This window comes from Indiicoccus explosivorum (assembly GCF_002167005.1).
Classification (GTDB): Bacteria; Bacillota; Bacilli; order Bacillales_A; family Planococcaceae; genus Indiicoccus; species Indiicoccus explosivorum.
The window spans coordinates 1-110,901 of record NZ_NHTN01000009.1; the positions used below are offsets into that span (position 1 = coordinate 1).

Genomic DNA, 110,901 nt, shown 5'->3' on the forward strand with positions numbered 1-110,901 from the left:
GCTTTATCTCGGTCTCGCCCCCGCTTATCCCGGGCTCAAAGCCTCTTATCCGCGTCTCAAAACATTTTATCCCGGTCTCAACACTCCCCCTTATTGCCTGCCGCCCTTTTTTCCGCTACGATAAAACAAAACACACGTTCTTATTAAGGGGAGAAGATTTATGTGGAAACACATCGAATGCGTTGCTGTACATACGGAAGATATTGAAAAATCGATCCAGTTCTACGAGACGGTCGGACTGACAAAAGTATGGGATACCTTCCAGGACGCGGAACAGAAATGGCGGCTCGTCGGCATGCGGTTCCCTGCAGGCGGAGCGGAGCTTGTGCTGAAGAACAATCCGGACCTGAAATTTGCGGAAACGGAAATAATGGTCGAAGATGTAAACGAACTATATACAGCGCTGAAAACGAATCAGGAAGTCACATGGATCCGGGAGCCTTTCTCCAATGCCCTTGGTGGCCATGCCGCCGTCATGCGTGCGCCGGATGGAAATGTCTACGTGCTGGTGGGCAATTAAGCGGCGGCAGCACTGGCGAAAAAATACGAATCATGGAGGAAACCGGAATGAGCAATCAGCGAAAAGCCGTATTTTACGGTGCGGTGACAGTGGACGGATATCTTGCGCGCGACAATCACTCGCTGGACTGGCTGATCGGGACGGAAGGCGAAGAAGAAAGCACCTACCCTGAATTTATTCGGACCGTAGACACGGAGATCATGGGACGGGAAACGTATGATCAAGTGCTGATTCTTTCTCCGGACGGCATCCCCGACGACGGGAGGAAGCGATACGTGTTCTCCCGCACGCGCACAGGACAGGACAGGCCGGTGGAATTCGTGAATGACGACATCGCCGAGTTCGTCCGCAGACTGAAATCGGAACCAGGCAAGGATATCTGGATAGTCGGCGGCGGACAGATCCTTCGTCCGCTCCTGGAAGCGCAGCTCGTCGATGAATTCATCATCCAGCTTGCCCCAGCGCTCATCGGCCGCGGCATTCCGCTCTTTCCGCCCGGTGATTATGACAGCCGCCTGGAACTGACCGGCATCGGCCGGTTCGGGCAGTTTGCGGAAGTGCGGTATACGGTCAAACGGACCGGCAGCGCGGTGAACCCCGGTCACTCCTGAACGCAAAAAGCCCGAAGAGACTTACTGTTCTCTCCGGGCTCTTCTTCCTGCTCACTTCCTGTGCCACTCCAGCAGCTCGATGCGATTTCCGAAAGGATCGGCCACATAAAACCGGTCTGCGCCCGGCAAATTATTATCTTCCGTGACTTCCACACCGTGGTCCCGGCAATGGCTTTTCAGCGCTTCCAAGTTCCCGACTTCGAACGCCGGGTGCGCTTTCTTCGCCGGCACAAACGGTTCTTCCACGCCGATATGGATTTGGCAGCTGCCTGACTTGAACCAGACGCCGCCGCGCTTTCTCAGCGCTTCCGGCTTCTCCACTTCCTCGAACCCTAAAATGCCGCCAAAAAAGGCCCGTGCTTCCTCTTCGCTCCCTTTAGGGGCCGCGAGCTGCACGTGGTCCAGTGCTTTGAATACAAATGACATTCCCTCATCACCTGTCGGTTCCGCTTTTTTCATTCCATTTTCCGTCGGTACGCTTCCTCGATGAATTCCTTCAGCCCGTCGCATTTTTTATTGAGAAAAGCGGTCCAAAACGCTTCCCCTTTTTCCGCCAGTTCCTCTTTTGTATACTCGCCGGCTGTGAACTTCCCCCAGTTGCCGCTGCCGTTTTCCGTCAGTTTCTCCCACGGGACCGCATCGATGAATTTGAGGTGTTCATCCGGCACATCCGACCCCATCGATTCCAGCGTCATGAGCTCCGGACACAGCCACATCGCCGTGCAGACGGACAGAAGGCCCCCGTGCATTTCCTTCAGCTCTTCCAGTCCGGCCGCTTTCTTCCCGGCCGCCTGCGCTTCCCGGTCCCGGTAGTGCAGCGCCGCAACCAGCATGTCCGGATACTTGTAGTTCATCTGCTTCACGAACGCCGGCTCCCAGTACGCGCCGCCGTGCCCGTTGCAGATCACGAATTTCCGGAACCCCTGCCGGTTCAGGTTCACCACCACTTCTTCCAATAAACTCATAATCACCGCGGGACTGATGGTGACCGTCCCCTTGAGACTGGCGTGCTCTTCCGACGTATTGAACGGCAGGATGGGCAGCACATAGGCGCCGAGCGCTTTCCCGTAAGCTTCCGCGCATTGCCCGACAATCAGCGAATCGATGTGCATCGGCAGATGAGGGCCGAATTGCTCGGTCGCGCCGATTGGGATGACCGCCGTATCCGTCCCGCTCGCCTTCACATCCGCCGTGGAATTCCTGTAGCTCAGCATCGTATCCCTCCAATTCCAATCCTCTACAGCTCGACTTCGAACCCCGTCGGTTTCTGATAGGGCGTTTCAACTTCCCTGAAAATCAGCCGGTATCCGGAACCGTCTTCCGGCAGCGCCGGTGAAACGACGTACGTGTACGCGAAATGCCCTTGGGAACCGCTTCCTCCGTCGTTCCGGCAATCATATTCCCTTCCTTCCGACTGCACTTCCAAATTAAAGAAGGTATGCTCCCTTTCATGCGGTCCTGCCGCTTCATCCGGCAGCACCCGGTCCATATGGAAGTGGACGACGCTCGCATTTTCGAACTGGCGGATGAACGGGACCGAAAAGAACGATTCCCCTTTCTCGAACGACTTCATGACCGGCAAGTTCCCGACAAACCCTTTCGGCTCGACGACCGGCCGGTACGCCTCTTCATTCAAAAGATGGGCAAAGATGCTGTTCAGGAAATCCGGATAAAAGCCGTAGGTTTCCGCCCATTCCCCGATATACCCGGGCGAAGGGAACCCCGAACTTCCGGCCGCCTGGTCCTTCCGCTGCCGGATCAGGCGGCAGAGTTCTTCATCGATGGGAGCCACCCTCTCATCATAATAATCGGTCGGTGGTATGAATCTATGCCGCTTCACGCTGTTCGCCTCCTTTATTCCCATCGTACCACTCCGGCGAATGTAAATGGTATCGATTTACAGCTACTTCCTGATTAGTCTGAATTTACGGTATAATAAATAAAAAAAGAAACCTGGGCACTGACAGTGGAAATGAAAATCAATTATAACCTTACTGAAAAGAAGGTGATCGTATGAACCGGACAATCAGAAGCCTTTTCCTTTTGATGCTGGCCGCTGTGCTGCTGAGCGGATGTGCCGAACCGGAAGAGGGCCGATTCGCGCCGCCGCAGCTGCTGTCCTCTGAAGAAGGCGAGTACAGCATTCTTCTGATCGTCGATGAAACGGTATCGACAGAAGAAAGAAGCGAGATCATCGATCAGGTGGTCAGCACAGCGACAGTCCGCGGCATTCTCGATGAAGCGACCATCGCGAAACCATCGGAGTACGAAAGCTTAGCCATTGAGGAAACACCTGCCGTGCTGATCATGGATACGGAAGAAATTGTGCTGCAGACGACCGATATGGAGGAAGCCGAGGCGTTTCTGGCTGATCAGTAACAGGGGGAATGCAGATGAATCGTTTTTCGAGGGAATATATTCTTGCCATAAATGATCACCGATTCACTTGCAGATAGGTAGCATACTAAGTTGGATTTCCTTTTACTGTTATCCCTAATTTGTGCAATAATGATTTTATACATATTTTTCCTTTAAAAACATACAAAAGGATTTCTCCTCATTAATATAAACTGAAGGAGGATTGATGTGAAAGAACTGCTGTCAATTCCGATTAAATTTCTGTTCGTCTCGATCGGCTTGATTTTATTGAGTGCTTTAACCGGCTTGTTCCGCGGCGGCGCACGCCCCGAATGGGAACTCTATACCGAACAGGTCCGGTCCATTCTCGTCGCGTTCGTACATCCGGAGAAACTGACGGTCACCACATTGTCCGGGAAAGAGTATCCCTTTTTTCAGGATTTCTGGGACGTCTACAGTTATTCGCTGGCCATTTTCCTGCCGGCACTGTTCCTTTCCCTGTTTCTCAGCCTGCTGCTCACTTACCTGACGATTCTTCTTCCCGACGGAATCCGGAGGCGCATCACCCGGACGGCGGCGCTGCTCGAATCCACACCGGACCTCCTCATCATCATGATCATCCAGGGAGGGGCGCTTTACATCATGCGGGAGACCGGCGTCCTGCTGTTTTCGGTCGCTGCCACCGCGTCGGATCCCACTTACATCCTGCCGATCATCGCGCTGTCGCTCATCCCGTCGCTCATGTTCTACAAAGTCACACTTTACCTCGTCAATGACGAGTTCAAGGAGCCGTACATCGATCTGATCCGGAGCAAAGGGTTTACGGAGAGTTATATTTTCTACCGGCATATCCTTCGCAATATCGCGCCGAGCCTCTTCACCCACAGCAAAGCGATTCTGCTTCTGCTGCTGTCGTCCATGGTCATATTCGAGCGCATCTTCAACATCCCGGGTATTTTTACATACTTGATCCGCTTTCCGGAACCGGATGTGATCGCTGTTTCGCTGATTGCATTTTACGTGCCGATTTTCTTACTCTACGCCATTGTCACCGGACTCATCGGCCGGTCGACCGGCCAGCGATTGGAGTGGTGAGATGACGATCATCCAGCAACTGTTCAGGAAAAAATTGTTCCTCGCCGGCTTCACGGCGGTCACGTTACTGTTTTTGAGCAGCATGGGCTATTATCTGTTCTTCGGAGATCATATCCCGCATGTCCCACTTCAATTCGAGAACGGCGATCCGCTGCCGCCACCCTACGACGGCACTGTTTTTCCGCCGCTCGGTTCGGATACGTTCGGACGGAACGTCGCTTTCGTCCTGTTCACCGGCGCGAAGTACACCATCCTGGCGGGAATCGTGATCGCGTTCGTCCGGGTCGTCCCTGCTGTATTCGTCGCTATCGGCCTCCATTACTTTGTGCCGTTTCTGCAGAAGCCGCTGAAAAATGCCGCGGACGCCATCAATTACTTTCCGATGACGCTGTTCGCATTCCTGCTGCTTTACTGGATCCGGCCGACCGCCGTCATGGATACGTCGACGGGCGTGCTCACCAGGAATCCGGGACCCGACATGTGGCCAGCGGTGTTCATCTACATCGCGGTTCTGTCGGTCGTCTTCATTCCCGCCAACGCGGTCCTGATCGCCAATGAAATGAAGCGGATCTACAAAAAGGAATTCATCGCCAGCTCCATTACCCTTGGCGCCGGGAAATGGCGCATCCTGACCCGTCACATGAAACCGTTCATCGTCCCGCAAGTCTTTCTGGTCGGCATGCGGGAATTCATCCAGACGCTTCTCCTCATGGCCCATCTCGGTGTGCTGGCTATCTTCATCGGCGGCGTCACCTCAAAACAAGATCTGTTCGGAATCGGCCGGGAAATTTCCGTCTCGAATGAGTGGAGCGGCCTGCTCGGCATGTGGTGGGATTACCTGTATACGACCTACCCCTGGCTTTCCGCCTTGCCGATCATCATGCTCACCCTGCTCATTTTCGCGGTGAAATGCATGGTCGTGAGTCTGGAAGCTGTCCTTGCGGAAGAAGCGGTAACACGGGATGCTATGGAATCGGATGAAAAAGAGGACGAGCCGGCTGGCCAATTGGCGGACAGCCGGCCGCCGTTTCAGCTGCTTCCTGCGAAACCGGCGGAGTCACGGAAACATTATTGAGCTCAAAAATAAACCCAGCCTCCTTGACAGCAAGGGGCTGGGTTTTCAGTTGTTTTAAACCGTTTGTATAGAGTACGCTTTTGCGAGCGGATTTCACTTTTAGCACTCAGAGAATGTACTGTCTCCATTTTGTTACTGTAAGCATATTACCAAAGCCACCCCTTGATTACTACGATATAATCGTATAAAATGAATCTATACAAGTCACGGAATTGGAGCGGGAAGAGCGGGAAAACGAAAGTACAATGAAGATGTCAAACTGGTGTTTATTTATACAGAAGCTTTCAATAAAATCTGGGAACATTACGGATTATCGGAAAAAGATAAAGAGAGATTTGAAAGACAAGTCCGGGAATACGAAGAAAATAACACGGATCCAAGTAACGTCTTGGGAGATATCATTGCTGATACTGGAGGCGCCATAAAACTTCGATTTGACAGTTCGAGTGACAATGTCGGGAAAAGTGGCGGATATCGAATCATTTATTGCAAGTATGGTCGACGAGTCTATGCAATGCTGCTTATTTATAAGAAATCAGATATAGAAACACTTACTGATAGGGAAAAAAGCATTATCAAAAACAGAGTGAAAGAATTGAAGCGAAATAAGTAAGAGGGCGGTGTTTAGAATGAATTCAAACAAAATGGATTTTGAAAACTTACTTGAAGAGAGTGTCAGTCAGTTAAATCAGTATGCCGAGGGCAATACAGAACACGTCGAGGTCGTTACTTATAGACTGCGCGATCTTCCCCAAATCGATCTTACCTCCATCAAAGAACTAAGAAAAGATCTCGGTGCTACTCAAAAAACGTTTGGCGATGTTCTCGGTGTATCAACACGCACAGTAGAGGCGTGGGAAATTGGACGTTCTTTCCCTAACGGATCTGCAGCAAGATTAATGCAGCTTATGTTGGATAACCCCTCTATTAAACAATCTTTTAAACAGACGATTAAAAATGAAAAACTAGTGAAAAGAGAAAAATCGCTCAGCTGAACACAATAAACTGAACTTCAATAATAGTTGAGTTTGACCTCCATCACTCGTATGTTCTCTTTATGCCAAAAAGGTCCGCTGGAAAGAAAACTCTTACCAGCGGACCTTTTCTTGTCTGTATCTCTTATGCCTTCAACAACTTCGCATTTATCGCCACAATGATCGTACTCAGACTCATGAAAACCGCACCGATGGCGGGGCTTACCACTATTCCCCAAGGCGCTAATACGCCGGCAGCCAACGGAATGGCAAAGATATTATAGCCGGTCGCCCACCACAGGTTCTGGACCATTTTCCGGTACGTCTTTTTCGAAAGGTCGATCAGGGCTACGACGTCATTCGGATTGCTTTTCACGAGCACGACATCGGCTGTTTCCATCGCCACATCCGTACCTGTCCCTATGGCGATCCCCAAGTCAGCGGTCGCCAGCGCCGGCGCATCGTTCACGCCGTCCCCTGTCATCGCGACTCTCCAGCCTTTTGCTTTGATGTTCTTGATCTGGCTGGCTTTGTCATCCGGCAGCACTTCAGCGTACACGTCATCAATATCCAGTTGCGCCGCCACCCAGTTGGCCACCTTTTTGTTATCGCCTGTCAGCATAATCGACTGGATGCCTTTCGCTTTCAGGGCGGTCACGGCCTCTTTTGCGGCATCCCGCACAATATCCGCCAAGGCGACCATTCCGGCAAGGCGGTCTTCCACGAGGACGAAGACGACCGTCTTCCCTTCTTCCGATAATTTATTGAATAAACCCCGGTCATAACTCAGTTTATGGCTTTCCACATAACCCGGACTGACCACGTTCACTTTTCGGCCATCCACTTTGCCCTCGATGCCTTTGCCTGTGATGGATTCAAAATCGGTGGCCCGGCCAATGGGGATGCCTTTTTCTTTGGCAGAGGCGACGATGCCTGCCGCAATCGGGTGTTCGGAGTTCTGCTCGATAGCTGCTGCCAGCTGCAGCACTTCTTCGTCGGTGTAATGGCTTTCGGAAACGATGTCCGTGACACCGAACTCACCTTTCGTCAGTGTTCCGGTTTTATCAAACACGACCGCATTCAGATTCCGTGCGCCCTCAAAATCCGCCCGGTTCCGGATCAGCAGCCCCTGTTTGGCCGAAATCGAAGTGGAGACGGCGACGACCAGCGGGGCGGCGAGCCCTAAAGCATGCGGGCACGTGATGACCATGACCGTCACCATCCGTTCAATGGCGACATCGAACGGATAGCCGAGTGCCAGCCAGGCGAACAGCGTGGTGAATCCGGCGACGAGCGCCAGATAGAATAACCATTTGGCCGCACGGTTTGTCAGGTCCTGCGTTCGGGACTTCGATTCCTGGGCTTCTTTCACCATGGTGATCACTTGGGACAAATAAGATTCTTCCCCTGTTTTCTCGACTTCGATGATAAGGGAACCTTCTTTATTCACAGATCCGCCGATGACTTCACTGCCCGCTTCTTTTTCAACCGGGATGGATTCACCTGTCAGCATCGATTCGTCGATCGCCGACTTCCCTTCCGCAATGATGCCATCGACCGGAATCTTCTCACCCGGTTTCACGAGCACCCGGTCTTTATTCCGGATATCAGCCAGCGGCACGTCCGTGACATTGCCGTGTTCATCCAGTTTATGGGCTTCGCTCGGCATCAGTTTCACCAGCTGCTCCAGTGCATTGGAGGCGCCCATAATGGAACGCATTTCAATCCAGTGCCCCAGCAGCATGATGACCACCAGTGTGGCGAGTTCCCAGAACAGCTGATTGCCATTCCAGCCGAAAACGACCAGGGTACTGTAACCGTAAGCGATGGAAATCGCCAGCGCGATCAGCGTCATCATGCCCGGATTTCTGTCTTTCAGCTCTGCGATCCCCCCGGTCAGGAACGGCCAGCCGCCATAAAAGAAGACGACAGTGGATAAGGCAAACAAAATATACAGGTCATTGTCGAACCGCCAGTCGACGCCCATGAAATGCTGGATCATCGGCGACAGCGCGAGAATCGGGAGAGTGAGGATCAGGGAAATATAGAAGCGTTTCTTGAAATCCGCCACCATGTCTCCGTGACCGTGATGTCCGTGACCGCCGTGGCTTCCATGGCCAGCAGCTGCGTGTTTGTCGTGACCTTCATGCCCATGGTATGCGTGTTCTTCGTGATTTGTATGACCATGCTGTTCCTGCTCTTCCTGCACAGTCGATTCATTGTAATGCCGAGGCTCTGGATCGCTGCTGTGGTGCGCATGGTCGTGATAATGGAGATTGCCTTCATGCTTTGTCATTAGATTCACCCCTTAAATAGATTTTTTCATAGCCGTGGACGCTCTCGATTCTATTCCGTTGGAGTTCGCCTTGCTTTTGGCTCTCCTCTTAAGTTGTTTCACCTTCGTCCCATTACGCCTTCAGCCTCCTCTGCAGTCATCCTCCCTTTTATACCACTGGGGGGTATGTAAAATTTAAAAATAAAAAGCCTTGCTTCGATACTTTTTCTACACTGTATTCTTGTCTCCGATGGTTTCTATAATTACGCTTAATTATATACCCTATACCCGTATATTATAAAGAATATTCGAGAATGTCAACGCAATTGATTTTTTGAATTTTTGCTCCGGTAAGCGCGGCCGATTTTCTTTACGTCCATTCGCCGGCCGCTCCGGATTCCGTTTAAAGGCTATAGGATGGCTGTTCAGCAGGGGATCCGATTCATCTCAATAAAACCTGTAACTTTTTGGATGCTGAACCGACTAACTCATTAACAGTGCCGCTGATCCAACGAGGGAAAATAAAGTCGCTATGGGAGGAGGAAAAGGGATGAAGAGAATGATGGCTGTGCTGGTCTTGCTTTCACTTGTTTTATTGCCGACGAGAGGTCTCGCGCTGTCGTGCGTGGAACCGCCTCCGCCCGATCTCGCTTTCGAAGAGTATGATGGCGTGGTGATCGGGACGGTGACAGGCATCCGGGAGGGCAACCGGGAGCGGATGCTGATGGTCGATGTGGAAACGAGCTTCAAGGGCGTCGATAAAGAGATTATTGTCGTTGAAGAGGACGCTGAATGGGGACGCAGCCGGCTGAATGCGGAATACCTGTATTATCTCCGGGAAGAAGGCGGCGACTGGGTGCACCCGCTTTGCTCGCCGACCACGCAGGATACGGCGATCGCAGAGGAGTACTACGGAGATAAAGAGGAAATCCCGCTGGAGGATGTCGATCCCGCAGACCTCCATACTGCCGGCATTCAGTCGGAGGGGATGCTGTTCTTTGGCAGTGTGGCAGTGTTTTTCACTATGATCGCGGTGGGGTTCCTTGTCTTCAAGCGGAAGAAGACCTGACATGGCTCTTAATCCGAGAGCACATGGCAGGTCCTCTTCTGTGCATTTTGGAATCAAACAGATAAGGGGAAAAGCAATCGAACATTGCTTCCTTTCCTGTTCTAAGCCGTAATTTTGTTCAAACAGGATATGGCTGTTTCGATAACCGCGTTAAAGAGAACACGAAGAAAGGGTGAAGAATTTGGGGAAATTCGCGGTGGCACCATCTCTCGTGTTACTTTTGGTTTTGCTGACTGCCTGCCGTCCGGATACAGCCGCGTTTTCCGATTTTTACGGAAAGGAAGCTGAAAGTGTCACGGAAATAGCAATCATCGATGGCCGCACCGGCGAAGAAGTCCGCTCCAGTGATTCTGAAGTGATTGACGCTTTCATGAATGACATTGAAGACATCCAGTTCATCCCGGAACAAAACCAGGAAGCTCGGGAAGGTTATCTATACGCAGTTGAACTGTATGAAGGCGATGAAGAGACATTCCGGTTCACACCAAGCTCCGTGAATGATGTTTACTATTCCACAAAACCTGATATTCAGCCCATCATTGAAAACTATTATTATTTGCTCAGCGACCGGTCTGCCGAGTGAAAAAACTTATTTTACTGATAAGCCCCTGAACCGTATCCTGCACAGAATGCACCAATATGAGCACATTCATTTACTTCTTCCGCCCATTTCTGGAACTGCTGTTTATAGGCGGATAAATTCTCTTCCAATGCTTTCACTTCGCTGATTTTTCCAGTCCTTTGGAATTCCACAATCGCTTCTATACTATTCGAACGGTATTCCGCCAGCTTGCTTAATTCAGTTTCCGGCATCCCCACATCCACCAAAGGGCTTATTCCTATTATCCATTCATTTTTATCCTCAAGAAAAGCTTGTAAATCTCCGTCTCCATCCACCAAGGACTTTTCAAGCGTCAGAATTTGTTCCATCATTTGAAATTCACTCCGTACTCCTGAATGGAAATCATAGTAATTCTCACCGACTTCCAATTGATAATCGCTTTTCAGGTCGCTGTAAGCAATCCACAGAATCCCGAACGATAGCATTAAAACAATTGACACTGCCCATCCCATCCGAGCCCCTACCATAGACTTCCCCTCGCTTCTTTATGTATAAAATACTGTTTCGCTGTGTTTGATTGGAATCCCTTCTCTCGGATGCCGATTGCCGAGTGGACAGGCTCTGCGAGGCGATGCCGGATTCAAGGACGGTATAAGGGCAGCCAGATCAACATATTCCCGCACTGCCGGTTCTTTATGGAAATCAAGGAAGGAGCCGCCCCTTGAGCATCTGAGCTAAATATCCGCGCCTTCTATTACTGTCCCGATGATATCAAACGCTTTTTCGCGAGTGAGTTCCTCGTTCAAAGCGAATTCGATCGAATACGAACCCTCTGCTGTATTGAAAAAAGCCGCCAGGAACTCTTTTCCGTTATCTTCCGCTTCCATATACCGAACGTCCACTCCATTGATTTCGACCGTTTCTGTGCTTCCGTCACCGCTCATCGCTTCGAAACCGTCATAGCCGATCCGGAACAGAAATGGTTCCCCTTCGTAAATCCCATACAGAACTTCCGACCCGACCGCCTCTTCATGATTGGCAATATACTCGTCACTTTTCAACTCGCCCTTTTCGCCTGAATACGTCACCAACAATTCCTTTGTGCCGGCCAGCGGCACAGTCTGGATCTCCGCAGAAGTAATCGGATACTCCTCGAACTCCGGGATGAAAACCTCCGTCCCGAGTTCTTCATCCACCTGATCTTCGAAACTGTCGACCACTCCGGAACCTTCGGAAGAACACGCACCGGCAATGAGCAACGGAACCAAGAACAGTAAACCGTTTCTTTTCTTCAATTGGTCGCCCTCCCGCTCTGAGTTTTTGTTATATACACCAAAAAGATAAGCAATTGCTATCCAGTTTACCATTTTCTTGTATAATTAATGGAAATTAGACGAATAAGGAGGTATGGGACTGTGGCAAAGAATATCGTGATAGCTGTTCTGGTTTCTATTATCCTTCTCTTATTAGCAAAGAATTATTTCTGGCAGCCTTACTCGCTGGATTCCACGATAACTGGCACAATCGAAGAAATCAGAGTGGATGAAAAATTTCTCTTTGATAATGAATTTATTGTGATTACAGGAAAAGGAGAGCAGAGAGGCAGCAGTGAAGCCGTTTATGAGATTCCTGTAAGCGACAGTGATTCATACGAAGCCGGGCAGAAGGTTCAGGTTGCGATTTATAGCAACATAGATAAAGACCTTTGGGATTTAGATCATATGAAATTTGAAGTCGTGGTACTGGAAGAATGAGTTCCATCTGTCAATTGCCTCAGAAGCATTGTACGCGTCACAGAATGTCTGTTCTTGCCCTTGGGTCAGCACGGCGGACTTCCCGGTCTTTTCATCGACAATGATGCCCGGACCGTTCATCCCTTTATATGGCATTCATCTTCAAGGACAACGCATCATGCCCCCGGCAAAAATCCGACCACTTCGTTCGTCTCCTTGTCCACGAGAAAATGAGTGACCGATGCAACCGGCTCTCCTTCTTCCGGGAATGTGATCAGCAACACTTCCTCACCTTCAAAGCTGGCATCCACATATTCGTAATAGTCCGGCGCCACAATCCTCTCCACCGCAGCCGTTTCCCACGATGATTCGTCCAGTGTCCCGGCCCAGCCCATTTCCTGCACAAAATTCCAGGCGGCTTGGCGGGCCTCTCTGTGTTCAGCAGTCTCTTCTGCTGTCTGCTCCGGACTGCATCCAGCCATTATCCACAGTGATAACAGAAGCACCCCTGCTGATTTCAGTTTATTTGACATGACAGAAGCCTCCTCCTGTGCTTCTCCGAGCCAGCCTTTCCACTTCCACTCCCCGTCTCATTCGGCGGTTCCGGTCTCAGCATCCGAATCTTCAAAAGGGTCCTCAGAAGCATTGTACGCGTCATGGAATGTCTGTTCTTGCCCTTGTGTCAGCACGGCGGACTTCCCGGTCTTTTCATCGACGATGATGCCCGGACCGTCCATCCCTTTATAGGTCAGCCAGACACCGTAATCGTCCAGCCGCTCGGGCATATTTTCGTCCACTTCAGTGAACAGCGTCACTTCATAATCGGGCGGTTCATCCCCCAATTCCGGATCTTCTTCGGTCCACTCCGTTTCCGTGACGATCTCCTCAATTTCGCTGATATACGTTTCATCGATGACCACTGCGGTCTCCCCGGTCCTGACTTCCGTCACCGTGATCCGCGTTACGTCTTCTCCCGAACATGCCGCAAGCAGAGTGCCCATCAAAATGATTGCCAGCCATTTTTTCATCTGGTCCTCCTCGATCATCCGGCTTCGGCCGTGCGCTGGACGTGCCCGCTCAACGCCTGTTCCCACGCTTCCACAGCGTCATTTCTCAGTTCTTCCAAGTGCTGCAGTTTCCAGTCCCCGTTCCTCTCTGCGAACATCAAGTTCACATTTTCTCTTACGGTTTGTCCTCCATCCATTTCGATGATCAAATCGACTGTCGCTTTCAGAATGCCGTCATCCCTTTCGATCGACAGGTCTTCGTAACCTGCCAAAGAGATGCCTTCCTCCTCCAGCGCGCGGATCCGCTCGATCCAGAGCGCTTTCCCTTGCGCTTGGCTGATCGACGGTTCCACATCCGTCGGCCCATCGAAGAAGTAGACGTATTCCGCCGCTTCTGCGTACTCACCTTCAATGGCGTGGTCAAAAACACCTTTTGCCGCTTCGGCAATCTGATAGCGGTCAGTCCGGGGGTAAGCGAACGCCGCTAATATCACAATGACGGCAATCAGCGCGACGATTCCTGCGATTTTCCTCATGCCGGCTCCCTCCTTTTTCACTTCCCGCAATCCGTCTATGAGCGATCTTGTTTTATTCGACGGAATTGTCTGTCATTAAGTTACAGTTTAACATACATGCTGGAGGAAAACGGGGTTTATTCCATGTAATTCCCATTTTCCAGCTAGAGACACCAGTAGGCTTCCGTGCTATTCTGAAACTAATAAAGGAGGCGACCCGCCTTCATTTCCGGACAGGAGCGGAACAAGATGAAGACCAATCAGAACGGAACCGTTTTTTATGAGCATGGCCATCCCGAATCGCCCGCGCTTGTCTGCCTGCATGGTCTCGCGGGCAGCAGCCGCTACAGTTTCTCTTCGCTCATCCGGCAGTTAGAAGATGACTTCCAGCTGTTTTTATTCGACAGCCCGGGGCACGGCGGCACACCTCCTTTCAGCGAGCCGGAGGCATACCGCTTCTCTTCACTCGCCGGCTGGTACGAGGAGCTTTTCGCCCGCTGCGTCCCCGGCAGTTTCTTTCTGCTTGGCCATTCATGGGGAGCGGATGTCGCGCTGCATTATGCGAGCCGCTATCCCGACCGGGTAGAGGGACTGATCCTGCTGGACGGAGCGTTCACGTTCCCGCACAACCAGCCGGAAATGACGCGGAAAACCGCGCTGGAAGGCTGGGCGGACTATATGGACAGCGCCGTCTATCCGGACTGGGATGCCGTGATGGCTGACTTCAGACAGTACACGGTCAAGTGGAACCGCGACAGGGAGGCTGACGTAAAGTCATTGTTCGAGGAGACGGAAGGGGGACTCAGGCTGACCGTGCCGAAACAGGCGGTGCTCGCCATCATCGAAGCGTTTTTCGACGAACCGTTCACCGATGCCTACCCGCGCCTCAGCATGCCGGTCCTGCTGCTCCATGCGGAAGAACCGCGGGAGCTGGATGCGGCGAGAGCATCCGGCATCACCCAGATGGAAGCGGCCATACCGGACGTCACCATCCAAAGAATCGAAGGAGCCGGCCACTTGCTCATGTGGGACGCGCCGGAGGAGACAGCGGAAAAAATCAGCCGATGGACCAAAATGAAAGAAGGCCCCGCCGAGTCACAGAACCCGCTTCATCAAGACTGAACCGCATGCCCACCTGGCAGGCTTCCACGAACCGGGCCTGACATAACAAAAAGACATCCGCAAAGGCCTTCACCTTGCGGACGTCTTTTTATGCTGCGGCGATTTTCCGATAGTCCGGCTGGATCCAGCACGTTCACCCGGCGCCTGCCGCTGACGCTTTTTCTTCATACCAGGAACAGGAGCGGATGTATGCGAGTGTCCAGTCGCGGGCTTGCCCTGGAGCCCGTCCGGAGAGAAGCCGCTCCAGCCGGCTCCCGACTTCCGGCAGTCCGTACATGCCGTCCAGATAGTTGATGAAGACGGCGCCGTCCGCGTCCTCCGCAGTCAGCCTGGCCGAATCGATCCACAGTTCCCGGAACAGCTTCTCCTGCAGTTCGTCCGTGCGAGGCGGCAGCATCCGTCCGTCCAGCAGCGCGGCATCCACGACGATGCGGGCGGATGCCGGCCCTTCCGACGCCATCGCTGCCGCCCGGAAGATGGCCGGCCCGCAAAAGAAAGCACCTTGCTGCGCACACAGGCCCGCCGTCAGTCCGCCGCCTGCCAAAATCCCTTCCTCCGCCAGCGTCCGCTGGATGAAAGTCAGCGCGGTGATCATATCGAACAAGTCGAACCGGCTTTCATACGGCCGGCTCAGCACATAGCTGTCCGGAGACTGCGCAATTTCGATCGGCACGTGATCCCGGTTCCGGTTATTCCGTTTGTGGCGGATGAACCGGTCAATCTGGCGCCTGGCCCGGCAGCCGTCACCTTGCCCTCCTCCGTCCCCCAGCACATTGACGCACGCAGCAAGACGAACCCCATAACTCGTGATCGCTTCCATTCCGCTCGCCCCTTCCCTTCAAAGATAAATGTTAAAAAACAATCCCGGCGGAACCGCCGGAATTGCTTTCAGAAACCGTTACTGCACCGTCGCGAAACCGAAGCCCGAGGCATAGTCGTCCCCGGTGCCGGCTCCGTAACCGGATTTGATGTCATTGATGTACGCCCGGTACTGCAGTTCGCCGCGCACTTCTTCGTTCGTCGCGTACGGATACTGCGCCCAGATCTTCGCCGCCAGACCCGCTACGTGCGGTGTCGCCATCGATGTGCCGCTGATGGTCGCATAGCCGCCGTCATACCAGGTCGAGTAGATGGACGCGCCCGGCGCGGAGATCTCCACGTCGCCTTCTTCGATCGTGTAGTCGCCGTCTGTCCAGGAATACCCGCGGGACGAGAAGTCCGCCACCCGGTACGTGCCGTTCTGGACCACATTTTCAAGCGCCGCTACCGCCACCGCGTTTGGAACCGCCCCCGGATAACCGATCGACCCCTGATACGGACCTGAATTCCCGGCTGCCGCAATGACAAGGACGCCGCGGCTGTATGCATAATTCACCGCATCGGTGATCAGGCTGCTCTCACCGGAAGACCCGAGTGACATGTTGATGACTGCGTTCGACCCTTGCGCGTACGCCTGGTCGGCCACGTGGCGGATCGCACCCGCGATGTCATCCGCATAGCCGGAACCGTCATCGCCGAGCACTTTATACGCCCACAAGTCCGCATCCGGCGCTACACCGTAGACGCCATCGCCATACGGGCCGCCGTTCGCCAGCGCCGAGCCGGCCACGTGCGTGCCATGCCCCTGCCGGTCTGTACAAACGCCATATGTAATCGGATTGCTCTGCGTGAAATCTTTGCACTGCTCCACGTTCGCTGAAAGATCCGGGTGGCTGGTGTTGACGCCGGTGTCGAGCACCGCCACGTTCACTCCCGAACCGCCGGATGTCGCGGTCAGGTAACTATTGTTGTAGATCGCCTTGATGCCCCAAGGGGTCGACTGGGAGGCCGCCATGGTGCTGTAGGAAGCTTCCGGTTTCGAGGAAGTCTGGTCGATCGACAGCTCGTCGACTTTCGTCACCGTGACATTCTTATTGTGCTGCAGCGCCTGGAACTGCTTTTCGGTCATTTCCGTCGTGAAGCCATCCTCGCCGAACGCCCAGCGCACACCGTAGCGCTCCTTCAGCTCCGCTTTCTGCGCTTTCTGATCCGATTCGATCAGCACGCGGAACTTCTCTACTGCCTGTGCCTCTTCCCCATTCGCGCTTACCGCCGCAGCCGGAAGGAGGATACTGGCTGAAATCATCAAAGCCGTCAAAAATTTGCCGTTCCGTTTCATTCCATCGTCTCCTGTCTCGTTTTGATCTGCCCTGGGATGATCAGTCCCGAAGGCGCCGTTCGTTCTCTTAAGCTGTACAACTTGCTTTAAGCATAGCCGATAAATAACTATCTGTTAATTTTGACAATATGCAATGGTTTTGAATAAAAGATGGTCTCCCGACGAAAAAACCTCTAGTATATTAAGTAAATTCTCAAAACTATTTGTAAAAACATTGAAAAAGAAATGACTTGTTTTATTCGACCGGGCCGAAAATCAAAACTTCCCGGAATGTTCCGCTGTTTGTCAGCCGAAAGGAGCCATTGTTTTGAACGTAGGCAATAGAATCCGAAGAACAAGAAAATTAAAGGGGATGACAGCGGGGGACGTTTGCGCCGGCATCGTTTCCCCGTCCCATTTCAGCAATATTGAGAATAGTCGGTTTACCCCTGCAACTGATACACTGATGTTGATAGCCGACCGGCTGTCGGTTCCGCGCAGCTACTTCCTGAACGTCCACGAAGATGACCGTGGCGTGGAACGGCTGCTCGACGAACTGGACCGGAAAATCGAGGAAGGTGATGCGGAAGAAATTAAGCTGTTTCTGGAAGCGAACGAGGAGGCCCTTGCCTACATACCGTCCATCCGCCAGGAAATCCATGCCACGCTGCTGCACTTCCTTGCCCTTGTGAAAACCGGGGCGACCGATGCAGCCGTGAAGCTGTACCAGGAAGCGATCGCCCATTTCGACATTAGCCCGTCCTCCATCAACCTGGCGGACCAGCAGAAGTACTATCACATCTCCGGCCTGTACTTTTACCTCATGAGAGACTACGAGAAGAGCATTCATTTTTTCAAGAAAGTGCTGGACGTTAAGGAGAGCGAGACGGTGCGCGCGAAGATTTCCTTCAACATTGCGCTGGCGCTATCGAACTTACGAAAATATGAAGAGGCGTTGAAGTTTGCGGAAACGGCAACGGAACTGTACCTTCGATTGCACGATTGGGAGAGAACAGGCAACAGTTATAACTTAGTCGCTTATGTGCTGATCGGCCTGAATAGATTCGATGAATCTGAGGTCTACATCCAAAAAGGGTTCGATGTCACCAGCAGTGAATCCAAGATTTTGCACGCCAGACTTTTTCATAACTGGGCACTGATCCATGACGGTCGAAAAGAAACGAAAGAAGCAATTGCATGCATCAACAGGGCCATTGAACTTAAAACGACCAGCGGCCAGACAGATCTCTTTCTATCCTACCGGGTGAAACTTGATATTTTATTAAAGGCAGGTGACTTCCTCTCTTTCAATAAACTATTGAAAGCGGCTGAATCCTTCAGCCGGACAGCAGATGACCAAGCTCATCTGTATTTTCTGTCAGCGAGATTCCACTACCTGTTTGAAGACTATGGACAGTACGAGAATTCGATGAAAGCGGCGATTGAACTCTTTTTAGAGGAAAACGCGGATGAAAGTTTAATTGCTGCCTCTGAACATTTTTCGCAATTTTACGAGAAAAACAGTAAGTACAAAAAAGCTCTTTATTACCAAAAAATATGCACCGACACATTAAAAAAAATTAAGGAGAGATGAACATGAAGAAATATTTACTTTTGCTTGGTGTCTTGGTAGCCGCCGTCACAACCAGCGTGGACGCCCAACAGTTTGCCCACGACGGAGACCCCGGCGTGCCTGAAATCATTGTTGAAGGATAAATACCCGCCGGCCCTCCGCTTTCCCCCTTTCTGCGGAGGGCTTTCGTATGTCTTCATCGCGCTGACAGCGTTGAAAATAAATGCCCGTCAGGTGCTTTTCACGTCTCGCATAGGTTGAACCGCGCTGCTGGCTTAAGCAGAAGCGGTTCATTTTTTTTGCAAGATTATCGTTCACTGTTCAACGATGAATGGATTCTGAGGGGTTTTTTTCCAAAAATGAAACTTTTCTGTTGTCTGTCCGTACCATATAGATAACAGGCTAATTTTGAGGAGGAGACGGCTATCAAACGATTCCTGTATTACCTCATTTGGGCAGTGGCCATCGGACTTGTTGTTTTCGCCGGGTTGTTTTACCAGCTGCAATTGATGGAAAGGGCCGCAGAAACTTACGAACAGCTGCCGCTCCGGAGGTTTGCCGTGGTATTCCCCGTAGTCATCGGCATACTGCTGCGTTTACCGACCTTCTTGCTTGAAGTGAAAGAGAAGAAAATAACTTCCTTTGACTGGAGCAAATTTATCGCGGTAGGCGTGCCGGCTTTCGTTTTGCTGGTGATGCTCTTTTTGCCGTTCCTTCCGCCATTGGGTGGCTCGGCCATTGTCCGGACAATCGCTGCTTTCAGCGTTTCAACTGTTCCTACCATCACGGGTATTGTCTTTGGGTACGTCTTGCTGGACAGTTTCCGGACGAAAGAAACGTAGGCGAAGGGCGTGTGCATACAGCATCTTCTCCGGAAGGCTGTTTTGCCATGAACGCTTCATCAGTGCTGTTTACCGCATCCCTTTTTTAATCAAGCGGCTAAAAGAAATCCGGGACGCCGGCCGCTTTTCGTGTTTTATTGATGAAAAAGTCCTTGTACCGAATAATTCGACAATAACTTTCAAATCTCGCTAGTCAACCTGTGTTAAAATTTACAGAATAAGGTTTTTAGAAGGAGGAGCCGGCGGCATGCTCATCAAGACGAATTTCACACAACAGGAACGGCATGGTGTCGCCATCGGCACAGGGATTGTCTCCTTTCAGGGTGTCCGCATGGCCGTCCACTGTTTTATCGCGGATGGCGTCCTGATCGACACCGGAGCCGCTTCCTTGAAAAAAGGCTTCACCGATTTCTTCAGCCGGCAGCCGATCGACCAGGCTGTGATTACGCATTATCATGAAGACCATACCGGCTGTGCGGCTTTCGTCCGGAACGAATTGGGGCTGCCGCTTTACATGAATGGCCGGATGCTGGATTACTGCGGCACGAAGGCCGATTATCCGCTCTACCGGAAAGTCTTTTGGGGAAAACGCGAGCCATTCCGGGCAGAAGCAATCAGCCGGACTTTCTCCTCCCAGAACGCCGCCTGGGATGTCATCGAGACCCCGGGCCATGCCATCGACCACCTCGCGTTCCTGAACCGGGAGACCGGCCAGCTGTTCACCGGCGATCTGTTTTGCCAGGAAAAGATGAAAGTCGCCCTGCGTGAAGAAAGCGTCCCGGTGATCATCGAATCGCTCATAAAAGTCCTGACCTATGAGTTCAGTGACGTCTTCTGCAGCCACGCGGGTTTTGTGGGCGATGGCCGCGGCGCCCTCCGCCGAAAGCTTGAATACTTGCTGGACCTTCAGGGGAATATCATCCGCCTGCACGAAGAAGGATGGGAACCGGCGGACATCCGGCGCATCCTGCTGCCAAAAAATACCCCATCACCTACTTTTCAGCAGGCGAATGGGGCTCGATGCATATCATCCAGTCGGTGATCCGGGATTATGAGAGGGAAACGGGCAACTGACGCCACTTTTGTACAGAAGATGGCGTTTTCTACACTGTACTCCAGCCGCCATCCACGGGCATGATTAGCCCGGTTACATAACTGGCTTCATCTGATGCCAGAAATAAAGCGGCATATGCAACTTCTTCCGGTTCACCGACCCGGCCTAGCGGCCCCGCCTCGTAATTCTTTGCTATCTCCGGAACACCCAGCACTTCCTGGATCATCGGTGTATTGATTGCTCCCGGACAGATGCAGTTTACACGGATATTATACTTTCCATAATCTGCAGCCATTACCCGCGTAAGCGCCACACCCCCTCCTTTGGAAGCTGTATAAGCATCCGCTCCAGTCACGCCGATGATTCCGTTCAATGAAGCGTTATTTATGATATTGCCCTTTTTCTGCTCAATCATGACAGGAACGACATATTTGGACATCAAATATGCTCCATTCAAATTAATGCCCAATATGCTGTTCCAATCTTCGAGAGGGGTTTCCAGTATCGACGCCATCTTATAACGGGATCTTGCGGAAAACCCGATACCTGCATTATTAAACAATACATCAATCGATCCGTACTTGTTCCGTACTTCTTCCACCAATGTTCTGATATTTTCCTCGCTGGAAACATCGGTCTTATAGAACACCGCCTCTCCGCCTGCTGCCGTCACCTCCTCTGCTGTCTTCTGGCCAGATTCTTCATTCCATTCCGCCACAATCACTTTTGCGCCCTGCTCCGCGAATATCTTAGCCGCCGCTTTTCCCTGTCCGCTGTCCGCTTCCCGCTCCGGTAATAATGGCGACTTTGCCTTTTAACCGCATACATGATCTCCTTTCATTCAGCTAAGAGAATCCGAGCTCAGCGTCTCAAAGGTTTTCTTCAATTCCCCTGTAAATTCCGCCCCTTTCACGCCATCGATAAAACGGTGGTCATAGCAGACGGACAACATCATGATGGGGGCCACTTTAATGTCGTCGTTCTCGTCGACAATCGGCGTTTTTTTGACAGCACCGGCGAAGACAATAGCAGCCTGAGGACTGTTTATAATCGGCGTGCCCGTCTCGATACCAAAACTGCCTAGATTGGAGACAGTAATGGTTCCGTCGGCATAGTCTTCCATGGAAAGGCTCTTTTTTTCCGCTTTTTCTGCTAGTTTACGCACTTCAGCAGAAATGTCTTGCACTGATTTTGATTCTGTATTTTTAATAACCGGCACGACAAGTCCATCCGGACTGTTTACAGCTACCGAGACATTCACTTCTTCGTATACCGTAACTTCCTTCTGATCGTTCCCCAACCGGCTGTTCACGAACGGATGGGCGTGCACTGCGTTAGATACCGCTTTAATGATAATGTCATTCAGGGACACATTACCCAATTCCTTTTTCACTGCCATTGGCCGCGTCATGTCCACGGATACAATCTGCGTAAACTGCGGAATGTTTTGCCAGCTTTTCGCCATGTTGGAAGCCATCGTCTTTTGAATTCCGGTTAGCGGTATGGTCTCTTTTACACGTATGGATGGCTTAGTCTCCTCTTTCCCTGATGAAGCTTCCCGTACATCTTTTTCGGTGATGATGCCATTTTTTCCTGTTCCGGTAATTCCCTCTAGTGAAACGCCTAACTCTTTTGCCAATTTTCGTGCGCGCGGTGCCACTCCGCCTTGCCGGTCAGATGACTGCCGCTTCGGGTCTGTCTTTTCTCCCCCTTTTGCTGCTTCAGCTGCAGCGGGCGATTTGGTCGCTTCTTCTTTTTCATAGCGGGAAAAATCCACTTCTTCGTCTGCTCCTGCAATGACCGCGACAACGGTGTTCACAGGCACTTCCTTTCCGGGTGGCACAAGAATTTTCTTCAGAACGCCCCCTTCCTGCGCTTCAATTTCCAGGTTCGATTTCTCTGTCTCCAATTCGAATAAATAATCTCCTTTGTTGACTTCTTCGCCCTCATCCACTAACCAATCCGTAATGATACCATTTTGCATTGTCACACCGAGCCGGGGCATTTTCACTTCATACATTCTTTTGCCTCCTATCGAATGGTTCTGATTGAACAGAGAACCAGGCCGTACCATACACAGCGGACCTGGTTCTCTTCAGCAGCGCTCAGTACTCCATCAGTTCATTGACAGCTTGAACAATCTGTTCTTTGCTTGGCCGGTAAAATTGCTCAAGATAAATGTTCTGTGCGATCGGCACATCCGGACTGCCGATGCGCCGGATCGGAGCAGCCAAATCGAACAGTGCTTCTTCCTGGATTTGCGCTGCAATTTCCGCACCGGATCCGCCTGTTTTCGATTCCTCGTGGACAATCAGCACCCGGCCCGTCTTCCGGACGGATGACAGAATGGTTTCCATATCGAGAGGCGCAAGCGTCCGCGGATCGACCACTTCGACTTCTGTGCCGTCCGCAGCCAGCTCTTCAGCGGCCTCTAATGCCGTATGTACCTGAAGAGCGGTAGCAATGACTGTGACATCGGACCCTTCCCGTTTTATGTCCGCCTTCCCGAATGGAATTAAATATTCCTCTTCAGGAACCTCGCCTTTCATATCGTAGAGAAGCTTATGTTCAAAGAACAATACTGCGTTATTGTCCCGAATCGCCGTCTTCAACAGCCCCTTTGCATCATACGGCGTAGAAGGAATTACAATTTGAAGACCTGGACCATGCATGAAAAGTGCCTGCGGACTTTGGGAATGTTCCGGCCCGGCTCCGCCGGCAATGCCTACGGGCAGACGAAGCGTAATTGGCATTTCCATTTGGCCTCCGTGCATGAACCGCCATTTGCCCATCTTGTTAAAGATTTCGTCAAAAGCGATACCTGCAAAATCGCCGAATTGCAATTCAGGGACTGGCCGGGCATTGCCTGTAATCGCCATTCCTACTGCCGCCGCTACTATGGTAGGTTCAGCAATCGGCGTATCAAACACCCGGTTGCCGTACTTTTCGTACAGACCTTCCGTCACTTTATTTATTCCGCCGAATTTACCGACATCTTCCCCGAAGACGAGTGTAGTTTCATCTCTCTCCATTTCTTCATTCAACGCTTCCAACAGTGCTGTCCGCATATTGATCGTTCTCATCGTTTCTCCCCCTTTACGCGAATAATCCCTCGTATATTCTTCCCGCTTCCGGTTGCGGTGCGGATTCCGCTTTTTCGATAGCTTCAAGAATTTCCTGTTCTACTTCCTGATCAATGGTTTTTAGTTCTTGTTTTTCGGCGATTTTATCCAACAGCATCCGGGAAACGAAATTCCGGATCGGATCTTTATTTTCTTTCCAGTCTTTCAGTAATTCGCCATCAACATAGTCATATGGATCTCCCTCAAAATGACCGCGGTGCCGGAAAGTCTGAGCTTCAATGAATGTCGGGCCTTCCCCCCGCTTCGCCCGTTCTACAGCTTCTTTCGTGGCTTCATGCATCAGCAGCACGTCATTTCCATCCACCACACAATTCGAGATTCCATAGCCGTAAGCCCAATCTGCAATATGCTCTTTCACAGCATGTGTCTCTGATACATGACAGGAAATCGCATATTCGTTGTTTTCACAAATATAGATGACCGGCAGATTATAAAGTCCAGCCCAGTTTAATGAACCGTGCAGCATTTCTCTTGATGCAGCCCCGTCTCCGAAATAAATGACCGTCACCTGATCGGTTCCTTTGAATTTCGAAGCGTATGCAGTCCCTATACCGATCCCTAATTGGGAACCGATGGTGCCTGCCTGGCCGAGTACGCCCCTCGAAGGATCTGCACTATGGACGATGCCTGCGCCCAACCCTCTCGTTGTCCCTTCGGTGGTTCCAAGAAAATCACCATAGATTTTGGAAAGCGGTACTCCTTTTGCAATCTTCTGGTTACAGCCGCGGTGATTGTAGTAAATGTAGTCCTCGTCCCGCAGAACGTTTCGGATGGACCCTGCCGATAATCCTTCCGAACCAATGCCGGAATGGTAGAACCCTGATACCTTCCCCTCCTGCATCAGTCTGATTAAATGTTCGTCGAATTTCCTAATTTTCACCATTGTTCTGTAGAAATCCAGCAGCACATCCTTCGAATAGTCTTTCAGCTGAGTTTCTTTTTTGTAGATTTCCGCCATCTTCTCTCACTCCTTCTTCTTTTACTAAACTGATTGGCAGCAACGGACAAAGGTAGATTTCTTAATCTATTTGAATAGAACCTAAATCCCTGTACGAAGAAAGGCCAAGCCGGGTTAACTGAACAGCATCATACATGCGGCGATGACAACACCGCTATAGAGTAGCGCAACAAGTGTATAGCCCATAATATCCCGAATTTTCAGTCCCGCTATTGCAAGAAGCGGTATAGCCCAGAACGGCTGAATCATATTGGTCCATGCATCTCCCCAAGCAACTGCCATTACGACTTTTGCAGGTTCAACTCCCATTTCCAAAGCAGCCGGTACCACAATCGGTGCCTGGACTGCCCATTGGCCGCCTCCTGAAGGAATGAAAATATTCAAAAGACCGGCTGATAGGAATGTCCAGAGCGGCAGTGTTTTAGCAGTGGAAATGTCAATAAAGAAATTTGCAAGCAAGACAGCCAGTCCTGAAGCAGCGAGCATTCCCATAATTCCCGCGTAGAACGGATACTGCAAAACAAACTGACCCACACTGCTTACGGATTTCAACAGTCCATCGGCGAGTTCCCGGACATTTGAAAATAAAAGAAGAGCGGCTGTCAAGAACATTAAATTCACCGTATTCAAATCAAGAACAAAGCCATTAGTGAAAAAGTGGTTTACTAAATAGCTTAAGCCAAGAAAACCGCCAATTAATGGAATTAAGCGGGATTTTTCAATTTTATCATTCGGATAATTTGTATTTTTAACCGGTTCTTCTTCCGTTTGTTCATCCAATAGAGCTGGATCAATGGTATAGCGGTCTGCCGGGTTTTTAGGATGAATGAGCCGCATGACAAATGGCAACGTTAAGAAAATAATGGTGACAATCGCAATATTGACGGTAGAGAGGAGCGTCTCTGTAATTGGAATAATTCCAATTTCACCTTCAAAGACATGTCCAGCCGTAGCAACGAATAGGGCAGGAGAAGAGGATAATCCGCCTTCCCAAATGATAAATCCCGAATAGCCTGCTGCCACTAGAACACGGTAATCAACGTCAGGCACTTTTCTCCCTACCAATTTCGCCATTATACCTGCTACAACTAAACCAAAAGCCCAACTGATCAACGAGGCCCCAAGTGCAGTGAAGGTGACAAGTAAAATAGCTGAAGTGGGTGTTTTACATTTGGAGGCAATACTTTCAAGTGTCCGGGAGACAGGCTTTGTCAGGGCAAGCGCAAAACTCATAACGAAAGTTGTAATGATTTGTGCAGTAAATGTAAGAAGCGCCCAAAAACCATCTCCCCAGTAAAGCAGCATATCGAATGGACCGGAATCCGTAAAAATGACTCCGGCAATAAAAGCAATGACAGTGAGTAAAATAGCAAATACAAAGGCATCGGGCAGCCATTTCTCCGCCATCTGTGCAAAAAAGTTCGCCAAGCGGGCAAGTGGATTATTTTTCACTGAAGTTTCAATGGGGTTCTCCTTTAATTGTTCAGGGTTCTTGACTTCTACCATGTTTGAATTCCTCCTCATATCCAATTTTTCATTTGGTGTTTCTGAATTTTGCCGACAGAAGTACGGGGAAATTCTTTAGTAATATGGATTATTTGCGGTACTTTGAATTTTGCCAGCCTGTCACGGCACCAATCCATCAGTTCATTTGGGTGAACAGACTTACCGTCTTTTAAAATAACGAACGCATGGATTTCCTCTTCGTAAAGAGGGTCTGGCACTGATATGACAGCGCTTTCAAAAACTGCATCATGTTCATTAAGGACTGTTTCCACTTCTCCTGCAGCGATATTCTCTCCCGCACGTTTCATCATGTCCTTTTTTCGATCGACAAAGTAATACAGACCTGTCCCTGGATCTTTCCGTCCTATATCACCGCTGCACAGCCAATTGTCACGGATTGCATCTCTTGTGGCTTCCGGGTTTTTAAAATACTCTTTCATAATGGTTTCACCCGGCACACCGGCGACCGTAATTTCCCCCGCTTCTCCTTCAGGTACTTCCTCGCCATCATCTCCAAGGATCTTCACCTTGTAGCCACAGGATTCCCGGCCGATGCTTCTATGGTGTTCACCTGATAAATTTATTAGAGGTACGGCAACAGTTTCAGTCATACCGTACAGTTGGTTTAATTCCACGTTATACTTTTTTGTGAACGCTCTGTATTGGTCATCGGTCAATCCTTGAGCATAAATGATCATCCTCAGCCCGTTAAAGGCATCCGCCGGATCATATTCTTTTTTTAAAATCATCCGAATGGGTGCAGAGAATAGAGAGCCGATCGTCGCTTCCAGCCGGTTCGCCTGTTTAATATAATTCGTCGCACTGAAGCGTTCAGTAATGGCGATGCTTGCACCCACGTTCAAGGCTGGAATTGCCATATAATATTGTCCGTTTCCGTGGAACATCGGCAATACAATAAGCATCCTGTCAGTCGCTTGATACTGTAATGTATTTGCTATTTGTTCTCCCGTATGTAAGTAGTTTCGATGGGTCAGCACTACACCTTTCGGCTTTGAAGTTGTCCCTGAAGTATAGAGAATCGCTGCATCTTCTCTTCCAAGGATGAATGGCGGATATTGCATAGGTTTCATTCTTTCGATTTCCTGTTCAAGCCATATGCCTTCCTGCTCTTCACCGAGCCGCGACAAGAGCAGCGGTAATTGAAACGCATTAAATTTCCGCTCATACTCCTTTTCCGTAATAATGAGCTTGCTTTCTGAATGTGTCACCAGATACTTCATCTCTTCTTCAGTTGAGAGAATGTTGGTTGGTACCATGACCCCTCCAACGGTAAGAACAGCAAACCACGAAACCATAAAAGCTGTGCCGTTCGGCAAGTGTAGCAGAACCTTGTCTCCTTTTTGAATTCCATATTCCTGCAGCAATGCAGCAAGCTTCCATACCTGTTCCTGGAATTCCTTGTACGTCAGCCTCTCTATTCTGCCCTGCAAATCCTCCACTACTAAAAATTCTTTATCCTGCTGCTGTTTACATCTTACTGCAAGCAATTCCGGCACTGTCCGTATTTCCTGTTCCGTCACCCATTCCTTCCTCCTTTCCTTGCTCCCTGGCCGTCTAGTTTGCCGTCCAGCCGCCATCCACGTAAAGAACCTGTCCCGTCACATAACTTGAGGCATCCGAAGCAAAAAAGACTGCCGGCCCTATTATTTCCTCTGTTTCACCCATTCTTTTTAATAATGTGCGGCTGACAATTTTCTCAAGTCTTTCCGGATCCTGCAGAAACCCTTCGGTCATCGGCGTTTTAATGTAAGCAGGAGCGATGGCGTTGACAGTAACATCATAGTCCGCCAATTCAGCTGCCCATACTTTGGTTATCTGATTGATGCCGCCTTTGCTCGCAGCGTAGCTTGTCTGAAGGGGATTGCCGACTTGTCCAAGAATTGATGAAATATTTATAATGCGGCCGCTCCGTTGGGACATCATCCGCTTTGCCGCCTGCTGTCCGGCCAGGAAAATGCCTTTCAAATTTGTATTGAGAACCCGATCCCAATCGTCTTCCTCCACTTCTACAAGCGGTTTTCGAATATTCATGCCGGCATTATTGACCAGAATATCGAGTTTTCCAAATACTTTATCCGCATGACTGAACAATTCTTCTACATCTTCTTTAAGAGTGACGTCCGCTGTTTTCCACTTTACGGCATACCCATCTTCCTTAAAATCGCTAACAGCTTTCTTTAAAGCCTCTTCATTCCTTCCGGTAATCAGCACTTCAGCTCCGTAATGGGCCAAGCCCCTTGCGATTGCCAAGCCGATCCCTTTGCTGCCCCCCGTAACAATGGCTTTCTTGCCTTGAAGCTTAAAAGAAGGAATTGAAGCTCCATTCATAAAAAAACCTCCATATATTTAAAATAACGTAATATTTAGAAAAATCAAGTTATTTTCCCCTTTTTTTCAAGAAACGTTTTTGCTTAGAGCAGACGGCCAGCCCGTGCTTGATCTGCCATTTCAAAAAGATTCATCACGGCTTTATTCAATTCCTTGAAGCGGTCATCTCGAATTTCACCGGTTTTCCAGCGGTAATAAATCTGCTGCAGAATTCCGGCAAGCTTGAAAAATCCGAACGCAACATAAAAATCAATGTTCGAAACGTCCCGTCTGCTAGCCTTTGTGTATTCTTCCACGAATTCCTTCCGGCTGTAAAACCCCGGTTGATCGGTCAGCACTGTAATTCCCATATCCGGATCATCAGGGCCTCCCCAGTAAGCGATGGTGGAGCCTAGATCACTTAATGGGTCTCCGATGGTTGATAACTCCCAATCAAGCACGCCTATCACTTTCCCCGGGTTCTGATGATCAAGAACTAAATTATTCAGCTTGAAATCATTATGAACTACAGTTGTCTCAGAATTGACAGGGATATTGGCAGTCAAATATGCCTGTAAATCTGCAAGCCCTGGAACTTCATCCGTTTTTGCGCGCTCATACCGCTTGATCCAACCGTGTACTTGCCGTTCCATGAACCCCTCCGGTTTCCCCATCTCTTCAAGCCCTGCTGCCTTATAGTCTACGGACTGCAGGTCGGCAAGCGTCTGGATCACTCCTTGAGAAATAAGCGGTCCTGCCTTTTCAGATGATTCATAGCCGGACGGCAATTCATCATCCAACACAATGCCGTCTTTTTTTTCCATCACATAAAAATGCTTATCCATCACTTCAGTATTTTCACAATAAACATAAGGCTCCGGAGCTAATGAAAAAACTGGATTAATCTTTGTCAGCATTTTATATTCCCGTTCCATATCGTGAGCTCTAGGGGGGACTTTTCCAAACGGCGGCCGTCTGAGAACCCCTTCCCAGTCTCCAATTTTAAGCAGGTACGTAAGGTTGGAATATCCCTCTGAAAATTGCCGGACTTGCATTTCCTCTTGCGGCAAATCAGAGATAGAGCGCCGGAGGTAATTCTCGACTTTCCCCCAATCAATTGATTGCTGCTTCCTTACCCCTTCTTGCGATTCTGTCATATCCTTCTCTCCTTCCTGCAATAAATACCGGTATCACTCGTATTTAAAGAAACCTTCTCCGGATTTTCTTCCGAGACGCCCGGCTCTAACGTATTGCTTCAATAAAGGGGCCGGCCGGTACTTGGAATCCTTCGTCTCTTCATAGAGAGTTTCTGCCACCATGAGCATAGTATCGAGACCGATCAGATCAGTCAGAGCAAGCGGCCCGATTGGATGGCTTGCTCCGAGTTTCATGCCTTTATCGATATCCTCCGCTGTCGCGATTCCTTCCGCTAATACAAAAATCGCTTCATTGATCATAGGTGTCAGTATCCGATTTACAACGAATAGCGGCGCTTCTTTTACGGAGATAGCTGTCTTATTGAAGCGCTCAGCCAATTGGTGTGCGATGCGGAAGGTTTCATCGCTTGTCTGCTCTCCGCGAATAATTTCAACGAGTTCCATAACGGGCACTGGATTAAAGAAATGCATGCCGATCAGTCGATCACTCCGCTCTACGGCACCGGCCATTTCAGTAATGCTTAAACCCGAGGTATTCGAGGCGAAGATTGCAGAGGGTCTACACAGCTGGTCCAATTCTGCAAAAAGCGCCTTTTTGGGTTCGATTTTTTCTACAATTGCTTCGATAACAAAGTCTGCATCCTGCAGTTTCCGGAGATCATCGACCGTTTCAATCCTTGCCCGGACTCCTTCCGCTTCTTTCTTAGCGGTTTTTCCTTTCTCCACGTTTCTGGCTAATGTCTTTTCAATTCGATGAATTCCCCGTTTCAACCCTTGTGTGTCGATGTCGTAAAGCAAGACCGGAATGCCTGCTTCAGCAATGACTTGCGCAATTCCATTTCCCATAATCCCTGCTCCTACGACAGCTGCCTGTTGAATTGTCATCTAATCCCTCCCAAAGTTATTCACCTGGAAATTCAGGACGTCTTTTTTCCATGAATGCTTTGACCCCTTCTTGCATATCCGCAGTTTTACATAAGTCGGCAAACAATCGACTCTCTAATTGCTGCCCCTCCTCAAGAGATAATTCACTTCCCTTGTCTATGGCCCATTTTGCGTTTGCAATAGCGATAAAGCCTTTTCCCGCAATTTTGTCGGCCAGCTCTTTTGCGGCTTCCAACGAAGCTCCTTCAGGTACCACCCGGTCCACTAGCCCTGTCTCATAAGCTTCCTGTGCCGACAGCTGGATGCCTGCAAATATCATCTCTTTCGCTTTACCGTTTCCTACAAGACGCGGCAAGCGCTGAGTCCCGCCATATCCGGGGATAATCCCTAAGCCAGTCTCCGGAAGGCCGAGTTTCACTTGTTCCTCCGCGATTCGCATATCGCATGCGAGCGCTAATTCCAATCCCGCTCCAAGCGCCGTCCCATTAATCGCACAAATAATAGGCAGCGGAGAATGAGCCAGCTTATCAAAAATTTTCTTTCCCTTCTCAACAAGTAATCGCCCTGTCTCAGGTGTAAGAGCTGGAAATTGGTTGATATCCGCTCCTGCAATGAAGACTTTGTCTCCTGCAGCCTTTAATACGATGGTCTTTACCTGTTTATAGTTCAGCGCCTCGTCGATCGCCGAATTAAGTTCGGTCAGGACAGCATCAGTCAGAATATTTAAAGGAGGATTTGCAATCGTCAGCAAAACCAAATGTCCTTCTGTTTCCAGTTGGATGGATTCCCATTCATTCTGTCCCACTTTGCCACCTCACCTCCGTCATTCTTTCAATTGTTTGTTTTCCCGTACAATTCGCCCGCCATTGAATACCGGTACGATCCCTATTTTTTCATGATGATCAATCACAAAATCCATAGAAGCATCAAATCCGAAAGACTGAAGCAAAGAAGCAGTTTCGCATTCCAGTAAGTTCCGGAATGAGTCGGCCATTGCATCGTTGTATGTATCCCGGGCAAGTTTCGCTGCATCAGACAGCTCGTACTCCCCGCGGGTTATAAGATGTTCTGCAATCTGTCCCGCCCCCACAAAATCCTCCATGGAGAACCGGTCATCATTTCCGGCACAAATTAAAACGATTGACGAATTGTCTGTATGCTGATGAATTCGTTCTGCCACTTTATGTCCATTCACTAGTGATGAAATATATAATTGTTTCGCTTGTTTCGCCCGTTCTATCGCTATGGTTCCATTCGTTGAACAAATAACAGCCGCACCAGTATCTTTGTTTGGCGTGATAAGGCAAGGGTCGGGATATTGGAATCCTGCAATAGATTCTCCTTTGGTTTCGCCCAGCAAAATATATTCCCCATCAAATCGGGACGTCATGGCCAAAGCTTCCTGGCTGTCTTTTGCTGTATAGACAGACTCGTAATTATTCTCCAGTAAAAATGCGATCGTAGACGTCGCCAGGAACACATCAATCACTACCGCCGTGCAGCTTGCCAGCTTCGCTTCATTGACAGCTTCTTTTTGAGTAACTACGTGAACTTTTCTCATTATTATTCAATCCTTCAGTTTCCTGATTAAAATCTCCGTCAAATAATCTGCATAGATGTTTTGGACTTCCTCTTCAGAGAACTCTCCGCCCGGTGAGTACCATACTTGCACCCAATTTGTTGCCCCTAGAATGATCATCCGGACCATTTTTACGTTCTTAGCACTGAATTCTGCTGATTCTATGCCTTGTTGGATGATTTTATCGAAATATCCTGCATATTGATCACGTTTAATTAAAATCGCATCAATATGTTCTGCCGGAAATATCTGTGCCGGCTTAAGAATCAGATTGAATACGTCTTTTTCTTGAATCGCGACTCCCAAATGCATTTTAATCGCCTGTTTCAATTTTTCAGGGGCAGATATCGAAGACTCTACAATTTCTTTCATTTTTTCCATAGCTTCCGACAGAATCCAATCATGGCAATGATATAAAAGCTCTTGCTTACTATTGAAATAGTAATATAATGAGCCCTTTGTCATTAGTAGTTCCGCAGCAATTTCTTCCATCGTGGCATTCTGAAATCCTTCTCTCGCAATTACAAGACTTGCCGAACGAAGGATATCTTCCCGTTTTTTAGCCGCTTTTCTTTCCCGTAAATTCATCATCGTTCCTCATTTCTTATTTGACCGTAGTTTATTCAAGTTGGATCCTCTGCCTCTTGATCCTCTCCCATCATTAACAGTGTCGGTTCCTTTACAGCCAGGTTCCGAATAAGCAAAAATAAATTTTCAATTGCAATCAGTGCAAATGAAATCGGGATTAAGAAGAACAAGGGATAGAGAGGATAGAGCCTTCCGGCTGCCGGGAACCCCTCTTCCCGTTCCAATCCATTCATGGCAAACTGCCATGTAAACTGAACTAACAGCAAAAGAACGAACAGCTCGATCAGAATCATGACAATGACAAGCAACCGCTGGGCATTTTCAGGAATGCGCTCAATGACCAAGTCCATCTTCGGCAGCACTCCTGAAGAGTAGGCATACGCAAGCCCCGGAAAAACTACGAGCGGCATGAAATAATTCTGCACAATTTCAAACCCTCCATTTATAGAGCCGGCAAACAAGTTTCGTGCAATTACGTCATAAACAATGAATCCCATCATGATCAATAAAAAAATTCCGCTGATCCAAATTCCGGCCAGTTTGATGCAATTGAAAGCCCGGTAAGTTTTCCATAAAGTATCCATACATCCATTTCTCCCCTTTCTCGCCTTCAATCTGCAGAAGCAGGAAGCCATGTGGCAAGTTCCGGAAATGCGATCAGCAGCCCACAGACGACCAACATCGCGACAGCTGCAAACACGAATGCGATTTTGAATATCGATTCAGACCGGATTCCGCTCACACCGGCGACAGCATAGACACTTAACCCAACTGGAGGTGTAATGAGACCGATTGTACAAATTACTGAGATGAAGACCCCAAACCACAATACATCCACTTGGATTTCCTGGATGATCGGAAAAATGACCGGTATGGACATCAGGATGACCGCAGCCCCTTCAATGAACATAAACATGACGAATAGAACTGTCGAAATTGCGATAAGCACTAAAACCGGGGAACCCATAATCGGTTCAAGGAATCCGATAAGTGTCCGTGGCAGCAAAGAAAGCGAAACAAAACGGCCAAAGATCTGAGCGCCGATCATGATCAGCATGACCATACCGGTCAGCTTAACGGTTTCAAACAATGAATCCCGAAAAAACCGTAAATTTACACGACCGAGCACAAGTGCCGCCAAGAGCCCGACAAATGCTCCGACAGCTCCAGCTTCCGTCGGTGTAAATATGCCGGAATAGATACCGCCAAAAATGATCAGCATAATCAAAATAGCGATAATGCTGCTGACTATCAGCTTAAATATAGAAGGTTTTTGTTCTTCTTCAACGGTTGCCGCAATTTCTGGAACAGCCCTCTCTTCTTTATTAATCGGTTGTTTTTTCAAACCTATTCTGAAATAGACGAGCATTACGAGAATATAGACAACCATTACAAGGATACCGGGAATAAACGCTCCAATGAATAAACTGCCTACTGGTGTTTCGGTCGCAACTCCGTACAGAATGAGAATGATGCTGGGCGGAATAATTCCGGATAAAGATCCGCCGGAAGCGGCAACAGCACCGGCCAGCTCCGGACTATATCCATGCTTCCGAAGTTCTGGCATCGCGACTTGCCCTAAAGAAGCAGCTGTGGCAGTACCAGAACCAGAAACAGCACCCAATACGCCTCCGACCATTAATGTCAGTACTCCAAGCAAGCTGTTCTTCCCTTTGGAAGCTCTGTGTACAATATAAAAAATGTCTTGGACCAGTCCTGACTGTAGAATAAACTGAGCCATTAGCACAAAAAGCGGAATCGTTGTCAACGTGTAACTGGCGACCCGGTTAAAGGGCTCATTCCCAAGTAATCCAGGCAGAAAATCGAAGCCTTCCAGTAGAATCAATCCCACCACACCGCTGGTGAGGAGGATGGAATGGATATACATTCCTGCTACCAGCAGAATGATAATCCCTGCCAGAATGATGCCAATGACGATTAAATTGTCCATACCGGACCACCCTTCACGTGAATGTATAAAAAGGGGAACATTTATCCTCTTTGCTGTCCCCCTTTTGCCATTGCTTAGCAGTTATCAAAGATCCATGACAGCTTCCGGGACTTCCCCGCCTTCTTCAATGATCAAATCGCGCCATGTGCGTACCAGTTCGTATCCTGGAAGTCCATTGGATTCCAAGAGTTCTGCGTAATCAACCCAGGTTTCTACAATCCCTTCATTAAAATGTTCCTGGACTGCCGGATCTAAATCTGCAAAATCCACAAATTCACCGCCGGCTGCTTCGTTTTCAGCAACCATTTCTTCTGCACGTTCATTCCAAATCGAAATTGTTTCTCCAAAGATATCTTCGTGTGCTTGTACCATCGCTTCTTGTACGTCTTCAGGTAATTCAGCCCAGCGTTCTTCGTCCATTCCGATAAACGCATTGAAGTGACCGAAATTCACACCGGTCAATGTATAAGTGAATAAGTCTTGAAATCCATAACCGGACCAGTCGGCTATGCTGTAGAAGCTTCCATCGAATGCTCCTCGGCTGAGAGCGTCATACATTTCAACAGCTGGCATTGTCACACTGTCAATACCAGTTTTTTCAGCATAGACTTCATGAATTCTGGATGGTGTCCGAAGGGATGTGCCGACCACGTCTTCCACTGTGTTGAACTCCTTTCCGGTAGTAGAAATCGAATATTCCTGCGTAGTAGAGATCGGGAATACTTTAAAGTCAGCGAATTGCATGTCAAAGTAAGTCTGCCCATCCGCCAGTTCCTCTTCGCTCTCAAGCAACTGTCTCCATGCGTTTGAAGCGATTTCAGTGTTCGAATAACTTAACGGCAGCATGGTGACTTCCGCCATCGGAAACTGATCAGGCTGGTAGATCGGCAATATGATTCCTACATCAATCGTTCCGTCCAGCACCGCTTTCCCCTCATCCGGAACGGACACCAGCTCCCCGCCTGTGAATGTTTCAAACTCCACTTGGCCGTCTGTCAATTCTTCGACACGTTCCATCCATGGAACCATTGCACCTTCCCACCAGGCGTGCTGGGCACTAAGACCAGTAGCTGCCCGAAGTGTGATTGTCTCTTCTCCTTCTGCGCCCCCTCCGGCTTCATCTTCTCCACAACCGCTCAACAAAAGCGCTCCGCTCATCCCCATAATAAGTACGCCTGATTTGAGAAGTTCCATAAAATTACCCCCTGTTTCATTTTTTGTAAACGCTTACATTAAGGAGTGGTTATTTCCCTGTAAATTCCGGCTTCCGCTTTTCCAGAAAAGCAGCCACCCCTTCTCTGTGGTCTTTTGTTTGCAGTAATAGAGCTTGGATCATATTTTCCTGCATAAATGCTGTTTCATGGTGAAGCTCGTTTACATGATTGATTAAGTATTTGACGTATTTATTACTGAGCGCTGGTCCCTCTACAACGAATTTCGCAAATTCAGCCGCTTCTGCAGTCACATTATCCGAAACAATCCGGTTAATGATTCCATGTTTAAATGCCGTTTCTGCTGGAATTACTTTTCCTGAAGAAATCCACTCTTTTGCAATCGGTTTAGACACCCGCTCGGCTAACTGCTTGATCAGGCCTAGGTCGGGAATTAACCCGATGTTAGAAAAGCTCAAAGCGAATTTAGCATCCCTGCCTGCGACAATGAAATCAGCCGCCAGAGCCAGGCTAAATCCTGCACCGGCTGCATATCCGTGTACTGCGGCAACTACATACTTATCCATCTCAATCAGTTTTCTTGATAATCCCGAAACATAATTGATCCAATTCGCTGTTTCAGCAGCGGATTCCAGCTGCTGCATAGATGCGATATCGCCTCCGGCACAAAATGCTTTCCCCTCTCCTGATAGCAGGATGACTTTGACAGTCTCATCACTTTCAAGATGGTCCAAGGCGCTCAGCACAGAAGCGACCATTTCTTTAGAAAGAGCGTTCAATTTTTCTGGCCGGTTCAGTCGGAGATAACCAATTCCCTCATTTATCTCCGTTACTGCAAGACTTTCCATTTCGGGTCCTCCTTTCATCACATTTATTCATGGAATAACCACTAATTTCCCGTATGTCCGCCGGCTTCCGAGCTGTTCAAGTGCATCTGGTACTTGTTCGAACGGATATTCTTTGAACACTAATGGACGAATCAATCCCTGTTCGTAAAAATCCATCAGTTCCCGATGCGCTGCCATCACTTTTTCGGGATATAGATTGCGAAAAAGACCAAAATGCACTCCCATAATTGAGTAATTTTTGATAAGAGCATGATTGGTCGGTGCCTCTGCAATGCGCCCGCCAGCAAACCCGATGACCAGCAGACGGCCTTCAAAGGCGATGCATTTTCTTGAACGATCAAACGTATCGCCTCCGACCGGGTCAAAAATGACATCCGCTCCTTTTCCGTTCGTTGCTTCTTTAACTATTGCTACGAAATCCGACTCCCGGTAATTCACCGCAATATCTGCACCCAGCTGTTTGCATACCGCTAGTTTTTCATCACTGCCAGCCGTGGCAATTACCGTCGCACCCATCGCTTTTCCCACTTGAATCGCAGCAGAACCGACTCCGCCTGAACCTGCATGGATAAGAAGCACCTCTGCTTTTTTTAACTTGGCTGTCCGGTGAAGCGCGAAGTACGCGGTCTGGTAAGTGATGAATAAGGAGCCTGCTTCTGCGGCCGGGAAAGCATCCGGAATCGGAAAGACGTGGTCTTGCGGGACAACCACCCATTCGGCAAGTCCTCCGTTTGGCAGCATCGGCGTGGCGATGACACGCTGACCGATATTCACATCCACCCGTTGCCCAGCCATTTCAATGGTTCCGGCTACTTCCGCTCCCGGCGTGAAGGGCAGCGGTGGTTCTTCTTGGTACTTCCCCTGGCATTGCAGGATATCAAAAAAGTTGAGTGCCGCAGCTTCTACACGAACCAATACCTCATTCGTGCCAGGTTCCGGTTTAGGAACTTCTGATAATTCAAGCGCTTCTCTCGGCTCTCCTAGTTTAGCCACTTGCCATGCCCTCACTCTATCTCCCCTTTCTGCTTTCTGACCCTGCTCATGGATTCACTTGAGCTGCTCACGCAGTTCAAGCCGTCCGATATCACGCAAGTGAACCTGATCAGGTCCATCTACGAGCCGCAGTGTCCGTGCATTCGCCCAATGTGCTGCCAGCGGGAAATCATCAGAAACACCTGCGCCGCCAAACACTTGAATGGCTCGATCAATGACATTCAATGAAACACGGGGCGCCGCGATTTTAATCATGGCAATCTCCTTTCTGGCCGCTTTCGCTCCTTCTGTATCGATTTTATGCGCTGCATGCAGCGTGAGAAGACGGGCCTGCTCAATCTCAATCCGGCTTTCCGCAATGACTTCCCGGATCACGTCTTTTTCAGCCAGCGTCGAGCCGAATGCTTCCCTTTCCGAAGCCCTCTTACACAATAAATCCAGTGCACGCTCCGCCGCTCCGATTGCCCGCATACAATGGTGGATTCTGCCTGGGCCGAGCCTTCCTTGCGCGATTTCGAACCCTCTTCCTTCGCCGAGCAGAATGTTGTCGACTGGTACGCGGACATTATTGTAATGCACTTCCGCATGTCCATGAGGAGCGTGATCGTAACCGAAAACCGGCAAAAAACGTTTCACTTCCACTCCCGGTGTATCAAACGGCACAAGCACCATGGACTGTTGCTGATGTCTCGGCGCATCAGGATCGGTTTTCCCCATGACAATGGCAATTTTGCAGCGTGGATCCATGGCCCCCGAACTCCACCACTTTTTCGCGTTAATCACGTATTCATCGCCATCCCGTACAATGCTGCCTTGAATATTGGTTGCATCCGATGAGGCCACTTCAGGTTCGGTCATGGAAAAGCAGGACCGGATCTCCCCTTCCAGCAGCGGTTCCAGCCACTGTTTTTTCTGTTCCTCAGTCCCGTACTTGACGAACACTTCCATGTTTCCGGTATCCGGCGCATTACAGTTGAAGATTTCCGGTGCCATCAGCGACCGACCCATGATCTCGCATAAATGGGCATATTCGTAATTTGAAAGTCCGGCTCCATATTCAGTGTCGGGCAAGAACAGATTCCAAAGTCCCGCGGCTTTCGCTTTGCCCTTCAGTTCTTCTACAATGGGCGGAATTGTCCAGCGATCCTCTGCTTTATCCAGATACTCTTCCACTTGTGCTTCATTGGGATAAATATATTCCTCCATGAACCCGATCAGTTTCTGTTGCAGCTCTGTTGCTTTTGGTGATAGTTCCTTAAGCATCCCAATCATCCCCCTATTGTTTTAATTTATTTTTCATGATTTTCCCCGATGCATTGCGAGGAAGACTTTCCAATATCTCGATTTTTCCCGGCACTTTGTATTTTGCCAGTGACTTCCGGCAATGTTCAGTCAGAGCCGGTAAACTTTCTTCGGTAAGATTCGGTCCGACGACGAACGCCTTCACGGTTTCCCCGAAAACCGGATCCGGTTCCCCTACCACTGCTGCTTCCACCACATCCGGGTGTTCTTTTAAAACATCTTCCACTTCAATTGAAAATATCTTTTCTCCCGCCCGGTTGATCATGTCTTTTTTCCGATCCCGGATATAAATGTATTGCTCTTCGTCCATCATCCCTAAATCCCCGGAATGCCAGAATCCGTCAGTAAAGTTTTTCTCGTTCGCTTCCGGGTTTTCCCAATACTCTTTAATCACCATCGGCCCCTTAATATAAAGTTCGCCAATTTCTCCCGGTGAGCATTCATTTCCTTCTGCATCCATTATTTTGATGGCGGCCCCATGCACTGGCCGACCGACCGATGTCACCTTTGAAGCGGGATAAGATACAGGCATCAATGTGGCAGGAGATGTCGTTTCCGTCGCCCCATAAGCATTATGTAATTCGGCATTCGGAAATGCTTCTGCAAGCATCGCAAACGTCTGCTGGTAAATGGGCGAACCACCGAACGCCACTTTCTTCACGAAAGAAAATGAATGGTTTTTGAACTCCTCGCTCGTGGACATCATGATGAAGATAGTCGGCACGTTAAACAGGAAATCAATATCATGGCTGACAACCGTCCGAATGTACTCCTCGTTCTGATAGCGCTTCATGCTGTAGGCCGTCCCTCCCGCATAGAGGATATGGAGCAACTGTCCGACCAGCCCAGTGACATGGAACATCGGCACAGCAATCAATGTCTTCAGCTGATGGCCCGTTTTGAAAATGGTCTTATAGTTCAAAACGCTATGTATCACATTAGCATGGGCCAAAACCGCTCCTTTCGGCCGACCTGTCGTTCCTGAAGTGTATAGAATAAAAGCTCCGTCTTCTTCATCGATATTTGCCTCACGGTAGCTCGGTTCACCGGAAAGTAATTCTCCGAAAGTGTCCTCGCCGTCAATGACGAATACCTGCAGACCTTCAGCTGCCTCTGCTTCAGCTGTAAATTCCGCAGCCCTTACTTTGTCCATGTGTTCTTCTTCGCCGATAAGCACTTTAGGTCCCGAATGGCTAAGGATATAACCGATCTCTTCTGCTGCCAGCTTCACGTTGATCGGCACCAGCATTGCCCCCGCTTTTGCACAGGCAAAGACTAACAAAGGAAATTCATACCGGTTTCCGATTAAGGCGGCGATGCGGTCCCCTTTTTCAATTCCACACTTTTTTTGAAGATTTGCGGCCAGGGAAGACGAAAGTCTGTCCAGTTCTCCATAAGACAACCGTTTTGCTTCCGTCACAATGGCTGCTTTTTCTCCAAATTTCTTGACGTTGGCTTTAAGCAAATCACCAATCGTTTTCGGACGGTTTTTAAATACCTGCATCCCCTCTCTCCCGAACAAAGTAACGGAATTCAGCTCCATGCAAAATCCTCCTTCTGCTCTTCTCTGAAAGCCCTTTCATTTATCAAGTTTAAGTGCTCAGAATGTTTTTAAATGGTAATTGTAAAAAAGTATACAGGTTATTTTTTTAAATAACAAGTGAATTTTCGAATTATTATAAATATTTTATCAATATACTTTCTATTGTGTATGCTTAAGGATTTTACGTTTAAAAAAGGAAGTCTCCTATAATTTCATATTTGTTTTCAATCTAAAAAAACCGCCCTCGGATTCTTTAAGGACGGTTTTTCCGGATTATTTTTTAAAAAAAATCCGGTAAATCACTTGTTTTCAATGGAAATGAGGCAGGACGTTTTTCGATAAATGACTGAATTCCTTCGCTTGCATCCTGGTGACTGCCTGCCCAATGAAGGAATTTGGATTCAACCAAATGTGAAACATGAGGATGATCCGTCCCTAGCATCCGCCACAGTAATTGCCGGGTGAATCCGTTTGATGTGGCTGCCGTGTTCACTACGATTTCTTTAGCGATTTCGAGCGCTTTTTCAAGGGGATTCTGTGAGGCATATTGTACTAAACCCGATGCAATCGCTTCTTCCGCCGGTATGTAGCGGCCGGTCAATGTCCATTCAAGTGCTTTGCCGATTCCGACGATGCGCGGCAGAAACCAGCCTGATGCCGCTTCCGGCCCGATGCCGCGGCGGCCGAAGACAAAGCCGATTTTTGCGTCTTGCTGAAGAATTCGGATATCCATCGGCAATGTCATCGTGAGGCCTATACCGACAGCAGCTCCGTTTATTGCGGCGATGATTGGTTTTTTCATGTCATATACTTGAATACTGACCTGTCCGCCAAGATCCCGGTACTCTTCCGGTGATTCCTCAGAAGCAAACGTTGCACCTCCCTCTGACAAATCCATGCCGGCACAGAATGCCCGGCCATTTCCTGTGACGATGATTACCCGCACGTCATCGTTCTGGTCCGCTTCCTGGTAAGCATGAAGCAATTCGCTGTTCATTTTTACGGTGTACGCGTTCATTTTGTCCGGCCGGTTTAACGTCAAAATTAAGACGCCATCATTCAGTTCCGTCTTAATCGTTTCGTACAAGGCTTTTCACTCCCTCCCTGTATTCGCTGTCCAGCGATTCCACAATCTCTCCGATAGTCTCCCGTTTCGTCACTGCTGTAACTCCATGCCCGGCTGACCAGACGTCGCGCCATGCTTTCACGTTCACCAAGTGGGACAGGTCCACTTCCTTCTTCGGCTTCAGGTTCGCAGGATCAATCCCCTGCTTCAGGAGACTCGGAATCAGGATATTCGCAGACACCCCACTGAAAGCATCTGTGTATAAAATATCTTCTGTATTCGAATCGATCACCATTTGTTTATAGTCCTCTTGCGCATCACTTTCTTCTGCTGCCAGGAACCGGGTACCCATGTAAGCATAATCAGCCCCCATCAGACGGGCCGCCGCCACATCCGCCCCAGTGGAGATGGAGCCCGAGAGGATGACTGTTCCGCTGTAAAACTGTTTGACCGCCGCGATGAACGCGAAAGGGTTCAATGTTCCGCCATGGCCACCCGCGCCCGCACAGACGAGAATCAGGCCATCGACTCCGCTTTCTGCCGCCTTTCGTGCATGGCGGATGTTCGCCACATCGGAATACACCAAGCCGCCATATCCATGTACGATCTCGATGACTTCCCCCGGTGCTCCAAGCGAGGTGATGACAATCGGCGGTTCATGCTGCCGGATCAGTTCCACGTCCTCATCATAGCGTTTGTTTGATTTCCGGTGCGAAATCAAGTTGACCGCCCAAGGCTTGTCTTCCAGTTCCGCTTTCACTTGGCGCAGCCAATCTGCGCACGCGGATGCGGGGCGGGCGTTCAGCAAGGGGAAGCTCCCGATCACACCAGCCCGGCTGGCGGCAATGGTCATGGCGGGATTAGAAACGAGAAACATCGGCGCTACAATCACCGGCAGCTTAAGCACGTTCAATCACCACCGCGATCCCCTGTCCGCCGCCAATGCAGAGGCTGGCGACGGCATACTTGCCGTTCCGTTTTTGCAGCTCGCGGGCCGCAGAAAGCAAAATCCGCGCACCGCTTGTACCTACGGGGTGTCCGAGCGCAATAGCGCCGCCATTCACATTCACAATCTCCCCCTTTAATCCGAGCTCTCTCTCCACGGATAAATATTGAGCGGCGAACGCTTCATTCACTTCAATCAAATCAATCTCGTCGAGTGAAAGTGCCGCCCGTTCCAGCGCCTGGCGGATGGCAGGGACAGGGCCGATACCCATGATGGTCGGATCCACACCGGTGATGCCCCATGAGACGATCCGTGCGAGCGGTTTCAGGCCATGCCGCTCAACTGCGCGCTCACTTGCCACTACCAGGGATGCTGCCCCATCGTTGATACCGGAAGCGTTTCCGGCTGTCACTGTCCCTTCCTTTTTGAATGCTGCCCGAAGTTTAGCCAAGGATTCAGCATTCGTCTCCGGTTTGATGTGCTCGTCCTGGTCAATGACCACAGTGCCCTTCCGTGTCTTCACTTCCACCCCGACGATTTCTTCAGCGAATGTTCCATCTTTCGCCGCTTTCGTTGCACGGCGGTGTGATTCGGCTGCAAATGCGTCCTGCTCCTCCCGAGTGATTCCGTACTGCTCAGCCAATTTTTCCGCCGTCATGCCCATTCCGTTGCCTGTATACCGGTCCAGGAGGGTTGCGACCAGCATATCCTCAAATTCAAGGCCGCCCATTTTTGGTGCATTAAACCGCTGATTGAAGTTGGAATATGGCGCCATCGACATGTTTTCCGCACCGCCGGTCAGTACAATATCCGTCTCGCCAAGCAAAATGGTCTGCGCCCCCGTCACAACTGCCTGCGCACCGGAACCGCAAAGCCGGTTCAGTGTCAGAGCCGGCACTTCCTGTGGAACCCCTGCCTCCAGACCGATATGACGCGCCAAGTAAGCCGCATTCGTACTCGAATGAATGACATTGCCGTAAACTACATGCCCGACATCTTCCGCCGACACTCCGGAGCGCTTCAATGCTTCGACAGCTGTTGCGGTGCCGAGCTTTGTGACATCCGTCGACGCAAAAGATCCGCCAAATGATGTAAAAGCGGTTCTCGCTCCATTTACCAAATAAACGTTTTCCATCTTTTTTGCCCCTTTCGTCGCTGACCGCTTATTATCAAAATAAGTGTCAGAAAATTTAACCTTATTTATAAGGTATCGTCGTTGGCTGCGAACTGCAACGTTTTTTTCCTTGAATTCATTTATTGAATAGCCATTTAAGCGGTACAGAAATTCCAAGTTTTTATTGTCCAAAAAACGGGGATAAGATATGATAAGAACAAACGTTCGCACAAGGAGTGATTTTCATGCCCGCTGAATCCTCTTCCCCTGAACGTGTCATCGCCTGTCTCGACATGCGGAGTTTTTATGCGAGCTGTGCTGCCGTGGAGCACCGGCTCGACCCGCTGACGGACGCCATTGCGGTCGTCGCGAACCTGGACCGGAACGGCAGCGTTGTCCTTGCCGCTTCGCCGAAGATGAAGCAGAAGTTCGGCATCCGCACGGGCAGCCGGCTGTATGAGATTCCCGGCGATCCGGAGATTTACCTCATTGAACCGAAGATGGATTTTTTCCTGGCCGTGTCCATGGAGATTACGAAACTGATCGGTGAGTACGTGCCGAAATCGGCGATCCACGTCTACAGCGTCGATGAATGCTTCATCGACCTTACCGGCACGGAAAAGCTGTGGGGACCGCCCGAAGAGACGATCCGCCGCATCCAGGATGATCTGTACCGCCAATTCCAGCTGCCATCCGCGGTCGGCGTCGGGCCGAATATGCTGCTGGCGAAGCTGTCGCTCGACCTCGAGGCGAAGAAGACCGGGTTTGCCTGGTGGCGGCTGGAGGATGTGCCGGAGAAGTTATGGCCGGTATCGCCGCTCAGCGAGATGTGGGGCATCGGTCCGCGCATGGAACGCAACCTGAACCTGATGGGCATGTTCTCCGTCGGGGACATCGCGCGCTGCGATTTGAGGCGGCTGGAGGACAAGTTCGGCATCATGGGGCACCAGCTGTACCAGCACGCCCACGGACTCGACTTCAGCGACCTGACGAAGCAGCACATCCAGGAAGAGGCGGTCAGCTACTGCAAGGGGCAGATGCTGTACCGCGATTACATAAAAGAAGAAGACATCCTGATCGTCCTGCTCGAAATCTGCGAGGAAGTCGCCCGCCGCGCACGCGAAGGGCGGAAAGCGGGCCGGACGATCCACCTGAGCATGGGCTACAGTAAAAACGTCTACGGCGGCGGGTTTTCCCGCTCCATGTCGGTCGATGAAGCGACGAATGAAACGATGGCGATTTACCGGGTATGCCGGAAGCTGTTCGACCTCCACTATTCAGGCAAGCCGGTCCGGAACATTTCCGTGTCCATCAGCAATCTGGAAGACGAGACGTCCATGCAGCTGAGCCTATTCGAAGCGCACAAGTGGCGGAAGCGGAAGCTCGGCGCCGTGATGGACGAAATCCGGCGCAAGTACGGCGCCACCGCCATTCTGCGGGCGGTTTCCTACACACCCGCCGGCACCGCCGTGTCCCGGGCGGGGCTGATCGGCGGACATAAAAAACAGAAAGGGGGCGATGCTTCATGAAACAGAACCGGCATATGCGGCTGCAGGGAGACATCAAGGACCGCGGCATGGTGAAGTGGCAGGGCATGATGCTGCCGGAACATATGAAAATGCTGAAGGACTGGTACGCGGAAGACGACCGGGACCCGGAACCGCAACTGACCGCGGACGACTTCACGCTGATCCAGGAAGAGATCGAGACGGCGCTCGCCCGGCAGTGCGAAGTGCGGATCAAGACGTGGCGCGACCATAAATTCAGCTACCATAAGGGCGTCATCAAGCGGCTGGACGCAGAAAAACGGACCCTCGTCTGTGAGGATCCGTTCAGTGAGTACCGGATTCGTGCCGATGATATCGTGGACATCCGGCAAGTGGACTGACCGACCAGTCCCGTCATGCCGGACCGTCCAGTGCCTCCGCGATCGGCAGCAGTTCTTCCAGGCGGCGGATTTCGAAGTCCGGAACGACATCAGTCGGCTCCTTGCCTTCCCGGTTCACCCAGACGGTCCTGATGCCGGCGCGGGAAGCGCCGAGGATGTCCGTCATCAAGTTATCCCCCACCATGAGGGCTTCATGGCGACGGATCCCGGCTTTCTCCAGCGCGAATCCGAAGATGGCGGGATCCGGTTTTCCTTTGCCGAATTCGCCCGAAACGATGATATGGCTGAAATAAGGAAGCAGTTCGGAACTCAGGTTCAGCTTGATGTGCTGCAGGTCCGGCGAACCGTTCGTCACGAGCAGCAGCTGATAGCGGCCTTTCAGCCGCTCGAGCACACGGACCGATTCCCCGTACAGGACAGGCCGCTTCCGGCGTTCGGCCGGAAAGCGCTCCGCCAGCTCACGGCCGAGCGCTTCGTCCTCGATTCCGAGCCGCCCCAAGCCCCGCGTCCATGCCTCTTTCCGGTAAACGGGCATGATTTTATTCATCGCGGGAAATTCCGCATGCGCTTCCGGGAACTCCCCCCACAGCCCTTCGAACGGGTTGATCCCGATCATCTGCGTGAACGGATACGTTTCATAGGAGGCATAAAGCGAAGCCGCTTCCTCCCGCACCGCCGCCTCCAGCCGCGCGGCATCGGCTCCGCACCGTTCTTCCGCCGCTTTGCATGTGGCCGCGAACGCGTCTTTGACGCTTTTCTTGTCCCAAAGCAGCGTATCGTCAAGATCGAAGAAGATCGCCTTGAGCATCCGTCCGCCTCCTTTCGGTGCGCCGCATCAGATCACCCGCGCGGCGCGGACGCCTTTAATCGCCATCACCCGGCCGATCAGGTCCGCTTCACGGCCGATGTCCTCGTCGAGATCGACGAGCGTGTACGCCCACGGTCCTTTGCTGCGGTTCATCATGTCGGCGATATTGATTTCTTCTTCCGCCAGGATCCCCGTGATCTGGCCGACCATGTTCGGGATGTTCTCGTGGATGACGGTCAGCCGCTTCTCGCCGGCCATCGGCATGTGGACATTCGGAAAGTTGACGGAATTCCGGATGTTGCCGGTCTCCAGGAACTGCTTCAGCTGCGTGGCCGCCATGACCGCGCAGTTCACCTCCGATTCATACGTCGAAGCGCCGAGGTGCGGAATCGCGATCACATTCGGCATGTTGAGCAGGTTATCATTCGGGAAGTCCGTAATATAGCCCGCGACGATCTCTTTCTCGATCGCTTCCCTCAAGTCCCCTTCATGCACCAGTTCCCCGCGCGAGAAATTCAGCACCTTCATGCCCGGTTTCATCGCCTTGAACGCGTGTTCATCCAGCATTCCCCTCGTCTCATCGGTGAGCGGCACATGCATCGTGATGTAGTCGCACGTCTGGAACACTTCTTCAGGCGTGTGGGCCCGCTGGATCTCCCGCGACAGCTGCCACGCCGTATTGACGGAAATGAACGGGTCGTAGGCGGTGACTTCCATGCCGAGCGCCGCCGCATCGTTCGCCACCAGCACGCCGATCGCGCCGACACCGATCACGCCGAGCCGTTTCCCCTGCACTTCCGTCCCGATAAAGTACTTCTTGCCGGACTCGACCTGTTCCGGGACCGCTTCGCCTTCACCCTGAAGGGAATTCGTCCACGTCAGCGCGCGGAACAGATTCCGGGAGGAGGCGATCAGGCTCATCAGTACGAGCTCCTTCACCGCATTCGCGTTCGCGCCCGGGGTGTTGAAGACGACGACCCCTTTTTCCGTCAGTTCGTCGACCGGGATGTTGTTGACGCCGACACCCGCCCGCGCCACCGCTTTCACAGAAGGCGGAATCGCGGTATCGTGCAGGTTGTGGCTCCTGAGAAGAATCGCGTCCGCCGCCTCGACGTTCCCCGCCTGGTAACCGCCTTCATCCAGTACCGCCAGACCGCGTGCCGCGATGGAATTGAATACTTGAATGTTGTACATCGTTCAGTCCCCCTGTCTGTGTGTCCGTTCGAACGTCTGCATGCAGTCGATGAGCGCCTGCACGCCGTCAAGCGGCATCGCGTTGTAGATGCTCGCGCGCATCCCGCCCACGGAGCGGTGCCCTTTCAGCGTCTTCAGCCCGTTGGAAGCCGCGAACTGCAGGAATTCCCGGTTCAGTTCATCCGTCGGAGCCGTGAACGGCACGTTCATCAGCGAGCGGCTCGCTGCTTCCACGCGGTTTTCAAACAGGTCCGATCCATCGATGGCTGCATACAGGCGGGCCGCTTTCCCGCGGTTGGCCTTCTCCATCTCTTCAACTCCGCCCGCGTCACGGAGCCATTCCAGGACAAGCTTCGTTACGTAGATCGCGAACGTCGGCGGCGTGTTATAGAGCGACTCCGACTGCGCGTATGTCCCGTAGTCCAGCATCGCCGGGCACGCTGCGCCGCAGCGACCGAGCAGATCCTCCCGCACGATCACCACCGTCAGCCCTGCCGGCCCGAGGTTTTTCTGCGCCCCGGCGTAGATCAGACCGAACTTCGACACATCCACCGCTTCCGACAGGATGTTCGACGACATATCCGCCACGAGCGGGATATCGCCCGTGTCCGGAATTTCGGCATACCGCGTGCCTTCGATCGTGTTGTTCGTCGTGATATGGATGTAGTCGAATCCGGAAGCCGAACTTAAGTCGAGCGCCGGGATCCGGCTGTACCCTTCCCCTTCGGAAGAAGCGAGGACGGTCACAGTCCCGGACTTCTCCGCTTCTTTGATCGCTTTTTTCGACCAGGAACCTGTGTCCGCGTAACCCGCCCGGCGCGATCCGTTCAGCAGGTTCAGCGGCACCATCGAAAACTGCAGGGAAGCCCCGCCCTGCATGAACAGCACTTTGTAATTGTCAGGGATGCCCATCAGCTGCCGCAGCAGTGACTCCGCATCCCGGATGATGGCCGTGAACGCCTCCGACCGGTGGCTCATCTCCAGCACCGACATGCCCGACCCGCCGTACGACAGCAGCTCTTGTTGGACTTTTTCCAGCACCGGCCCGGGCAGCACGGACGGCCCTGCCGAAAAGTTGTAGACCCGCTCCATTTGGCATTCCCCTTTCTGTGGCATCGATCGCCCGATTCAAAAACAAGCCCCCAGCCCCGCGCTCTTCAGCCGGCTGAAAGGACTTTTCTCAATGGACGGAAAATAAAAAATATACATTCTATTGTGACCAGTCGCGGAACAAAATGCAACAGGTTATTCGCCTCAAAAGCCGGCGGATGAAAGAAGGGAGACCCCTGTCTTTCGGACAGCCGCATCGTTATACTTAAAAAAGCACACAAACACGCCGCTAGGCGGCAGAAGACAAAAGAGGTGTTTCAGTGATTGACCGGCTGCGAAAAATCTATCCGTCCCTTCTGCTCTACGGCGAAGACATCGATACACTGGATAGCGATTATAAATGGTTCTCCGACGAAGAGAATACCCGCGTCCTCGGGATTCACGAAAGCGAGCTCGCGCCCAAGGACATTGCGCTGCTGAGCGCTTTCCTGTTACCCCACAACGCAAAATTCCCGCTTCCCACAAAAGAAGAAAAACAGTGGCAACAAGCGATCCGCTCGGCGGAAACACCGCCCGGTTCCGAAAACAGGATATCCGCCCCTTTCCGCTTCACCTATTTTTCATTCAATAAAAATCAGATCACGCCGGTCTTCTTCAAGGCGGCGCTGCAAGAGTTATTTGAAAAGCAGATCCTGATCTTATGGGACAGTGAAACGGAAGGGATTCTCGTCGAAAAAAAGGAGGCTGCCGACGACGGCGTCTCATACGGACAGATCGTCGATCTCCTGATGAGTGATCTGTACGTGAAAATCAGGTTCTTTTCCGGCCCTTTCCGGCAAAGCACGGAAGCGGTGCATGCTTACTACCGGACCGTGAAAAACACGGCTGTGAAAGTGTTCGCCCATTCGGATAAGGCGGCGATGACGTATGCGGATGCAGTCCCTCATCTGATGGTCGCTGCAGCCTCGAAAGAATTGCGCCAGGAAATCGGCCAAACCGTCCTGCAGGAGTACATCAGCGACCGGGAGACGCTCGAAATGATCGAAGTGCTGGTGAGATGCAACCTGAACATATCGGAATCAGCAAAAGAGCTGCATCTGCACCGCAATAGCCTCCAGTACCGGCTGGACCGTTTTTCCGAGAAGACAGGCATCGATATCCGGCAGTTCCATCAGGCGATGGCCGTCTATTTGGCGCTGCTGGCGAAGCGCCAGGGCGGCCAGCAGCACCCGCCGGGCAATCTGCACGAAGACGGCGGATAATTTTGTGCACGTTTACCGTTACTTGAGCCGCCAAGGTTCTGTATGCTGATACCGGAAGATAAAATCAGCTGAATTTTGGAGGTTGGCATGGCAGGTTTAAGTTTAAAAAACGTCAAGAAAGTTTATGAGAACGATGTCGTTTCCGTGCAGGACTTCAACCTGGAAGTCCGCGATAAGGAATTTCTCGTCCTCGTGGGGCCGTCCGGCTGCGGAAAGTCGACGACGCTGCGCATGATCGCGGGGCTGGAAGACATCACAGAAGGAGATCTCTACATCGGAGACAAACGGGTCAATGACATCGCCCCGAAAGACCGGGATATCGCGATGGTATTCCAGAACTACGCCTTATATCCGCACATGAACGTGTACGACAACATGGCATTCAGCCTGAAGCTGCGGAAGATGAAGAAACAAGAAATCAAGACCCGCGTCGACCGGGCGGCCGGAATCCTTGGGCTGGAGAATTACCTCAGCCGGAAACCGAAAGCACTGTCCGGCGGCCAGCGCCAGCGTGTGGCGCTGGGGAGAGCGATCGTCCGGGACGCCGAAGTTTTCCTGATGGACGAACCGCTGTCGAATCTGGACGCAAAATTGCGCGTCCAGATGCGCGCCGAAATCCAGAAGCTGCATCAGCGGCTGCAGACGACCACCGTCTATGTGACACACGACCAGACCGAAGCGATGACCATGGCCACGCGTCTCGTTGTCATGAAAGACGGCCTCATCCAGCAAGTCGGTTCTCCGAAAGAAGTGTACGAGAAACCGAACAACGTCTTTGTCGGCGGCTTCATCGGCTCGCCGCCCATGAATTTTTTCCTCGGCCATCTCCAAGGAGAGCATTTTATCGTGGGTGATGAAAAGATCCGTGTTCCTGAAGGAAAGCTCAAAACCCTTCGGGCGCAGGACTACGACGGAAAAGATGTCATCCTCGGCATACGTCCGGAAGACATCCATGACGAACCGTTATTCATCGATTCTTCCGCGGACACGAAGATCCGCGCGACAGTGGATGTGGCGGAACTGATGGGGGCTGAGATCATCCTCTATTCTTCCATCGGCGGGCAGAATTTCATCGCCCGGGTGGATGCCCGCTACGGAACAGAAGCCGGACAGCCGATCGACTTGGCCTTCGACCTCAGCAAAGCCCATTTCTTTGATGCCGCGTCGGAACTGCGGATCCACTGACCTTTTCATGAGACAAATAAAGAAACAGGGAAAGCCCGCTAAGGAGACAGCAGTTCCTTAGCGGGCTTTCCCTTTTCAGACATTCAGGCGTCGGGCGGCGCGGACAACAGACCGGGCCGCATTACACTCAGCACCATGCTGGCTTTCTCGGTCAGCAGCTGCTCCGCCTGTTCCATCGCCATTTCGACCGAACAGGGTCCGGACACGATACTGAAAGCCGACAGCAGGTCGATCTGCCGAAGCTGCGCGAATGACAGGTTCTGTGAACCGGCCAGCGCAATCACCGGAACCCCCGAACTGCGGGCAGCTTCCGCCACGCCGGCGACGACTTTCCCTTCCAATGTCTGCGCGTCCAGCCGGCCTTCGCCGGTGATGATCAGATCCGCATCCCGGATTTCGGCTGCGAAATCCAGGCTTTCCAACACCAGGCCGATTCCCGGGCGGAGTTCCGCGTCCAGAAAAGCGATCAGTGCGGCGCCCATTCCGCCCGCCGCACCGCCTCCCGGATATGCGCGCAGCTCCTTCCCTGTTTGTCTGTGGGTGACTTCCGCGAAGTGATGGAGGGCCGCATCCAGCACCCGCACCATTTCCGGAGTGGCCCCTTTTTGCGGGCCGAAAACAGCAGACGCGCCGTCCGGTCCGCATAGAGGGTTCCGCACATCGCTTGCGACCAGGAAATCGGCTTCCGCAATCCGTTCATCAAAACCCGAACCGTCGATGTGAGCGAGCCGGCCCAAATCGCCGCCCCCCTCTCCGAGCTCCGCTCCCCGGCTGTCAAAGAATCGCATTCCGAGCGCTTTCAGCATGCCGGTCCCCGCGTCGTTCGTGGCGCTTCCGCCTATTCCGACGATGAACTTCCGGTACCCCAGATCAAGTGCCGCCTGAATCAGTTCGCCGGTCCCGAAACTCGAGGCGGTCAATGGATTCCTTTCCCCATCCGCCACGAGCGTCAGCCCTGAAGCCTGCGCCATTTCAATGACGGCGGTCTCACCGTCCCCGAGTACGCCGAATGCCGCCCGGACAGGTTCGCCGAGCGGGCCGCGGACTTCCCGCTGAATGAATTGCCCGCCTGATGCCCGGACCATGCTTTCCATCGTCCCTTCACCGCCGTCGGCGAGGGGGAGTTCGGTCACATCCGCTCCGGGAAAAACCGCCAGCACCCCTTTTTTGACCGCGCGGCACACGTCAGGTGCCGCAAGTGATCCTTTAAAGGAGTCGGGCGCGATGATGATCTTCACGAAAATGCCTCCATTCTGAGAAATATCGGGTCCGGCAGAAGATCCGGGAGCCGGTTGTCATTCCGCCTTTTTCCGGAACAGGTCGATGCTGATTTCTGTCCGGCCGTTCCACTCAGCTTCGCTGCCGCTGACTTTCACGTGCAGTTCCGGGCCGGAATGGCGGATGATCCGGATCCGGCTCCGGCTTATGCTGATTTCCAGGTGTCTCCCCCGGTACCGCAATGGAAAGGTCAGTTCCGACCACTCCTTGGGCAGCTTCGGGTCCAGGCGGATGCAGTCTCCTTCGAACGAAACATTGGCGAATCCGAATACCGTCGCCAGCCATAAGGCGCCGAGTGAAGCGCCGTGGATCCCTTCGTCCGAAGAATCCGGTTTCGGCCCCAAATCGATGAGGCAGGCTTCCCGGAAAAAGCGGTACGCCAGCTCCTCTTCCCCGCACCTTGCGGCCACAATGGCGTGCACCGCTTTGCTGAGCGAAGAGTCATGGATAGTCCGTGCCTCGTAATAGGCCAGATTCTCCGCTATGACTTCCAGCGGAAACTGATCGGGAAACAGATAGAGCAGCATCACGACATCCGCCTGCTTCAGAATCTGCATGCGGTTCACTTCCTGCCGTGAATAATCCAGCAGGATCCCTTGGCTGCCCTGGTTCTCCTTATAAGCGGAAAGATCGATTTCAGGCAGGGACAGGAACGTATCATCCTGGGGAATGAGCCCCGCCGCGTCCGGCACCGGCAAGTACAGCCGTTCCAGGAACGCTTCGGCCCGGTCTCTGTACGCTTCGTCTTCCGCTCCGAACTGTTCCATGTAACGGAGCGCCTGCTCCACGTTATAGCGGGCCATGTAGTTCGTGAACGCGTTGTTATCCACGTGCTCCGTGTATTCGTCCGGTCCGATGACGTCTTCCAGAACGAGGCGCCCGTCCCTTTCCGAAGCTCTGCTCATCCAGAACCGGCCCGTCTCCATCAATAAAGCGAGCCCTTCGGTTTTCATGAATTCTTCGTCGCCTGTGTGTAAGTAATACTGGACAGTCGCGAACGCGATGTCCGCGACGATGTGATGTTCCGCGACAGCCGAGGAAATCCGCTGCCGGTCACCGGTGCGGATGTTGATAGCGGCGAACTCCGGCGTCTCTTCTTCGCCGGTAAGCGCGCTTTCCCACGGGAACAGCGCGCCTTCATAACCGTTTCTGGCCGCTTTTTCCTGCGCCTGTTCCAGTTTCAGGTAACGGTAGCGGAGAAGCTGCCTCGCCTTGCGGGGCTCCGTCAGCAGGTGGAACGGCAGGATGAACATTTCGGCATCCCAGAACACATGTCCTTTATAACCTTCCCCTGTCAGTCCTTTCGCCCCGACACCGAATCGCTCATCATGCGCCGGCGTCATGATCTCCAAGTGGTACAGGGCGAAATCCAGCGCAAGCTGGTCGAACGGGTCGGCTGACGAAATCAGCACTTCTTTATCCCGCCAGAATGCCGTCCACTTCGCTGCGGAGTTCCTGAGCAGCGTTCCGTAGTCCTTCCCTGCATAGCCTGCCAGCGCATCGAGGCAGGCCGCTTCAGGTGTCCGGCCATCCAGGTCCCGGTCGAGCGACGTGTAAACGACCGCCTTTTTCTCGAAAACATAGGGCTCGCCGGCCGCCGCTTCCACCTTCACCGACATGACGAGCTGCCGGTTTTTCGCGGCGAAGCTCTCTTTGCCGGCCGCGCTGCCGGCCACCGTCGCGGCCAGCGCCGCTGTATGCCCGGATTGGCTCGTCCGATAAGTGCCCAGCATGACGTCTTCGTCCAGCACACGGACTTCTTTTTCGATCAGGTGCTGGCTGCCGTGATTAGTCTGCTGCGCGTCGATGCCCGTCACCACTTCGATCCGGGCTTCCCGGTCGAGACTCGTGACCCTGACTTCCGAAGCGACCAGGTGCAAGTCATCTTTCGAAACAAACCGCCGGAACAGGAAACGGAATTCCGCTCCGTCGCTTTTTCGCCAAAGGATCTCCCGCCGCAGTTCACCGGTCGACAAGTCCAGCTCCCGTTCATAAGAACGGACTTCTCCCGCCAGCAGCGAAAAAAGGGTCCCATCGATTTTAATCCGGAACCCCGCCACATCCGGGAAATTCACCAGGTCCGCGGACTCGCCTTCCATGGGCCGGTTGTAGATGCCGGCGGTGTACATGCCTCTCGTCTGTTCGGTGTAAGCCTCTTCGTGCGAAGCGCGGAGACCGAGATATCCGTTCCCCTGCGCCATCAGGCTCTCATATTTTTTAATGAAGTTCAGATCGAAATGTTGTTCCCTGAGAATCCTTTCCCTTGTCATAGAGATATACATTCACCCTTTTCAGCAGATTGATATAATGCTTCAACGATCTTCTGTATGGTATATCCCTGTCCGCTGTCGACGATCATGACGTCATGCCCCAAGCATTTGTCCACGAACGCTTCCATGCTTTTCCGGTGGCGGTCGGTATCCGCTTTTTCCTTTTGGTAGAGGCTGACCAGCTTGCCGTCGCTGTCGGTATGGATATGCGCGGGGAACAGTTCCGCACCCGCCTCATCCCCGTAGAACGATACATTCATCACAGCGTCTTCCTTCATATTCAGTGCAAATGAAGTCTCAAGCTGCAGCAGCCCGTCATTCTTCAGCTCAATGAACGCGAAAAATGAATCCTCGACCGTGAACGCCTCCGGATCCCACGTTCCGAAAGAGCCGCTGGACTTTTTCCGACCGATTTTCTGATACATCTTCGCCGTCACCCGCCGGACCTCCGGAAACCCGAGCGCATACAGCGCAGCGTCCAGCATGTGGATCCCTAAATCCATCAGCGGCCCGCCGCCCTGCATTTCCTTGTCATTGAAATAGCCCCAGCCGGGAATACCGCTTCGCCGGGTCGCCTGGATTTTTGTCACGTAGACGTCTCCCAGCATCCCTTCCGCGATCTTTTCTTTAAGAATGCGCACATCGTCCGCGAACCGGTGATGGAAATTGTATGCCAGCACCGCGCCGGCCGCTTCCGCCGCCTGGTGCATCTGCAGCGCTTCGCCGGCGGACATCGCCGGCGGCTTTTCACATAGCACGTCACAGCCGTGTTCCAGCGCTTTCATGACCAGTTCGAAGTGGAAGCGGTTCGGCGTGCACACGCTGACGAGATCCGGCTTTTCCGCCGCAAACATTTCATCCGCATCGGTATAGAAACGGGGAATGCGGTTCTTGCGGGCGAACGCTTCTGTCCGGCCTGCATCCCTTCCGACGACAGCAGCCAGGTCAATTTCTGCCCGCTCCTGGTAGTAAGGGACGTGGACTGTTTCCGCCACATTCCCTCCGCCGATGACAACCGCCTTTTTCACATTATGACCTCCTCACGGCCGAGCCAGCGCTTCCTTCAGAAAAGCCAGGGATTTCCGGTATTCCTGTTCAGGCTGTTCGCCTCTCACCCGGCACTCGATGGACACATCGCCGTCGTAGCCGTCTTCTTTCAATTGCGCAAACAGCCGGGCGAAATCGAGCGAACCGCTTCCCGGCTGATAACGGTGGTTATCGGCCAAATGGATGTGCCCGATGACATCCCGGTTGGCATGCAATGTGCCGGCCATATCGTCTTCCTCGATATTCATATGATAGAAATCGGCGATGACCTGCACATGACGGAACTCGTTATCGTCGATATAGCTTCTTGCTTCGGCCACTGTGTTGATCATGTGGTCCTGATAGCGGTTCAGCGGCTCCAGGAAAATAACAGTCCCCGTCTCCGCTGCCGCTTTATTCAAATAAACGAGGGAATCCGTCACCGCCCGGCGGTCCGCCTCAGGACTCCGGGGCGGCTCCATCGGCGGCAGCCGGTACGTGAACATGCCCCAGGCAGCCGGAACGACAATCCCTTTACCGCCCACTTCCCGCAGCGCTTCCAAAATCCGGGTGATCTCTTCCAGGCCGCGAAGCCGTCTCTGTTCGTCGAAATCGCCGATCCAGCCATCATACCCGCCGCAGGCCGCCACAACGGGCAGCCCGGTTTCATCAATCGCTTTCTTCACCTCATCTACATGATCCACCAGCAGTTTGCCGTCGATCTCGAACCCGTCGAAACCGAATTCCTTGATGAAACGGAATTTCTCGCTGATCGGCTCCGGAAAGAATGCCTGATTCTGTGTGCAAATCCTCATCGACCGTTCCTCCTTTTTTTCCGTTCATGCTTCCGGGACCGGCTTGCTTTCCGCTTCCGGTCTTCCGTCGAATTCCACGCCCAGTTTAATGCCCAGTTCCGGGTTCCGGTCAACGTACTTCATGTAACCTTCCGGACTCTCCCGGAACGGAATGACCGGGCGGATGATATCCTCGCAATTTATGTAGCCGTTCATCAGCAATTCCCAGCACGTATCTTCAATGCGCTTGCGGTCCCATCTCGGGTAATCGGGGTTCGGTTCGCTCGCAGCACGGGAGAATACGATTTTGGCGTTGTTGAAATGCGCTTCGCGCCCGAAATTCAAGCCTTCGGGGAAAGGTTTGCCGAATGCCACATAGGAAATGGTGCCTCCGTAGCCCAGTCCCTTCAGTGCCCCTTGCAGGGCAGCCGAATTCCCGCTCGTTTCGATGATGGAATCGGCCCCGATCTTATCCGTCAGCCGTTTGATTTCCCATCCGATATCCGAAGACAGCGGATCGAGGGAAAAATCAGCCCCGTTGCGCTCGGCGATTTCCCGCCGGTTTTTCAAGGGATCGACAGCGATGACGAGCCGGGCGCCGACTTTTTTCGCCAGCTGGACGGCGATCTGGCCGATGGCGCCCAGCCCGCACACCCGCATCCCGGACTCCGCCCAAAGCGAATTGGGCCGGATCGTAGCACACCGCATTCTGCCACTTCGCTCCTTCCGGCATTTTTCGGAGCCGGTGGTTGGCCACGCCTTTTACGATGACCGTCTCTTGGATAGGACCATACGTACAGACGTGATCGCCGATTTTATAATCCGTAACCCCTTCACCCGCTTCGATGACAGCGCCGACGACCATATTGCCGAGCGGCAGCTCACCGAAGACGAGACCCTTGGCGGCATGCTCGGCCCTCGGCAAGAACATGCGCCATTCTTCCGAAAACTCCTCTTCGATGAACGGCGTCTGCCCCCTGAAGTCGGCGACTTCCGTTCCGTGTTTCGGTGAAGCGGCTGTCACGGCGATCTTCACTTCATCCGGTCCGACCGGTCGATCCTCATAATCTGTCAGTGCCGCCACCCTCGGTTTTATTGCCACCAGTTTCTTCATTTCGATCAACTGCCTTTCTCTGGAATAAAATCAGCCTTTCACGCCGCCTTCAGTCGCTCCGCCTTTGATGAACCGCTCAGACAGTCCGTACAGGATCAGGACCGGCAAAGCTGTCAGAAGCGAGGCGGCCATCATTTGCCCCCACACGTAATCCGGCGTGCTGAACAGCGTCGTCAGCCCGATCGGTAGCGTGAATTTCTCCGAGCTCGACAGGAAGATCGAAGCGAACAGGAAGTCGTTCCAAGCGATCATAAAGGCATAGACGAACACCGAAATGATGCCGGATATCGACAGGGGAATGATGATGTAGAAAATAATCTGGATCCGGTTGAGCCCATCGATCATCGCCGCTTCCTCCAGATCATCCGGAATCGTATCGAAATAGCTTTTCAGCATGAAAATCGAGGCCGGGAGCGTCTGGACGACCATCGTGATGATCAGCGCCACCAGCGTATTGTACAGCCCGAGACCCGAGATGATCCGGAACAGCGGAACGATGAGCAGCAGTCCGGAAAACATGTAGACGGTGTAAAAACCGGAATTGATCGTAGCCCGGCCTTTGAATTTCAGCTTTGATACTGCATAGGCGCCGAAGATCGAAAACAGGACCGAAATCGCCGCCGCTGTCAGCGAGACGATGAAGCTGTTCTTGAAGTACATCATGAACGGGAACAGGACCGGATCGAACACGTTCCGGTAATGTTCCAGTGTCCACTCCTGCGGCAGCAGAGTCGGCGTCCGCGAAATTGCTTCAGCCGAGCTTTTCAGCGATGTCATAAGCATGACGAAAAACGGGAACAGGGTAATTCCCAGCACGGCGAGCAGGCCGATGTAGAAGAAGATCTTTTTCGTCGTTTTCGATTTCTTGCTGCTAGCCATTGCCATTCAGGCTCACCCGCTTCCTTGAAATGATGATGACCGAGAACAGGACGACGAACAGGATCACGGAAATCGCCGCCGCTTTTCCGAGGTCATTGAATGCGAATGCCGTTTCATACAGGTAGATCCCAAGCACCGGCACCTGATTCGTCAGCAGATAGACGTCCTCGAAAATGTAGAAAGTCCAGATCGTCCGCAGTGTGGCGACAATGATCAGCACCGGCATGATCGCCGGCAGCGTGACGACTTTGAATTTGTCCCATGCTGAGGCGCCATCGATTTCGGCTGCCTCATACAGCGTCCGGTCAACGGTCTGCAGAATCGCCAGGAACGAAATGAACGCGTACGGGAAATATCGCCAAATTGCGAAAATCACAACAATGACAAAACTCAGCACCGGCTCATCGAACCAAAGCGGCGCCGTCTCGAACAGGCCGAAAATATCGACCGTCAAGTAGTTGATGACGCCATAGCCGCTGTTGAACATGTACTTCCAGGCAAACACGAGGGAGATCGTGGGCGCTACATAGGAGGCGATGATGAGCGACCGCGACACTTTGCGGAACGCGAACGGCCGGTTGAACAGAATCGCGATCGCCAGTCCGAGCACAGTGCTGCCCGCGACTGTCAGAAAGGTATAGAGCAGCGTGATGCCGAGCGACTGCCAGAACGCCAGGTCGGTCAGAATGCTTATGTAGTTTTCGAGCCCGATGAAAACCGGATCGATGTTCGGGTTGATCGACTGCTCGAAAAAGCTGATTCTGACATTCACGAGCATCGGGTAGATGATGAGCAGCAAGATCAAAAAGACGCTCGGCAAAAGCAAAGCAGCCGCCAGTTTCGCGTTCGATCTCTCTTTTGCTTTTCGTTTCATGGTCTCCTCCTGGTCTTCAGTGTATTCCCGGATAAGACAACCGGTGTATTCCCTGCCGGACGTCAAAAGGGCTGTCAATGAATGAGAGGGGTGCCGTCAGACACTCCCTCCCCTGATTTATTGGATGACTTCCTTGACCGCGCTTTCGGCTTCCGCCAGCGCTTCTTCCACACTCTGCTCACCGACGGTCACACTGTTCACCATTTTCGGGATGGCGCCGGAGCTTGAGATATCGCCCGCTTTCAGGAAGTTCTGGCCGTCCACCAGACCGAATATCTGGATTTCTTCGAAGGAAGAGGCGATTTCGGTCGACAGGTCGCCGAATGCGTTGATGACTTCGTTCGACTGGTATGCTTCACTTTCTGTCACGAGGTCACTGACCGGCTGCGCACCGCCTGGTGACATCAGCACCCATTCCGTCATGTTTTCCGGCTGTGCCATGAATTCGACGAATTCTTGTGCGGCTTCTCTCTCCGCGTCTTCGACACCGGCTGTGATGGTCAGTGCGGAAACAGTCCCGTAGACCGCGCTTGTTTCATTGGTCGGAATCGCAAATCCAAGATTTTCCGCATTCCCCTGTTCAAAGACACCCGGCAGGATGTAGGTCGAGTAAATGGCCATCGGCGCCGTATTGTTCATGAAGGCGTCGTTGACTTCCGTAACCCCGTTGGAGCCCGGCATCGTATATTGGGAAAGCTCCTGGTAATAAGCGAGCGCTGCCTCCATCTCCGGCGTGTTGATCGTCAGTTCGCCTTCCGCGTTCAGCACGTTGGCATTGTTCGACAGCGCGAACTGGGAGAACGCCTGCTCCGAGAAAAGGCTTTCTTCAGTCGGCAGCGCGATGCCGTACTGGTCTTCCGCAGGATTGGTGAAGGCTTCCGCAACGGCCAATACTTCATCCCATGTTTCCGGTTCTTCAAAGCCTTTCGACGCAAGCGCTTCCTTGTCATACCAGATTCCCTGGACCCAGCCGCTGATCGGCAGGCCGAGGTATCCGTCGCCCGTTTCGTTGCTTATGAGCCGCAGTGCACCGTCGTAGAAATTATCCGCCCCGACGGATTCAATGGCTGCCGCCACCGCCTCCTGGTCGATGAGCTGGTCTTTCGCCATCACCCTTGCGAAATCCTGGCTGACTTCCAGCACTTCCGGAAGCTGTCCGGCGCTTGCCAGCGTGACCACTTTCGTGTTGTAGGCATCTTCTTCAACCGGCACCTGCTCAACCTGGATGTCCGGATGCTCGCTTTCGAATTTCTCGACGAGATCCGTAATGACCGCCAGACGCTCCTGTTCCACCTGAGAGTGCATGAATTCGATTGTCACGCTCCCGTCTTCACTCACCGCTTCCTCCCCTCCGCAAGCAGCGAGACCTGTCGTCAGGCCGAGTGCGGCCGCCAATCCAAACACTTTTTTCATCGTAATTCCTCCCCTTTTTTGATCGGTTTGAGCCATCGGAACCCATAAGGCACAAGATCGAGTCCGCCCGGCGCTTCCACTTTTTCTCCCGTGACAACATCGAGGAAACTGCCTGACACACCGGCGTTCACCTTCCGGCCAGTCAAATTGTTCAAGACGAGCAGGCGGCTTCCTGATTTATCGATCCTGCTGTAAGCGAAGACCGATTCCCCGAAATCCTCCACTTCCATCCGGTTGTTCGGATGGAACAGCGGTTCGTTTTTCCGGATCCCGATGATTTTCTTCAGGCCGGTGAAAATGCGGTTTCTGACACTGCCGTCCGCCAGCAGTTCGCTTTCCAGCCGGTCATAATCGAATTTCTGGCGGTTGATCGACCGGTTGCTGCCGGTCGCCTCGACGCCCGCATAATCATTCCCGGACCCGAGGATGCTCTGGACATAGACAGCCGGAACGCCAGGCAGTGTAAGAAGAATGGAATGGGCCAGCAGGAACTTGGCGATCCGCGCCTCATCCCCTTCCTGTTTCCGGCTCAGCGCATCGAAATAAGTAACATTGATTTCGTATGGGATTTCCCGGCCGTCCTCTGTCCGCTTATACGAGACGAGCGCCCCTTCTTCCTGCAGGCTGCCGACGAGATCGGTGATTTCGTTTTCCGGGACGATCCCCCGGATCGGATTCAGCCCGATTCCGTCATGCGAAGCGAGGAAATTGTAAAATGCCGTCTCTCCGCCGGTATCCGGAAGCCCTTTCGCCCACTTTGTTAAAGCGCTTCCATTTCCGTTGTGAATGGAATAAAGGACCAAGGGCGGAAGCGGGAATTGATATACCATGTGCGCTTCGTCGTGCCCGTTCCCGAAGTAAGAGATGTTGTCCTCGTGCGGGACGTTCGTTTCGGTGATCAGGACGGTGCCGGGTGACGCTTCATCCGCGATATCCCGGAAAAGCTTGACGATTTCATGCGTTTTCGGATGATGGATGCTCGGTGTGCCGACCTCTTTCCAGACAAAGCCCACCGCATCCAGGCGGATGAATTCCGCGCCTTGCTCGATATAGAACAGCAGAAGCTCCGCCATCCTGACCAGCACTTCCGGATTTCCGAAGTTCAAATCGATCTGGTCACTGCTGAAAGTGGTCCAAATGTGCTTTTCTTCCCCGTCAGCCGTCGTGAAAGCGGTCAGCAGCGGGTGGGCTCTCGGTCTTGTCACCGCACTCAAATCCACGGAAGGATCCATTTCGATGAAGAACTCCCGGTAAGCGGGATTGCCCTTCAAGTACTCCCGGAACCATTCGCTTTCCGCGGAAATGTGGTTGCAGACATCATCGAACATGAGCCGGACCGAACCGGACAGCCGGCGGATATCTTCCCAGCTGCCGAGAGCGGGATCGACTGCCCGGTAGTCGATCACCGAGAATCCGTCATCGGACGAATACGGATAAAAAGGAAGGATATGGACGATATTGAAGGAATCCGAAAGGTGTTCGTCCACCATCTTCTCCAGCGACTGCAGGGCCGGACGCCCTTCTTCCCTGAACTGATCGCCGTACGTGATCAGCACCACATCCTCTTCGTCCCACAGCTGCTTTCTCTTTCGTAAAGGCTTCCTCTTCGTTTCTTCTATGGCTGCGACAATCCTTGAAACATACGGTTCAACATCTTGATCTTCGTAAATAAAGGACAGCCTGTTTTTTATTTTTTCCATTGCAACCCCCTTTTTTGGAACCGCTCCCATAACGTCAAAAAAAGAAAAAACCTGATCAGTGGCGGCGCCGGTTTTTAAATTAAATGCGATTGTTTTCTTAATATTCTATTGATTGGTACCGCTCCCACAGCTAAAATATATAATATAAAAATCTTTCTGTCAAATCAGTTTTCGACTTTTCCGCACGCCTTTCCCAGCCGCTTTATCCTTGATCGCGCCCCGTTTTCCCGGTGTGTCGTCCATGCTAAAAAAGGAAGTGTGCGGTAATGTAGAGAGCGGGGAACCGCCCCCGGCAGGTCCCATCGAAAGGATCTGACGGGATTTCTGTTTCCGAATCTCCTCACCATCCGAAGGAGGATAGCCAATGAGACCGACCATTTACGACATCGCAAGAGTCGCGAATGTCTCCAAATCGACTGTATCCAGATTCCTGAACAACCAGAAAAACGTCTCCCTGCATGCGCAGGAACGCATATTAAACGCCATCGAAGAGCTGAATTACCATCCGAGCAAGCTCGCCCAATCCCTCTCAAAAGGGTTCGACGCGATTCTCATCGTGTCCCGTTCCAATAAAACGACAGCGGACAATCCATTCTTTTCGGAAATTCTGCATTCCATCACTCAGCGGGCCGAAGAGGAGAATTTCGATGTCATTCTCCAGACTTCCCATGACAGTGAGGAAGAATTGCGCAAATGCACAATGAAGATCCGGGAAAAGATGATCAAAGGGATCATCATGCTGACCTCTCCGGCAAGCGAGGAAATGTTCCAGCAGCTGGATGTCTTCAACATCCCGGTCGTCGTCATCGGCAAAGTGGAAGGGACGTATAACAACGTCTTTTGCGTGGACACGGACAATTACCGGGACAGCTATGACCTCACCCGCTACCTGATCAGCCAAGGGCATGAGAAAATCGCCTGCATGCACTCCCCGTTCGATTACAATGTCGCCATCGACCGCTTCAGCGGCTATGCGGACTGCATGGCCGATCACGAGCTGCGGCCGCACGAGGATTGGATTGTAAACAGCGGCTATGCAAGCGACGAAGCATACATGGCCGCCCGGCAGCTTCTCGCGGCTTCCGAACCGCCGACCGCTGTTTTCGCGACCGATGATATCAAAGTCGTGGGCGCCTATAAGGCATTTTCGGAGAAGGGTCTCCGGATTCCGGAAGATATCTCCATCGTCGGCTATACGAACCAGCACTTATCCCAGTTCCTGTTCCCGGCGCTGACCGGCATTGAGATCCCGGTGAGAAAGCTGGGGGAAACCGGCACGGAGCTTCTTTTCTCCAAAATCAAAAAGAATGACGCTTCGTCGCAGTCGAAAGTCATACTGCCGACGGGACAGCTCATCCGCGATTCAGTATCGGCGCTGACTGCCACATAACCTTGCTGTCGCAAACACGACAAAAGCGGCTCCCCGTGAAACAGGAGCCGCTTTTTTCAATCCATCTCTACTTTTGTCCGCGCGTACACGTCATACGGAAATCTCGTGCCTTCATACTGCTTATAAGCCTTGCGGTGTCGCCAATACTGCAGCGGGCCTACCGTGTCCCGGTGCGCCATGCGCCTGATGATCTGGCTTGCGGCCGGCTCCGCCCCGTCTTCGCTCAGGATCCGGATGCCCATCACTTTCTGGCCGACCGTACCGCCGTTCAGCCGCATTTGTGCATATTCAAGCCCCCACGCCAGCGCGGTCGGCAGCACCACCGTCTGCACGAACCCGCTCTTCACTTTCCTTCGCATGAGCGGCTCCAGTGCGAGTGATGCCCCGCTGGCGATCGCCCCGTCAATCGCGTACGCCCACGCCCGCTTTTTCGTCAGTTCCTGCATGTTCCATCCCCCGCTTTCCGTTCGCTGTCCCTTCCATCATAGAGAACCCGCAGCGCTGATACAATCCCCGAAACCGCCTTTGAACTGCAAGCCTGGCTATTGCCGGCCGCTTCCGATAGACTGGGAACGGAAAGCTGTTTTACGGGTTTATTCCAATAAATTCAGCAAAATTTTTCATCCGCGCCCCTGCTTCTTAAGCAGCTGCGCAGTCAACCGTCCGAGGAGGGAGAACATGAACCGGAAGTCGTTTTTCATGGCGCTGATCACCATCATCATCTGGGGATCCACGTTCGCCGCCATCCGCGCCAGTCTGCTGGGCGGCTACGAAGCCGGCCACCTTGTGCTGGTCCGCTACCTTATCGCATCGTTATTGTTTTTCCTGTACGCGCTGTCCAGAAAAAAACGGTTCCGCCTGCCCGATAAACAAGACATCTGGAAGATCCTCGCGCTGGGATGGATCGGCATCAGCGTCTACCATATCGGCGTGACGTTCGGCGTGCAGACCATTCCTGCCGGAACTGCCGGCATGCTCATCGGCTCGGCGCCGATCTTCACCGCCATCATCGCCGTCCTGGTGCTGAAGGAGCGGCTGACCGGTCTCGGCTGGGCCGGTCTCGCCGTCGGGTTCACGGGCATCCTGCTGATATCCGTCGGCTCCGCGGGTCCTTCCGTTTCGCTGGCGGGCGGCGCAATATTCGTGCTGGCGGCCGCCGTGGCGACTTCGGTGTTTTTTGTGTTCCAAAAACCCCTCCTCGCCAAGTACGGAGCCATCGAATTGACCGCTTACTTTACATGGGCCGGCACGCTGCCGTTTTTCATCTTCCTGCCGGGGCTGGCCGGCACGCTCCAGCAGGCGGCGCCCGAAGCTCATCTTGCCGCCTTATATGTGGGCATTTTCCCGGCTGGGCTTGCCTACGCCACATGGGCGATCGCGCTGTCATCGGGAAACGCAAGCTCTGTTTCGAGCATGATGTATCTCGAGCCGGCGATCGCCATCATCGTCGCCTGGCTGTGGCTCGGTGAGTGGCCGGAAACCCTTTCACTGGCCGGCGGCGTCATCGCCATGGCCGGTGTGGTGATTGTCGCGGCGCTGGGCCGGACGAAATCCGGCCATGACTTACAGGCGGCCGATTAGGCGGGCGACGGAACGCACCGAGCCGATCAGTGTACTTCACTTCTTAAAGCCCTTAAAATGAAGGACACAAAAACTGGAAAGGATGAGACCATGAAAGTATTAGTCGCAGGAGCGAACGGCCAGATCGGAAAGCACCTCGTCAAATTCATCCAGGAAGACGGCAATTTGGAAGCGAGGGCGATGATCCGCTCGGAAGAACAAGCCCCCTACTTCAACGGCCTCGGCGCAGAAGTGGCCGTCGTGGACCTTCAGGACGACGTCGATGTGATTGCGAAAGCCGCGGAAGGCGCGGATGCGGTCGTGTTCACGGCAGGATCCGGTCCGCATACCGGCCCCGATAAGACACTGATGATCGACCTGGACGGCGCTGTCAAAACGATCGAAGCCGCCAAACGCGCCAACGTGAAGCGGTTTGTGATGGTCAGCTCATTCAGCACGGACCGGGAAGCCATCCAGTCCGCCCCGGAAAGCTTTGCCCCGTATGTGGTGGCGAAGCATTACGCAGATGAATGGCTCCGGTCGACCGATTTGGATTACACGATCGTCCATCCCGGCGCACTCACGAACGACCCGGGCAGCAGCCGAGTCGAATTGGCCGAAAAATTGGATGTGAAGGAAGCGCCGGAAGAAGGCGATGCGTACATGGAACGCATCAAAGTCCCGCGCGAAGACATCGCCCGGGTGATTGTCGCCACCTTGAACAGCCCGTCGACGATCGGCAAAAGTTTTCAGGTCGTGAACGGCGACACGCCGGTTCAGGAAGCGGTAGAATCCATCTAAAAACGATATCGAGTCAGGTTGTGCAGAAAAGGCCCGTTCCGCCGATGGAACGGGCCTTTCCCTTTGGGGTTCCATTCTCTGCATACATCAACGGCTTAGCGCTGACTTCGAATAAAACCGGCTGCCTAAGAATGAAGAAATATCGTCGTTACAGCGTAAATCACTCCCAGTAGTCTTTCATCAGTTCCGTCGACCAGGCTGGCTGCTTCACTTCTTCATTCGGCAAAAATTCCTTCATTACCGGCTTGATGTCGATCACCGGTGTGTGATCGATGGCATCCAAGCCCGATACATATATTTTTGACCCTTCCGCTTTCACCAGCTTCGCGATGGTCGCCCCGATCCGGTTCGGGCGGTTTTTCCCCCGCTGTGCGAAAATCCCGACTTTCGGCCAGTCCGTGTTGTTCCTCGGATGCCTGGAACCGTACTGGACCTTATCATCCGGGACGAGATGGAACAGGTAAATCACTTCAATATGCGAAAAAGCATCGAGCCCTTCAATGGCATCCGCCCCAAATCCGTCTTCCAGCTCGATGACAGAAACAATGCTGCCCCAGTAATCATCTTCCGCTTCTTTGCGGTCATTGAACACAGTTCCAATCCTTTTTACGGTAAACATCTCAGTGATCCACCTCACCCGTTTTTCTTCATCCTATCACAGCTTGCCCGTACTTTCCGCAGAAGCCGTATTCCGCATCAACAGCAGTTTCCGCATGCAGCGGAGGCCGTTCAGGCGGGGATTTGTTTGGGTGGGCGGCTGTTATTCATGGGACTGATTTTTTTGCTTTTTTGATAATCTTTTAAGCGAAAGTGTGATTTATTTCACACCATCCAAACACGGCCGGCAGTATAGTTAAGGTGAAATCATATCATCAGTCCGGGGACCCTCCCCGGTTCAGTTTAATCCATACGAGAAGGAGGCAGCAGCAATGAAGAAACCTTCCCGCCAATCCGTCCAGGGAAAGGGCCACACCACCGCCGAAGAAAGTTCGCTGAAAGGGACGTTCGTCTCCGTCCTGATCCTGGCGGCGATCATGGTGGCTTCCTGGGCCGCCATCATGCTTTTATTTCTGGAGCGTTTTTAATCACCGTTCAAGAGGATCGAAAGGAGATCACAGGACATGCGCATTCATCATTATGAGAAACTTTGGCTGATTATCGGTTCCCTGATCCTGATCATTTTCCTGTCCATTCTGGCCGTCCAGACATTCGTCCTGGACATGGGGCCGCCGAGCCACGCCGAAACGATCGACCCGCAGAGCGTCCGGGAATCGGAGCTTTTCGCGAACACTGGACTGCAGGAAGTCGGCGACAAGGAATATGAAATCGCCATGATCGCGGAAATGTTCGCCTTCCGGCCGGGCGATCTGGAAGTGCCGGTCGGGTCGACCGTGCATTTCACGCTCGCGTCACCGGACGTGACCCACGGCTTCAAAATCACGGATACGAACATCAACGTCATGGTCGTGCCCGGCCATATCTCCAAAATCAGCCACACCTTCGACGAGTCGGGCGAATACTTGATCCTGTGCAACGAGTATTGCGGTCTCGGACACGAGTATATGGCCAACACCATCACTGTAAAATAACCGAAAGAAAGTTGGGAGAACATGACACACGCATCCGAACTGCCCGTCCTTCCTAAAGGGAAAGCCGCCGACAGCGGACTGACCGCCGGGATCCCGAGAGAAGATGCCATCTTATCCGCCGCCAACTTGACGATCGCCTTCGCGGCGCTGCTGTTCGGAGGACTCGCCGGACTGCTGCAGGGATTCGTCCGGAGCGGCTACCTGGAATTGCCTTCGTGGATCAGCTACTACGCCCTGCTGACAGCCCACGGCGTGCTGCTCGTCCTCGTATTGAGTTCCTTCTTCAGCATCGGCTACCTGTACGCCGGAACATCGAAAGTGCTGGGCGGACTGGCGCCGATGACGCGCAACTTCGGCTGGGCGGGCTTCGCGCTCATGTCCGTCGGCACCGCCATGGCCGCGTTCTTCATCCTGGCCGGAAAAGCGAACGTGCTGTACACCTTCTACACCCCGATGCAGGCGCATCCGTGGTTCTACATCGGACTCGCCCTCATCGTCGTCGGCATCCTGCTGAACTGCGTCGGCATGTTCATCACTTATCAGGGCTGGCGGAAGCAGCATCCCGGACAGCTGACGCCGCTGTTCGCGTTCTTCTCCAACGCCGTGTTCGTCCTGTGGGTGTTCGCGTCGCTCTTCATCGCTGTGTTCGTCGTCGGGCTCGTCATCCCGTGGGCGTTCGGCTGGGTCCCGACCATCGATCCGATGATCGGCCGCACGCTGTTCTGGGCATTCGGCCATACGCTCGTGAATATCTGGATGCTGACGTCGATTTCGGCCTGGTACGTCTCGATGCCGAAAGTCATCGGCGGCAAAGTGTTCAGTGATTCCCTGGCGCGGGTCGCCGTCGTCATTCTCGTCGTGGCCAACGTGCCGGGCGGCTTCCACCACCAGATCCTTGATCCCGGCCTGTCCGTCGAACTGAAATTCCTGCACGTCATCCAGACGTTCATGATCATCTTCCCTTCCCTGATGACCGCGTTCGCGATGCTCGCGACGATGGAGCGGGCGGGAAGAGCGAAAGGCGTGACCAGCCTGCTCGGCTGGTGGAAGATCCTCCCGTGGTCCGACGCCCGTTTTTTCGCGCTGATCGTCGCCATGTTCGCGTTCATCCCGGCTGGCCTCGGCGGCATCATCAACGCCAGCAACCAGATCAACCAGGTCGTGCACAATTCCATCTGGGTGACCGGCCACCTGCACCTGACCGTCGGAACGACCGTCATGCTGACATTTTTCGCCGTCTCCTACTGGCTCATTCCGTTCCTGTCCGGCAGAAAGATGACGAAAGTGCTTAACCGGCTGGCCATCGCTCAGACGATCATCTGGGCGAGCGGCATGCTCATCATGTCGGGCGCCATGCACATCAACGGACTGCTCGGAAGCCCGCGCCGGACGGCCAACACGACGTACACCGGACACGAAGCGGCGGCGGACTGGGCGCTGTACGAATCATTCATGGCCATCGGCGGCATGATCCTGTTCGGCGCCATCACCCTTCTGATCTACATCTGGGTGCAGCTCGCGTTTTTCGCCCCGAAAGGCGAAACGGAATTTCCGATCGGCGAAGACGACAGCAAGAAAGACGTGTCCCCGCTGTTCATGGACCGCTGGGCGATCTGGGTGGTGCTCGCCACCCTGTCCATCGCCATCGCCTATGTCATCCCGCTGGCCGACTTCGTCTCCGGCCACAATCCGGGATCGCCGCCGTTTTTGATGCCTTGACGGTTTTCGAATAAAACACAGCTACCAGCAAGGGAGCGCATTCGCGGAAGCGGACAGCGCTCCCTTTTTTTGCTTGATTCCCGGCTGACCGGACAGACTGCGTAGGAAAATAAAATAGGCGTATGTATGGTATGAAATGAAAGCGGCTGAATAATTGATAACGGGAGGGAAAGTCTGTGACGTGCATATACTGTTTAAAAGAAGCGGGAGCGGAATACCGGGTGAACGCGGCGGGGGTGGTTTTCTGTTCGGACGAATGCTATGAGAATTATATGGAAAACCAGCCCGACACGCCGGATGACGTCTCACATCCATACATCGATACATATGAACTGATCCGGTTCCATTACATCGATTGGCTCCGGAACTGGGAATCCGATCTCGAGAAGGTCAGGTTTAATAATCCGCAGGGAAAAGCCGATGAGATGAACGACACGATCGATGAAATCATTGATGCACATGGCGACTTCGTCCGGGCGGAAGGCGACGATGGAGTTTTTGCAAAGGAAATCTACAGGTATGTGCTGAAATTCGAGGAACTGCAGAAGCAGATTCTCGACTGGCGGCCCGAACGGCAGGCGGTGTATTACTTACCGCTCGATGAACTGCCGGCCGGATCGGATGGCCGTTTCCGGAACTGGAGGCACTTCGCCGATCACCTTTACGGGATAAAGGCCGTAAACCTGTTTTTCCTGCTGAAAGACAATGTTCATCCGTATGACGAGATGGTTTTCTGGTTTGAGGACGAAGCGTATTTAGCGGAAGTGTACGAAGAGCTGGCCCGCGTGTTCGGCGACGGAACCGTGAAGGATTTGGAGGCTTTCGAGGCGTACAGGTGCGAAGGGTCATGCGGGGATTACGTAGTGATTGAAGATATCGATAGGGAAGCGCTCGACGGCTGGTTCTACTGCTGGATTTGCGAAGAAAGTTACTGTCCCGGATTCTTTTCAGAAGAGGAACTTCTGGAGGAAATAAAGAAAGTGGATGCCGCTGAAAGCATTCAGGAAATGTGCCAACGCAGGTCCAACTGGTTTTCCTATATTCCGAAAATCAAACGGTCATGCCGACGGCACAGCGTCGCATTTCCGGATTGGATCGACTGCGGAACCGCTTAATCATTCAACGGAATCTTACGCTGGCGGGCTGTCTGAACGGAAAAAGCGGACCGCCGTTCCCGGCAGTCCGCTCCATGCATTGCGGGTCATTTCCCTTTCCAGTCATGCAGGCCTTTCGCCCACCCGCCGATGACGACACCCGCCGCCGTCCGCGGCGAATCAAACGCCGTGTTTTTCGTCAGCAGCAGCCTGCCGTGGACCGGAAGCAGCGAACCGTCCAAAATGAGCGCCTCGCGCATGCGAATGTATTTCTTTGGGCATTTCGGAGAAGTGGAAGCCGCGAACTTCGAGCCTTTCTGCACAATGAACTCATCTTCCCTGTGAAAGCCCACAGCTTCCGCTCCCCGCTTCGACCTAATCGCCAACAGCTCCCTCAGTTCCTGTTGCTCCACCTTCCGGAACAGCCCGGTATGGAACGGCTCCACAATCTCCTCCTGCCCCGTCTCCGGGTCGAACTCGACGAACTGGTAAAGCCGCCCGTAAATGCTGTGGTCCATCTTCCGGATAAAGCGCTCTGTTGCCATTTGATCATCTCCTCAACGTATAGAACCGCTCGATACGGCTCTTTATCCGTTATATAGGGAAATGGTGGATTAGCGAGTACGCCACGGAGGAAATCAAGAAATAATTATTCCAATTCGCCGATACAAATTTCGATGCTCTCCTTCAAATCCCGGTGTGACCAACTCGGAATCCGCCCGTGCTGTATTGCCAACTCATGTGATGCAGGAATGTGAATAAAACCCGATTTCATCGCGGGTTTTTCTGTTTTCGCGTAATAGTTGCGTAAATAAGTGCCGGCGGCAAGGTTTGCGTTTCATTAATAAATTGATTACGGATAGATTTACATCTCTGACGAAGCATCCTTTTGCCTTTAATTACGCATATAAATCAAAGGGTGTCTGAAACAGCTAATCTAAACTCTATAGAGACAATTGGTGGATTAGTCGATACCCTCAAAAGATGAATCATTTCAGCATCGCAATCTTTTCATATCGTCCCCTATTATCTTTTATAGAGTGCCGTCTCCCATCGCATGTAGTTTCGTCTGTCTCTCTCATACCACTGACTACAAATCAAAAAATGTCTTCTTCCGTGAGAAACCGTCCCGGTCCAGTATCTTGCCTTCCCTTTCATTAACCTCTGTTGATTTATATTAGTGCTCACCTCCACCTCTTTTAATAAAGGGAAATTGATTCCAAAGGTTCGCTTGCAATAGTCCTTCTCCAATAGTAAATCAATCATCAAATTATCAATATCCCCCTCCATGAAAATTCTTGTCATACTTTTCCTCACATATTTGCCGACTTTGATGTTAGCAATTCCTTTTTCCAATTTGTCGGATATGCTGGGGGTGTCCATCCGCTCGTGCTTTCGGTCGGATATGAAGTCAGAAAATTGGCTGCCATTCCTTTTGACTTCGTATCCAGCTTCCATACCAACCGATTCAATAGTATCTTGGTTACTGTTATTACCGCTCTCCATCCAAAAAGTGCTATGGGAAGACCCCCGAACATCTTCAGGTACTCCTTCCGCCTTCTTTTCGATTGACGAGTCATACCTCATTTCATTGATTACTGTCTCTGCGTCTATATTAAGGGCCATTCTACTAACTGTTCCTTCATCTATATTTTCCCAATTCAAAATTCTCCATTTTAAAAAAACTGGATTCTCCTGTTCTTTGTCATGAGTGACATACGACACTTTCCCTAGATATGTGAAAAGCCGTGATTCTTTGGTCTTTGGGTTCCATTTACTCGTTCTTAAAAACAGATGAATATTATTGTCCTCAGAGTTGTGGTTTATGAATTCCCTGATGACCGGATGGTTTAATGAATGCCTCTTCTGGGATTGCCAGGTTAATACTCCTTTTCCTGTTATACCCTCCTTGAATGTATATCCGAAAGAATCTTGACCAAAGGTCACAAAAAGAACGTAATCACCCGGTCTGTCAGAAAGACGGATTATGCCATGTACGCCCCAAGTACCTGATCCTGGGACGAATCTACTCGTCGAGCCAAAAATGTTATGTACATCCTGTCGGCTATAGTCGTGAAAAAGACTCAACTTCAGACAACTCATATAATCCCTCCTTGAATCCATTGAATATCATTTTCAAAGTCATCGCCTTTCTATCTAAGACGACAGCCTATAGTGCAAGGAAATCCGACTATTTTCCATTCCTCCTTCTTCTTGGAAAGTAACTGTCCAATGGCCGAATCACTATGCAATCTCTTATTCAATGATATTTTACTTCCATGCTGTACTGAACGTTGAAAACATCACTAACAAAAAGCGGCGGTGGATTAGATTAGGACAGTCTATATGTCTCTGACAATCGTCTCAATGTAATTCTTGTCCAGCCAGAACGCTTGCTTTGTAATAAGCTGTCCGTCGGGAAGAACGGTCACATCCGCTGCGTTTCTTGCTTTCGGTCTCACATGACATAGACCATTCGAGCCTGGTTTAGGCAAGTTGTTTCTTACCATGCGCCTCTTACCTCTAGTGACTTCGATTAACTTCACTCCTTCACGCAAGATTTTTTGTACTTCTACCCAAAATCCCCTTAGTCTTCCTTCAATTTCATATATAGGCATATTCCATAGCCTCACCCCTCTGAAGTAAAGCCCATCAGGAGAATTGCAGTCTCCATTTTCCTTTGAGTCGAATACCACGAAAAGGAACTTCGTCTCGGTAAAGTATGTCCTTAGCCAACTATCAAGCCATTCTTCATCCGCCCAGATACTAAAATCAATTCCCTTAAAGGACATGTGCTCTTTAAGCCTTCCATCGGTATGGGTGCGGATTGTCTTAAAAGCGATATTAGCTTTAGAAAATTCTTCAATTTTCGAAAGATCCGTGCCTTTAATGCCTAACATCATACTGATGAATAACTGCAAGAAATTCTTACTACGGGGATTAATGTCTATATCCTTCTTATTACTTATTTCTCGAAGGCTTTTACCGATAAAAGGAGAAAAATAGGAATCGAGGATAGTTTCGAAAGAATCGCCTTTATCATTCTTTCCTTCTATAATGGAAATTAGCTTTTCCTGTTCAATCACCTTTCTCGCCAACGTAGTCATATAACTCTGCTTAAGGGAATATGCCCTCTGCATAGCAGGTATAGGACTGTAAGGTTGACTTCTTGTCGAGCTCTTACTGGCCCCTTTCGTGCTTGCACCTAAATAGAGTGTATCGCCCTCTGAAAGTTCGTGGGCTTTTCCGTCCCTCACCTTTGTAATAATGGTTTCCCAATCTTGTTTAATAATGGTTAAGTCTCTCTCATTGAATTTGTGCAAGTACGATTTCAGAATAAGATAGTCCGCTCTCTTCACCTCAGGTAGCCATTGATAAAACATAATAAGGAGGGAATTGTTCTTTTTCCAAAAACTTGAAGTTTCAAATGTTTCTTCAACTTCTTTGTAATAGTTAATTATATTTAAGACTAAGCGCTCCTTTGCTGAAATGCTCCCATTTTTGTTCCTTTTAATCGGGGTGACTTTCAACTCGATACCCAAGTCCTCAAAATCAGCCTCTGCCCTTGAATTGATTTCATAACCAAAATAGCTTTCTTCAATTATTTGACCCAGTTGTCCTTTTGCCCGCTCGTTTTCAACTCGTCCGCTTTTGTCTATTTGCCCGAATGTTTTTCCCTCTGCAGCTTCCGCTAGATAAAGTAACTCCTTCTCGCTTTTATATTCCAAGGTCTATCAACCCCTAAATTCTCTTTTCCATATTTTATCATGAAAATAAAAAAGCTGATACATGAGTATCAGCCAAAGATTGAAAATTCCAATTGTATTCCCGCAGGCTCCTCCATCGCTTCCAATTCCTCTATCCGAGAACCCATCCGTTCAATCAATTGGACGACGAGAGCATTGCCCATACAAAAATAACGCATCCGGTCTGGCATCCCTGAAGTCCAACCATCCGGGAATCCATTGAGCCGTTCGCATTCCACCGGTGTCAGAAATCTCTTGCGGTCATTCACTTCTACTATATGTGAGCTCCGATTGATAGTCCCCTCGCTTGTTAGCATAGTCCGTCCCGGTTTATCTAATTCGTCGGTCGGTGACATCCCACCTTCTGAGAAATGGTAGGTATGCCCCTCTTTAGAAGTTCGCTCGATTCTCTTCGGTCCACGTAGATAGGCGAATTTTTCAATATTACCTTCGTTTAAATAGAACTTTTCTTCTACCTGGTCCTCGTTCACCAATATTTCACCGAGCGGAACGAACGGTTCTTCCACCGGAATCGGTTGTGCTGTGAAGACCTCCCCTTCCTTCATATAACCCGCAGGATGAAACGTATAAGAGAAGGAGTCGGACAGACCGACTATATCCGCTGGAAGAGTGACAGAAGAAACCCTTCCCTTGTACGGTTCGGATTGCACAGGAAAAGCCTTCGCAAAAAAGCCATCCTGAAAGACGATTTCCTCGCCCGCTTTCTCGGACTGCCTGGCATCGAAACTGATTCCATTCTTATAAGCGAAGATGAATACTCTTCTTCTCCGTTGCGCCTGCCCATAATCAGCGGCATTTATGACTCGCCATTCCACGCTGTAGCCCAAATCACGGAATGTAGCGAGCATGACCGCAAAATCCCGTCCCCTTTGAGAAGAAGGGGATTTGAGCAAGCGATCCACGTTCTCGAGCAATACATATTTGGGATAAGAATTCTCGATGACACGTTTTATTTCCCAGAATAGCACCCCCTTCTTACCCTGAATCCCCTGCTCACCTGATTTACTTCGCGCCACGGAATAGTCTTGGCATGGGAAGCCTCCGACCAATAAGTCGATATTGAGTTCCTGGAATAAATTATCAGGAACCTTTGCTATATCCTCGTTTGAATGAATTCCATTTTCGAAATTTCCAGTGTAGCAATCAAAAGCATGCTGTGCCTTCTTCGATGGTTCCCACTGATTACCGAATACCACATCGAAAAGTTCGGAATTCGCTTGTTCCAGACCAAGCCTGAAACCACCGACTCCGGCAAATAATTCAGCTACCCGCAGTTTCTTATCCTCCATATACGAACACCCTTTCGATGTAATGCCCTAATTATACAGGAAAACGTCAGAAAGATTAAGATCCTACTGTCATTTATTCAGTTTTTTTTCGATTCTTTGGCTTCTCGATACTCCTGCTTGATTCCCTTAATGAACTCTTCTGTTTCGTCCACAGTTTTTTTAAGATCTTTACGTATTTCATGTTCCCATACATGCTTTACGTTCCAATTCCTTTCCTTATAAAACTCATCAACTTCTTTATCGCGTTCCCGGTTGCGGGAAATCTTCTTATCCCAGAAATCCTGGTTACTCTTGGGTCTTTTAAAGTGCTCTGGACAACCATGCCAGAAACATGAATCGATGAAAATGACGATTTTATATTTCTGCATGACGATATCGGGAGTTCCCTTCAGTTTCCTTACATTCTTCCTGAAACGGAACCCACGGTGCCAAAGGGCTTTAGAAAATATGTTCTCCAACTTTGATTGGGCCCTAATTGCACCCATGGTCTTACTTCGTTGTTTTTTGGTCATTGTATCGGTCATCGGCTTCAACCCTTTTTCAAACTGTTTTCCCTCCTAAAACGATTGATTAAACTTCCGGTACAGACTGTGCTTGATTTGACAGGGAACACTAAATTCCTATGATTGGTTTTCAGTCCTCTCTTATGATTTTTTCAATTTAATGTTAAAATTACCAGAACAGTTACCAGCATTCGATATTTCTGGAGTTTCAAAGATTTTATAAGGAGGCATAAGATGGCTGGCTACATATTCAATTTAAACAGTAGAGATTCCTTAATTGATTGTATCGAGAATGGTGTCTATAGCACCATAATAAATGTGCCGGAAAATGGTAGGTGGAACAGGCAGATTGAAGGTACTTTCGCAGATTTTTTAAGCATGAAAGCAGGCGATAATGTATATTTTTTCCATGAAAGGAAAATATACGGATTAGGAGTCCTCAAGAAAGTCGGGGAAGACTGTAAATATTTGAATTTTCCTGAGTCCGATTTGCCAGTTAACCCGGAGTATGATGAAGTAAGAAGCAATATGCTGATAAATGAAGGATTAATAAATATCAAGAACCGCTGTGTTTGCCTCTTTGAGTCTTCTCCCGAATTTTTCGTACGTGGAGTGGATATGGACGACGTATTAGCATCCAACCCACAGAGTTTTAGAATGTTAAGGGCATTTTGGAAACTCTCTTTTGTTAAAGTGGGGGATGAGGAGAATAAAGCACTAAAGGATATAATACTAAAAAGTAATGAAGAAAACTTGAGAAGTGGAAGAGGGAGGTTCGCTCATCATGCTAACCTTCACCCTCACGTGATGAATACGGTAAACGGCGACTATTATCTAACATCAAAAAATTTACTGAAGAATTGTTCATCGGATGATTTAATTGGCCATGAAATGGCTATAGAAGCCGCTTTAATAGACGTTTTATCTGCAGAAGATGATACAGTATTCGGCAAATGGGATTATATATCCCATCAAGTTATCGCCTCTCCATTCAAGCCTATAGATTACATGGATAAAATGGATATCTTCGGATATCGTTTCATTCCAAGTTTCGACACTATCTCACGATATCTCTTGATTGAAATCAAAAAAGATTCCGCCACCCTAGACGCTATAGAGCAACTAATGAAGTATGTCGACTGGATTAATCAGGAATACTCGCATGGTGACTATTCAATGATATGCGCCTTTTTAGTTGCCTATGATTTCCCCGAAGAGGTTATATCTTATAGAAGAGGTTTTTGTGAAAGGAACTATATCAAAGGACGAAGACCTGCAATTACTGCCAAATGGAGGAATGTTAGATTGATTAAGTATTCCTTCAACAGAACCACGGAAAAATTGGAATTCACTGAAGTAGATCCGCTTTGACCTTTTCCGGGTTTAAATATCCGATGAATCCCCTAAACTAACGAAGAAGCAGACAGCAAAAAGGATACTGCTGTTCCACTTCTTCGTTTGCTACATGGCACCCCTTGAAGAAGATTTTCCAGCTTTTCTTACCTTAATTTACCGATGAGTGCATCAATCCATCAAATTTTATAGCGGCCACGCTTCCTAGCTTAAGTGGTGAAAGACCCTTTATTCTCTTGGATTGTTACTTGGAATAACATCTCTCTAATACTATTTTCCAGCAACTCAGCTTCCATAATCATGGACTGCACCCCTTTTCCTTCCACCGGGATGACCGCCCGTCCACCATCTGTAATCCAAGCCAACACCACTACGAAATTAATAGAGCTTCAAAGCTTCTCTTTTCCAGCTTTCTTTTTTGTCCTCTTTTTCAGTTCTCCTCTTCCACCGTTCAATAAGCATTCACGAAGGCGTTGATTTTTATAATCAAGCAATTTAGAAATAAGATCGACCACAGCAATTGTGCATATGTCGCCCAAGAGCTGGATATAGAGATTAAAGGCTGCTTTCAGTGTCTTGACCTAATAATGCCCGCAAAGCAGAAGAATGCTTTACGGGCACAGTATTACTTTCATTTACTTCACTTTAGCCATCGCTTTACCGGTCACAAATTGCAGCCAGGCATAGACGCCGGTTTTGACAGTTTCCTGCACTCTTGAGTCTTTGCTTGGGTCGAGGCAAACGAAGTCGATATGCCGGACAGCCGGGTGTTTGCCCACTTGCAGCAAGGCATCGAACAGTTCCGCCGCGCTCAGTCCGCCCGGTGTGGAAGCGGGAACGCCTGGTGCCACTGAAATATCGAGCACGTCCATATCGACCGTTACATACAGCCGGTCTGTTTTAGCCGATAAGCGGTCCAGCGATTCTTTTACCGTCTGGACAAAACTGTCGCTGCGCGCCTGTTTCAGCGTAATCATATTGATTTTGTGCTGTTTTGCATAGTCGACGAGCGGCTTGGCGTTGAAGTAGCCGTGCAGGCCGATATTCGTGACATCTTTCCCTTGAATGGCGCCTCCGTCGATCAGCTGCCGGATGGGCGTGCCGTTCGCTGGGCCGAGTTCTTCCGGATCCCGCACATCCAGATGGGTGTCGAATTGCAGGATGCCGATTCTTTCTTCCGGATACGCTTTTTTAATGCCGCGCACTGCGCACGCCGTGGTCGAATGGTCGCCGCCGATCATGCAGGTGACAGCGTTTGGATGGCCGGCAGCGAGAAATTCCGCCGCCGCTTCTATCCGCTGATGCGACAGCAAAATGTCGGTCGTATGCATGATGACGTCACCGGCATCCGTCGCGGTGAATGGAGTCAGGTCGAAATCTTCGTCCAGGTTATAGGTCGCGAAGCCTTTCCATAGCTTCCGGAACTCGGCCGGATAAAGTGAAGCGCCGGAGACACTAATGGACGACCGCGAAATCGGCGCGCCGTACAGCACGAGATCCGGGTTTCCGTCCGCTTCATTCAGTTTCCTGACCCACTGATGGACATGGGTCGGTTCATCCGCCTCAGCGTTCCAGGACCACTCCGGGGTCTGCAGCCATGATTCCGTCATTACTCTCCCACCACCTTAACGCCCTTTTTCCAGAGCGTCTTCAGGTGGTTGACCCCGAACAGGTACTGCAGTTCCTGGTAATTCTTCACGTTCCACATGGCGATATCCGCCTGTTTCCCCACTTCAAGAGATCCTACGCTGTCTTCTCTGCGGATAGCGCACGCCGCGTTATATGTGGCGGCGGTCAGCGCTTCCGCTGGTGTCATCCGCATTAAAATGCACGCGAGATTCATGACAAGCGGCATGGAAGTGGTTGGTGACGAGCCGGGGTTGCAGTCAGTGGAAATCGCGACAGCGACGCCCTCATCGATCATCTGCCGCCCCTTGGCCACTTCCTCTCTGAGGAATAGGGCGGTCGCCGGCAGCAGGCAGGCAATGGTTCCGGCCTCTGCCAGCGCCTTGATTCCTTCATCTGACGCCTTCAGCAGGTGTTCAGCCGAAACCGCCCCAACTTTCGCCGCCAGTTCCGCTCCGCCGTAAGAGACAATTTCATCTGCATGGATTTTCGGAAGAAGGCCGAGTTCCTTCCCTGCTATCAGAATCCGCTCCGACTGTTCAGGGGTGTAGACATCCTTTTCACAAAACACGTCATTGAATTCCGCCAGTTTTTCTTCCGCTACGACCGGAAGGATTTCATTGATGATGTAGTCGACGAAGTCATCTTCCCGTCCTTTATAGTCAGGCGGCACAGCGTGTGCTCCCATGAATGTCGGCACAAGGTCGATCGGGTGTTCGCCCTGCAGGCGCTTCATAACCTTCAGCTGTTTCAATTCGGTTTCCAGGTCCATGCCGTAGCCGCTTTTCCCTTCGACCGTGGTCACGCCGTGCTTCAGGAAAGAATCCAGACGGCTCGTCGTCTGCTCGATGATTTCTTCCTCTGTCGCTTCGCGGGTCATGCGCGCGGTGGCATGGATGCCGCCCCCGGCGTTCATGATATCCATGTAAGAAACGCCTTCCAGCCGCATTTCGAATTCCCGCTCCCGGCTGCCGCCGAATGCGACATGGGTATGGGGATCGATGAGACCGGGCGTGACGAGGCAGCCACTCCCATCGATGATTTCAGCGTCCTGGACCTCTGCCGCATAGGCTTCTTTCAGCTCTTTCGTTGTTCCTGCCGCTTTGATTTTTCCGTCCTCAATCAGCAGACTGCCGTCTTCGATCAGTCCGAGTTCGGACATTGCCTCTTTCGAGCGCGGGCCTTTCTGACCGCCCGCGAGTGTTGCCAGCTGATGTATGTTTTTAATCCAAATCATTGTTGTCCCTGTCACTCCTTTTCTGTTCTCAGCATCGGAATGTTTACGCCTCTCTCCTTCGCCGTCTGTTCAGCCAGCTCATAACCGGCATCCACGTGGCGCGCCACGCCCATACCCGGGTCGCTTGTCAGTACGCGTTCAATGCGTGTTGCCGCTTCCTTCGTTCCGTCCGCGACGATGACAACACCGGAGTGGATGGAGTAACCCATGCCGACACCGCCGCCATGGTGCAGTGATACCCAGGTCGCGCCGCCGACCGCATTGATCATCGCGTTCAGGATCGGCCAATCTGCCACCACATCCGAACCGTCCTTCATCGCTTCGGTCTCCCGGTTAGGGGATGCCACTGAACCAGAATCCAGATGGTCACGACCAATGACGACCGGCGCGCTCAGTTCGCCGCTCGCTACCATATCATTAATAATCTTCCCGAACCGGGCTCGTTCGCCATACCCAAGCCAGCAGATACGCGAAGGCAGACCCTGGAACTGGATTTTTTCCTGCGCCATGCGGATCCAGTTGCACAGGTGTTCATTGTCGCTGAATTCCCGCAGGATCGCTTCATCGGTTTTATAGATGTCTTCCGGATCACCGGAGAGGGCCACCCATCTGAAAGGACCTTTCCCCTCACAGAACTGGGGGCGGATGTAGGCCGGCACAAACCCGGGGAAATCGAATGCGTTCTCTACGCCTTCATCTTTCGCCACCTGCCGGATGTTATTGCCATAATCAAAAGTCACTGAACCCTTCTCCATCATATCGAGCATCGCCCGGACATGCTGAGCCATTGACGCTTTGGAAAGCTTCACGTACTTTGCCGGATTTTTTTCCCGGAGCGCTGCCGCCTCCTCAAGCGACATCCCGGATGGGACGTAGCCGTTCAGCGGATCGTGGGCGGATGTCTGATCGGTTAAGACGTCCGGGATGAAACCCTTTGCGATCATCTGCGGAAGAACATCGGATGCATTGCCGATCAGCCCGATTGATAGGGCCTTGCCTTCCTGTTTCGCTTCAGTCGCCATGCGGATGGCTTCTTCCAATGAATCCGTCTTCACGTCAGTATATCGCGTCTCGATTCGCCGGTCGATTCGGCTTTCATCCACGTCGATCCCGATACAGACGCCTTCGTTCATCGTGACGGCGAGCGGCTGTGCCCCGCCCATTCCGCCGAGCCCCGCTGTCACTGTAATCGTGTGCTTCAGTGTGCTGCTGAAATGCTGGCGGGCGAGCTCCGCGAATGTTTCATAGGTTCCTTGCACGATTCCCTGAGAGCCGATGTAGATCCAGCTGCCTGCCGTCATCTGCCCATACATCATGAGCCCTTTTTTATCAAGTTCATGGAAAGTTTCCCAGTTCGCATAAGCCGGAACGATATTGGAATTGGCGATCAGCACTTTCGGCGCATCTGTGTGCGACTTGAAAATCGCGACCGGTTTCCCTGATTGCACCAACAGCGTTTCATCGTTTTCGAGTTCCTTCAGCGATTTCACGATAGCGTCGAAGCTCTCCCAGTTTCGGGCGGCTTTACCGATACCGCCGTATACGACGAGATCTTCCGGTTTTTCTGCAACTTCCGGATCCAGGTTATTCATCAGCATCCGCAGCGCCGCTTCCTGCATCCAGCCTTTCGTGTGAAGTTCTGTTCCGCGGTAACGGATCACTTTTTGTTCGGACGTTTTCATCATGTTAATGACCTGCCTTCTCTATAATTGTAATTTCCCGTGACGTTCCCTTTGGCAAAACCTACAGGAGTTCCCCGGTCTGTTCTTCGGCCGCAGCCGCCACATCACCGGAATGAATGAGGCTCCGTAGTGTTTCCAAGTAAGGATAGAGATATGCATCTTCCGTCATGACGGGAATATCTTTTTTCATTCTTTCCACTACTGTAGCGGAAGCGGAGCCCGGTGCCAGATCCTCTTCCATGAATTGATAGGCGTTATGGACGGACAAGAGTTCAATCGCCAGAATGTATTCCAGTTTCCGCGCGATGTCTTTCGCTTTTTTTGCTGCGTTATAGCCCATGCTGACATAGTCTTCCTGGTCGGCGCATGTCGGCACACTGTCCACAGTAGCGGGATGGGAAAGGATCTTCATATCATTCAGGAGTCCCGCCTGGCTGTACTGGGGAATCATCAAGCCTGAATTCAAACCCGCTTTGCCGACAAGAAACGGAGGATATTCCGACAGACGCCCATTTATCAGGCGGTTGTTCCGCCTTTCGGACATCTTGGCGATGGCGGTCGCTGCGATGCAGGCGGAATCCATTTCGATTCCGATATAGGAGGCGTCGCAATTACTCCCGGAAATCGCTCCGTCCCCATCCGGCCAAAGAATCGGGTTATCGGAGCAGGCATTCATTTCGATTTCGACTGTTGTCTTCGCGTCTTTCAATGTCTTTTTGGCAGCTCCATGGAGTTGGGGGATCGCTCTTAGAGAAAGCGCATCCTGCAGCCGGTGATCGACGTGTTCTTTCGCGATTGCCGAATCACTCAGTATCTTCCGGATATTGGCTGCCGTATCCCGTTGGTCCGGATGCGGCCGGACGCTCATTAACCGGTCGTCAAACGCCCGTGTCGTCCCTTTCAGCACTTCCAGTGCCATGGCGCCGATGATGTCCGCTGTCTTCGCGGCATTGAGCATGTCGTATAGCGCCAGTGCTCCGATGCCGGTCGGACTCGTGGTCCCGCTCGTCAGTGCCAGCCCTTCTTTCGCGGACAGAATGATCGGCTCCATCCCCCCCGGGACAACGCTTCGGAAGCGGGAAGCAGTTCTCCGTCGACATAGGCCTTGCCCTGGCCGATCAAAACCAGCGCAATATGCGCTTCCACGCTCAAATACCCGACGGATCCTTCACCCGGTACATATGGCGTGATTCTCTCGTTCAATAACCGGCGGTACATGTCCAGCGTCTCTAACCGGACGCCGGAAAAGCCCTGGCCGACATTCTGCAGGACCATCAGCAGGATGGCCCGGACGGTTTCTTCCTCGAGCGGTTCTCCGACGGAAGTGGCATGCGACACTAGGATATTCCTTTGCAAAAGGGCAGTTTCCTCAGCAGAAATGAGCTGTGTGGAGAGAGCACCGAATCCCGTGTTCACTCCGTACATCACTTTCCCTTCATTTATCCATGACTGGACGAGGCGACTTGATTTTTCGACCCGCTGCCGGTACTCCTCAGAAAAATGGACAGGTACTTTCAAGCGGGCGACAGCCACAAATTCCTCAAGCGAAATTTTCCCGCCTAGTGTGACATGCTGAATGTTTTTGATGGCCATTCTTCTCCGCCTTTCCTTTATGACTGGTTACCGTTCGAGTTTATCGATAAAAAACATCTTAATCGCGCTGATCACCTGCAGGACGAATACGAACAGGACGGCGGATCCGCCGAGTGCTGCTAAATACTTCACGCCATCCACGCCCTGTTCACCGCCGGCAAACGCCACCATGATAAAGGCGATTGTCGCGATGGAAAGCGCCCACAACAGCATCTTCCATTTTGCCGGTTCTTCATCAAATCGGATGTTGACTGTACAGAGAGTCGAAATTGCCCGCACCATGGAATCCGCAGCAGTCGCGAATGACAAGATGAGTGCGATCATGACTATCGGAATGATGATGGCCGCCAGCGGAAGGTTGGCCAGGAATGTCCATAGTCCGGCGACGGCTCCGCTTTCCTGAATGGTGGCTACCAGATCGGTGTTCCCGTTCGACTGCCAGAAAAGCGCTGTTCCGCCCCAGATGCCGAACCAGACAATGCTGAACACAGCCGGCAGGATCCAGTTGATGAACATGAACTGACGGATCGTGCGTCCGTACGAAATGACAGCCAGGAAGATTCCCATCAGCGGCGCGTACGCAATCCAGATCGCCCAATCATACAGCGTCCACCACATCACCAGCGCTTCTCCGCCGATTGAGGATGGATCAAGACCCCAAACCCAAAAATTCTGTAACCAGTAGCCCATGCCAACGGTTGTCGTGTTTAAAATGTAAAGAGTCGGACCGATGATGAAAAGTGCGATCAGCAGCACATAAAAGACCCATGCATTGATCGAAGCCATATTCCGGATTCCTTTATCGAGCCCTTTCAACGCGGAAAGTGTGAATAACGCCGTGATGAGGAGAGCCAGCAGGAACCAGATGACCGGTCCTTGTTCGATTCCATATGTTGTTTCAATGCCGGAGCCCACCAGAGCGAGTCCAGCGCCAAGGGATGATGCCAAACCCAAAGCGATGGCAAGGATGGCTAATGTATCGATGATTCCCGGCCAGATCCCTTTCTTCACCTTTTCCCCGAAAAGCGGTGTCAGCGTCGCAGAGACCGACAGCGGCTGTTTGCGGTTAAAATACATATACGCGACAACAAGGCCGCTCAAGGCATACATTGCGTAAGGAATGAATGTCCAGTTGTACATGGAACGTCCCATAGCGAATATTGCTGCAGAAGACGTTCCTGGTTCGATACCCGTCTGCGCCATTTCACCGTAAATGCTTCCGAAATAAATGATGGGTTCATTCACCCCATAAGTAATGACGCCTGTTGCAATTCCGCCAGTCAGTGCCATGGCGAACCATGCCATGAACGGGTATTTCGGTTTCGCATCATCGCCGCCCAGACGGATATTGCCCACTTTGGAGAATGTCACAATGCTCACGACGATCAAGGCGATAATGGAGATGATCTGATAAAGCCATCCCATACTCCGCAGAGATCCTTCAAATCCTTTTAAGGCGATTTCAGTCAGCAGCTCGTTGTTGACGATTCCTAACACGGCGCCTCCGCCGACCACTAAAAATGCCGGTATAAAAACTGATTTACGCGTCTTTCGCTCCTGACTTTTCTCACCTTCGACAAATCGGTTCTCTTCTGTGGTAATTGCCATTTTTAAATCCCCCTTTTGCTGATTTTGATGAAGAGGCTATGGCACTGTTCTTCAGTATCCCCTTCTGTGAAGATAGCGCTTTCATTACATCCGTCATAGCTTCTTTATCAAGAATATATAGAAAATTATAAAAGGAAGGCGCAGCAGAAAATAGAGGGGAAACTTTTGAAATACACCACTTTTATTGAACAGAAGCAAATAAAATACCATTTTTTCATCAAAAAGTTTACTTTATTTACGAAAATTGAATTTATTAAAGAAAATAGGTGTTGGGAGCCAAAATGAAATGAGGCGTTCTTTTCGTTTTGCTGTAAAAAATTCATATAAAAAACTGCTAATCCCGAAAGGAATTAACAGTTTTGTGGAACTTGGCAATCCAGCCGTCACTGTCCGGCATTTGCCCACATTTTTTCTGGCCGCAAGTGCTGTGGATTTCAGCTCTTTTCATCACCTATTTATGGGATTCCCTGTATTGCCGGGGAGACATCGACGTCTGGGTTCTGAAAAGACGGGTGAAGTAACTTGGATTGCGGAAACCCGCCTGTTCAGCAACTTCCCCTATGGAAAGATCTGTCGTAATCAATAATCGCTTGGCTTCTTTTATTCTCCTGTTCATCAAAATCCGGCGAAAGGACTCTCCTTGCCTTTTCACGACCAGATGGCTGTAGTAGGCCGGGCTTCTCCCCGCTGCTTCAGCCACTTTTTCAAGAGACAGGTCGGGGTCCGCGAAATGCGCTTCTATATAATTCAGTCCTTTTTCAATTACATCTTTTTTCACAAAAACCTCATGCATTTTGGAGCGGTCAAGCAAGTCATAGAGAAACAGCAGCGTCTCCTGCACGATTCTATAGAGAACGCGGTTGTAGAGAATTTCAGAAAAGATTTGGCGGTACCGCTCTTCCATCTCCCCCTGATCCAGCTGATAAATTTTCATGAAGCGTCGTATTTGCGCCAGGATACTGGTCAGTCTTGTCCTCAGTTGCTCTGGATTTGGAAAAGGAGCAGATGCATGCAAAAATTCCTCGTGCATCCATCGCTTGATTCTCTGTTTATCAAAGTTGCTCAGCATATCGATCCATTCCCTCTGTTCGGATGAAGAAAGGAATGGATCGATTTCTTTCCAGGTATTGTACGATTCTTCCGGCTTGATTACCTGCCGATATCCTAGGAAGAATGTTAGTTCCATCAGTCTTCTCGCTGTTTGATACATTGTATGGATATCCCTTGGATTCTGCTGCGGCGGAATAACCACGGCCGCAAGCGGTTCCGAGTTCTCAGTTTCCCACTCCCGCAATACTTTTCGGGCTGATTCTTCCAGACCGGTAGTCGGTTGTTGGAATAAGCAAACGACCATGTCTGTCAAAGGCAAGACTGTCGGGTGTTCACGGAATGGAAAATTTCCCAGGAATGAGATGAGGTCCATGAGCTTTTGGCTGTCCTCAGTATGAAAAAGCATAAGACCAATGCCCGGCGGCTTCTCCTCTTCTTTCAAGAACAATGCTTGATAAGAAGCCAGCGCTTCCCAATTACTTGAAAAGGGAATGTCCTTTTCTTGGCGCGACAGCTTCGATAATGCTTTTCCTAAACATTCTTTAATTTTTACGGGATCATGGGGTTTGACCAGCAAATCGACACTTGCCAATTCCAACGCCTGTTTTGCCCGTTCGAATGTCGCTTCCGCCGTGACTGCTATAATGCCTGAACTATAGTTGACCAAGTACTGTTTGGTTTTTTCCCAGCTTTTCATTGGAACCATATCCAGCTCAATATATAAAAGATCCGGTACTTCCCTCTCTATTAGAAACAGAGTCTCTTGAAGGGTGTTTGCCGTGTACAACTCGTCAATTGGAATGGAATAAGTGGAAATCAGCCATTCAATTGCCATCCGCTCATATTGGTCTCGTTCGCTTATCAATATTTTCATACCGGAGTCCATCCTTTTTTATACAAGGGTACCTGTTTTTCTTCTTTTCCTGCGATTGCCTCTAGAATCCTCTGCAGTAAGACATTCATGAAGAGGGTGAACATATTTCCACCTTTGCTCGACCTTCTATCCATTTCGTTGATTATATCAAAAGTTTCAAGCAGGCTCGTCTTTATCATGAAAAAATTCTCCACACTAATAAAGAAGAGAAGAACGTTTTTCTTCTCTTCCTGTACTACGAATTCCCTACCCCGTCGCCTCAGCGGTTCTGGAAGCGCTTTGGCTTTAGTTTATTTATCGGTTGCCGTTTTTACGTAAAATATATATGAAATTAATAAGTCCATTTTGTACTTCCGAAATAAACAACGCTCCTGCTTCATTCTGTTCTGGTAATCAGGCTTTATAAATTTCGAACCGCTCCACTTCTCATAAAAAATAACAGCCAATTTATCGTCCTCTTTCCAGTCCAGCCCCCTCTCACCATCCCACACACGCCAACCCCTGCGCTTCAATCGCCGCCAGTTTCCCTTCACCGATTCCATCAATCCGCAGCAATTCTTCCACACTGCCAAACGGCCGCTCGTCCATGATCTCTTCCGCCAGCGCTTCCCCGATGCCGTCAATCTGCTCGAGTTCCGCCTGGGAAGCGATGTTGATGTCCATGCAGCGGTTCTCGCCTTCGGTCGGCGTGCCTTGTTCCGACGGAATGACCTCGAACGTCTCGCCATCTGTTTTGACGATGACCGTCCCGTTGACGTCCGTTCCGTACACGTCGGCGCCTATGTTCTCCGCCGATGCGATGACTTCGGCATGCGGATGGCCGTACGGATTGCCTTCGCCCGCGCTGTAGATGACGACTTCCGGCGAGACGGCTCTCAGGAAAGCCCGGCTCGTCGAGGTGTTCGATCCGTGATGGCCGAGCTGCAGCACTTCCGCATCCAGGTCCGCCCCGCTGTCGATCATGTCCTGCTCCTGCTCCGTGCCGGCATCCCCCGTGAAGATGAAGTCGGTCTCCCCGTACGTCAGTTTCAGGGAAATCGACTCCTCGTTCGTCTCGCCCGTGATCTCCTCGGGGTACAGCACATCGATCTCGAGTGAACCGAGTTCGTACTCGTCGCCGGCGCGCGGTTCGACGTAGCCGGTACCTGATGCGTCGATCGACTGGAGCACGCCGGTGAACGTGTTGGACGGGCTCGTGTTGCCGGGGAGCCACACTTCCTCGACGTCGAACTGGCCGATCACTTGCGCCAGCTGCCCGATATGGTCGGCATCGGGATGCGTGCCGACCGCGATGTCGATGTCGCCGATCTCCTGCGCTTCGAGGTACTCGACGACATCCGTCGCGTTCCAGTCGCCGGCATCAATCAGCATCGCATGTTCGCCGAGCTCGAACAGCGTGGCATCCGCCTGGCCGGCGTCGATGTAGTGGACGGTGAGTACCGCCGCTTCTTCCCCGGCCGCATTGTGCCGGGTATCGCCTTCGTAAAATGTGCAGCCGGGCAACATCAGTAATGTCACCAGTCCTATTACTGCTTTTCTCAATGCCTCAACCTTCTTTCTTTAAGGCATTTTACCATAAATATACTCTTCATTTCTTGTCGTTCCGTCACTTCCGATTCATAGCTTCTCTTATTGATTCCTCCTAAATTATACAATAAAAATATGTTATAATTTCAGTAAATTCAATCTATGGGAGAGGCTTTATTAATGGCGACTATAAGAAATTTAGAATCGAAGTATTTACATATCCCTCTCGGCAAGGGACGGGGCGGCAGCGGAGCAACTGGAGTAGATTTCATTTTAGTTGAAATGACTTCCAGTGACGGATTGATCGGTACTGGCTTTACATTCGCTTTGACGGGTGGAGGGACTAGTGTAAAAACTTATCTTGATGATACAGCAGCACCAGTTGTACTGAACACAAAATTACAGGAATGGGATAAACACTGGCATACCCTTTGGGACAAACATCAGCGGATGGGGAATGGAAACGGATTGCTGGCCCTATCCGCAATCGATATTGCTGTTTGGGATATCCGTGCCAAAGAGCAGAACTTGCCGTTGTACCACCTGCTCGGTGCTCAGCGGGAGACTATGCCGATTTACGGAAGCGGGCGGGCAACGCATGGAATGACGACTACGGAATTAATCGAAGGTGCCCTCTCCTACAAGGAGGAAGGCTACCGGGCCATCAAACTCCGTGCGGGAGCTTTAGGCATCGCAAAAGACGTTAAAAGAATACAAGCGGTAAGAGAAGCCGTCGGTGATGACTTCGATATCATGGTCGACTGTAATGAAAGGCTGACCTATCCGGAGGCATTGCAATTGGGCAGGCATTTAGAAGAGCTGAATATTTACTGGATGGAAGAACCGCTGCCAGCAGGAGACATTAACGGACACCAAAGGTTGGCCGAGCAGTTGCGTATCCCGATTGCCGTAGGGGAACACCTCCACGGAAGATTCGAATTCGTCAACTATATCAAACAGAATGCCGCTTCAATTTTTCAGCCCGACGTGCCTTTGGTAGGAGGCATCAGTGAATGGAACCGGATTGCTAATATCACCGAAGGACACGGCTACGTGCTGACGCCTCATTTTCTGCCAGAATTTCATATCCAACTAGGGCTTTCCGCAAAGAATTGCATTTCAATCGAGCACTTTCCGTTAATTGATGACATCTTGCTAGAAACGCTTCAAATTGAAAATGGGGTCGCCATCCCTCCTAACCGGAGTGGACATGGCTTGCAATGGGATCGAGAAAAAATCGACTATTATCAAAAACTTTTATAGCAGAAAAATAACGACGGACACAGCCTTTAACTTGCGGCTATGTCCGTCGTTTTTTCAAAGAAGTTTATGCTATATGTGTATCTGTAGATAGTCCCGCCTTCATCACTTGACCAGGCAGTTGGTAACCAAGTATTCGTTCTAGCTCTCGGGAAGCCTCAATCAGCTTCTGGAGGTCCACCCCATCGAGTATATTCATGAGGTGCAGCATATGAACAGTATCTTCAAGACAGACATTTCCACTAGCGCCAGGGGCGAAAGGGCAGCCACCGATACCTCCGAGGGCTGCATCAAATTGTCTGATGCCTTCTTGGTAGCCCGCATAGACATTTGCCAATCCCATGCCTCGGGTGTTATGCAGGTGCAGCCCGAACTCTGCATCTGGGTATGCCGATTTCAATCGCTTTACAAAAAATGTTACTTGAAAAGGGCTGGCCATTCCAGTCGTATCAGCCAAGGTAAATCGGTTCAGCCCTATTGCTGACAACCTTCTAACTATCTCAGAAACCTTCTGTACGTCATATAGCCCTTCAAAAGGACAGCCAAAAGTCGTACCTAAACTGATATTGATTTTTTCAGATTCCGTAAACTTGCTTATCTCTGTAATTTCCTGAATGGATTGATCGACTGTTTTATTGATGTTCTTCATGTTGTGAGTCTCACTGATGGATAAAACCACATTTATACTGTCCACTTCAGCTTCAAGGGCCCGTTCAGCACCTTTTACATTCGGGACAAGCGCAATAATTTCAACATCTCTCCTGTTGATGCGGCTGATGACTTCTTTGGCATCCTTTAACTGCGGGACAGCTTTAGGTGAAACAAAAGACGTTGCTTCTATACGAGGGATTCCAGAATCGATAATACTGTTAATAATTTTTATCTTATCTTCAGTTCCAATCCATTCCTTTTCCATCTGGAAACCGTCCCGGCCAGTCACATCTGTTATCACTGTATCAGTCACTTGGTCCTCTCCTTTCCTTTTCCATTCTTTCATTGTCCTTCTCTTGGAAGCGTAAAGAAATTGGTTGCTTCACTGTAATTTCCCGCCAACCGTCCCAGTGGCCGTAATTTTTCTAAGTCCACTTTATAATTTCCTAGATAGTACTCATCCTGTATATGGTAATGGACGATTTTCCCGAGGACCAGGTGATCGCTTCCCAACTCAATAATCTGGTCCAGTTCCATTTCGAAAGATATCGGAGCTTCCGCTATTCGCGGTGGCCGGATCGCCGCACTTTCAATCGGTGTAAGTCCGGCGGCTTCGAATTCATCCACTTCACTTGGGAAGTTGCTGGAGCTTGTATGCATTTCATTCCCGAGGGCCGTTGTGGCAATGTTGATAACGTATTGCTTCTGTGATCGGATATTCTCCAAAGTATCTTTTACGGTTCCTTTCCGCTCTCCGACACCAGGACCGATAGAAACACAGAGCATCGGCGGTTTTCGGGAAGCCACAGTAAAAAAGCTGAACGGAGCGAGATTCCTCTCCCCATTCTCATCTATAGAGGATATCCATGCAATGGGCCGGGGAACAATTGAACCGGTCATTAGTTTATATGCATTTTTTGTTTCGATATGTCTTAAATCCACGTCCATAATTAACACTCCCTCAACAACCCAACTTTTGATTGCTCAATTTCGTCTGTTTTCTTTTTTAATGAGTTTCATTGCCCATAGCAATAGCGCGATGACGACCAGCAGTACTCCCGCCAGAAACAGCCAACTGAACGTATAAGTTCCTGTCAAATCCACGATATATCCGAATAGCGGAGGACCAACGATTACTCCCCATGATCCGACTGTTAACGTGAATCCGCTTGCGATGCCAGCCTGCTCAGGCGGAACGAGTTCCGTAGCCGCGTTCATCCAGATTCCGTTATATCCGGAGATGCAAAAACCGAATAGAACCGTGATTGGTACCATTATCCAGAAAGATGCTCCTGATGGAATGAGTGAAATGCCAACAGCAGCAACAATCGACAAAACGGATATGATCACTAAAACAATAATCCTTTTTCCGTGGAAAAGATTATCACTAATCATTCCCCAAGCCACACGGCCAAATGATCCGCTTACCTCGGAAACGACCAGTAGTATCCCCGATAAAACCAGACTGATGCCGATCTCCTCATAAGCATACAATACAAGGTACGTATTCAGAATAAGTTGACTTCCCGTCAGTCCCATGGCTGCTGTACTTACTAAAACAAGCGGCTTGTGCTTGAGCATTTGCAGGGCCGAACGTAAAAAACTAGTCGGCTTCTTGTTTTTGCTATCCAGGTTTTCCTCATGTGGCGCATCCTGGTAAAATTTATAAGCAACGGTTCCAGCTATGATTAAAAGTACACAGGCACCGAAAAGCGCGGGGCGCCATCCCCAGACAGTGGCGATCGGAAGAAGCAAAAGAGCAGAGAGCGCCGACCCGAACGTGACGCCCATCTGCTTGACTCCCATTGCTGTTCCCCTCTTATGAGGGAACCAATAAATAATGCCTTTGTTTGATGTTGGATGCATTGTGCCATACCCAACACCGCCTATGACTACCAGCAACAGTACCAGCCAGTAAATATTCGAGATTGTCATGAACATAAAAGACAGCCCAAGGGTCAGGGATAACAGAAACAGCAGTTTTTTCGACCCTACTCTGTCCACCAAAAATCCAGCTGGGATAGCCGTCGCTGATTGTCCGAGAAACAGCGCCGCAGGAAGCAGACCGATTTGCGCTTTTGTCAGAGACATATCTTCTTCAATCAGTACTCCCAGCGGCGCCAGACTTCTGCCGACGAATGCCACCATGATTTGTGCTGCGAGCAGCCAGCCTAGCATATGCCATGGATTAATAGCTGTCATTACTTCCTTGTCTATCACTTGTCTACTCATCAAGTACTCATCTCTTTACTGGCTCAGACTTATTCGACCAAATCAATCTTCCGGAGCTTAACTTCCTTCTGTTCAGTAACAGGTACAAGAAGAGAACCAACAACTACTACAATGAAGTTGACTGCCAATCCGATAACCCCTCCATGCACGCCCATGTACGTGCCATGACCAGTAAGGGTCATTCCGCCTGCAATTACAGCACCGGCCAACATTCCCCAGAAGACCGGCATGGCAGCCATCCGTTTCCAATATATTCCCACAACGAATGCCGGGAATACCTGAACCAGCAATTCAAATTTCAGGACAAAGATTTCGTAAAGCGTCCCCGGTGGATTCCAAGCAAGCCAGAGGAGAAGGATAACCGCGATTACGCCCACGACTTTACCGACCATTACTTTTTTATGTTCACTTGCATTTGGATTTATATATTTTCCGTAAACATCATTCGAAACGAGAGAAGAGAAACTGAGCAACACGGAGTCAGCTGTCGATAGAATGGCCGCAACAATAGCGCCAAAGAACAGAATCATGATCCAGTAATAAAAACCGTTGATTGATGCGATTTGATTGGCCATGAGACCAACAAGCTGTTCAGATCCCGCTTCATCCAAGCCTGGAATTAAAGCGATTCCAATGATACCGACGACAAACACCAAACCGGTTGTAATCAGCGGCATCCAAGCCATGACGGCAAATGAACGCTTCAGAGTGCGTTCGCTTTTCGCTGCGAAAATTCGCTGGATTGCATGCGGATATATTGCCGCTCCGCAGCCGACAAGGATAAGTATAGAGAACCAGTTAATGGTCGTTGGAAGATCTGGCACTGCAGCTTTAGCAGGCTCTGCTTCTGCGATAAACCGGGTGACTGTTCCGAAATCCCAGCCCACAAGGTAAAACGCTCCGATCAGGAACACAAATATCCCGACCATCAGCACCACACCTTGCATGACATCGGTGAATGCTACAGCTTTCATGCCGCCGAGCCATTCATAGATCAGCATGACGAGGATAAAAGCGACTACAGCGACCTGGTATGGAATGGTTCCTCCCGTCAAACTCGAAACTGCTTGTCCAATTGCGACTAACTGTTCAAGCAGGTAATTCCCGAGTCCCCAGAGCATCAGGAATATCGCCAGAATCGAGACTGCTTTGGAATTGAACCGGAATTGCAGCCAATCTGTCGGCGTGATGAAATTAAGCCGCTTCGAAATGACATACATTCGTGGAGCAAACAGCAAATAACCCGCGAAAATAACCGTCATGAACGTTATTGACTGCAGCCAGACAAAGCCTGACCGATATGCAGCGGGCGCATAGCCGATAATGGTATTCCCGCTGTATTGTGTCGCGTATAGCGTGAAGAATAGAGTGACAAGCCCCAGACCTTTTCCAGCTAAGTAATAATTGCTTAGACTCTCATGAAGTCCTTTCTCGCCACGTCCCGAAAAATAACCGATAAGTAGCATGACAACAGCATAAAAAATCAGAACAAGAACGCCGTCCAAACCCGCAAAAATTAATTCATTCATGCTCTATCCCCCTTTTTCTCTCCTTTTCCTCGTCTTCCTCTTCATCTTCCACAATGTTCCATTGGGTCATAATGACCCAACTGGTAAAAGCACTCAGCAAAATCGCGAATGCTACAATGAACAGCGTCCAGTAAGGAACTCCCCAGACAAGTGGAGCAATTGAACCGGATTGGAAATACCAGGGGACATTCCCAAGTATGATAAAGAACAGAATAATCCAAATCCATTTTTTCTGAATCGGCTCTTTAATCGACTTGTTATCCATGTAAAATCTCCTTTCTTAATTTAAATTGTTCGTTTTTTTTCAGCAGGATTAAAGGTGGAACCGCCATCCTGCATGCTATAATACACTTTATGATTTTTTTCGAACTCTTCAATTTTCGCACCGTGCAGGACTGTCGTTTCGATTTCATCCATGCCTTCTAAAAGCATTGATCGTCGGTAAGCATCCACTTCGAATTTCTTCTCGAATCCTTTACCATCGGTTATGGTATTCGATTGAAGATCGACTGTCAGCTTGTATTCGGGAATCTCTTCGGTTTTTTGGAAAAGATGATTAACTTCTCCTTCAGATAACCGGATTGGCAAAATTCCGTTTTTAAAGCAATTGTTATAGAAAATGTCTGCAAAGGAAGGTGCAATAATCACTCTGAACCCAAAATCTTCTAAAGCCCATGGTGCATGTTCACGTGAAGATCCACAGCCGAAATTCTCTTTGGTCAGCAGGATTGAGGCATGGCGGTAAGGTTCTTTGTTCAACAGAAAATCCGGATCCTCTTCACCGTCCTCCTTAAAACGCCAGTCATAGAACAGGCACTGCCCGTAACCCCTCTTCTCTATTCGCTTCAAGAACTGTTTTGGTATGATCGCATCCGTGTCAATGTTGGCACGATTCAAAGGGGCGACAACTCCGATATGTTTCTTAAAAGCTTCCACGATTATACCTCCTCCCTGACTTTTATCGGCCAGTCACGGACATCCACAAAATGACCTTTTATAGCTGCAGCCGCGGCCATCGGCGGGCTTACGAGATGAGATCTGGAAAGACGGCCTTGACGGCCTTCAAAGTTCCTGTTAGAAGTTGAAGCGATCCGATCGCCAGGCTGCGCCACATCAGGATTCATTCCGAGACACATGCTGCAACCGGCATCCCGCCATTCAAATCCCGAATCGGTGAAGATTTTTGCTAATCCCTCTTCTTCAGCCTGAAGTTTGACCGAAAAAGAACCCGGAACCACTAGCGCCCGCACTCCTTCGGAGACTTTGTAACCGTTTACAATTCTTGCCGCTTCCCTTAAATCCTCGATTCGCCCGTTTGTACAAGACCCTATGAACACCGTATCCAACGGAATATCACTGATATTCACTCCCGGTTCCAAGTCCATATACTGAAGGGCACTCTCCGCCATCTTTTGTTTTTCCTTTGGCATTTCTTTTGGATCCGGAACACTGCCATTCACTGAAACAACAAGTCCGGGATTCGTACCCCATGTCACTTGCGGTTCTACCTTTTCACAGTCAAAATTTACGGATCGGTCAAAAACAGCATCTTCATCACTGGTCAGCTGTTTCCACTCTGCCACTGCCTGTTCCCATTCCTCCCCCTTTGGAGCGTGCGGCTTCCCTTCCAAATACTCGAATGTCGTGTCATCGGGAGCAATCAGCCCTGCCCGTGCTCCGATTTCGATGGACATATTGCAGACCGTCATACGTTCCTCCATTGACAAGCCTCTTATGGCTTCTCCTCTGTATTCGATAACATAGCCGGTCGCAAAGTCGTGTCCATACTCACCGATTAGAGCAAGTATGAGATCCTTTGCTGTAACACCGACCGGAAGTTCACCATTAAAATTCACAGCAAGGGTTTTCGATTTATATTGCTTCAGAGTTTGAGTCGCCAATACATGCTCCACTTCACTTGTACCGATGCCAAAGGCCAATGTTCCGAATGCCCCATGAGTTGCCGTGTGGCTGTCCCCACATACAATCGTCTGACCAGGCTGCGTTAATCCGAGTTCCGGAGCAATGATATGCACAATCCCTTGTCGTCGACTGAATAAGTCGTATAACTCAATTCCGAAATCCTTGCAGTTCTTTCGCAGCGCCTCTACCTGTTTCTCTGCTACCTTATCTTCAAAAGGAAGGTGACGGTTCATGGTGGGTATGGCATGATCCATAGTTGCCAGCGTGCGGTCAGGCCGGCGGACTTTACGGTTTTCTGTCCTCAGCCCGTCGAATGCCTGGGGTGATGTAACTTCATGGATTAAGTGAAGATCAATATAAATAATGTCCGGTTGGGCATCCTCTTCTACGACAACATGGCTATTCCAGATTTTTTCATAAAGAGTTCTTCCCATGCTGTTCCCTTCTCTCATCAAATGATTTTGTTTTCTTTTAACTCTTGCAGCTTTTCTTCGTTGTAATTCAGCAACTTGCCATAGACATCCAAATTGTCTTTGCCAATCGTTTCTGCCCCGACATGCTTGACTTGCCCAGGCGTCCTACTGAGTTTTGGAACGACTCCAGGCATCGGGAATTCTCCGAGAACCGGATGATCCGTTTTGATGATCATTTCTCTTGCTTCGTAATGAGGATCTTCAACAATATCTTTCGCTGAGTAAATCCTTCCGGAAGGTACGCCACTCTCCGACAATATTTCAAGCACCTCTTGTGTCGGAAGGCTTTTTGTCCACTGCTCGATCAATTGATCCAGTTCAGCCTGATGTTCTCCTCTTGCAAGATGAGTGTGATATCGTGGATCCTCAAACAGTTCTGGTTGATCCATTGCCTCACATAGACGCTTGAAAACTCCATCTGCATTGGCTCCGATCACGATGTAAGTGCCATCTGCTGTCTGATAAATGTTAGAAGGTGCAACTCCTGGCAAAATATTTCCCATCCGCTCTCTCACATATCCTGCAAGCAGGTAATCCGGAATTAGACTCTCCATTACTGAGAATACGGATTCATATATTGCCGTATCGACCACCTGTCCTTTCCCTGAATGATGCCGTTCATGTAATGCTGTAAGAGTCCCGATAGTAGCAAATAGCGCAGCAAGTGTATCCCCTATTGAAATTCCGATTCTTGAAGGCGGACGATCCGGGAAGCCTGTTACGTGCCGAATACCTCCCATCGCTTCTCCCACACTGCCAAAGCCGGCACGTTTACTGTAAGGTCCTGTCTGACCAAAACCCGAAGTCCTCGTCATAATGATTTTGGGGTTAATCTTTGAAAGCTCCTCGTAAGATAATCCCCATTTCTCCATTGTTCCCGGGCGGAAATTTTCGATTACAATATCCGCTTTTTTTACTAATTCTTTAAATATCTCCTGTCCTTCTTCTGTTCTTAAATTCAGTGTGATGGATTTTTTATTCCGGGACTGAATTGGCCACCAAAGTCCTTCTCCATCTTTTTCTTGCCCCCACTCTCGCATTGGATCAGCCTTATCAGGTGCTTCAATTTTAATAATGTCTGCTCCGAAATCCCCAAGAATCCGTCCTGTAAAAGGACCCGCCAGTAACGTTCCGAGTTCTAAAACTCTGATATCCTCAAACGGCAGTCTTTCTTTTTCAATCGCCATCCCTGCACCTCCAACATTCTTCCACTCCCCTAAAACAGAATTTTAGGGGAAAGCTAGTGATTTAACTTTTCCGAATAAATAAAAATTATCATAATGTATACAATAAGGTCAACAAGTTTCTTAATATTTCTAAAAATGATGCATTTTTAGCTTTTGATACTGGATTTGAGTCCATATTAGCAATGAACTTTTTGTACTTAAATTTTATTGTATACATTTTAAAGATTATAAATGGATTGATAAACTTTCGAAGACAATATAAACTAAAAATGAGGTGAATGTATTGAATCCTTATGAATTCATAAAAGATGCTATTATTCTAGGAGATTTTTCACCTGGAGAGCGGCTGACAGAAGAAGCTCTTGCCAGCACGCTGAAGGTAAGCCGGACTCCAATCAGGGAAGCGATCAAGCAACTTGAGACTGATGGACTCATCACTCCTTACAAGCGGCGGGGATATATAGTGAGGGAATTTTCACTCGAAGATATCCGTCAGATATACAATTTAAGAGCACTCTTAGAAAGTTTCGGAGCCAGCGAGGCGGCATTGTATAGAACTTCAGAAGAACTAGAGCGAATGTACAATAAAAATGCCGCTTACGAAATTGCGATATCAAAGTTGAAACGATCAGATATTTTAACAATCAGAAATGTTCAGCAAGTAAACCAAGAGTTTCACGAAGAGATTTTCAAAGCAACAAAAAACGAACATCTAAGAACCCACATTTCAAAAGTTGTTGTTGTCCCACTAATTTTCCGCTCTTTCTACTGGTACAGCGAACGCATGCTTCTTCGTTCATTAGAAGTCCACAAGACTATCTTGAAAGCAATTGAAAACCAAGAGCCCGAAAGAGCTAAAATCGCTATGCAAGAACATATTTACCAGGGGCGAGATGATGTGCTTCAGCAGCTGAACACACCTGGAATCGAAGTATTAAAAAGAGACACTCAGTAATAATTAGACGTTAGTCGGAAAGCGAAAGGAAGCTCCTGAGCAGAATGAGAATTATATTCTGCTTTAGAAAAAATCCAATGAGCAACAGATGGATGAGGTCGCATTGAAAAAGAGCAAGGGCTGTACGCCTCTTGCTCTTTCTGTTTTTCTAAATTAAGCGATAGCGGAAATCGCCGTATTGGTGAAGGTAATTACTGCCGGCAAAAGGGTATCTGGAGATAACTTCGTATATGCGTTCCCGCTAAACAGAAAAAGTAACGATTGTAGATCGCGCGGCTGCCATCATCCAGCTTCGTCTCTTCACGATCCTTCTCCTTCGGTCAAGCCAAAAAACTTGTTTCCACGTATTCGCTGAATTCCCGGTCCGGCAGCGCCAGCCGGTACTGCAGTTCCGCCAAGTAGAAGGCGTCCGCTTCGTCCGCTTCCCCGTCCGTCCCCAAGCGTTCCTTCAAGGAGGCGACGGTCGGTGAGTCGGGGCGGATGGCGATGCCCTGCCTCACTTCGTTCGCGAAAGGCAGCAGCTCGGTTTCCGCCAGTTCCTGCTGCATGGCTTCCCCGTCGTGCGCGTAGCGGATCAGGAGGAGGATGTCCGCTGTCTTCAGCCGGGGTTTTCCGATGAACAGCTGGCAGACGGCGCTGCGCAGTTCTTTCGCGAGCGGAATCTCGTCCTTCCGGCGCTCCAGTTCGCGCACGAGGCTCATGTAGTACCACGTCTGCTCGCGTTTGCCGCGGTTGAAGCGCAGCCACGCTTCCTCCCCCATCACATCCGCGTCCTGCTGGATGGAGCGGACGTTGTGCAATTTATCAGCCGTGATGAGCACGGCTTCGTTCACCGCACGGGTTGAGATGCCGTCGATCGTGTGCTGTTTCCGTTCTTCCCACGGCAGCGACTTGTCGGGTTCAGAGGCGGCTTTCACGAGCTGCAGCACCTCTTCGCCGAACTGCTCGTCGATTTCCGCCTCCGTCGCCGATGTGTCCTCGACCGTGTCGTGCAGGAGGCCCGCCGCCACGACTTCCTCCGGCATGCCGGCATCCCGCAGCAGCCAGGCGACACCGATCGGGTGGACGATGTACGGGATGTTCGTCCCTTTCCGGTAATGCCCTTCGTGTTTGATGGCGGCGAAGATGAGTGCTTTTTCGGTCAGCGTGCTCATTGGGTTGGCTCCTTTCTCAGCCGTCATAACTTTCTGTCTTCGTTGTTTCCATTCTACCAGCATTCTCCTATTTTTGGTATCCGGCAGCCGGCACAAAAAAGCCGGCTGTCCGCATGCGTAACTGCGGATCGCCAGCTTTTCTTCATTTATTGCCATCGATGGTCTGTGTTCGCCGCAGCCGTCACTGCGGGACTGCAGAAGTCGTTTGTCCGCCTTCCGCAGGCTGGCGGGCGAGGTGCTTGATCAGGATTTCGAGCATCGCCGGCAGCCGCCGGAACGCGCTGTCGATGTGGAGCCGTTCTGTCCGCTGGTGCGGGTCTTTGCCGAACGGACCCAAGTTGAACACCGGCGCATCGAGTGAGGCCATGCCGGCAAACGGGATGTCGTAGGACTGGCCCCACACCGGCGTGTTCTGTTCATACGCGAGCCAGCCGGTCCCGTCGTCCTTGTAGTTGACGTAGCTCAAGTCGCTGATGCCGTTGTAGAAGTGGACTTGCTCGACGGTCGTGCCGAGTCCGATGGCCGCGGATTTCATGAGCGCGGCCGCTTCCGCCACGAGCGGCGAATCCGAGGAACTGACGGCCGGGTAGTACGGCGGCGCGAACAGCAGCACCATCGCCGGCGCGAGTTCCTGGCACTCGATCAAGAGCGCATCCGCCACCGCGAACGACTGGTCCCGCTCGTCCGCACCGGCGCGGGCGATCGCTTCCCGCTTCAGCCTTTCCACCGCGGCCGGCCCGAGTTTGACCGAAGCGTAGCCGAGCAGCTGCTCGTAGCGCATCACCCGGACGCTGCCCACTCCGGCAATCCCTCTTTCCATGCACAGTCTCCCGTAATCCGCGTTGCAGGCGTCCGCCGCTTCGAACGCCACTTGTTCGAAACGGGCCATCACGTCGGACGCGGTCTGTTTCATCAGGAACACGTTGTACAGCGCGGCGGCCCGGTACGGCGTCTGGGTCGAGTATTGGGTCTTCAAGTCTTTCTGATGGAGCGAGACCGGCAGAGGCGTCGATTCCCCGTATACGGTTTCCTCGAACAGCGGGCTGAATTCCATCCGCTGGGTCAGGTAAGAAGCGATGTAGTTGGCCGTGATCCCTTTCAGCGGCTCCCCGACATGCGACTCCTTTCCGTAGAACAGCGCGGCCGGCATGATTTTGCCGATCGTCCCGGTGTACAGGTACTCCTGCTGGTCGCCCGGCTCCTGCGTGAACGTCGGTTCTCCGTTCAGGAACAGCTTGTATGTCAGGCCTTCTCTCTCCCGGATGGCGGCGAGGGCGCTGACCGCCGCCCGCATACCGGCGGAGTTCACTTCCTCATCCGGCACGGTCAGCAGAAGCAGGTTGACCGGCCACTGCTCGTCGACCGCCTGCTCCAGGATGGACAAGTGGGCGGCGAGGCCCGCTTTCATGTCCATCGTGCCCCGCCCGAACAAGTACTCGCCTAAATCGAGGTCGAGCTGCGCTTCAAGCGGCAGGTCGTTTTTCACTTCGTGGAGCTTCCGGGTCAGTTCCTCCGGGCTGCAGGCGTATTCCTCCAGCGTGCCGTATTCTTCCGTCTGCACGGTGTCGAAATGGCTGATCAGCACGACGGTCTCCGTGATTTCCGGCTGCCGGTACAGTGCCGTCAGCGCATAGCGGCCGTGCCCGGAATCGTGCAGTTCCAGCTGTCCGGGGTGCTGACGGAAGTACGCCAGTTCCTGCAGCTTCGCCTCCAGTTTCCAGGCGAACGTCCGCTCTCCTTCCGTAAAGGTCCGGCTGTCCCATCCGACCAGCTCGCACAGCAGCGCCCGGCGGGCCTCAGGTGTATTCCACTTGCGGTTCATTCCACATTCTCCTTCATCCAATAAAATCATCTATAGCTAAACAGGATGCCCTGACTATCATTCGATCCGTCTGCTATAGCTATTCTGCCATCTTCACGCTCTGTCCCGCCAGCAGTTTTTTCGCTCTCGCCTCTTTTATTTTGTAGAAGGCCATGCAGGCGATGAAGAAGCCGACCCCGTAGATCAGGCCGAGCCGCTGTGTCGGGTCGAATGCGAGGAACCCGAGGATCAGCAGGCAGAACCCGATGCAGAACAGCGGGAGGAACGGATAAAATGGCACTTTGAATTCCAGGTCGCCGACGTCGCCGCCCTCTTTTATGTACCGGTAGCGGAACATCAGCTGGGAAGCAGCGATCCCGATCCACGAGATCGTGACGGAAATGCCGGCAATCGACATGAGCAGCACGAAGACCGTGTCGGCGCTTATCACGCTCGTCAGAAGGGACAGGAGCGAAAACGACATCGTGAACAGCAGGGCGAGCATCGGCACTTTCCGTTTCGACAGTCTGCTGAAGACACTTGGCGCCATGCCTTCTTTCGACATCGCCCACAGCAGCCGGGTCGATGCGTACAGGCACGAGTTGCCGACGGAAAGCACCGCCGTCAGGATGATGAAATTCATGATGCCGGCCGCATACGGGACGCCGGCGATTTCCATCAGCGTCACGAACGGACTGGCCAGCAGACCGAGCTCGGATGCCGGGAAGATGGCCGACAGGATGATGATGGACGCGATGTAGAAGATGATGATGCGGAACAGGATCGTCCGGATCGCTCTCGGGATGTTCTTTTTCGGGTCCTCCGTCTCGCCCGCCGCGATGCCCACAAGCTCTGAACCCTGATAGGAGAAAATGACGTTCATCATCGTCACGAACACGATGGCGATGCCGGCCGGGAACAAGCCTTCCGGCGCCATATTCGTCATCATCGGCGCGGGCCGGTCCATGAGCGGGATGACGCCTGTGATGGCCGCGATGCCGATGACGATGAAGGCGACCACCGCGAGCACTTTAATGCCGGCGAACCAGAATTCCGCTTCCGCAAATCCCCGGGTGCTCAGCGCGTTCAGCGCAAACAGGAACACGATGAAAACCGCGCACCAGATCCAAATGGGCACCGTCGGAAACCAGTGCTGCATCAGGATGCCGGCCGCCGTGAATTCCACGCCCGCCGTCGCCGCCGAGCCGACGAAGTACATCCATCCCAGCGAAAATCCGGCCGCCGGACTGACGTACTTCGACGCATACGTCTGGAATGAACCGGTGACCGGCATATGGACGGCCAGCTCCCCCAGACAGACCATCACCATATATAAAATCGCACCGCCCACCAAATAGCCCAGAATCGCGCCGCCCGGTCCCGACTGGTTGATCGTGTACCCCGCATTCAAAAACAGCCCCGTGCCGATTACGCCGCCGAGCGACAGCATGAACAGATGCCGGCTCTTCATGGAACGGTTCAATTCGTTGTGGTGGTTCTCCCCTGCATTCATCATCATTCCTACCCCTTTCCCTTTTACCTGTTTTTCCGGGTCCCCTTCGTCAGTCCGTCAAAATCTCAGTGACAGGCAGCTGAGGCCGCCGTCCTGTTTCCGGAATTCGGTCATGTCGACTTCGATCGTCTTCCGGCCCGCTTGTTCCAATTGCCGTTTCGTCTCCGGATAGCCGCTCGGAATGATTACAAAGTCGTTGACATGGATGCAATTCGCCGAGTATTCATCCTCCGGGCCAATCACGATTTTTTCGTACTGCCCGAACGCCGGATGTTCGATGAACTCCCCGGCCACCGCCAATTTGTTGTCCCCGAGATAAGCGATGCCCGTCTTCAAGTGGAAGAAGCGCTCGAGCGGGAGGATTTCCGCTTCGTATCCCTCGCTTTCCAGGATCTCTTTCAGCTGGCGGGCCCCTTCCCCGTTTGTCCGCTCGGAGATGCCGATATAGAACTGGTTTCCGGCTTGGAGGACATCTCCTCCGTCCAGTGTCCCGGGCTGCGTTATGTAGTGGAATTTTTCGTAGAACGGTTTCAGCGCTTCTTCTATTGCTTCGATTTCCCTGTTGCGCGTGTCCGCTCCCGGATTGGTGATCACCGCGAATTCCGGTGTAAGGACCGCCGCGTCTTCGACGAAGACGGAATCCGGATACCGGTCATCCGCTTCGAGTTCCGTCACGGCGACGCCGCATGCTTTCAGCGCCTCCACATAGTTCCGGTGCTGGATGAGCGCTTTTTCAAAGTCCGGCTTTCCGAGATCCGATGTGGTCAGTCCGGTCACGAAGCTCGGTGCAGGTTTTTTTACGATTACGTTTTTGAACATCCGATTCCTCTCCTTTTTCCTCAGTCAGTTATTCCGCACGGACGACAGGGCAAGTGAGGCATGTCGGTCCGCCGGTCCCTTTCAGACTGATTTCATTTCCTTTGTATTCAATGACTTGCGCTCCTGATTCCTCGAGCTGCCGCTTCACAGAGGGGTTTCCCTCGACGAGCATGCACACGCCCGGTGCGAGCGCCAGCACATTACAGCCCAGCGTATCGTATTCTTCTTTCGGAACTTCGACCAGCCGGATCCCCTTTTCGATGAGCAGCTGCCGGAGGAACACCGGCATCAGCGGGGAATAAACCACCGCCAGGTCCCGGTCGACGAGGCTCAAAAAGGACATGAGGTGGAGGCATTCCTCCTCCCCCTGGTCGTGCGGCAGCTGCACGACGATGAACTCATCGGTGAATCCGGCTGTCAGCGCTTTCAATTGGCGGATGGCTTCATCGTTCGTCCGATAGCCGCGCCCCACGAGCAATGTCCGGTCATCGAGCCAGACGATGTCTCCCCCGTCCGCTCTGGCTTCGCCGGTGAGTTCTCCGATGACCGGAATCCCTTCGCTCTCCAGGAAGGCCCGGTAGACCGCCGCTTCCGGACGCCGCACTTCCTTGCCTGATTTCAGAATGATGGCTCCGCCGGGTGTGAATTTGACCGGATCGTGCGCATAAATCGAATCGATCCCTACATCATCCGAAGCCGGCAGAAACGAAATGTCGGGAACACGGCTCCGGAGTGCGGAGAGAAACGCGTCGAATTCGCGGATCGCCTCTTCGTAATCCGGTTTTTCGGTGTAGTTGAACCGTTTCCAGTTCTCCTCCAAATGGCGTTCGCTGCGAAAAGCGGCTTCCGGTGTTTTCACCATCACTTTCCGCAGCGGGTGGTACATGGATGAACAGTACTGCATAGGACCCTCCCTTTCCGTCTAGTGGAAACTATTTTCGTTTAATGGAAAAAGCTTATGAAGAATATAAAGAAGGCGTGGTATAATGTCAATATATTTAAAAAATTAATTTTCAGTTTTTATTGAAAAGATAGGAGACCTTTATGCAAGCACTTGACCGGGCGATGCTCATCGCCGATATCCTGTCAGCCGGAACCATCGAGGAAGGGCTGACGATTTCCGAGCTCTCCATCGCCTCCAAGCTGCCTCTCGGAACGATGCACCGGATTCTGAAGGCCATGTCGGAACACGGCATGGTGGAGCAGGACGTTCTGACGAAGCGGTACAGACTCGGGACCGTGTGGATGGAATACGGACTGCGGGTCTATGATTCGATGGACTACATCAGTAAAATCCGTCCCGAACTTGAACGGCTGTCGAAGGAAGTGAACGAGAGCGTCTACCTCAGCAAGCCGGCGGGGCCCGAAGCGATCATCATGGAACGGATCGACAGCGAAAACAATACGATCCGGATCTACGACCAGCTCGGGACGCGCATCCCGATGCATATCGGCGCCGCGAATAAAGCGATGCTGGCAGCGATGCCGGAAACGGAGGCAAAACGGATCCTTTCTTCTTTAGTTCCGGCTGAGGAATTGCGGGCGATCCAGGAGACGTTGGCCCGCATCCGCCGTCAAGGCTACGCGGTCAGCCACGGGGAGCGCACCGCCGGGACTTCCTCCATCGGCGTCGCGGTCACGGACAGGCTGGGGGCGATCATCGGGGCGATCAGTGTCGGATTCATCAACTATGATTTGAGTGAAGAACGGTTTAAGTTCCTGATTGAACAAGTGGTCGAAACCGGCAGCCGGATTTCTGTCCGGCTCGGATCCCAATGATGGAAGCGGGGACAAGCGCGAGTGGCGTGAACGATCGGGAGGCGGATCGGGGGAATCGATTAATCGATTATAATCGATTTTTTTGGAGCTATTAATTTTGATCGATTCGAAAAAGGGCTGTCTGAAAAGGTCAGAATGTCTGTTTTCCGAACCGTCCGGTCCGGATGTGGAAACCGGACGCTTTTTGACCCACACGATGTGGGAAATGCAGCCAGCGCGACAGGACGTCGCGGTGCTGGCTGCCCGGACGGACGGCCGAGCCACCGCCGCTCATAATTCGCGGCGGGGGTCTCGGCCATCCGTTCTTCCGCAGGAGTCGCCGGTTTCCTGTCCATCCTCTGACCGGACAGGCAGGCGACCTGCTGACCGCCCCTGTCTGAACTCATAGGAAAAAACCGACGGGAACGCAAAAAAGGCGGGAAGAGGGCATCAGTTCCTCTTCCCGCCTTTTCGGCTGACAGTTCCGCTTCTGAGAGAAAGAGCCGGCAGAAGCCAGCGGAAATGCTAAAAACCTTCTGCTCCTGTGCAGGAGCAGGAGGGGTTGTTTACGACGAGCAGTGCAGCTGCGCAGGAGCAAGCGAGCGTTTGCTCCTGCTGCCGCCGGTCCCTTCCAACCGAATTCTCCAATCGTAACGAATCGGAAGGGGATTTTTGGACAGCCTCTTGTATTTTTTTATACAAAATCCCGTTCCATTTCAAAATCCCGGCGGTTGTTGAATACTTCTTCTTCCCCTTCGAAAGCTTTTAGATGGCTGGTGATGTAGAACTTGTTTTCATCTGATGTCATAGTGCTGACAGATTCAACCCGGGTCTGCCAGTCCTTCCTGCCCAATGTCAGCGTCCAATCACATCGGACAGATGCGGACAGCGGATCTCCTTCTGTGATTCTGTAAACATTGTGATTCGTGCTTCCATACTCAATGCCATTATACGGAAGACGACGGCAGCCCTCGTCTGAAAAATCGTCCAATATCCATTCCCCAGTGACTGTATTATGACGGACTTCCCTTGTCCGTCCCGCCTCGCGAAGCACTTCCCGCTTCAGGACTTCCGCTGTTTCCGCTTGCTCGAATGGCGGAAGTTCCATCATTTTACCGGTTTCCGTGTAGACCGGTAAAATCAGCTGGGAGTCTTCATCTTTGATGATTTCAATCGTCGCTTCTTCCGCTGAAGGCCACATATGCGGCCAGTACGAAGGGGCCAGGGATACTTGAAGCCGATGCCCTTTCGGCAGCCGGTAAGCGATGGCGTCGAGTCCGATTTCCACAATGAATTCTTCACCGATCGGCACGTCTTCCGGGAATTCATGGCTGTTTCGGTGTGTCAGGTTCAATTGTCCCCATGTAATCAGCTTGGATGTGCCTGCCGGTGATAAATCACAGAGGCGGACGGCCACTTGTGCCCGTTTTTTGTCACTGGTCAGCTTCAGTCTGACTTTCGGGAACCCCGCGATGGAAAGATCTTCGAATAACTCTGCCCCTGTGAAGGTGGTGGAAAGTGCGTTTTCGATCTGCTGGTCGGAAGGCATATCCCCTTCCTGGCCGAACGGACAAAAGACTCCGGCGTATAAACCATGCTGCTGGCGGGTTAAAAGCTGCTCATTCCCGCTCTGGACGGTTTTTTCAAGGGTTCCATCCCCGAAGTAGTAATTTTCAGTTCCGACGTTTGGAGACGGCCATTTTTCTTCTGCTATCCACTTGCCCGGCCGATACTCGTAATGAGTCTGCGGCGGGACTGCCTCCTGCATCCAAAAACGGATGGCAGGTTCGTTCATAATGCCTGTTTCTTCTCCCTTCAGCCATTGATCCCACCAGCGCAGGCACTCCTGCAAAAAGCCGATTTGCGGACCCGGCAATGCCACTTCAGGATATTCATGGGCCCATGGTCCGATCAATGCTTTCTTTGGGCCCTCCAGATTTTCGATCATCCGGAAAATCGCATTCGTATAGCCGTCTGCCCAGCCGCCGACTGCATAGACCGGAATTTTGACCGCGCTGTAATCCTCGCATATCGATCCGTGTTTCCAGTAAGCATCCCTGCGCTGATGACGCATCCATTCTTCTGCGAATGGCGGAGTTTTTTCGAGCCTTTCCAACCACATATCCCGCCAGCTGCTGCCGACATGTTCCGGATCGGCCGGCCGGGCATTATAGATATGCATCGTCGAAGCCCACCACAGCATATCGGAAGCAAGCAGACTGCCCCCTTTATAGTGGACGTCATCCGCATAACGGTCATCCGTCGAACAGATGGTGATGATGCTTTTCAATGCCGGATGCTGCCTGGCAGCCACCTGCAGCCCATTAAATCCGCCCCATGATTTCCCGATCATTCCGACAGAGCCGGCAGACCACTTTTGGCTGGTGATCCAGTCCAGGACTTCCAGCGCGTCGTCCTGTTCCTGTTTTAAATACTCATCGTACAGGATGCCTTCCGATTCCCCGCTGCCTCTCAAATCCACACGGATACTCGCATAGCCGTACCCGGCGAAGTAAGGATGACGAAGCGAATCGCGCAGGGCCGTAAATTCGTTTTTCCGGTACGGAATGTATTCCAGGACAGCAGGCACCGGATTTTCCGCAGCCCCTTTCGGAAGCCAAATTTTAGCAGATAGCCTCGTGCCGTCCGACAAAGGGATCCAGATGTGGTCGATTGTTTCCACTTCATGCGGAAAGTCTTTTCGGACAGCTCTTGTGCTTTCCCTTACGTTAAATACCATCAGTTTCCCCTCTCTTCTGTGCTGTTTGTATTGGTATGGCCGGATAATCCTCCCGCAGCCAATTCACGAGTGAAACAGTCAGCAGCAGGTAAATAATAATGACAGGTACCGAAACGATGACGGAAGATGTCTGGATGACGTTCAATCCGCCGATCAAAAGCAGCGAAATCGCCAGCGCGGCCAGAATGGCTCCCCAGAGGAGGCGATGCCAGCGGGCAGGCTCCTGCTCGCCGACCAGCTCCTTCGTAGCAATCGCAGAAAGAATATACGTCGCTGAATCGAGAGAGGTCGCCAAGAAAATGAAGCCGAGGACAGCGAAAAATATCAGGACAAAGAATGAGGCCGGAAGCGTTTTCAGAATGGCGACAATCGCAGCCGGGCCTCCGCTCTCACCCAGAATCCCCACTATATCCAGCGCGCCCGTCAATTCGAGATTCATCGCATAGCCGCCGAATACCGCGAAATAGAGCCAGCTGCCGACCGAACCCCAGAGGAGAACGTGGGTGATCAGTTCCCGGATCGTTCTTCCTCTTGAAATCCGTGCGACGAATAATCCCATGAAGGGTGCTGTCGCAGCGAACCAAGCCCAATAGAATACAGTCCAGGCCTGCGGAAAACCGCCCTGGTTAACCGGGTCGGTGTAAAAGCTCATCATGGCGAAGTTCTGAAGCATCAACCCGAAGCTGTTAGTGAAATAGGAAAGGATGAATAACGTCGGGCCGGCCAGCAGAACGAAAACAGCAAGAGCCAGCGCCATGTAGACGTTGAGGTCACTGAGTCTCCGGATTCCTTTATAAAGCCCCAAATAAGCGCTTGAACTGTAGATGATCACCCAAATGACAATGATGATGATACTTAACGTGAGTGACTGTTCCACGCCGAAGATTTCTCCGATCACTGCCGATACCATCGGGACACCGAGGCCGAGCGATGTTCCCAGACCGCCCACCAAGCTCCAGATCACCAGGATATCGATCAGTTTTCCTATGAAACCGTCTGCATGCTTTCCGAGGACTCCCCTGCAAGCCGTGCTGATTTTCAAAGAGTGATTTTTCTTGACGAAAATAGAATAAGCGATTGTGACAGTCGGCAACGCGTATAAGCACCAGGCGGATATACCCCAGTGGAATAATCCGTATGTAACAGCCCACTCCGCAGCTGTGCTGCTTCCAGGCTCAATGCCGAACGGAGGGCCTGTGTAGTAATAGATCGGCTCCATCATCGACCAGAACATGATGCTTGTACCCATTCCCGCACAGAAAAGCATGGCTCCCCAACTGAAAGTCGAGAATTCAGGCGCTTCCTCGCCGAGTTTCACTTTTCCGTATTTGCTGAAGATCAGCCAAACCAACAAAATAAACAAACCGAAAGTCAAAAACTGAAAAGCCCAGTCCAGGTTGTACGTGATGCCGGTCAGCATTTCGTTCAGAAACGGTTCTGCTGTATCCCGGAAAATCACTAAAGCCAAGGTGGCGACCACAATGACAGCAAGTGACAGCCAAAAAACCAATGGATCAATCCGTACTTTATCCATCCTACTCTCCCCTTTTCCTTTATTTTAAATCATGATTAAATTATAATCATGATTATAAAAATAGTAACACAACAGAAAAAGCGACTTCAACGTTTTTTCAAGATATGATTTAATTATAAAGGTGGTGAGAGACCTTGATGGATAAAAAAGAGATAAAGAAAAGAAGAATGTGGAATTACTTCATCTCCGCTACGGAAGAACTGATTCAGGAAGAAGGATTCCAGCACGTCACCATACGGAAGGTCGGGGACAGGGCGGGCTATAACAGCGCTACCATCTATAATTACTTTGAAGAGCTTTCGCACCTGCTGTTTTTCACATCATTGAAGCTGCTTAAGCCTTACTTGGATGCTGTTACTGAAGCCATGGAGAGATCCGACGATCCCTTGGAACGATATTTTATTGCATGGGAGATTTTCAGCCAGTATTCCTTTAAAAATCCGGATGTTTTTCAGGCGGTTTTCCTGATGGACCTTGGCGATCATCCGGAAAAGCTGCTGAAACACTACTATGAGATGTATCCTTCAGACCTCATCGCGGTCCCGGAAGAACTCCGTCTGATTTTAATGGACCGCAATTTGTTGAACCGAGGCCGTTATTCACTTATCCCGCTTGTACAGGAGGGTTTGCTGGATGAACAGAGGGCTGACGAACTGAATGAAATGACGAATATGCTGTGGCTTGGCATGTTCGTCAACTTCTTGAATAACCGGGGATACTATACGAGTGAAGAGGCATTCGGACGGACGATGAAATTTATACGCGGCATCATCA

General features: G+C 51.2%; 102 protein-coding genes and 4 pseudogenes. 30 read left to right on the forward strand and 76 right to left on the reverse strand.

Annotated features, from left to right (window positions below; translation table 11 throughout):
* Positions 1-160: 160 nt before the first annotated feature.
* The gene (locus tag CCE92_RS02825) at positions 161-520 is read left to right on the forward strand and encodes a VOC family protein (RefSeq protein WP_088006014.1); all 360 of its coding nucleotides are present in this window, start codon (positions 161-163) and stop codon (positions 518-520) included.
* Between the two features lie 47 nt (positions 521-567).
* Entirely contained in the window at positions 568-1,131 is a 564-nt protein-coding gene (locus CCE92_RS02830) for a dihydrofolate reductase family protein (protein WP_088006015.1), read from the forward strand.
* A 51-nt stretch (positions 1,132-1,182) separates the two neighbouring features.
* Here the strand turns inward: CCE92_RS02830 and CCE92_RS02835 are convergent, their stop codons facing one another.
* From CCE92_RS02835 to CCE92_RS02845, 3 genes are read right to left on the reverse strand one after another with little or no spacing between them, the layout of a single operon-like run.
* Positions 1,183-1,557, reverse strand: a complete 375-nt coding sequence (locus CCE92_RS02835; RefSeq protein WP_088006108.1) for a VOC family protein — start codon at positions 1,555-1,557, stop codon at positions 1,183-1,185.
* 29 nt (positions 1,558-1,586) lie between these two features.
* Positions 1,587-2,345 carry a creatininase family protein gene (locus tag CCE92_RS02840; RefSeq protein WP_088006016.1) on the reverse strand — a complete coding sequence of 253 codons (759 nt, stop codon included), beginning with the start codon at positions 2,343-2,345 and terminating at the stop codon, positions 1,587-1,589.
* A 23-nt stretch (positions 2,346-2,368) separates the two neighbouring features.
* On the reverse strand, positions 2,369-2,971 hold the full coding sequence (locus CCE92_RS02845) for a hypothetical protein (protein WP_241535844.1): 603 nt from the start codon (positions 2,969-2,971) through the stop codon (positions 2,369-2,371).
* Between the two features lie 173 nt (positions 2,972-3,144).
* Here CCE92_RS02845 and CCE92_RS02850 point away from each other — a divergent pair, with 173 nt between their 5' ends.
* From CCE92_RS02850 to CCE92_RS02870, 5 genes are all read left to right on the forward strand, one after another.
* Positions 3,145-3,510, forward strand: coding sequence for a hypothetical protein (locus CCE92_RS02850; protein WP_088006018.1), 366 nt, complete (start codon positions 3,145-3,147; stop codon positions 3,508-3,510).
* 207 nt (positions 3,511-3,717) lie between these two features.
* On the forward strand, positions 3,718-4,584 hold the full coding sequence (locus tag CCE92_RS02855) for an ABC transporter permease subunit (RefSeq protein ID WP_088006019.1): 867 nt from the start codon (positions 3,718-3,720) through the stop codon (positions 4,582-4,584).
* A gap of 1 nt (position 4,585) precedes the next feature.
* On the forward strand, positions 4,586-5,659 hold the full coding sequence (locus CCE92_RS02860) for an ABC transporter permease subunit (RefSeq protein WP_088006020.1): 1,074 nt from the start codon (positions 4,586-4,588) through the stop codon (positions 5,657-5,659).
* Positions 5,660-5,921: 262 nt separating this feature from the next.
* Complete coding sequence (locus tag CCE92_RS02865; protein ID WP_088006021.1) at positions 5,922-6,272, forward strand: type II toxin-antitoxin system RelE/ParE family toxin; 351 nt, start codon at positions 5,922-5,924, stop codon at positions 6,270-6,272.
* Positions 6,273-6,288: 16 nt separating this feature from the next.
* On the forward strand, positions 6,289-6,654 hold the full coding sequence (locus CCE92_RS02870; RefSeq protein ID WP_088006022.1) for a helix-turn-helix domain-containing protein: 366 nt from the start codon (positions 6,289-6,291) through the stop codon (positions 6,652-6,654).
* 124 nt (positions 6,655-6,778) lie between these two features.
* Here the strand turns inward: CCE92_RS02870 and CCE92_RS02875 are convergent, their stop codons facing one another.
* Positions 6,779-8,929 (reverse strand): heavy metal translocating P-type ATPase, encoded by a 2,151-nt coding sequence (locus tag CCE92_RS02875; protein WP_164474935.1) that lies wholly within the window; start codon positions 8,927-8,929, stop codon positions 6,779-6,781.
* Between the two features lie 529 nt (positions 8,930-9,458).
* On the opposite strand from CCE92_RS02875, the gene CCE92_RS02880 reads away from it, so the two are divergent.
* Together CCE92_RS02880 and CCE92_RS02885 are read left to right on the forward strand one after the other, a co-directional pair.
* A complete protein-coding gene (locus CCE92_RS02880) occupies positions 9,459-9,977 on the forward strand; it encodes a hypothetical protein (protein ID WP_088006023.1) in 519 nt (172 codons plus the stop codon).
* Between the two features lie 181 nt (positions 9,978-10,158).
* Positions 10,159-10,560, forward strand: a complete 402-nt coding sequence (locus CCE92_RS02885; RefSeq protein ID WP_088006024.1) for a hypothetical protein — start codon at positions 10,159-10,161, stop codon at positions 10,558-10,560.
* An 11-nt stretch (positions 10,561-10,571) separates the two neighbouring features.
* On the opposite strand, the gene CCE92_RS02890 is transcribed toward CCE92_RS02885, so the two are convergent.
* Positions 10,572-11,051: a hypothetical protein gene (locus tag CCE92_RS02890; protein WP_088006025.1), complete on the reverse strand. Its 480-nt coding sequence runs from the start codon at positions 11,049-11,051 to the stop codon at positions 10,572-10,574.
* Positions 11,052-11,273: 222 nt separating this feature from the next.
* Positions 11,274-11,834 carry a hypothetical protein gene (locus CCE92_RS02895; protein ID WP_088006026.1) on the reverse strand — a complete coding sequence of 187 codons (561 nt, stop codon included), beginning with the start codon at positions 11,832-11,834 and terminating at the stop codon, positions 11,274-11,276.
* A 120-nt stretch (positions 11,835-11,954) separates the two neighbouring features.
* Here CCE92_RS02895 and CCE92_RS02900 point away from each other — a divergent pair, with 120 nt between their 5' ends.
* On the forward strand, positions 11,955-12,293 hold the full coding sequence (locus CCE92_RS02900) for a hypothetical protein (RefSeq protein WP_088006027.1): 339 nt from the start codon (positions 11,955-11,957) through the stop codon (positions 12,291-12,293).
* A gap of 155 nt (positions 12,294-12,448) precedes the next feature.
* On the opposite strand, the gene CCE92_RS02905 is transcribed toward CCE92_RS02900, so the two are convergent.
* The 3 genes from CCE92_RS02905 to CCE92_RS02915 are packed head-to-tail and all read right to left on the reverse strand — an operon-like array spanning position 12,449 to position 13,815.
* Entirely contained in the window at positions 12,449-12,805 is a 357-nt protein-coding gene (locus tag CCE92_RS02905; protein WP_088006028.1) for a hypothetical protein, read from the reverse strand.
* 57 nt (positions 12,806-12,862) lie between these two features.
* Positions 12,863-13,300: a putative periplasmic lipoprotein gene (locus tag CCE92_RS02910; RefSeq protein WP_088006029.1), complete on the reverse strand. Its 438-nt coding sequence runs from the start codon at positions 13,298-13,300 to the stop codon at positions 12,863-12,865.
* 14 nt (positions 13,301-13,314) lie between these two features.
* Positions 13,315-13,815, reverse strand: coding sequence for a hypothetical protein (locus tag CCE92_RS02915; RefSeq protein WP_088006030.1), 501 nt, complete (start codon positions 13,813-13,815; stop codon positions 13,315-13,317).
* A 228-nt stretch (positions 13,816-14,043) separates the two neighbouring features.
* Between CCE92_RS02915 and CCE92_RS02920 the strand changes: the two genes are divergently transcribed.
* Entirely contained in the window at positions 14,044-14,916 is an 873-nt protein-coding gene (locus CCE92_RS02920; RefSeq protein WP_088006031.1) for an alpha/beta fold hydrolase, read from the forward strand.
* A gap of 133 nt (positions 14,917-15,049) precedes the next feature.
* Here CCE92_RS02920 and CCE92_RS02925 read toward each other — a convergent pair whose 3' ends face one another.
* Together CCE92_RS02925 and CCE92_RS02930 are read right to left on the reverse strand one after the other, a co-directional pair.
* Complete coding sequence (locus tag CCE92_RS02925) at positions 15,050-15,736, reverse strand: hypothetical protein (RefSeq protein ID WP_088006032.1); 687 nt, start codon at positions 15,734-15,736, stop codon at positions 15,050-15,052.
* A gap of 78 nt (positions 15,737-15,814) precedes the next feature.
* Complete coding sequence (locus tag CCE92_RS02930; RefSeq protein WP_088006033.1) at positions 15,815-17,074, reverse strand: S8 family peptidase; 1,260 nt, start codon at positions 17,072-17,074, stop codon at positions 15,815-15,817.
* 307 nt (positions 17,075-17,381) lie between these two features.
* Between CCE92_RS02930 and CCE92_RS02935 the strand changes: the two genes are divergently transcribed.
* From CCE92_RS02935 to CCE92_RS02945, 3 genes and pseudogenes are all read left to right on the forward strand, one after another.
* Positions 17,382-18,647, forward strand: coding sequence for a tetratricopeptide repeat protein (locus CCE92_RS02935; RefSeq protein WP_144390968.1), 1,266 nt, complete (start codon positions 17,382-17,384; stop codon positions 18,645-18,647).
* Between the two features lie 539 nt (positions 18,648-19,186).
* Positions 19,187-19,468 (forward strand): hypothetical protein, encoded by a 282-nt coding sequence (locus CCE92_RS02940; RefSeq protein WP_162287800.1) that lies wholly within the window; start codon positions 19,187-19,189, stop codon positions 19,466-19,468.
* Positions 19,469-19,715: 247 nt separating this feature from the next.
* Positions 19,716-20,542, forward strand: a pseudogene (locus CCE92_RS02945) (MBL fold metallo-hydrolase).
* Positions 20,543-20,571: 29 nt separating this feature from the next.
* On the opposite strand, the gene CCE92_RS02950 reads toward CCE92_RS02945, so the two are convergent.
* From CCE92_RS02950 to CCE92_RS03055, 22 genes are all read right to left on the reverse strand, one after another.
* Positions 20,572-21,246, reverse strand: coding sequence for an SDR family NAD(P)-dependent oxidoreductase (locus tag CCE92_RS02950; protein ID WP_241535845.1), 675 nt, complete (start codon positions 21,244-21,246; stop codon positions 20,572-20,574).
* Positions 21,247-21,363: 117 nt separating this feature from the next.
* Positions 21,364-22,542 (reverse strand): dihydrolipoamide acetyltransferase family protein, encoded by a 1,179-nt coding sequence (locus tag CCE92_RS02955; RefSeq protein ID WP_162287801.1) that lies wholly within the window; start codon positions 22,540-22,542, stop codon positions 21,364-21,366.
* An 85-nt stretch (positions 22,543-22,627) separates the two neighbouring features.
* Positions 22,628-23,605: an alpha-ketoacid dehydrogenase subunit beta gene (locus CCE92_RS02960; RefSeq protein ID WP_088006037.1), complete on the reverse strand. Its 978-nt coding sequence runs from the start codon at positions 23,603-23,605 to the stop codon at positions 22,628-22,630.
* A gap of 13 nt (positions 23,606-23,618) precedes the next feature.
* Positions 23,619-24,623, reverse strand: a complete 1,005-nt coding sequence (locus tag CCE92_RS02965) for a thiamine pyrophosphate-dependent dehydrogenase E1 component subunit alpha (RefSeq protein WP_088006038.1) — start codon at positions 24,621-24,623, stop codon at positions 23,619-23,621.
* 114 nt (positions 24,624-24,737) lie between these two features.
* Positions 24,738-26,129: a short-chain fatty acid transporter gene (locus tag CCE92_RS02970; protein ID WP_088006039.1), complete on the reverse strand. Its 1,392-nt coding sequence runs from the start codon at positions 26,127-26,129 to the stop codon at positions 24,738-24,740.
* A 14-nt stretch (positions 26,130-26,143) separates the two neighbouring features.
* On the reverse strand, positions 26,144-27,670 hold the full coding sequence (locus CCE92_RS02975) for a class I adenylate-forming enzyme family protein (protein WP_241535847.1): 1,527 nt from the start codon (positions 27,668-27,670) through the stop codon (positions 26,144-26,146).
* A gap of 34 nt (positions 27,671-27,704) precedes the next feature.
* Complete coding sequence (locus tag CCE92_RS02980; protein WP_088006041.1) at positions 27,705-28,478, reverse strand: SDR family NAD(P)-dependent oxidoreductase; 774 nt, start codon at positions 28,476-28,478, stop codon at positions 27,705-27,707.
* Positions 28,479-28,561: 83 nt separating this feature from the next.
* Positions 28,562-29,614, reverse strand: coding sequence for a phosphotransferase family protein (locus CCE92_RS02985; protein ID WP_088006042.1), 1,053 nt, complete (start codon positions 29,612-29,614; stop codon positions 28,562-28,564).
* Positions 29,615-29,647: 33 nt separating this feature from the next.
* Positions 29,648-30,499: a 3-hydroxybutyryl-CoA dehydrogenase gene (locus CCE92_RS02990; RefSeq protein WP_206601388.1), complete on the reverse strand. Its 852-nt coding sequence runs from the start codon at positions 30,497-30,499 to the stop codon at positions 29,648-29,650.
* Between the two features lie 16 nt (positions 30,500-30,515).
* On the reverse strand, positions 30,516-31,304 hold the full coding sequence (locus tag CCE92_RS02995) for an enoyl-CoA hydratase/isomerase family protein (protein ID WP_241535849.1): 789 nt from the start codon (positions 31,302-31,304) through the stop codon (positions 30,516-30,518).
* 18 nt (positions 31,305-31,322) lie between these two features.
* Complete coding sequence (locus tag CCE92_RS03000) at positions 31,323-32,060, reverse strand: 2-phosphosulfolactate phosphatase (RefSeq protein WP_088006043.1); 738 nt, start codon at positions 32,058-32,060, stop codon at positions 31,323-31,325.
* A 6-nt stretch (positions 32,061-32,066) separates the two neighbouring features.
* Positions 32,067-32,666, reverse strand: coding sequence for a TetR/AcrR family transcriptional regulator (locus CCE92_RS03005; RefSeq protein ID WP_088006044.1), 600 nt, complete (start codon positions 32,664-32,666; stop codon positions 32,067-32,069).
* A gap of 35 nt (positions 32,667-32,701) precedes the next feature.
* Entirely contained in the window at positions 32,702-33,166 is a 465-nt protein-coding gene (locus CCE92_RS03010; RefSeq protein WP_241535858.1) for a TRAP transporter small permease subunit, read from the reverse strand.
* Between the two features lie 110 nt (positions 33,167-33,276).
* Complete coding sequence (locus CCE92_RS03015; RefSeq protein ID WP_088006046.1) at positions 33,277-34,617, reverse strand: TRAP transporter large permease; 1,341 nt, start codon at positions 34,615-34,617, stop codon at positions 33,277-33,279.
* 84 nt (positions 34,618-34,701) lie between these two features.
* A complete protein-coding gene (gene dctP, locus CCE92_RS03020; RefSeq protein ID WP_088006047.1) occupies positions 34,702-35,811 on the reverse strand; it encodes a TRAP transporter substrate-binding protein DctP in 1,110 nt (369 codons plus the stop codon).
* Between the two features lie 49 nt (positions 35,812-35,860).
* Positions 35,861-36,637, reverse strand: a complete 777-nt coding sequence (locus tag CCE92_RS03025; RefSeq protein ID WP_088006048.1) for an enoyl-CoA hydratase/isomerase family protein — start codon at positions 36,635-36,637, stop codon at positions 35,861-35,863.
* A 27-nt stretch (positions 36,638-36,664) separates the two neighbouring features.
* Positions 36,665-37,630 carry an NADPH:quinone oxidoreductase family protein gene (locus CCE92_RS03030; RefSeq protein WP_338152452.1) on the reverse strand — a complete coding sequence of 322 codons (966 nt, stop codon included), beginning with the start codon at positions 37,628-37,630 and terminating at the stop codon, positions 36,665-36,667.
* Between the two features lie 54 nt (positions 37,631-37,684).
* A complete protein-coding gene (locus CCE92_RS03035) occupies positions 37,685-38,893 on the reverse strand; it encodes an acyl-CoA dehydrogenase family protein (protein ID WP_088006050.1) in 1,209 nt (402 codons plus the stop codon).
* 13 nt (positions 38,894-38,906) lie between these two features.
* Positions 38,907-40,475 carry a class I adenylate-forming enzyme family protein gene (locus tag CCE92_RS03040; RefSeq protein ID WP_088006051.1) on the reverse strand — a complete coding sequence of 523 codons (1,569 nt, stop codon included), beginning with the start codon at positions 40,473-40,475 and terminating at the stop codon, positions 38,907-38,909.
* 280 nt (positions 40,476-40,755) lie between these two features.
* On the reverse strand, positions 40,756-41,562 hold the full coding sequence (locus CCE92_RS03045; protein ID WP_088006052.1) for an enoyl-CoA hydratase-related protein: 807 nt from the start codon (positions 41,560-41,562) through the stop codon (positions 40,756-40,758).
* The gene (locus CCE92_RS03050; protein ID WP_088006112.1) at positions 41,546-42,448 is read right to left on the reverse strand and encodes an NAD(P)H-dependent flavin oxidoreductase; all 903 of its coding nucleotides are present in this window, start codon (positions 42,446-42,448) and stop codon (positions 41,546-41,548) included. Before CCE92_RS03050 ends, CCE92_RS03045 begins: the two co-directional genes overlap by 17 nt.
* Positions 42,441-43,622: an acetyl-CoA C-acetyltransferase gene (locus CCE92_RS03055; protein ID WP_088006053.1), complete on the reverse strand. Its 1,182-nt coding sequence runs from the start codon at positions 43,620-43,622 to the stop codon at positions 42,441-42,443. Before CCE92_RS03055 ends, CCE92_RS03050 begins: the two co-directional genes overlap by 8 nt.
* 224 nt (positions 43,623-43,846) lie before the next feature.
* Here CCE92_RS03055 and CCE92_RS03060 point away from each other — a divergent pair, with 224 nt between their 5' ends.
* Both CCE92_RS03060 and CCE92_RS03065 read left to right on the forward strand, forming a co-directional pair.
* Positions 43,847-45,130 carry a Y-family DNA polymerase gene (locus tag CCE92_RS03060; protein ID WP_088006054.1) on the forward strand — a complete coding sequence of 428 codons (1,284 nt, stop codon included), beginning with the start codon at positions 43,847-43,849 and terminating at the stop codon, positions 45,128-45,130.
* The gene (locus tag CCE92_RS03065; RefSeq protein WP_088006055.1) at positions 45,127-45,489 is read left to right on the forward strand and encodes a YolD-like family protein; all 363 of its coding nucleotides are present in this window, start codon (positions 45,127-45,129) and stop codon (positions 45,487-45,489) included. Before CCE92_RS03060 ends, CCE92_RS03065 begins: the two co-directional genes overlap by 4 nt.
* A 13-nt stretch (positions 45,490-45,502) precedes the next feature.
* Here the strand turns inward: CCE92_RS03065 and CCE92_RS03070 are convergent, their stop codons facing one another.
* Genes CCE92_RS03070 through serC form a run of 3 tightly spaced genes read right to left on the reverse strand, consistent with a single transcriptional unit; the run spans position 45,503 to position 48,583 of the window.
* Complete coding sequence (locus CCE92_RS03070; RefSeq protein ID WP_088006056.1) at positions 45,503-46,297, reverse strand: HAD family hydrolase; 795 nt, start codon at positions 46,295-46,297, stop codon at positions 45,503-45,505.
* A gap of 27 nt (positions 46,298-46,324) precedes the next feature.
* Entirely contained in the window at positions 46,325-47,491 is a 1,167-nt protein-coding gene (locus CCE92_RS03075; protein WP_088006057.1) for a phosphoglycerate dehydrogenase, read from the reverse strand.
* A gap of 3 nt (positions 47,492-47,494) precedes the next feature.
* Positions 47,495-48,583 (reverse strand): 3-phosphoserine/phosphohydroxythreonine transaminase, encoded by a 1,089-nt coding sequence (gene serC / locus CCE92_RS03080; RefSeq protein WP_088006058.1) that lies wholly within the window; start codon positions 48,581-48,583, stop codon positions 47,495-47,497.
* Positions 48,584-48,861: 278 nt separating this feature from the next.
* Between serC and CCE92_RS03085 the strand changes: the two genes are divergently transcribed.
* Together CCE92_RS03085 and CCE92_RS03090 are read left to right on the forward strand one after the other, a co-directional pair.
* On the forward strand, positions 48,862-49,803 hold the full coding sequence (locus CCE92_RS03085) for a PucR family transcriptional regulator (protein ID WP_088006059.1): 942 nt from the start codon (positions 48,862-48,864) through the stop codon (positions 49,801-49,803).
* 87 nt (positions 49,804-49,890) lie between these two features.
* Positions 49,891-50,988, forward strand: coding sequence for an ABC transporter ATP-binding protein (locus tag CCE92_RS03090; RefSeq protein ID WP_088006060.1), 1,098 nt, complete (start codon positions 49,891-49,893; stop codon positions 50,986-50,988).
* An 83-nt stretch (positions 50,989-51,071) separates the two neighbouring features.
* Here CCE92_RS03090 and CCE92_RS03095 read toward each other — a convergent pair whose 3' ends face one another.
* From CCE92_RS03095 to CCE92_RS03135, 9 genes and pseudogenes are all read right to left on the reverse strand, one after another.
* Positions 51,072-52,226 (reverse strand): glycerate kinase, encoded by a 1,155-nt coding sequence (locus CCE92_RS03095; RefSeq protein WP_088006061.1) that lies wholly within the window; start codon positions 52,224-52,226, stop codon positions 51,072-51,074.
* 57 nt (positions 52,227-52,283) lie between these two features.
* Positions 52,284-54,536, reverse strand: a complete 2,253-nt coding sequence (locus CCE92_RS03100) for a glycoside hydrolase family 65 protein (protein WP_088006062.1) — start codon at positions 54,534-54,536, stop codon at positions 52,284-52,286.
* Entirely contained in the window at positions 54,533-55,564 is a 1,032-nt protein-coding gene (locus CCE92_RS03105; RefSeq protein WP_088006063.1) for a Gfo/Idh/MocA family protein, read from the reverse strand. Before CCE92_RS03105 ends, CCE92_RS03100 begins: the two co-directional genes overlap by 4 nt.
* 12 nt (positions 55,565-55,576) lie before the next feature.
* The gene (locus tag CCE92_RS03110; protein WP_088006064.1) at positions 55,577-56,377 is read right to left on the reverse strand and encodes a sugar phosphate isomerase/epimerase family protein; all 801 of its coding nucleotides are present in this window, start codon (positions 56,375-56,377) and stop codon (positions 55,577-55,579) included.
* 24 nt (positions 56,378-56,401) lie between these two features.
* Positions 56,402-57,470: pseudogene (locus tag CCE92_RS03115) on the reverse strand (zinc-dependent alcohol dehydrogenase).
* Positions 57,471-57,500: 30 nt separating this feature from the next.
* Positions 57,501-58,349, reverse strand: coding sequence for a carbohydrate ABC transporter permease (locus tag CCE92_RS03120; RefSeq protein ID WP_088006113.1), 849 nt, complete (start codon positions 58,347-58,349; stop codon positions 57,501-57,503).
* On the reverse strand, positions 58,342-59,223 hold the full coding sequence (locus CCE92_RS03125; protein WP_088006065.1) for a carbohydrate ABC transporter permease: 882 nt from the start codon (positions 59,221-59,223) through the stop codon (positions 58,342-58,344). The genes CCE92_RS03120 and CCE92_RS03125 overlap by 8 nt, the downstream gene beginning before the upstream one ends.
* Positions 59,224-59,340: 117 nt before the next feature.
* Positions 59,341-60,642 (reverse strand): ABC transporter substrate-binding protein, encoded by a 1,302-nt coding sequence (locus CCE92_RS03130; protein ID WP_420913221.1) that lies wholly within the window; start codon positions 60,640-60,642, stop codon positions 59,341-59,343.
* A complete protein-coding gene (locus CCE92_RS03135) occupies positions 60,633-62,336 on the reverse strand; it encodes an alpha-amylase family glycosyl hydrolase (RefSeq protein ID WP_088006067.1) in 1,704 nt (567 codons plus the stop codon). The genes CCE92_RS03130 and CCE92_RS03135 overlap by 10 nt, the downstream gene beginning before the upstream one ends.
* A gap of 364 nt (positions 62,337-62,700) precedes the next feature.
* Between CCE92_RS03135 and CCE92_RS03145 the strand changes: the two genes are divergently transcribed.
* A complete protein-coding gene (locus tag CCE92_RS03145; protein WP_088006069.1) occupies positions 62,701-63,726 on the forward strand; it encodes a LacI family DNA-binding transcriptional regulator in 1,026 nt (341 codons plus the stop codon).
* 56 nt (positions 63,727-63,782) lie between these two features.
* Here CCE92_RS03145 and CCE92_RS03150 read toward each other — a convergent pair whose 3' ends face one another.
* Positions 63,783-64,172 carry an RDD family protein gene (locus tag CCE92_RS03150; RefSeq protein ID WP_088006070.1) on the reverse strand — a complete coding sequence of 130 codons (390 nt, stop codon included), beginning with the start codon at positions 64,170-64,172 and terminating at the stop codon, positions 63,783-63,785.
* A gap of 232 nt (positions 64,173-64,404) precedes the next feature.
* Here CCE92_RS03150 and CCE92_RS03155 point away from each other — a divergent pair, with 232 nt between their 5' ends.
* The gene (locus CCE92_RS03155; protein ID WP_088006071.1) at positions 64,405-65,307 is read left to right on the forward strand and encodes a DMT family transporter; all 903 of its coding nucleotides are present in this window, start codon (positions 64,405-64,407) and stop codon (positions 65,305-65,307) included.
* Between the two features lie 90 nt (positions 65,308-65,397).
* A complete protein-coding gene (locus CCE92_RS03160) occupies positions 65,398-66,087 on the forward strand; it encodes an SDR family oxidoreductase (RefSeq protein WP_088006072.1) in 690 nt (229 codons plus the stop codon).
* A 160-nt stretch (positions 66,088-66,247) separates the two neighbouring features.
* Here the strand turns inward: CCE92_RS03160 and CCE92_RS03165 are convergent, their stop codons facing one another.
* The gene (locus CCE92_RS03165) at positions 66,248-66,706 is read right to left on the reverse strand and encodes an SAM-dependent methyltransferase (RefSeq protein ID WP_088006073.1); all 459 of its coding nucleotides are present in this window, start codon (positions 66,704-66,706) and stop codon (positions 66,248-66,250) included.
* A 310-nt stretch (positions 66,707-67,016) separates the two neighbouring features.
* On the opposite strand from CCE92_RS03165, the gene CCE92_RS03170 reads away from it, so the two are divergent.
* From CCE92_RS03170 to CCE92_RS03185, 4 genes are all read left to right on the forward strand, one after another.
* Positions 67,017-67,172, forward strand: coding sequence for a cytochrome c oxidase subunit 2A (locus CCE92_RS03170; protein ID WP_088006074.1), 156 nt, complete (start codon positions 67,017-67,019; stop codon positions 67,170-67,172).
* Positions 67,173-67,208: 36 nt separating this feature from the next.
* The gene (locus tag CCE92_RS03175; protein ID WP_088006075.1) at positions 67,209-67,676 is read left to right on the forward strand and encodes a cytochrome c oxidase subunit II; all 468 of its coding nucleotides are present in this window, start codon (positions 67,209-67,211) and stop codon (positions 67,674-67,676) included.
* A gap of 21 nt (positions 67,677-67,697) precedes the next feature.
* Positions 67,698-69,395, forward strand: coding sequence for a cbb3-type cytochrome c oxidase subunit I (locus tag CCE92_RS03180; protein WP_088006076.1), 1,698 nt, complete (start codon positions 67,698-67,700; stop codon positions 69,393-69,395).
* Positions 69,396-69,571: 176 nt separating this feature from the next.
* Entirely contained in the window at positions 69,572-70,510 is a 939-nt protein-coding gene (locus tag CCE92_RS03185) for a hypothetical protein (RefSeq protein ID WP_088006077.1), read from the forward strand.
* Between the two features lie 86 nt (positions 70,511-70,596).
* Here CCE92_RS03185 and CCE92_RS03190 read toward each other — a convergent pair whose 3' ends face one another.
* The 6 genes and pseudogenes from CCE92_RS03190 to CCE92_RS03215 form a co-directional block, all read right to left on the reverse strand.
* A complete protein-coding gene (locus CCE92_RS03190) occupies positions 70,597-71,034 on the reverse strand; it encodes a DUF4357 domain-containing protein (RefSeq protein WP_088006078.1) in 438 nt (145 codons plus the stop codon).
* A 104-nt stretch (positions 71,035-71,138) separates the two neighbouring features.
* Positions 71,139-71,312 (reverse strand): annotated as a pseudogene (locus tag CCE92_RS16160) (pyroglutamyl-peptidase I); the annotation flags it as partial.
* 203 nt (positions 71,313-71,515) lie between these two features.
* Entirely contained in the window at positions 71,516-72,592 is a 1,077-nt protein-coding gene (locus tag CCE92_RS03200; RefSeq protein ID WP_162287803.1) for a DUF3427 domain-containing protein, read from the reverse strand.
* A gap of 239 nt (positions 72,593-72,831) precedes the next feature.
* Positions 72,832-74,217 (reverse strand): Sau3AI family type II restriction endonuclease, encoded by a 1,386-nt coding sequence (locus CCE92_RS03205; protein ID WP_088006080.1) that lies wholly within the window; start codon positions 74,215-74,217, stop codon positions 72,832-72,834.
* 68 nt (positions 74,218-74,285) lie between these two features.
* Positions 74,286-75,545 (reverse strand): DNA (cytosine-5-)-methyltransferase, encoded by a 1,260-nt coding sequence (gene dcm / locus CCE92_RS03210; protein ID WP_088006081.1) that lies wholly within the window; start codon positions 75,543-75,545, stop codon positions 74,286-74,288.
* A gap of 77 nt (positions 75,546-75,622) precedes the next feature.
* Positions 75,623-76,069, reverse strand: a complete 447-nt coding sequence (locus CCE92_RS03215; RefSeq protein ID WP_088006082.1) for a very short patch repair endonuclease — start codon at positions 76,067-76,069, stop codon at positions 75,623-75,625.
* A 213-nt stretch (positions 76,070-76,282) separates the two neighbouring features.
* Here CCE92_RS03215 and CCE92_RS03225 point away from each other — a divergent pair, with 213 nt between their 5' ends.
* Positions 76,283-77,419 (forward strand): PDDEXK family nuclease, encoded by a 1,137-nt coding sequence (locus tag CCE92_RS03225; protein WP_175578061.1) that lies wholly within the window; start codon positions 76,283-76,285, stop codon positions 77,417-77,419.
* Positions 77,420-78,036: 617 nt separating this feature from the next.
* Here the strand turns inward: CCE92_RS03225 and CCE92_RS03230 are convergent.
* From CCE92_RS03230 to CCE92_RS03270, 8 genes and pseudogenes are all read right to left on the reverse strand, one after another.
* Positions 78,037-79,011, reverse strand: a complete 975-nt coding sequence (locus CCE92_RS03230; protein WP_088006083.1) for an agmatinase family protein — start codon at positions 79,009-79,011, stop codon at positions 78,037-78,039.
* Positions 79,011-80,264 (reverse strand): imidazolonepropionase, encoded by a 1,254-nt coding sequence (hutI, locus tag CCE92_RS03235; protein WP_088006084.1) that lies wholly within the window; start codon positions 80,262-80,264, stop codon positions 79,011-79,013. Before hutI ends, CCE92_RS03230 begins: the two co-directional genes overlap by 1 nt.
* A gap of 11 nt (positions 80,265-80,275) precedes the next feature.
* Positions 80,276-81,946, reverse strand: coding sequence for a urocanate hydratase (hutU, locus tag CCE92_RS03240; protein ID WP_420913222.1), 1,671 nt, complete (start codon positions 81,944-81,946; stop codon positions 80,276-80,278).
* A 61-nt stretch (positions 81,947-82,007) separates the two neighbouring features.
* Positions 82,008-83,539: pseudogene (locus CCE92_RS16365) on the reverse strand (HAL/PAL/TAL family ammonia-lyase).
* A 27-nt stretch (positions 83,540-83,566) separates the two neighbouring features.
* Positions 83,567-85,147, reverse strand: coding sequence for a BCCT family transporter (locus CCE92_RS03250; protein WP_088006086.1), 1,581 nt, complete (start codon positions 85,145-85,147; stop codon positions 83,567-83,569).
* Between the two features lie 451 nt (positions 85,148-85,598).
* Complete coding sequence (locus CCE92_RS03255; RefSeq protein ID WP_088006087.1) at positions 85,599-87,071, reverse strand: helix-turn-helix domain-containing protein; 1,473 nt, start codon at positions 87,069-87,071, stop codon at positions 85,599-85,601.
* Positions 87,068-87,250: a hypothetical protein gene (locus CCE92_RS03260; protein ID WP_088006088.1), complete on the reverse strand. Its 183-nt coding sequence runs from the start codon at positions 87,248-87,250 to the stop codon at positions 87,068-87,070. The genes CCE92_RS03255 and CCE92_RS03260 overlap by 4 nt, the downstream gene beginning before the upstream one ends.
* 298 nt (positions 87,251-87,548) lie before the next feature.
* A complete protein-coding gene (locus CCE92_RS03270) occupies positions 87,549-88,613 on the reverse strand; it encodes an MBL fold metallo-hydrolase (protein WP_241535856.1) in 1,065 nt (354 codons plus the stop codon).
* A gap of 165 nt (positions 88,614-88,778) precedes the next feature.
* Here CCE92_RS03270 and CCE92_RS03275 point away from each other — a divergent pair, with 165 nt between their 5' ends.
* Entirely contained in the window at positions 88,779-89,861 is a 1,083-nt protein-coding gene (locus tag CCE92_RS03275; RefSeq protein ID WP_162287804.1) for a mandelate racemase/muconate lactonizing enzyme family protein, read from the forward strand.
* A 64-nt stretch (positions 89,862-89,925) separates the two neighbouring features.
* Here the strand turns inward: CCE92_RS03275 and CCE92_RS03280 are convergent, their stop codons facing one another.
* The 8 genes from CCE92_RS03280 to CCE92_RS03315 are packed head-to-tail and all read right to left on the reverse strand — an operon-like array spanning position 89,926 to position 97,853.
* The gene (locus CCE92_RS03280; protein ID WP_241535857.1) at positions 89,926-90,822 is read right to left on the reverse strand and encodes a hydroxymethylglutaryl-CoA lyase; all 897 of its coding nucleotides are present in this window, start codon (positions 90,820-90,822) and stop codon (positions 89,926-89,928) included.
* A 29-nt stretch (positions 90,823-90,851) separates the two neighbouring features.
* Positions 90,852-91,457 (reverse strand): flavin reductase family protein, encoded by a 606-nt coding sequence (locus CCE92_RS03285; RefSeq protein ID WP_088006092.1) that lies wholly within the window; start codon positions 91,455-91,457, stop codon positions 90,852-90,854.
* A 36-nt stretch (positions 91,458-91,493) separates the two neighbouring features.
* On the reverse strand, positions 91,494-92,741 hold the full coding sequence (locus tag CCE92_RS03290) for an MFS transporter (RefSeq protein ID WP_088006093.1): 1,248 nt from the start codon (positions 92,739-92,741) through the stop codon (positions 91,494-91,496).
* A 29-nt stretch (positions 92,742-92,770) separates the two neighbouring features.
* Positions 92,771-94,270, reverse strand: a complete 1,500-nt coding sequence (locus CCE92_RS03295) for a sodium:solute symporter family protein (protein ID WP_088006094.1) — start codon at positions 94,268-94,270, stop codon at positions 92,771-92,773.
* Positions 94,263-94,535, reverse strand: coding sequence for a hypothetical protein (locus CCE92_RS03300; protein ID WP_088006095.1), 273 nt, complete (start codon positions 94,533-94,535; stop codon positions 94,263-94,265). Before CCE92_RS03300 ends, CCE92_RS03295 begins: the two co-directional genes overlap by 8 nt.
* A gap of 20 nt (positions 94,536-94,555) precedes the next feature.
* Positions 94,556-95,206, reverse strand: coding sequence for a 3-isopropylmalate dehydratase small subunit (leuD, locus tag CCE92_RS03305; RefSeq protein ID WP_088006096.1), 651 nt, complete (start codon positions 95,204-95,206; stop codon positions 94,556-94,558).
* A 2-nt stretch (positions 95,207-95,208) separates the two neighbouring features.
* The gene (leuC, locus tag CCE92_RS03310) at positions 95,209-96,627 is read right to left on the reverse strand and encodes a 3-isopropylmalate dehydratase large subunit (RefSeq protein ID WP_088006097.1); all 1,419 of its coding nucleotides are present in this window, start codon (positions 96,625-96,627) and stop codon (positions 95,209-95,211) included.
* A gap of 17 nt (positions 96,628-96,644) precedes the next feature.
* Positions 96,645-97,853 carry a CaiB/BaiF CoA transferase family protein gene (locus tag CCE92_RS03315; RefSeq protein WP_175578062.1) on the reverse strand — a complete coding sequence of 403 codons (1,209 nt, stop codon included), beginning with the start codon at positions 97,851-97,853 and terminating at the stop codon, positions 96,645-96,647.
* 274 nt (positions 97,854-98,127) lie between these two features.
* On the opposite strand from CCE92_RS03315, the gene CCE92_RS03320 reads away from it, so the two are divergent.
* Positions 98,128-98,808, forward strand: a complete 681-nt coding sequence (locus CCE92_RS03320) for a GntR family transcriptional regulator (protein WP_420913220.1) — start codon at positions 98,128-98,130, stop codon at positions 98,806-98,808.
* A 320-nt stretch (positions 98,809-99,128) separates the two neighbouring features.
* Here CCE92_RS03320 and CCE92_RS03325 read toward each other — a convergent pair whose 3' ends face one another.
* The 5 genes from CCE92_RS03325 to CCE92_RS03345 all read right to left on the reverse strand — a co-directional run bounded on the left by CCE92_RS03325 (position 99,129) and on the right by CCE92_RS03345 (position 104,999).
* Entirely contained in the window at positions 99,129-99,962 is an 834-nt protein-coding gene (locus CCE92_RS03325; RefSeq protein ID WP_088006099.1) for an HD domain-containing protein, read from the reverse strand.
* A 181-nt stretch (positions 99,963-100,143) separates the two neighbouring features.
* Positions 100,144-101,784, reverse strand: a complete 1,641-nt coding sequence (locus CCE92_RS03330; RefSeq protein ID WP_088006100.1) for a M20/M25/M40 family metallo-hydrolase — start codon at positions 101,782-101,784, stop codon at positions 100,144-100,146.
* Positions 101,785-101,863: 79 nt separating this feature from the next.
* Positions 101,864-103,276: an amino acid permease gene (locus CCE92_RS03335; protein ID WP_420913223.1), complete on the reverse strand. Its 1,413-nt coding sequence runs from the start codon at positions 103,274-103,276 to the stop codon at positions 101,864-101,866.
* A gap of 57 nt (positions 103,277-103,333) precedes the next feature.
* Positions 103,334-104,095: a dimethylarginine dimethylaminohydrolase family protein gene (locus CCE92_RS03340; RefSeq protein ID WP_088006102.1), complete on the reverse strand. Its 762-nt coding sequence runs from the start codon at positions 104,093-104,095 to the stop codon at positions 103,334-103,336.
* A 28-nt stretch (positions 104,096-104,123) separates the two neighbouring features.
* Positions 104,124-104,999, reverse strand: a complete 876-nt coding sequence (locus CCE92_RS03345) for a dimethylarginine dimethylaminohydrolase family protein (protein WP_088006103.1) — start codon at positions 104,997-104,999, stop codon at positions 104,124-104,126.
* 140 nt (positions 105,000-105,139) lie between these two features.
* Between CCE92_RS03345 and CCE92_RS03350 the strand changes: the two genes are divergently transcribed.
* On the forward strand, positions 105,140-105,874 hold the full coding sequence (locus CCE92_RS03350; RefSeq protein WP_088006104.1) for an IclR family transcriptional regulator: 735 nt from the start codon (positions 105,140-105,142) through the stop codon (positions 105,872-105,874).
* A gap of 673 nt (positions 105,875-106,547) precedes the next feature.
* Here CCE92_RS03350 and CCE92_RS03355 read toward each other — a convergent pair.
* Positions 106,548-108,593 carry a CocE/NonD family hydrolase gene (locus CCE92_RS03355; protein WP_088006105.1) on the reverse strand — a complete coding sequence of 682 codons (2,046 nt, stop codon included), beginning with the start codon at positions 108,591-108,593 and terminating at the stop codon, positions 106,548-106,550.
* The gene (locus CCE92_RS03360; RefSeq protein ID WP_088006106.1) at positions 108,583-110,127 is read right to left on the reverse strand and encodes a BCCT family transporter; all 1,545 of its coding nucleotides are present in this window, start codon (positions 110,125-110,127) and stop codon (positions 108,583-108,585) included. Before CCE92_RS03360 ends, CCE92_RS03355 begins: the two co-directional genes overlap by 11 nt.
* Positions 110,128-110,264: 137 nt before the next feature.
* Here CCE92_RS03360 and CCE92_RS03365 point away from each other — a divergent pair.
* Positions 110,265-110,901 (forward strand): TetR/AcrR family transcriptional regulator (locus tag CCE92_RS03365; RefSeq protein WP_088006107.1); only part of this gene is annotated, 637 nt, incomplete at its 3' end.

Coding starts and splice junctions, on each gene's coding strand:
- CCE92_RS02825 (WP_088006014.1), top strand. CDS start 161: ATGTGGAAACACATCGAATGCGTTGCTGTACATACGGAAGATATTGAA.
- CCE92_RS02830 (WP_088006015.1), top strand. CDS start 568: ATGAGCAATCAGCGAAAAGCCGTATTTTACGGTGCGGTGACAGTGGAC.
- CCE92_RS02835 (WP_088006108.1), bottom strand. CDS start 1,557: ATGTCATTTGTATTCAAAGCACTGGACCACGTGCAGCTCGCGGCCCCT.
- CCE92_RS02840 (WP_088006016.1), bottom strand. CDS start 2,345: ATGCTGAGCTACAGGAATTCCACGGCGGATGTGAAGGCGAGCGGGACG.
- CCE92_RS02850 (WP_088006018.1), top strand. CDS start 3,145: ATGAACCGGACAATCAGAAGCCTTTTCCTTTTGATGCTGGCCGCTGTG.
- CCE92_RS02860 (WP_088006020.1), top strand. CDS start 4,586: ATGACGATCATCCAGCAACTGTTCAGGAAAAAATTGTTCCTCGCCGGC.
- CCE92_RS02870 (WP_088006022.1), top strand. CDS start 6,289: ATGAATTCAAACAAAATGGATTTTGAAAACTTACTTGAAGAGAGTGTC.
- CCE92_RS02875 (WP_164474935.1), bottom strand. CDS start 8,929: ATGACAAAGCATGAAGGCAATCTCCATTATCACGACCATGCGCACCAC.
- CCE92_RS02880 (WP_088006023.1), top strand. CDS start 9,459: ATGAAGAGAATGATGGCTGTGCTGGTCTTGCTTTCACTTGTTTTATTG.
- CCE92_RS02890 (WP_088006025.1), bottom strand. CDS start 11,051: ATGGGATGGGCAGTGTCAATTGTTTTAATGCTATCGTTCGGGATTCTG.
- CCE92_RS02905 (WP_088006028.1), bottom strand. CDS start 12,805: ATGTCAAATAAACTGAAATCAGCAGGGGTGCTTCTGTTATCACTGTGG.
- CCE92_RS02910 (WP_088006029.1), bottom strand. CDS start 13,300: ATGAAAAAATGGCTGGCAATCATTTTGATGGGCACTCTGCTTGCGGCA.
- CCE92_RS02915 (WP_088006030.1), bottom strand. CDS start 13,815: ATGAGGAAAATCGCAGGAATCGTCGCGCTGATTGCCGTCATTGTGATA.
- CCE92_RS02920 (WP_088006031.1), top strand. CDS start 14,044: ATGAAGACCAATCAGAACGGAACCGTTTTTTATGAGCATGGCCATCCC.
- CCE92_RS02925 (WP_088006032.1), bottom strand. CDS start 15,736: ATGGAAGCGATCACGAGTTATGGGGTTCGTCTTGCTGCGTGCGTCAAT.
- CCE92_RS02930 (WP_088006033.1), bottom strand. CDS start 17,074: ATGAAACGGAACGGCAAATTTTTGACGGCTTTGATGATTTCAGCCAGT.
- CCE92_RS02955 (WP_162287801.1), bottom strand. CDS start 22,542: ATGTATGAAGTGAAAATGCCCCGGCTCGGTGTGACAATGCAAAATGGT.
- CCE92_RS02960 (WP_088006037.1), bottom strand. CDS start 23,605: ATGAGAACGATCAATATGCGGACAGCACTGTTGGAAGCGTTGAATGAA.
- CCE92_RS02965 (WP_088006038.1), bottom strand. CDS start 24,623: ATGGCGGAAATCTACAAAAAAGAAACTCAGCTGAAAGACTATTCGAAG.
- CCE92_RS02970 (WP_088006039.1), bottom strand. CDS start 26,129: ATGGTAGAAGTCAAGAACCCTGAACAATTAAAGGAGAACCCCATTGAA.
- CCE92_RS02980 (WP_088006041.1), bottom strand. CDS start 28,478: ATGAATGGAGCTTCAATTCCTTCTTTTAAGCTTCAAGGCAAGAAAGCC.
- CCE92_RS02985 (WP_088006042.1), bottom strand. CDS start 29,614: ATGACAGAATCGCAAGAAGGGGTAAGGAAGCAGCAATCAATTGATTGG.
- CCE92_RS02990 (WP_206601388.1), bottom strand. CDS start 30,499: ATGACAATTCAACAGGCAGCTGTCGTAGGAGCAGGGATTATGGGAAAT.
- CCE92_RS03000 (WP_088006043.1), bottom strand. CDS start 32,060: ATGAGAAAAGTTCACGTAGTTACTCAAAAAGAAGCTGTCAATGAAGCG.
- CCE92_RS03005 (WP_088006044.1), bottom strand. CDS start 32,666: ATGAATTTACGGGAAAGAAAAGCGGCTAAAAAACGGGAAGATATCCTT.
- CCE92_RS03010 (WP_241535858.1), bottom strand. CDS start 33,166: ATGATGGGATTCATTGTTTATGACGTAATTGCACGAAACTTGTTTGCC.
- CCE92_RS03015 (WP_088006046.1), bottom strand. CDS start 34,617: ATGGACAATTTAATCGTCATTGGCATCATTCTGGCAGGGATTATCATT.
- dctP (WP_088006047.1), bottom strand. CDS start 35,811: ATGGAACTTCTCAAATCAGGCGTACTTATTATGGGGATGAGCGGAGCG.
- CCE92_RS03025 (WP_088006048.1), bottom strand. CDS start 36,637: ATGGAAAGTCTTGCAGTAACGGAGATAAATGAGGGAATTGGTTATCTC.
- CCE92_RS03035 (WP_088006050.1), bottom strand. CDS start 38,893: ATGCTTAAGGAACTATCACCAAAAGCAACAGAGCTGCAACAGAAACTG.
- CCE92_RS03040 (WP_088006051.1), bottom strand. CDS start 40,475: ATGGAGCTGAATTCCGTTACTTTGTTCGGGAGAGAGGGGATGCAGGTA.
- CCE92_RS03055 (WP_088006053.1), bottom strand. CDS start 43,622: ATGGAAAACGTTTATTTGGTAAATGGAGCGAGAACCGCTTTTACATCA.
- CCE92_RS03060 (WP_088006054.1), top strand. CDS start 43,847: ATGCCCGCTGAATCCTCTTCCCCTGAACGTGTCATCGCCTGTCTCGAC.
- CCE92_RS03065 (WP_088006055.1), top strand. CDS start 45,127: ATGAAACAGAACCGGCATATGCGGCTGCAGGGAGACATCAAGGACCGC.
- CCE92_RS03070 (WP_088006056.1), bottom strand. CDS start 46,297: ATGCTCAAGGCGATCTTCTTCGATCTTGACGATACGCTGCTTTGGGAC.
- CCE92_RS03075 (WP_088006057.1), bottom strand. CDS start 47,491: ATGTACAACATTCAAGTATTCAATTCCATCGCGGCACGCGGTCTGGCG.
- serC (WP_088006058.1), bottom strand. CDS start 48,583: ATGGAGCGGGTCTACAACTTTTCGGCAGGGCCGTCCGTGCTGCCCGGG.
- CCE92_RS03090 (WP_088006060.1), top strand. CDS start 49,891: ATGGCAGGTTTAAGTTTAAAAAACGTCAAGAAAGTTTATGAGAACGAT.
- CCE92_RS03100 (WP_088006062.1), bottom strand. CDS start 54,536: ATGACAAGGGAAAGGATTCTCAGGGAACAACATTTCGATCTGAACTTC.
- CCE92_RS03110 (WP_088006064.1), bottom strand. CDS start 56,377: ATGAGGATTTGCACACAGAATCAGGCATTCTTTCCGGAGCCGATCAGC.
- CCE92_RS03120 (WP_088006113.1), bottom strand. CDS start 58,349: ATGGCTAGCAGCAAGAAATCGAAAACGACGAAAAAGATCTTCTTCTAC.
- CCE92_RS03125 (WP_088006065.1), bottom strand. CDS start 59,223: ATGAAACGAAAAGCAAAAGAGAGATCGAACGCGAAACTGGCGGCTGCT.
- CCE92_RS03135 (WP_088006067.1), bottom strand. CDS start 62,336: ATGGAAAAAATAAAAAACAGGCTGTCCTTTATTTACGAAGATCAAGAT.
- CCE92_RS03145 (WP_088006069.1), top strand. CDS start 62,701: ATGAGACCGACCATTTACGACATCGCAAGAGTCGCGAATGTCTCCAAA.
- CCE92_RS03150 (WP_088006070.1), bottom strand. CDS start 64,172: ATGCAGGAACTGACGAAAAAGCGGGCGTGGGCGTACGCGATTGACGGG.
- CCE92_RS03155 (WP_088006071.1), top strand. CDS start 64,405: ATGAACCGGAAGTCGTTTTTCATGGCGCTGATCACCATCATCATCTGG.
- CCE92_RS03160 (WP_088006072.1), top strand. CDS start 65,398: ATGAAAGTATTAGTCGCAGGAGCGAACGGCCAGATCGGAAAGCACCTC.
- CCE92_RS03165 (WP_088006073.1), bottom strand. CDS start 66,706: ATGTTTACCGTAAAAAGGATTGGAACTGTGTTCAATGACCGCAAAGAA.
- CCE92_RS03170 (WP_088006074.1), top strand. CDS start 67,017: ATGAAGAAACCTTCCCGCCAATCCGTCCAGGGAAAGGGCCACACCACC.
- CCE92_RS03175 (WP_088006075.1), top strand. CDS start 67,209: ATGCGCATTCATCATTATGAGAAACTTTGGCTGATTATCGGTTCCCTG.
- CCE92_RS03180 (WP_088006076.1), top strand. CDS start 67,698: ATGACACACGCATCCGAACTGCCCGTCCTTCCTAAAGGGAAAGCCGCC.
- CCE92_RS03190 (WP_088006078.1), bottom strand. CDS start 71,034: ATGGCAACAGAGCGCTTTATCCGGAAGATGGACCACAGCATTTACGGG.
- CCE92_RS03200 (WP_162287803.1), bottom strand. CDS start 72,592: ATGAGTTGTCTGAAGTTGAGTCTTTTTCACGACTATAGCCGACAGGAT.
- dcm (WP_088006081.1), bottom strand. CDS start 75,545: ATGGAGGATAAGAAACTGCGGGTAGCTGAATTATTTGCCGGAGTCGGT.
- CCE92_RS03215 (WP_088006082.1), bottom strand. CDS start 76,069: ATGACCGATACAATGACCAAAAAACAACGAAGTAAGACCATGGGTGCA.
- CCE92_RS03225 (WP_175578061.1), top strand. CDS start 76,283: ATGGCTGGCTACATATTCAATTTAAACAGTAGAGATTCCTTAATTGAT.
- CCE92_RS03230 (WP_088006083.1), bottom strand. CDS start 79,011: ATGACGGAATCATGGCTGCAGACCCCGGAGTGGTCCTGGAACGCTGAG.
- hutI (WP_088006084.1), bottom strand. CDS start 80,264: ATGATTTGGATTAAAAACATACATCAGCTGGCAACACTCGCGGGCGGT.
- hutU (WP_420913222.1), bottom strand. CDS start 81,946: ATGAAAACGTCCGAACAAAAAGTGATCCGTTACCGCGGAACAGAACTT.
- CCE92_RS03250 (WP_088006086.1), bottom strand. CDS start 85,147: ATGGCAATTACCACAGAAGAGAACCGATTTGTCGAAGGTGAGAAAAGT.
- CCE92_RS03255 (WP_088006087.1), bottom strand. CDS start 87,071: ATGAAAATATTGATAAGCGAACGAGACCAATATGAGCGGATGGCAATT.
- CCE92_RS03260 (WP_088006088.1), bottom strand. CDS start 87,250: ATGATAAAGACGAGCCTGCTTGAAACTTTTGATATAATCAACGAAATG.
- CCE92_RS03275 (WP_162287804.1), top strand. CDS start 88,779: ATGGCGACTATAAGAAATTTAGAATCGAAGTATTTACATATCCCTCTC.
- CCE92_RS03285 (WP_088006092.1), bottom strand. CDS start 91,457: ATGGACGTGGATTTAAGACATATCGAAACAAAAAATGCATATAAACTA.
- CCE92_RS03290 (WP_088006093.1), bottom strand. CDS start 92,741: ATGAGTAGACAAGTGATAGACAAGGAAGTAATGACAGCTATTAATCCA.
- CCE92_RS03295 (WP_088006094.1), bottom strand. CDS start 94,270: ATGAATGAATTAATTTTTGCGGGTTTGGACGGCGTTCTTGTTCTGATT.
- CCE92_RS03300 (WP_088006095.1), bottom strand. CDS start 94,535: ATGGATAACAAGTCGATTAAAGAGCCGATTCAGAAAAAATGGATTTGG.
- leuC (WP_088006097.1), bottom strand. CDS start 96,627: ATGGGAAGAACTCTTTATGAAAAAATCTGGAATAGCCATGTTGTCGTA.
- CCE92_RS03315 (WP_175578062.1), bottom strand. CDS start 97,853: ATGGCGATTGAAAAAGAAAGACTGCCGTTTGAGGATATCAGAGTTTTA.
- CCE92_RS03325 (WP_088006099.1), bottom strand. CDS start 99,962: ATGAGCACGCTGACCGAAAAAGCACTCATCTTCGCCGCCATCAAACAC.
- CCE92_RS03330 (WP_088006100.1), bottom strand. CDS start 101,784: ATGAACCGCAAGTGGAATACACCTGAGGCCCGCCGGGCGCTGCTGTGC.
- CCE92_RS03335 (WP_420913223.1), bottom strand. CDS start 103,276: ATGAATGCAGGGGAGAACCACCACAACGAATTGAACCGTTCCATGAAG.
- CCE92_RS03340 (WP_088006102.1), bottom strand. CDS start 104,095: ATGTTCAAAAACGTAATCGTAAAAAAACCTGCACCGAGCTTCGTGACC.
- CCE92_RS03345 (WP_088006103.1), bottom strand. CDS start 104,999: ATGCAGTACTGTTCATCCATGTACCACCCGCTGCGGAAAGTGATGGTG.
- CCE92_RS03350 (WP_088006104.1), top strand. CDS start 105,140: ATGCAAGCACTTGACCGGGCGATGCTCATCGCCGATATCCTGTCAGCC.
- CCE92_RS03355 (WP_088006105.1), bottom strand. CDS start 108,593: ATGGTATTTAACGTAAGGGAAAGCACAAGAGCTGTCCGAAAAGACTTT.
- CCE92_RS03360 (WP_088006106.1), bottom strand. CDS start 110,127: ATGGATAAAGTACGGATTGATCCATTGGTTTTTTGGCTGTCACTTGCT.